Origin of the sequence: Psychrobacter sp. YGAH215 (genome assembly GCF_007280595.1) — a bacterium.
In the GTDB taxonomy this organism is placed as follows: domain Bacteria; phylum Pseudomonadota; class Gammaproteobacteria; order Pseudomonadales; family Moraxellaceae; genus Psychrobacter; species Psychrobacter faecalis.
Genome location: NZ_VKLR01000004.1, coordinates 115,343 through 203,341 on the forward strand (window position 1 = coordinate 115,343; position 87,999 = coordinate 203,341).

67 protein-coding genes and 3 tRNA genes (1 of these 70 running past the window's edge) are annotated in these 87,999 nt (G+C 43.4%); 33 read left to right on the forward strand and 37 right to left on the reverse strand.

Translation table 11 applies throughout. The annotated features are described in order from the left end of the window. Positions 1 to 2,776, reverse strand: the 5' portion of a protein-coding gene (locus FOR85_RS02250) for an autotransporter assembly complex family protein (RefSeq protein WP_144296526.1). 791 nt of this gene lie to the left of the window's left edge; 2,776 of the gene's 3,567 nt are visible here — the first part of the coding sequence; the start codon lies at positions 2,774 to 2,776; its stop codon lies beyond the left edge, outside the window. Between the two features lie 324 nt (positions 2,777 to 3,100). Between FOR85_RS02250 and FOR85_RS02255 the strand changes: the two genes are divergently transcribed. The 7 genes from FOR85_RS02255 to FOR85_RS02285 all read left to right on the forward strand — a co-directional run bounded on the left by FOR85_RS02255 (position 3,101) and on the right by FOR85_RS02285 (position 12,997). After that, complete coding sequence (locus FOR85_RS02255) at positions 3,101 to 4,441, forward strand: MFS transporter (RefSeq protein ID WP_144296527.1); 1,341 nt, start codon at positions 3,101 to 3,103, stop codon at positions 4,439 to 4,441. Between the two features lie 171 nt (positions 4,442 to 4,612). After that, on the forward strand, positions 4,613 to 5,257 hold the full coding sequence (coq7, locus tag FOR85_RS02260) for a 2-polyprenyl-3-methyl-6-methoxy-1,4-benzoquinone monooxygenase (RefSeq protein ID WP_144296528.1): 645 nt from the start codon (positions 4,613 to 4,615) through the stop codon (positions 5,255 to 5,257). A 246-nt stretch (positions 5,258 to 5,503) separates the two neighbouring features. Then, positions 5,504 to 6,748: a hypothetical protein gene (locus tag FOR85_RS02265; protein WP_144296529.1), complete on the forward strand. Its 1,245-nt coding sequence runs from the start codon at positions 5,504 to 5,506 to the stop codon at positions 6,746 to 6,748. Positions 6,749 to 7,114: 366 nt separating this feature from the next. After that, the gene (locus FOR85_RS02270) at positions 7,115 to 9,685 is read left to right on the forward strand and encodes a triacylglycerol lipase (RefSeq protein WP_144296530.1); all 2,571 of its coding nucleotides are present in this window, start codon (positions 7,115 to 7,117) and stop codon (positions 9,683 to 9,685) included. 513 nt (positions 9,686 to 10,198) lie between these two features. Continuing rightward, a complete protein-coding gene (locus FOR85_RS02275; protein ID WP_144296531.1) occupies positions 10,199 to 11,704 on the forward strand; it encodes a cytochrome ubiquinol oxidase subunit I in 1,506 nt (501 codons plus the stop codon). Beyond that, positions 11,704 to 12,720 carry a cytochrome d ubiquinol oxidase subunit II gene (gene cydB / locus FOR85_RS02280; protein WP_144296532.1) on the forward strand — a complete coding sequence of 339 codons (1,017 nt, stop codon included), beginning with the start codon at positions 11,704 to 11,706 and terminating at the stop codon, positions 12,718 to 12,720. The genes FOR85_RS02275 and cydB overlap by 1 nt, the downstream gene beginning before the upstream one ends. A gap of 160 nt (positions 12,721 to 12,880) precedes the next feature. Beyond that, the gene (locus FOR85_RS02285; protein WP_102077207.1) at positions 12,881 to 12,997 is read left to right on the forward strand and encodes a DUF2474 domain-containing protein; all 117 of its coding nucleotides are present in this window, start codon (positions 12,881 to 12,883) and stop codon (positions 12,995 to 12,997) included. Between the two features lie 99 nt (positions 12,998 to 13,096). Here the strand turns inward: FOR85_RS02285 and murU are convergent, their stop codons facing one another. After that, complete coding sequence (murU, locus tag FOR85_RS02290) at positions 13,097 to 13,825, reverse strand: N-acetylmuramate alpha-1-phosphate uridylyltransferase MurU (protein ID WP_144296533.1); 729 nt, start codon at positions 13,823 to 13,825, stop codon at positions 13,097 to 13,099. Between the two features lie 108 nt (positions 13,826 to 13,933). Then, positions 13,934 to 15,019: an aminoglycoside phosphotransferase family protein gene (locus FOR85_RS02295; RefSeq protein ID WP_223808468.1), complete on the reverse strand. Its 1,086-nt coding sequence runs from the start codon at positions 15,017 to 15,019 to the stop codon at positions 13,934 to 13,936. Between the two features lie 363 nt (positions 15,020 to 15,382). On the opposite strand from FOR85_RS02295, the gene FOR85_RS02300 reads away from it, so the two are divergent. Beyond that, entirely contained in the window at positions 15,383 to 18,448 is a 3,066-nt protein-coding gene (locus FOR85_RS02300; RefSeq protein ID WP_144296535.1) for an LPS-assembly protein LptD, read from the forward strand. A gap of 187 nt (positions 18,449 to 18,635) precedes the next feature. Beyond that, a complete protein-coding gene (locus tag FOR85_RS02305; RefSeq protein WP_144296536.1) occupies positions 18,636 to 20,045 on the forward strand; it encodes a peptidylprolyl isomerase in 1,410 nt (469 codons plus the stop codon). 620 nt (positions 20,046 to 20,665) lie between these two features. Here FOR85_RS02305 and FOR85_RS02310 read toward each other — a convergent pair. Beyond that, positions 20,666 to 21,799, reverse strand: coding sequence for an endonuclease/exonuclease/phosphatase family protein (locus FOR85_RS02310; RefSeq protein ID WP_190295479.1), 1,134 nt, complete (start codon positions 21,797 to 21,799; stop codon positions 20,666 to 20,668). Positions 21,800 to 22,252: 453 nt separating this feature from the next. Between FOR85_RS02310 and asd the strand changes: the two genes are divergently transcribed. Next, on the forward strand, positions 22,253 to 23,386 hold the full coding sequence (asd, locus tag FOR85_RS02315) for an aspartate-semialdehyde dehydrogenase (RefSeq protein ID WP_144296537.1): 1,134 nt from the start codon (positions 22,253 to 22,255) through the stop codon (positions 23,384 to 23,386). Between the two features lie 82 nt (positions 23,387 to 23,468). Here the strand turns inward: asd and FOR85_RS02320 are convergent, their stop codons facing one another. Continuing rightward, positions 23,469 to 24,113, reverse strand: a complete 645-nt coding sequence (locus tag FOR85_RS02320) for a heme-binding protein (RefSeq protein WP_223808469.1) — start codon at positions 24,111 to 24,113, stop codon at positions 23,469 to 23,471. 284 nt (positions 24,114 to 24,397) lie between these two features. Here FOR85_RS02320 and tgt point away from each other — a divergent pair, with 284 nt between their 5' ends. Beyond that, positions 24,398 to 25,549 carry a tRNA guanosine(34) transglycosylase Tgt gene (gene tgt / locus FOR85_RS02325; protein ID WP_102076366.1) on the forward strand — a complete coding sequence of 384 codons (1,152 nt, stop codon included), beginning with the start codon at positions 24,398 to 24,400 and terminating at the stop codon, positions 25,547 to 25,549. 162 nt (positions 25,550 to 25,711) lie between these two features. Here the strand turns inward: tgt and FOR85_RS02330 are convergent, their stop codons facing one another. The 12 genes from FOR85_RS02330 to rimO form a co-directional block, all read right to left on the reverse strand. Further along, positions 25,712 to 27,064, reverse strand: coding sequence for a sodium-dependent transporter (locus FOR85_RS02330; protein ID WP_144296538.1), 1,353 nt, complete (start codon positions 27,062 to 27,064; stop codon positions 25,712 to 25,714). Positions 27,065 to 27,371: 307 nt separating this feature from the next. Then, complete coding sequence (gene lpxA / locus FOR85_RS02335; protein ID WP_068404561.1) at positions 27,372 to 28,151, reverse strand: acyl-ACP--UDP-N-acetylglucosamine O-acyltransferase; 780 nt, start codon at positions 28,149 to 28,151, stop codon at positions 27,372 to 27,374. Positions 28,152 to 28,408: 257 nt separating this feature from the next. After that, a complete protein-coding gene (gene fabZ, locus FOR85_RS02340) occupies positions 28,409 to 28,918 on the reverse strand; it encodes a 3-hydroxyacyl-ACP dehydratase FabZ (RefSeq protein WP_144296539.1) in 510 nt (169 codons plus the stop codon). A 114-nt stretch (positions 28,919 to 29,032) separates the two neighbouring features. Next, the gene (gene lpxD / locus FOR85_RS02345) at positions 29,033 to 30,049 is read right to left on the reverse strand and encodes a UDP-3-O-(3-hydroxymyristoyl)glucosamine N-acyltransferase (protein ID WP_144296540.1); all 1,017 of its coding nucleotides are present in this window, start codon (positions 30,047 to 30,049) and stop codon (positions 29,033 to 29,035) included. Positions 30,050 to 30,209: 160 nt separating this feature from the next. Continuing rightward, entirely contained in the window at positions 30,210 to 32,636 is a 2,427-nt protein-coding gene (bamA, locus tag FOR85_RS02350) for an outer membrane protein assembly factor BamA (RefSeq protein ID WP_068404565.1), read from the reverse strand. 264 nt (positions 32,637 to 32,900) lie between these two features. Continuing rightward, positions 32,901 to 34,277, reverse strand: a complete 1,377-nt coding sequence (gene rseP / locus FOR85_RS02355) for an RIP metalloprotease RseP (RefSeq protein ID WP_144296541.1) — start codon at positions 34,275 to 34,277, stop codon at positions 32,901 to 32,903. Between the two features lie 59 nt (positions 34,278 to 34,336). Beyond that, complete coding sequence (gene ispC / locus FOR85_RS02360; protein WP_144296542.1) at positions 34,337 to 35,545, reverse strand: 1-deoxy-D-xylulose-5-phosphate reductoisomerase; 1,209 nt, start codon at positions 35,543 to 35,545, stop codon at positions 34,337 to 34,339. 170 nt (positions 35,546 to 35,715) lie between these two features. After that, positions 35,716 to 36,525, reverse strand: coding sequence for a phosphatidate cytidylyltransferase (locus FOR85_RS02365; RefSeq protein WP_144296543.1), 810 nt, complete (start codon positions 36,523 to 36,525; stop codon positions 35,716 to 35,718). Between the two features lie 184 nt (positions 36,526 to 36,709). Next, positions 36,710 to 37,468, reverse strand: a complete 759-nt coding sequence (gene uppS, locus FOR85_RS02370; RefSeq protein ID WP_144296544.1) for a polyprenyl diphosphate synthase — start codon at positions 37,466 to 37,468, stop codon at positions 36,710 to 36,712. A gap of 281 nt (positions 37,469 to 37,749) precedes the next feature. After that, positions 37,750 to 38,304, reverse strand: a complete 555-nt coding sequence (frr, locus tag FOR85_RS02375) for a ribosome recycling factor (RefSeq protein WP_068404574.1) — start codon at positions 38,302 to 38,304, stop codon at positions 37,750 to 37,752. Positions 38,305 to 38,454: 150 nt separating this feature from the next. Further along, positions 38,455 to 39,180, reverse strand: a complete 726-nt coding sequence (gene pyrH, locus FOR85_RS02380) for a UMP kinase (protein WP_144296545.1) — start codon at positions 39,178 to 39,180, stop codon at positions 38,455 to 38,457. A 206-nt stretch (positions 39,181 to 39,386) separates the two neighbouring features. Continuing rightward, complete coding sequence (rimO, locus tag FOR85_RS02385) at positions 39,387 to 41,024, reverse strand: 30S ribosomal protein S12 methylthiotransferase RimO (RefSeq protein WP_144296546.1); 1,638 nt, start codon at positions 41,022 to 41,024, stop codon at positions 39,387 to 39,389. A gap of 135 nt (positions 41,025 to 41,159) precedes the next feature. Here rimO and FOR85_RS02390 point away from each other — a divergent pair, with 135 nt between their 5' ends. From FOR85_RS02390 to FOR85_RS02400, 3 genes are all read left to right on the forward strand, one after another. Continuing rightward, entirely contained in the window at positions 41,160 to 42,509 is a 1,350-nt protein-coding gene (locus FOR85_RS02390; protein ID WP_144296547.1) for a nitrogen regulation protein NR(II), read from the forward strand. A 53-nt stretch (positions 42,510 to 42,562) separates the two neighbouring features. Next, on the forward strand, positions 42,563 to 44,263 hold the full coding sequence (locus FOR85_RS02395) for a sigma 54-interacting transcriptional regulator (RefSeq protein WP_144296548.1): 1,701 nt from the start codon (positions 42,563 to 42,565) through the stop codon (positions 44,261 to 44,263). 213 nt (positions 44,264 to 44,476) lie between these two features. Further along, positions 44,477 to 44,561: transfer RNA gene (locus FOR85_RS02400), tRNA-Leu, on the forward strand. An 82-nt stretch (positions 44,562 to 44,643) separates the two neighbouring features. Here FOR85_RS02400 and FOR85_RS02405 read toward each other — a convergent pair. Further along, positions 44,644 to 45,666 carry a serine/threonine-protein kinase gene (locus FOR85_RS02405; protein WP_144296549.1) on the reverse strand — a complete coding sequence of 341 codons (1,023 nt, stop codon included), beginning with the start codon at positions 45,664 to 45,666 and terminating at the stop codon, positions 44,644 to 44,646. 96 nt (positions 45,667 to 45,762) lie between these two features. Between FOR85_RS02405 and FOR85_RS02410 the strand changes: the two genes are divergently transcribed. Next, complete coding sequence (locus FOR85_RS02410) at positions 45,763 to 46,728, forward strand: ATP-binding protein (protein WP_144296550.1); 966 nt, start codon at positions 45,763 to 45,765, stop codon at positions 46,726 to 46,728. A gap of 24 nt (positions 46,729 to 46,752) precedes the next feature. Here the strand turns inward: FOR85_RS02410 and FOR85_RS02415 are convergent, their stop codons facing one another. The 7 genes from FOR85_RS02415 to FOR85_RS02445 form a co-directional block, all read right to left on the reverse strand. Continuing rightward, on the reverse strand, positions 46,753 to 47,874 hold the full coding sequence (locus tag FOR85_RS02415; protein WP_144296551.1) for a ribonuclease Z: 1,122 nt from the start codon (positions 47,872 to 47,874) through the stop codon (positions 46,753 to 46,755). Between the two features lie 68 nt (positions 47,875 to 47,942). Continuing rightward, positions 47,943 to 48,212 carry a hypothetical protein gene (locus FOR85_RS02420; protein WP_102076352.1) on the reverse strand — a complete coding sequence of 90 codons (270 nt, stop codon included), beginning with the start codon at positions 48,210 to 48,212 and terminating at the stop codon, positions 47,943 to 47,945. Positions 48,213 to 48,304: 92 nt separating this feature from the next. Then, complete coding sequence (locus FOR85_RS02425; protein WP_102076351.1) at positions 48,305 to 48,973, reverse strand: glutathione S-transferase; 669 nt, start codon at positions 48,971 to 48,973, stop codon at positions 48,305 to 48,307. Between the two features lie 229 nt (positions 48,974 to 49,202). Then, on the reverse strand, positions 49,203 to 50,273 hold the full coding sequence (gene rarD, locus FOR85_RS02430; RefSeq protein ID WP_144296552.1) for an EamA family transporter RarD: 1,071 nt from the start codon (positions 50,271 to 50,273) through the stop codon (positions 49,203 to 49,205). Positions 50,274 to 50,541: 268 nt separating this feature from the next. After that, positions 50,542 to 51,612 (reverse strand): EamA family transporter RarD, encoded by a 1,071-nt coding sequence (gene rarD / locus FOR85_RS02435; RefSeq protein ID WP_144296553.1) that lies wholly within the window; start codon positions 51,610 to 51,612, stop codon positions 50,542 to 50,544. A gap of 196 nt (positions 51,613 to 51,808) precedes the next feature. Then, positions 51,809 to 54,574: a DNA gyrase subunit A gene (gene gyrA, locus FOR85_RS02440; RefSeq protein WP_144296554.1), complete on the reverse strand. Its 2,766-nt coding sequence runs from the start codon at positions 54,572 to 54,574 to the stop codon at positions 51,809 to 51,811. 422 nt (positions 54,575 to 54,996) lie between these two features. Next, positions 54,997 to 56,634 (reverse strand): S9 family peptidase, encoded by a 1,638-nt coding sequence (locus FOR85_RS02445; protein WP_144296555.1) that lies wholly within the window; start codon positions 56,632 to 56,634, stop codon positions 54,997 to 54,999. Between the two features lie 193 nt (positions 56,635 to 56,827). Between FOR85_RS02445 and FOR85_RS02450 the strand changes: the two genes are divergently transcribed. After that, positions 56,828 to 57,721, forward strand: a complete 894-nt coding sequence (locus FOR85_RS02450) for a methyltransferase domain-containing protein (protein ID WP_144296556.1) — start codon at positions 56,828 to 56,830, stop codon at positions 57,719 to 57,721. A gap of 46 nt (positions 57,722 to 57,767) precedes the next feature. On the opposite strand, the gene FOR85_RS02455 is transcribed toward FOR85_RS02450, so the two are convergent. The 7 genes from FOR85_RS02455 to FOR85_RS02485 form a co-directional block, all read right to left on the reverse strand. Further along, entirely contained in the window at positions 57,768 to 59,267 is a 1,500-nt protein-coding gene (locus tag FOR85_RS02455; RefSeq protein ID WP_223808470.1) for an ABC transporter ATP-binding protein, read from the reverse strand. 194 nt (positions 59,268 to 59,461) lie between these two features. After that, complete coding sequence (locus FOR85_RS02460) at positions 59,462 to 61,144, reverse strand: iron ABC transporter permease (RefSeq protein ID WP_144296557.1); 1,683 nt, start codon at positions 61,142 to 61,144, stop codon at positions 59,462 to 59,464. Positions 61,145 to 61,241: 97 nt separating this feature from the next. Then, complete coding sequence (locus FOR85_RS02465; RefSeq protein WP_144296558.1) at positions 61,242 to 62,381, reverse strand: Fe(3+) ABC transporter substrate-binding protein; 1,140 nt, start codon at positions 62,379 to 62,381, stop codon at positions 61,242 to 61,244. Positions 62,382 to 62,606: 225 nt separating this feature from the next. Then, the gene (locus FOR85_RS02470) at positions 62,607 to 63,374 is read right to left on the reverse strand and encodes a 16S rRNA (uracil(1498)-N(3))-methyltransferase (RefSeq protein WP_144296559.1); all 768 of its coding nucleotides are present in this window, start codon (positions 63,372 to 63,374) and stop codon (positions 62,607 to 62,609) included. 20 nt (positions 63,375 to 63,394) lie between these two features. After that, positions 63,395 to 64,981, reverse strand: coding sequence for a 3-deoxy-D-manno-octulosonic acid transferase (locus tag FOR85_RS02475; RefSeq protein WP_144296560.1), 1,587 nt, complete (start codon positions 64,979 to 64,981; stop codon positions 63,395 to 63,397). 186 nt (positions 64,982 to 65,167) lie between these two features. After that, positions 65,168 to 66,649 (reverse strand): tetratricopeptide repeat protein, encoded by a 1,482-nt coding sequence (locus tag FOR85_RS02480; RefSeq protein ID WP_144296561.1) that lies wholly within the window; start codon positions 66,647 to 66,649, stop codon positions 65,168 to 65,170. Positions 66,650 to 66,763: 114 nt separating this feature from the next. After that, entirely contained in the window at positions 66,764 to 68,416 is a 1,653-nt protein-coding gene (locus FOR85_RS02485) for a cardiolipin synthase (RefSeq protein ID WP_144296562.1), read from the reverse strand. Positions 68,417 to 68,858: 442 nt separating this feature from the next. Here FOR85_RS02485 and FOR85_RS02490 point away from each other — a divergent pair. Both FOR85_RS02490 and FOR85_RS02495 read left to right on the forward strand, forming a co-directional pair. Further along, positions 68,859 to 68,934, forward strand: a tRNA-Val gene (locus FOR85_RS02490). A 51-nt stretch (positions 68,935 to 68,985) separates the two neighbouring features. Continuing rightward, positions 68,986 to 69,062 (forward strand) — tRNA-Asp (locus FOR85_RS02495). Positions 69,063 to 69,406: 344 nt separating this feature from the next. Here FOR85_RS02495 and FOR85_RS02500 read toward each other — a convergent pair. Next, positions 69,407 to 70,018, reverse strand: a complete 612-nt coding sequence (locus FOR85_RS02500) for an McrC family protein (protein WP_223808477.1) — start codon at positions 70,016 to 70,018, stop codon at positions 69,407 to 69,409. 523 nt (positions 70,019 to 70,541) lie between these two features. Between FOR85_RS02500 and FOR85_RS02505 the strand changes: the two genes are divergently transcribed. The 10 genes from FOR85_RS02505 to FOR85_RS02555 all read left to right on the forward strand — a co-directional run bounded on the left by FOR85_RS02505 (position 70,542) and on the right by FOR85_RS02555 (position 79,858). Further along, a complete protein-coding gene (locus FOR85_RS02505; RefSeq protein WP_223808472.1) occupies positions 70,542 to 71,654 on the forward strand; it encodes a serpin family protein in 1,113 nt (370 codons plus the stop codon). Positions 71,655 to 71,669: 15 nt separating this feature from the next. Beyond that, positions 71,670 to 72,188: a hypothetical protein gene (locus tag FOR85_RS02510; protein WP_144296564.1), complete on the forward strand. Its 519-nt coding sequence runs from the start codon at positions 71,670 to 71,672 to the stop codon at positions 72,186 to 72,188. Positions 72,189 to 72,222: 34 nt separating this feature from the next. Next, a complete protein-coding gene (locus FOR85_RS02515; RefSeq protein ID WP_144296565.1) occupies positions 72,223 to 72,756 on the forward strand; it encodes a hypothetical protein in 534 nt (177 codons plus the stop codon). Between the two features lie 73 nt (positions 72,757 to 72,829). Next, positions 72,830 to 73,306, forward strand: coding sequence for a hypothetical protein (locus FOR85_RS02520; RefSeq protein WP_144296566.1), 477 nt, complete (start codon positions 72,830 to 72,832; stop codon positions 73,304 to 73,306). A gap of 61 nt (positions 73,307 to 73,367) precedes the next feature. Continuing rightward, positions 73,368 to 74,582 (forward strand): SEL1-like repeat protein, encoded by a 1,215-nt coding sequence (locus FOR85_RS02525; RefSeq protein WP_144296567.1) that lies wholly within the window; start codon positions 73,368 to 73,370, stop codon positions 74,580 to 74,582. Positions 74,583 to 75,274: 692 nt separating this feature from the next. Beyond that, positions 75,275 to 76,669 carry a serpin family protein gene (locus FOR85_RS02535; RefSeq protein ID WP_144296569.1) on the forward strand — a complete coding sequence of 465 codons (1,395 nt, stop codon included), beginning with the start codon at positions 75,275 to 75,277 and terminating at the stop codon, positions 76,667 to 76,669. A gap of 48 nt (positions 76,670 to 76,717) precedes the next feature. Continuing rightward, positions 76,718 to 77,188 (forward strand): DUF4825 domain-containing protein, encoded by a 471-nt coding sequence (locus FOR85_RS02540; protein WP_144296570.1) that lies wholly within the window; start codon positions 76,718 to 76,720, stop codon positions 77,186 to 77,188. A 112-nt stretch (positions 77,189 to 77,300) separates the two neighbouring features. Next, positions 77,301 to 78,647: a serpin family protein gene (locus FOR85_RS02545; protein ID WP_144296571.1), complete on the forward strand. Its 1,347-nt coding sequence runs from the start codon at positions 77,301 to 77,303 to the stop codon at positions 78,645 to 78,647. A gap of 26 nt (positions 78,648 to 78,673) precedes the next feature. Next, a complete protein-coding gene (locus tag FOR85_RS02550; RefSeq protein ID WP_144296572.1) occupies positions 78,674 to 79,147 on the forward strand; it encodes a hypothetical protein in 474 nt (157 codons plus the stop codon). Between the two features lie 33 nt (positions 79,148 to 79,180). Then, positions 79,181 to 79,858: a hypothetical protein gene (locus tag FOR85_RS02555; RefSeq protein ID WP_223808473.1), complete on the forward strand. Its 678-nt coding sequence runs from the start codon at positions 79,181 to 79,183 to the stop codon at positions 79,856 to 79,858. A gap of 44 nt (positions 79,859 to 79,902) precedes the next feature. On the opposite strand, the gene FOR85_RS02560 is transcribed toward FOR85_RS02555, so the two are convergent. After that, positions 79,903 to 80,109, reverse strand: a complete 207-nt coding sequence (locus FOR85_RS02560; RefSeq protein WP_144296573.1) for a hypothetical protein — start codon at positions 80,107 to 80,109, stop codon at positions 79,903 to 79,905. A 206-nt stretch (positions 80,110 to 80,315) separates the two neighbouring features. Next, positions 80,316 to 80,606, reverse strand: a complete 291-nt coding sequence (locus FOR85_RS02565) for a hypothetical protein (RefSeq protein ID WP_144296574.1) — start codon at positions 80,604 to 80,606, stop codon at positions 80,316 to 80,318. Positions 80,607 to 80,733: 127 nt separating this feature from the next. On the opposite strand from FOR85_RS02565, the gene FOR85_RS02570 reads away from it, so the two are divergent. The 4 genes from FOR85_RS02570 to FOR85_RS02585 all read left to right on the forward strand — a co-directional run bounded on the left by FOR85_RS02570 (position 80,734) and on the right by FOR85_RS02585 (position 84,573). After that, entirely contained in the window at positions 80,734 to 82,098 is a 1,365-nt protein-coding gene (locus tag FOR85_RS02570; protein ID WP_144296575.1) for a serpin family protein, read from the forward strand. 11 nt (positions 82,099 to 82,109) lie between these two features. Beyond that, a complete protein-coding gene (locus FOR85_RS02575) occupies positions 82,110 to 82,625 on the forward strand; it encodes a hypothetical protein (protein ID WP_144296576.1) in 516 nt (171 codons plus the stop codon). After that, positions 82,622 to 83,470 (forward strand): hypothetical protein, encoded by an 849-nt coding sequence (locus tag FOR85_RS02580; RefSeq protein ID WP_144296577.1) that lies wholly within the window; start codon positions 82,622 to 82,624, stop codon positions 83,468 to 83,470. The genes FOR85_RS02575 and FOR85_RS02580 overlap by 4 nt, the downstream gene beginning before the upstream one ends. Before the next feature lie 131 nt (positions 83,471 to 83,601). Then, positions 83,602 to 84,573 (forward strand): tetratricopeptide repeat protein, encoded by a 972-nt coding sequence (locus FOR85_RS02585; protein WP_144296578.1) that lies wholly within the window; start codon positions 83,602 to 83,604, stop codon positions 84,571 to 84,573. Positions 84,574 to 84,660: 87 nt separating this feature from the next. Here the strand turns inward: FOR85_RS02585 and FOR85_RS02590 are convergent, their stop codons facing one another. Next, a complete protein-coding gene (locus FOR85_RS02590) occupies positions 84,661 to 84,948 on the reverse strand; it encodes a hypothetical protein (RefSeq protein WP_144296579.1) in 288 nt (95 codons plus the stop codon). A 250-nt stretch (positions 84,949 to 85,198) separates the two neighbouring features. Then, positions 85,199 to 86,086, reverse strand: coding sequence for a hypothetical protein (locus FOR85_RS02595; protein WP_144296580.1), 888 nt, complete (start codon positions 86,084 to 86,086; stop codon positions 85,199 to 85,201). Between the two features lie 216 nt (positions 86,087 to 86,302). Here FOR85_RS02595 and FOR85_RS02600 point away from each other — a divergent pair, with 216 nt between their 5' ends. Further along, on the forward strand, positions 86,303 to 87,619 hold the full coding sequence (locus tag FOR85_RS02600) for a serpin family protein (protein ID WP_144296581.1): 1,317 nt from the start codon (positions 86,303 to 86,305) through the stop codon (positions 87,617 to 87,619). Positions 87,620 to 87,999 lie beyond the last annotated feature (380 nt).

Sequence of the window (87,999 nt, forward strand, 5' to 3'; positions counted from 1 at the left end):
CGTAGGTCAAACGGGCATCCAACTTATCGTTTAGCGGATGCTTCCATGGTCGACTGCCATACACGGCGACATTTTTGGTAATACGCGATACTTCGGTTTCTGCCCCTGCTTGATAGCCTTTACGATTGATCAGATTATAATCTATCTTAGCAGTGGCGCGCACCCCAGTATCGGTACCATAACCGAGACCAACTTGGGCATCACGTGGTTTGTTTGCCGAAACAAAGACGTACAGCGGCACTTTTTTGTTTTCTAACACGTCCTGCGGGGTTTTGCGTCCAGCAAGCGTTGGCGGCACGAAGTTTTCATCGGCAAGGATATTTTCTTCATCAGGGAAGATTTTTTGTGCGACATTACTGATAGAGTCGCTGATTTTACCCAAAATACTAGTGGCTTTTTGGCCTTTTTCATCCAAGACGCGATCATCCGGCAGACGGCTTAAACGTTCAGCTTTTTGTCTAATGGCTTGCAGCTTACCCAAGGTTTCTTCATCGGCTTCAAACTCGATGGCAGCGATATCGGCTGGATTGACTGTCTCACCGCTGGTAGCGTAACGCTCAGCGTCATTTTCGGCTTTGACTGCCTCATCTTGCTCGATATTATTGCTATCGAAGTCATCATCGGTAGTCTCAGCACTACTGCTATTAGCCGTATTATCAAAGGCTAAAGTACTGCTTTCTGTACGCTCGTCTGGCGGCAAAATCGTCTCGACGTTGACAGTATTAAAATAACGGGTCGCCGATAAATCGTTACTAAACTTGGTCACGGCCGGACGATAAAATGGCTCGCCTTCTTCAAAGTCGACCAGCTGCTTTAATAACGACAATTCAACCGGTAGCTTTTCAGGATCGCGGGTCAGCGTACCCGACTCTTGATCATAAGTAAAAAACACCACTTCATCAAACTTGTAACGATCGCCCGTATTGTAAACCAGCGACACATCGGCGGTATTGTCGGGCAAGATAATATCGACCGACTTATTGAGCCAATATTGATCAAAGTAACCATAGGTATCACTGAGCGATTCAAGCGCCGCCTTACTGTCTTTATAAACGCGGTGATTAAAAATATCGCCCTCTTGTGGCGGCAAATCTTCTTCTAACTTGGCAAATTCTTTTTGCTCGCTGCCCTCGCCGCGAATGTCAACAATGCGGCTATCCACGCGTACCGGCTCACCCAACTTTTCAATAATGACATCAATGGTATCGGTATTTGGTTGGCGCAAACGTAGGGTCACATCATAGTAGCCAACGGCTTTGGCAGCATCTAAGGCGCTCTGGCGTAGACGCGGCAGCGCAGCAGTGAAATCAACCACAGACTGCACGGTAGTGTCATCAATAGCGGCTTTGATATTCTTAAAGGGCTGAATATCATCATCGGCTTTGGTTAATGTTGGTTTAGCATTCCTTGTACTGTTTTGAGCGTTGTTTTTGCTATTATCGTTTAAATTATCTGCTGCGGCTTGTTGCAAATAAATGGTCGTCTCAACATGCGGTAGGGTGACGACGCCACCATTAAAAAAGCGATTATAAAGGCGCTTAACAATATTGCCTTTTTTGTTACGTGCTATCGGTTTGGGTTTTGCCGCTTGTTCGATACTTTCTTTTACCGCATTGACATCGTTTTCATAGTTAGGCAAATAATCATCAGGATTGATGCTGTCCGACTGGGCATTTTCTATCCCACTATCCATGTCCACACTAGTCACGCTATCGCCAGTGCCACTAGCAACCGAGTCGCTGACGTCAATAGGACGCGACATCACATCATCTGTCTCCGCCTGCTTAGCAGCGGCCTCATTTCTACCCAAGGTTTCAAGATTGCTTGGTGCTGGTAAATTGGTAGCATCTAAACTCACATCGAGCCCAATTGGCGGCGTGCTATCGTCTAACCTTGCAACAGGCGCATCAAATGCGCCATCTAAAGCTTGAAAGTCATTGTCGTCATAACGCATGCCATCGATATTATTAACGGCATTACTTTGAGTGATATTGCCGATATCTTGAGCGTTTTGCTTATCCATCGCCGCCAGCTCGCGATCAATCTCGTCAGGCGTCATCATCTGATAGCCTTGTTGCTGCACGCTATTAACTTGCTGCTCTAAGTTTTCATTGCTGTCAAATGCTTGGTTGTTGCCTATACTATCTATGCCATTACCGATAGCACTAGCAAAGTCATTAATACTATCGATATCATTATTTGATAACTGGGATTTATCCGTGTTATTTGCTTGCGCGGTGGCGTTTTTGTTAGGATTTTTAATACCTAAGTTCTGCTCGCTATAATCATCCATTACCGATTGATCGATAATACCTTCTTCAACGGCTTTTTTTAGACGCAAGGCGTCCAAAGCAATATCAAGCTGGCTGTCTTCATAGGCATCTTTAGAAAGTGCTCGTTTAGACGAGGACTGAGCCGAAGAATTGGAAGGCGGTTTTGGCGTTGGTGGCTGCGATTGTCGTTGCGGCTGTGCAGTGGTCGCATCATTGCCACTATTTTTGATAAGTTGGCTGCTGCTTGCATTATTGGCCGTATTATTATTTAAATCAGTGGCGGCAAGAGCACTAGGCGCGATAGCAACACTGACCCCAAAACCAACCAAACTGGTGGTCAATGCCCGAAATAGCGCCGTACGCGTAAAACAAACACGAGGGTTATCCATAGGATTTATATGAGTAGGATGAGCAAATTTAGCCGAACACAGCGGCGCATTTGACGCAGCAACAGGCGGTATCCCCGATGAGTGGCGCGCTAGAGTTGAAGGCTGGTGTTTCATATTGATTTCCTATCACCTCACGCGGCACAAGTGACGGTCGATGGCAATCGCCTCGTCTTACCGGTGAATAAACGTAGAACAGTTCGCTGACATTAAAGGTTTGGACGGCTAAAATTTACAAATCATAACTTAGTTAATTCTCAAATCATAGCACTGTGCGCATGTATTTTTACCAAAGCCTTGCTATTATACGGCGTAACATCGATAAAACCTATGCTATATTTCGATAAATTTTTGATAGTATTGATAATTGTTTATCTGCCAATCACTGCGTAAAAGTTTGTTTTCTCCTTTATTAGCCGCGCCCCACCTGTAGGAATTTTCATGGCCAATCAGTTTCAACTCTTTAAGCATCGCCGGTTTAATGCCATGTTTTTTACCCAATTTTTGGGTGCTTTTAATGACAATATTTTTAAGCAAGCGCTGATACTGGTGCTAACCTATACTGCTGCCAGCCAATTGGGTATGGAAGTCAGTATTTTAAATAACTTGGCGGCGATGTTGTTTATTTTGCCGTACTTTTTATTTTCGGCATTGGCAGGGCAAATTGCTGATAAGTTTGAAAAATCAAAACTGACGCGCTTAATCAAATTGCTTGAGATAGGCATTATGATTATCGCTGCTGTCGGCTTTGTCTTTGAATGGTACGCGCTGTTATTTGTGGCGCTGTTTTTGATGGGGACGCAGTCGACGTTTTTTGGGCCGATTAAGTATGCGTACTTGCCGCAAGCAATGAGGGAAAATGAGCTGGTCGGTGCCAATGGTCTGTTTCAAATGGGCACCTCGCTTGCCATTTTGCTTGGTATGATTATCGCTGGGGTATTGACCCAAATTACCCAGCCGCTATTTTGGATAAGTGTGACGGTGCTTTTTGTTGCGGCGATAGGCTATTTTGCCGCCCGTTTTATTCCTACCATGTCAGCGATGCAGCCTGATTTGAAGATTAATTGGAATATCTTTACCACCAGTATGGCGACGGTACGTTATTTATACTCGTTGCCTTTTTTATTCTTTGTCATTCTTGGTAATAGCTGGTTTTGGTTTTATGGCGCGACGTTTTTGACCCAAACGCCAGAATTTAGCAAAGTCATTTTGCATGGCGATGAATCCGTGGTTATTTTCCTATTGACGCTATTTTCGGTTGGCGTATCAATAGGTTCGCTGCTGTGTAAATCCTTGACCAAAAACCAAGTCAGTCTGCGCTTATTACCCTTTGGTATCGCTGGTCTTAGTATATTTGCCATTGATTTATATTTTTCTTTATCAGGGTTAAATATTGATGTTAATACCGAAGCACTACTTGGTATTGGTGATTTATGGGGTCTGAGCGGTAGCTGGCGCGTGTTTGCCGACTTGTTCTTTTTGGGCTTTAGCGGCGGTTTATACATCGTGCCTTTATACGCCTCTATGCAGGCTTATGCGCCAAAAAGCCATCGCGCGCGTATCGTCGGTGCCAATAATATCTTTAACGCCATTTTTATGGTGTGTTCGGCGATTTTCTCGATTGTGGTATTAAATGCGCTGGGTCTAAATTTGCCGCAACTGTTTTTAGTCACCGGTATATTAAATATTATTTTTGGTATATTTTTATATCTTAAGCTTAATAAACATGTCAAACAGGCCGTTATCCAAACCCATGATGACGAGCAGAATCGATACGACTAGCGCCAAACGCAATATGAATCGGCAAGCCAATAATTTCGCTGCCGAGATTGTCTATTGTTTGTTATAGTGGTTTGATAAGTGTTGTCTGATAGGTTTAGTGGCCTATTGAATAGCTTAAACCTATTCATCATAAGTTCTATTTATAATTCATACAGCCATCAGGAGTGAATCATGGCGCAGCGTTCCTTATCAAAAATTGACCAGCTATTACTTGGCGTAGATAAAGCATTGCGAGCGGTTGTACCGCATTCAAATCCTAGCACGCGCCCGCTGCCTGTTAGCAGTGATGAGATTCCTGAGCTAAGTATCAACGAAGCCCGTCATGTCGCAGGCTTGATGCGTATCAATCATACGGGCGAAGTCTGCGCCCAAGGGCTGTATCACGGGCAAGCGTTTGCCGCAAAAAACGATAACGTCAAGCAAGCCATGCAGCAATCTGCTGAAGAAGAAGTCGATCATCTAGTTTGGTGCGAGGTTCGCTTAGATGAGCTTGGCAGCCATCCTAGTATTTTTACGCCTTTATGGTATGGCATGTCATTTGGGCTTGGCGCGGTAGCAGGGGCGATTTCTAACGAGTTCAGTTTGGGCTTTGTCGCCGAAACCGAAGCGCAAGTTAGTGAGCATTTGCAAGACCATATCGGTCAATTGCCACCGCAAGATCAACGCTCAAGAGAAATACTGGCGCAAATGGATATTGAAGAATTACATCATCGCGAGTTGGCACTGGCAAATGGCGGCGCGGCATTGTCGCCACTGGTACGCCACACGATGCGCTGGATGGCCAATCGCATGAAGGCCACGGCTTATCATTTATAAGCGTTTATCATCTATAATACGCAGGCGCTACTAATCTGCATCTTTTTTTAGTGGCTACAGACGGCATTATTCTGTGCTTTTAACAATCCTACTACTGTTAGCAGTCAGATTAATTTGCTAGGGTATGAAAAATTTGTACGATTTTACGGAATGCCAAAACCTAACGATCAATCAATGGATGAATAGATAACAAGTCAGTAACTACAATAACTGATAAACGACAACGATTAAAAGGTAATTATTTTTATGAAAGCCATCAGCCAAACCCCTATTTCTAATAAAGCATCGCACTCTAGTAAAGCGCCCCACTCTAGTAAAGCGTCTAGGCTTGCGACCCTAACGGCACTCGCTGCCGCTTGTACCATGCTGCTATCAGCGCCGGCAAATGCAGCTGAAGAAGCGAATACCGCCGCAGCGCCCGCTACGAGCAGCACAGCAGTACCTAGCGCTATCGATTCTAGTAAACGTATCATTCGCCTAGCCAAGCCAAATGCAACGATTAGCACGGCGCCAACTGATGCTCAAGCCAATGTTGGAGTTGAGACTGGCGCTCAAAACAATGTTGAGCAGAATACCGTCCAACCAACTAACATAGCGCAATCAGCTAATAATCAAGCCCCTAATTCGCAGCAAGGCAATGTCCAGAATGTCCAGCAGGCTATTGTCCAACCAAACCGTGCGCCTTTAAATACTGCGCAAAATGCTGCCCAACCACCAGCCGTACCAACACCAGACACGTCCGAGTTGACCGGTACGACGCGCGTTTATGAGCGTGGTCCTATCACTGCGACGGGGATTGATTTACGCAGTGGTCAGCTGCCAAACATTCCAGCCCCGCAAGTGAGTATTTCAGATATCAGCTTTGTCCCTACCGTGCTCATACCGCAGCAGCAAGGACTTGGCACTGATAAACTGGACGTCAGTTTACTCGATGACTTCATTAAAGAAGTCTCACCAAATGCGCGCCATTATCCACCAAACTTCCCGAACCGCACCCAGCGCCACAACGCCCGTGAAAAAATCAAAGTCTTGACTGAATGGATTGAGCCGTATGCCAAAGCGCCAAATGCCTCGTACGATGTCTTAGTTCGCGCCGCCAAACTCAATGGCATGGGACGCAACTTAGATTTAGGCTCAGAATACACGGTACGTGGCGGACAATATATTGATCGCGCCATTAAACTTAAACCAAATAGCGGCGAGGCCAATTTTATCTATGGCATGATGCTCTCAGAAGGGGGCGGTTTTAAAGAAGGTCAAAAATATCTTGATAAAGCCGTTACTCTTGGTTACACCGAAGCTGAGCAGAGTCTTGCGCAATCTGACTTGTTAAGTGATCGCCGTGATAAGGCGTTAGAGCGTTTACGCCGCTTGGCACAACAAAACCCTGATAACGCTATTATTCGTCAACAAATTAAGCTGATCGAGGACGGTAAATTCTATATTTGGGATATCCCTGCCCCAGATATTAATATCAAACCAAGCACTTAATTCTTTGTGATAGAAACGTAAAGTGTTAGCTATTTGGTAAAATGATAGCTCACACTGTTTTCTAAAGAGCTGTAAAAAAGCGCGCTACAATTATGATTAATAATGTGAGCGCGCTTTTTTGTGCTTAATTTAGAGATATCTAAGTGGGTTTTGTTAAGCATTGCCTATCCATCTTTTCGATAGTATTTCATGCTATATGAATATAAGATAGCTGACTATAAGACAACAACTACAATAGTCGAACAGCTCGACTTACGTTACACTCATGCTGCTATATGAAAGATGATATTTATCATTTATTTATATAAAGGTGATATTTATCACTTATTTATGATGCGTTGCTGATACTTATTATTGGAATGACCTATGATATTTGCTGACCCTGCCAACGATATGCCGTCGCTAGAGCATAAGTATAAGCATAAAAACAAGACGCCTTTTGCTCTACTCGCAGTGGTCGCCGCCATGGCAATATTGCCTGCCTGTAGCACCGTCTCCGTCAATAAACAGCCCTCAGCAAAGACCATCGCCGCCCAGCGCGGCAATATCGTCACCGATAACAAACTGAGTAGCGATACCGCCTCAGTCCTATTGTCAGCCGGGCTTAATGAGCAAGCGTGTATGCAGCAGTTTAACCTCTGCCTAACGCAGCTTACCGACAGCATGCTCAATGAACATTATCGCCCAGCTTTGGCAGTATTTGCTGAATTACACTACGCCAAAGCGCGCCAGCTTGGCGAATCTAAAGACTGCCGCAATGCCCTCGCCCGCCCGCCAATTGACCCTTATTATGCCAACACGCCTTTAAGCGACACTGATGCCAAGGCACAGCAAAAAAGAACCGATAGCTGCTTGATTGGCTATCAAGAACGTTTATTTGATGCCATTAAAACCAGTTATACCTATTTATTTTATGACAGCTTAGAGCATGATTTTGAAGGTGCGGATAAAGAAACCAGACGATCACACGCGCAAAGTCGTATTCCAAGTGAGATGGATATCCAAACCCAAGACATCTATAACGCTGCCAGTAACGATGTGATTACCCAGCTCTATCAAACGGCTGATGGTGGCGGTAAAATGATGGGTAATACCAAGGTAGAATACCTACCGACGTCCGCAAGTACTGCCACTAGCAGCGAGCAAGCAGTAATTGCCAATCTTACGGCCGTCAAGGGGCGACCAACTGACCAAATCAAAGTCATGAAAATGCACATAGACGACTACAATCTCAATGTCTATTTACCCAACGAAAATAACTACCTCAAAAATGCCAACCAACAAACCGCTGCCCTAACCGATTTGGTCTCGACCTATGAGCTACGCCTCTCTGGACTAAACTCTATTAGTAAGCGCCCAGGTCTGGGTATCAGCTTGGTAGCTTCATTGGACGACCGCTATACCACTACCATTCGTCAATTATTAATCTCGTCGTTAGCAGATAGGACGGGCAGACTGCATCAAGAAAGCCCTCGTCGAACAGCCAGCGATATAAACGAAAGCTCGAAGGAGCGCTCAAAGGATAGCTTGGACAGTGATGATGCCAGTACGCGGATTTATCCGACTGGACATTTACTGATGACCGGGCTGATTAAGCCGATGGGCAATAGCGTGCTTGATACCCTGAGCAGCAAACAACTTGATATTCATTTATACAACCCTTACCGCAGCGAGAGCGCCAATATCTTAGGTGACGATTATCCACTGGCGGCAAACTTTTCAGCAGGTTACGGCTTATGGTTGGCAGAAAACCAGCTCGATGGCGTCGGTTATCTAAACCTGATTACCCGTAAAAAAGAAGCCAGTTTACCCAAGCTCTTTATGCTCGAACCTTATGATGCTGATAAGCGCGTCATCATCATGCTGCACGGTTTGGCCTCAAGCCCAGCGACGTGGGTCAATTTAACCAACGATATTTTTAATGATGACAAACTGCGTAATAATTATCAAGTCTGGCAAATTTTTTATCCGACCAACTTGCCTATTTTAGAAAATCGCTATCAAATCCAAAAGCTCATCAATACCGCTTATGAGAAAACCGACCCTAAAGGGCAAAATATTGCCAGTAAAAACAGCGTCATTATCAGCCATAGTATGGGCGGTATCATTGCCCGTATGATGCTCTCTGATGAGAACTTAGTCGATGACTTAGACAGACTGGACGACCAAAACGTCCTGTCAATGAATGAGAAGCGCAAAATACGTGACGCGCTGAAAGAATCATTTGGCCAACAGCAGCTACGAGAGCGTTTTGAGCTAAAAGCCTTACCGCAGGTCGATACAGCAGTATTTTTATCGTCGCCGTTTCGAGGTACCGATTATGCCGACCGTTGGTTTACCCGTGCGCTACGCCGCATCGTGTATCTGCCCGTTGGTTTGGTAAAAACGGTGACCGATAACTTAGCAGCCTTGGCCATCCAAGGCGATTTGGCCCAGAACCCGCTCGGCGCGCTATATTTACAAAATGGCGCCAGTCAATTAAGTGACAAATCGTCTTTTATTCAATTAACCAAAGATATCCGTATCAACGACCGTATCACCTATCATTCAATCATCGCCAATAACGATGCTGATATTACCCGAGGTTTGGCAGAAATGCAGCCTGCTGGAGCAAAGCTCGACTTGTCCGAAGAGATAACAGAAAATGACCATGCAGAGGACGTTATCGACGTTGATGACAGCAATGCGCTGTTAACGGATAGTGATGAGTTGCCAGGTCAACCGCTGGTCGCCGCCGTGACAGTCGATGGCGAGATTGGGCAAGCACTCACCGAGCAGCTGTCAGATGGTATCGTGCCCTACACCAGCGCTCACCTCGATGGTGCAGCGTCAGAGACGGTTATTAACGGCGGTCATAGCATCCAAGAAAACCCGCAAACCATTTTGACCTTACGCCGTATTTTGCATCAACAATTACAGCAGCAAGATACAAACTAAATTTCACCTATATAAAAAGCTTTGAATTCTTATTATCAAAATTTGTTTTTTTTATATTACTGTTTGGTATCTATTGATAACAATAGTTAAACAATGAATATTATTTCAAAGATTATTGGCTAATATTGTAAGTGGTTTATGAACGCATAGGTGTGTGATAGCACACTTGTGCAACTTGCGTGTGCGTAAGGTGAAGCGCATAATACTAAAACGTTTAATATGAATAAAACGATCATTTGATGAATATTTAATAGTTTATAAGGATATGAATTATTTACTTTGGCTAAATAGTCAGCCCTAAAGTTTTTGAGTCTTACCCTACGGTAATGAATAAAACATAAGGGTAATGAACGCTATTTTAGTTAAATTTTATCTTAATTACATTTGCCGCTAACTAATACTTAGCGATTGCCCGTAATAATAAGCGCCCTAATTGATGGACGGTTACGGACAGTTACTTGCGCGTATCATGGAAGCCAACGCTATTCAGCTAACAGATAAGGGTAACCGTTTATGTTCGCTACATTTATGATTGATCAAATGGATGCGTTGATGCTCGCGCGCATTCAGTTTGCCTTCGTTATTTCCTGGCATATTATCTTCCCCGCTTTTTCTATCGGTCTTGCCAGCTGGTTGACCGTGCTTGAATTTCGCTGGCTGAGAACTGGCGAGCCCATTTATGTTGAAGTATACAAACATTGGGTTAAGATTTTCGCCGTCGTCTTCGGACTGGGCGTGGTATCGGGTGTGGTCATGTCCTATCAGTTCGGAACTAACTGGGCCGTGTTCTCCGACAGAGCTGGTAATATCTTAGGCCCATTATTGGCGTTTGAAGTCTTAACGGCGTTTTTCTTAGAAGCGTCCTTCTTAGGGATTATGCTCTTTGGTTGGGGACGGGTGAGCAAACGCATGCATTTTGCCTCCACCGCTATCGTTGCCATTGGTACGATGATTTCAGGATTTTGGATTTTGGCCGCCAACAGCTTTATGCAAACGCCGCAAGGTTTTATGCTGGGCGCTGATGGTCTGTTATACCCCACCAACTGGATTGAAATTATCTTTAATCCTTCGTTTCCTTATCGCTATGCCCATATGATGACGGCAGCCTTTTTAACCACCGCCTTTGTGGTTGGTGGTATTGGCGCTTATTATTTACAGTCTAAAAAGCACGTTGAGCATCGGCAGCATGGTCGAGTCATGCTCGGCATGGCGATGATTATGGCGATATTTGTGGCGCCAGCGCAGGTCCTCATCGGTGATGAGCATGGCTTAAACACTCTTGAGCATCAGCCAGCTAAAGTCGCAGCGATGGAAGGGATTTGGGAAGATGAGCGCGGTGCGGCATTGCGTCTGTTTGCGATACCCGACCAAAAAAACCAAACCAATAACTATGAGCTTAGCATTCCTTATGTCTCCGGTTTGATTCTCACCCATTCACTAGATGGTGAGGTCAAAGGTCTTAAAAATTGGGCACCAGAAGATCAGCCGCCCGTTATGATTGTATTTTGGGCATTTCGTATCATGGTTGGTATTGGTATGTTAATGGTGCTCATCGGTTTATTTAGCCTTTATAAGTACTTTAAAAAGCAGCAGTTCGATCCTGAGAGTAAGCTCTTCCACCGTGCGTGGATGATGATGACGCCGCTTGGCTTTATAGCGTTACTTGCCGGCTGGTTTGTGACCGAAACAGGCCGTCAACCTTATACAATATATGGCGTTATTCGTACTGCTGAGAGTATGTCACCTATCGCAGCGCAGCAAGTGGCGACAACCTTGATTGGCTTTATTGTGCTATATGCCTTTGTGTTTGGCGCGGGCAGCTTTTATATTTTGCGCCTCATCGCACAAGGACCCAAACCGTACGAAGATCCGTCGGATGATCATTTCTACGATCACTCTGTCACTGAAGCCCAAGGTCGCACGCTAAGCGGTGATAAGCGCGCTGCTGATAAAACCAAAGGGCCTGAAGAAGGTTCGGACGAACCTGCTGACGACGTCGATGATGGAGGGTTACGCTAATGTTTAACTATGGTGATGTATTAGATTTACCCTTAATCTGGGGTGGCTTGATTGCGTTATCGGTCTTTATTTACGTCTTACTGGATGGTTTTGATTTGGGCTGCGGCATTCTATTCCCGTTTGCAGGCTCTGATAAAAACCGTAGCCGCATGATGAACTCTATCGCGCCTTTTTGGGATGGTAACGAGACTTGGCTGGTACTGGGCGGCGGTGGTTTATTCGCCGCCTTCCCTGTCGCTTACGGCATCATTATGAGCGGTCTTTATCTGCCAGTTATCTTTATGCTGTTTGGCTTAATTATGCGCGGCGTGGCATTTGAATTCCGTTTTAAAGCCACCGCCCATCGCTACGTTTGGGATGGTTTCTTTTTTATCGGCTCTGTCGTTGCGACGTTTGCCCAAGGTATTATGCTTGGGGCGCTGGTTCAAGGCTTAGAGGCCAGCAATCGTCTGTATACAGGCGGCCCTTTTGATTGGTTCTCGCCCTTTTCTATCATGTGCGGTTTTGCGCTATTGATTGGTTATGCGCTACTGGGCTCTACTTGGCTGATTATCAAAACCGAACATACGCTGCAAGTCTGGGCACGCAAAGTATCAGGTTGGCTGCTCACCGCCTTAATCGTCGCGATGATTGCGGTGACGATATTCATGTATTTTTCAGATATCGAAGCGCTGGAAGGCTGGTTTAGTTTACCAGGGCTGTTATATCTAGCGCCGATGCCAATTATCGTCTTGCTCTTATTCTTCTTTATGCGTAAAGATTTAACCACTGAGCGCGAGTATCGTCCATTTTTATTGACCGTTGCGTTATTTTTGATGGGTTATATCGGCGTTTGTATAGCGATATTCCCATATATCGTACCGTATCAAATGACAATTTATGAAGCAGCAGCGGCTGATACTTCGCTCTCCTTTATGCTCATCGGCGCCGGTATTATGTTACCTATTATCTTAAGTTACACGGCTTTCGCGTATTATACTTTTAAAGGTAAAACCGACCACGAGCACATGTATTAAATAAGCTGCGGCTATTATCTATCTAGTAAGGATAGTAGCCGCGCTTAGCTTAATCCGCTCATGAATATGTGATGACTGATTATTAAAAAATGGCTTAGATTAGAAAGGTAGTTTGAAGTTAGAAGATAGCTTGGAGTTAAAAGGCAGTTTGGAGATAGTGATGAAAAAACTCAGTAAAAAACAATCGCAATGGGCTTGGTTTATAGGCTTATATTTGGCGGGTTTTTTGGTTGTTTTTACCATTGCCCAATTAATAAAATTGGCAATGGGTGTATAAAATCTCTTTTATCAAAACCTAGCGCCATAAAAAAGCAGCGCTGAATAGTAAATATTCAGCGCTGCTTTTTTGTTTTAACTTTAACTGTCGTAAAACCGTTTATGCACCGCGATGATTATCGACACCACTATTTTCTATATAGTCATTAATTTGTGTTAGACGCTCGGGCGTACCGACGTCTATCCAATTGTCTTTAATCACCTCAGCGGTAATTTGGAACTTTAGCATTGCTTGTTTTAGCAGTGGCGCAAGGGCTGCCGGTTGTCCTGTTACCAGCCCATCAACCAGTCTTGGTGAGATGACACTGATGCCAGCAAAGGTATATTTGTCCGCATCGGCAATCGGCTGCTCGCTTGCCAAGCCGTTATTGATAGCAAAGTCGCCGCCATTATTATGGTCAGGATTGTCAATCAATAATAAGTGGGCTCGTTGGTCAGCGCCTAACGGGTAATCTCGCAACGGCGCAAAATCATAGGTCGTCCAAATATCAGAGTTGACTAAGATAAAAGGCTCATCGCGCAGCTTATGGTTTTGCAGCGCGTTAAAAATCCCACCAGCAGTCTCAAGCGGCTCATCGCCCTCAATCGACCAATGCAGCGTCACGCCATACTCTGCGCCATCACCCAACGTCTGCATCAGCTTGTCTGCAAGCCATGAAGCATTGATAGTGATATCAGTAATGCCAGCGGCTTGTAGCGCCTTGATATGCCAGACAATAAGCGGCTGCCCGCCTACTTCCACCAAAGGCTTTGGCGTCTCGAGTGTGAGCGGACGCAGGCGCGTACCTTTGCCAGCCGCCAAAATCATCGCTTGCGTTATTACCGACATACACGCTCCTTGTTGTTGGCTGTATGATTGCCTATTATTCATTATTGACTGTTTTAAACAAAGTAAAAGCGATGAATACTGTCATCGCTTTTATTTTGCTCATGCTGTTTAGATATACTGTTGCACAAATTTATGTTGATAAGCAGGCAAGATAGACTCTCGCAGCCATTCATTAAAAGGAGTAACCGCTTGCTGCATATTGGAATTACCGTGTTCTGCCAGCCATTCTAGCTCAAAAATCAGGTCACGCATGACTTTTGGAATATCGGCCAAATAGCGGCTTTTACCATCACGCTCAAACAGGCGGATAAAAATACCCAGCACTTTTAAATGCCGTTGTACGCCCATGACATTGACATCATTTTCAAACTGCGCTGCATTATCAGCTGTCGCAAGCTCTGCCTGTTTTTGCAATTGCCAGCAGTCCTGTATCCAGCTTGATACCTGATCCTCTGGCCATTCTACATAAGCATCGCGTACTAAAGACACCAAATCATAGCTATACGCGCCTATCACCGCATCTTGAAAATCAATCACGCCCAAGCGCGTATGATCTGCTTGGTCTTGCATAAGGTTGCGACTGTGATAATCACGATGGACGATGACCTGCGGCTGCGCCAAAATCTCAGCGATTAAAGCCGTTTTAAGATTTTCCCAAAGCGTTTGCGCAAGCTCTATACCAATATAAGGAATAAACCACTCGCTAAACAAATCCATCTCACGGTTTAATAGCGCGGTATCATAATCTGGTAATTGATGATCCGTCTTTGCGGTCGCCACTGGCACCGCTTGTAAGGCAACCAAAGTGCGCAGCGCTAATTGATAGTAATCATTCACCTGAGCGGCTGGCGCATCGACCAGCAGATGAGCAAATTCTACCGTACCAAAATCTTGCAATACCAAAAAGCCTTTTGCCACGTCTTGAGCGACGAGCGTCGGAACATTGATTGCTGGTGCCATCAGCTTTGCGACATTGATAAACTGCTGCAACGCGTCTTGTTCATCGGCTGAATCCATGACAATATAGCGCCCTGTTTCGACAGCATCATTATCAAGTAATTGAATACGGTGATATTGGCGCGCGCTGGCATCGCCCGGCAGACTATCAAGAATAAATTTTTGATTGGCAAACACGTCTTGCAGCCATTGCTCTAACTGCTGCTGGCGCGTAGCGGTTACGTTAGGTACTGTCATGGTTTTATCCGTCATAAAAAGTATCGCAAATTAAATATCAGTCATAAATAAGTGATATGTGGGGCAAATAGTTGTTAAAATAATGAGCGTGCAACTGAGCAATGCAGCCGCTTTAAGCAGACAAACTCTACTGGCTATGCCGCCGTAAAAAGGTCTGTATCATCCGCTATATTATAAATTTTGGTAAATAGTGTAGCTGATTTGGTTTTTTTTGACTATGATTAGTCGTCATTATATGTAAAACGTTCCGATTTTCGAGATTATCGTCTTAATGATAGGTTTATTCGCCGTGAAATACCGTTAAAATATAGCCTGTCATTTAACGATCGCAATCCAATAGGCTCTACAATCATAGGTGTGCCCTTGTTATATTCTCCGCTTTACCAAAGCATCCGTTTGATTTTATTTGGCGCCTTGGGCTTAACCAGCTTGACGGTCAGTGCGGCTCTTAATCCTGTCGATAACAATGTTGATGCACAGACGACTGAGCCACTAATCACTGAAAATAGTAGTGACGCCGCCATGTCTACCCTCTCTACTGAAAAGGGCAATCAAACCCAAAATGGCGCTGCTGATGCTAATAATAAAGCGTTAAACAGTCAATTAACAACTGCGCCTGTTTTCAACAATAATGACGTATTTACCAATGACAACGTAAATATAACGGCAATTAATGACAGCAGTGACGGTATTAATATTAATAATAATGCCGTCAATAACGCTACTAAAACAAACAATACCACTGCGCCCGTCAATAACAGCAGCACAGCCAAATCCAATAAGAGCAGCATTGATGTCAATGACGAAAGCATTCAAGACAGTCTGATGCGTTTAGCAGAATTTTATGAATTAACGCCTGATACAGATCCCGCTACGTTACACAATAATAGCAATGATGACGTAGTAAATAGTAATAACGGAGATACTCAAAACTCTTTTGCCGCGCAAACCATTGAACCTGTAGGCAACGACTTAAAACTGCTACCAAATAGCGTCGATAGCGCCCAGCGCTGTGAAGGTCAATGGGTTTATCCTAAGAAAAATCCTAATTACCAACGTGCGATCAATGAAACGGGCGCACCTAACGGCCAGCCAGCGCCCAACTTAAACGGCATTCCTAATAATCAAGCGCCACTGTTTGCAGAGTCGGATTATGGCTATTACGACAATGTCGACTACGCCGAGCTTTCTGGTAATGTCATCGTTGACCAAGGTACGCAGCATATCGAAGCGGAAAAAATCGTACTCGATTTGAACAACAATGTGGCGGCCGCACAGGGTAAAGTGATGTTTACCGACCAAGCGACTGGACAAAACAAAGACGCTACTGGCTTGGCCGAAGCTAACCGTTTTCAAAACAGCAACGGACAAAATATCAATGGTCAAAACGCTAAGTCTAGCCTCAGTGAAAAAGCATCAACTGGCGGTCTTATCGGCGTCGCGGACAGCTTAAATTATAATACCGAAACCGGACAATCAACAGCTAAGGACGTGGCTTTTGCTAGCGTAGAGCTGCAAGCGCACGGCTATGCCAAGCGCTTAAACCGCCCTAACGAGACGCAGTATGAGCTTGATGAAGTGATGTTTAGTACTTGCCCGCCGACCAACCGCAAATGGCAGTTTGATGCCAAAAGCATCGATTTAGATACCGAAACAGGCCGCGGCGAAGCTTACAACACAACGTTTAAAATTGCTGATGTACCGGTATTTTATTTACCCTATTTTAATTTCCCTATAGACAATAGACGCAGCAGCGGCTTCTTATTACCGAGCGCGAGTGTCGGTAGTGAAAGCGGCCTTGAAGTTGACGTACCTTATTATTTTAATTTAGCGCCGAACTACGACGCCACCCTTAACACTCGCGTTTATACCAACCGTAACCCCATGCTCTCCGGTGAGTTTCGTTATCTAACTGAAGAGTACGGCGAAGGAATTTTTAACGGCTCTTATTTGCCCAATGATAAAAAATATGATGGCGAAGATCGTAGCAGCTTTTTTTACGATCATTATTGGTCATCTACCAGTATTCCGCGCTTAAGTGGCGACGCAAAATATAGCTATGTGTCAGATGCCGATTATCTCAACGACTTCGATACCTTGGGTTTGTCAGACAATACGTTAAACCTACCACGCCGTGCGCGGGTGAATTATTATAACGATTATGTCAATGGTGAATTAAAAGTCGAGACTTTCCAAACGCTCGATGCATTTAACAATAATGGACAGCCTTTACAAGATAAAGACAAGCCGTACTCGCGCTTGCCACAGCTTAAACTTGACTATCGTCTACCATGGGCAAAAAGCTTTGATATCACAGGCGTAAGTGACTCGGCTTATTTTAAAAAATCCATCGATGATGGCTCTGAAAATGAAAAAAGTGGCACGCGTTTTTATAATAAATTAAGCGCCGTTTATCCGATGGAAAAATCTTGGGGCTATATCAAACCTAAGCTCAGCTTACAGCATCTGTATACGTCTTATGATGAAGACAGTTTGGCGGACAATGATTTGAGCAAAGATGACGGCAACCAATCGGTATTTGTGCCTCAAGTCAGTGTCGATGCTGGCTTGCACTTTTCTCAAGCGGGCTCACCCTTTGGCGCCTTTGACGATACTTTAGGCGGTTATCGCTTGCTCAGTCCGCGCTTAAAATATACCTACTCGCCCTATAAAGACCAAAACGATATTCCTAACTTTAATACCCGTATTGCCTCTATCAACTACGAGCAACTGTTTTCGGACAGCTGGTTTTTAGGTCATGACCGCTTGCAAGATTTGCATGCCTTTACACCCGGTATTAATTATCGTTACATCGATGCAACGGGTGTGACACGTTTTGATGGTAGTATCGCAGAGCAGTTTTATATCGATGATGGGCGCGTGACCCTTGAAGGCCAAAAACCTGTGCTGACGAATTCTTCCTCAGGATTGGTGTGGGATACCAGTACCCAGCCTTATAATAACGTCTGGGTCGATGTAAGCGGCGCGCTTACTCATAGCTATGATTTAAACTATATCACCACTGAGCTGCGTTATCAGCCATCTGACAACAGTTTATTTAACGTCGGCTTTGTGAAGCGTATGCGCGATGAAAACACCGACCAGTTACCTTTATCGGCGTTTACCGCATCAGCGGTTTTCCCAATTAATAATAACTGGCGCGTATTGGCGCAAGGTCAATACGATTATAATCGTGATAAGATGCTCGACTCGTTAGTCGGTGTTGATTATGAGGATTGCTGTTTTGGTTTTGCAGTTTATGGTCGTCGTTACTATAATGACTTAAACATCAAAGACAAACCTACACAAGCGATTATGGCAGAAATCAGACTCAACGGTCTTGGTAGCGGTAGCAGCCGCTTAACACGCTTACTTTCTGATAAAGTGTTGGGCTTTGAGCCGGTTCAAAGCGCCTGGAAAGATGAATAAAACGTCGTCTATATCCTTAGACTCACGTATGATTGATGGTTTATGTATCAAGTAACATTTGTGCTATAACAGCATATAGCAGTGTTTACACCCTATTATAAACAGCCTTAGCCGCTACTTAAATGAAGAGTAACGGCTAGGGCTTAACCGATTACCATCCGATGCAATGACATTGATGAGGAGCATCATGAGATTTTTTTCTTTACGTCAGACAAGCCGAGTTGTATTGCTTTCTATGGGTATGACGGGCGCTATTGCTCTGAGCCTAAGTGCGCAAGCAGCCACCGTTAAGCCTGCAAAAACTTCAGCTGCAAACGTTGATGCTGGCACTCAGAAAAATAGCGCCGTACGTTTGACGCCTGCCAATAGTACGGACGGTATCATTGCCTTAGTCAATGAAAACGCTATCTTAAAAAGCGATCTGATCGCTGCTATGGCGCAAACCCAAGCACGAGCGCAGGCGGCTGGTGAACCCATTCCCAATTCAGCCCAGCTACAGTCTGAAGTACTAAACGCCCTCATTATGCGTGAATTACAACTCTCAATGGTCAAACGAGTTGGTCTCAATCCTGATGAAGCTGCCATCAATCAGCGGCTGGCTCAAATCGCCCAAGCAGAAGGACTCAGCAGCCTTGGCGAGTTACAACAACGTTTGGACGCCGCAAAACCAGGCAGTTATGCTACCCTACGCGCGCAATTGATTGAAGATGCCGCGATTCAAGCCTTGCAGCAGCGCCAAATCGCAAGCCGCGTGCGCATCAGCGAACAAGATATCGATGCCTTTTTGGCCTCTCCTGAAGCCAAGCGTTTGAGTCAAAGCGAATATCAAACTATTCACGTACGTATCCCCTATATGGACGATTACAGCCGTCTGTCGGACGCCCAGCGTGAAGAAGCATTAAAAGTCGCGCAGCGTCTACGCACACGACTGCAAGCGCCAAATGTCGATGTCACAGAAGCCATTGCCGCAAGTCAAGGCAGCTACCCTATTCAGCTGCAAGGGGGCGATATGGGCTTTCATAAAGCGGCTGCACTACCAACCGAGCTTGCTAGCGAAATCACCAAACTTGAAGTTGGCGCCGTCAGTGCGCCGTTAGTGACCCCAGAAGGTATTGATATCATCAAACTGGCTGATAAAAAATCCAGTGATACCATGCTAGTGCCGCAGTGGCATACGCGTCACATTTTAGTCAAAGTCGATGAGCTACAAACCGATGCTTTGGCTGAGCAAAAAATCAATGACCTCTACGAGCAATTACGTAAAGGAGCCGACTTTGCGAGCCTAGCCTCAACTTATTCAGATGATCCCGGTTCAGCAGGACGCGGTGGCGATTTGGATTGGGTTGGTGAAGAGCAAATGATTGGTCCGTTTGAAGCAACGATGAAGAATACCCCAGTCGGCGATTATTCTGCACCATTCAAAACACAATTTGGCTGGCACATTCTAAAAGTTGAAGGCAAGCGCGAGCAAGATGTCAGCGATGAATACCGTCGCAATATGGCACGTCAAGCGCTATATCAGCGCCTTGCTCCGCAAGCCAAAGAAGACTGGCTACAAGAACTACAAGCCGGCGCTTATATTCAAATACTGGGCTAGTTAGTAATTTAACAATATCGAAAACATTTTAAAAAAGGGTATGTGCCAATGCATGTACCCTTTTTTAATTTAAGTCATTTATTAAAAACTCCATAAATGATGGGATAAGCTTTAGCTTAGAGCTCTATAGTGAGTGAAAAGTAATAACAATACATCACGCACTGCTGATATCAATTTTTCTTGCTTGCTGTGCCTGTGCAGACAGAGGCTACAAAAAATTGATATCAGCAATACCGTCGCGTTTTTAGGATATTTTAACTATACATTCATTAACGCTTTTATTAACGGTCGAAAATATTTTTCAAATAAAAATAATGCACAAAGAAAAGCCCCGAACCTAGGGCGATGGGTTCAGGGCTATGGCGTTTCATATTGTTGTTATTATCTCTTCCGTGTTGACTCGTCCTAAGTCATAAACAGTAACCTATAAGACAGCGGGCTGACCTGTGCTTTTATTGTTACTGCCTCAACACTGCATCCTTACGTATCCTTGTGTTGATGGTTGTATTCTAGGTGAATTGACGCGGGACGACTAGAGGCTAAAGACCTTATTTAGCGTAAGCATTTGCTTACGTCGCTATTGTTTGTGGCGAGGGTTTTATACAGATAATAAAACCTTTTTAGCAATCACTTTCCTTTTCAGCCTCTGCATGTTCTTTTGATACTTTACAGCCCTCTTCCTTACCCGCTTCAATGATATTTTTTGCCTCTTTGACATCTTCTGCCTTCTCAGTTGGCGCATTAGTTTCTTGGGTGCTGACTTTTTCGGGCTCGTATTGTAGCGTTGTCAGCACCGGAAAATGGTCGGAGCCGATAGACGGCATGCGCTGAATATCGACTAAGGTGAAGCAGGCACTATGGAAAATATGATCTAACGCCCAACGTAAAAACGGATATTTAACATGAAAGGTATTGATAAAATGGCGCCCGATACGAGGATCTAGCAAGCCTGAGATACGTTGAAAGCGGCGGGTAGTCTTTGACCAAGCGACATCGTTTAAATCTCCTGCCAATATCGCCGTTTGCTTATTTTCTTTGATATGTTTTCCAACCATCAGCAGCTCAGCATCGCGGGTCGTAGACTTATCTGCCTCTGTCGGACTGGGCGGCATCGGGTGCAAACAATAGAGCCAAATCACTTGTCCACCCTGCAAACGTAGCTGCGTATGGATAGATGGAATATCATCAATCATCAAATACTTAACTTCAGGGTCTATGAGCTCAAGCTTAGAATACAGATGCATACCGTATAGATTATCCAAAGGCACTTTGACAGTATAAGGATAATTTGCTTCTATTTGATTAAGGGCTTTCTCCCATTTTTTATCAGTCTCTAAAGTAATTAAAATATCGGGGCGCTTATCTTTTACCAGTTCAACCAGTTTTTGGGTCTCATCATTGGGCGTCAATACGTTTGAAACCATGATTTTAAGCTGGTGCGCATGTCCATTTGGCATATCCTTGGCAGTGAGCACTTCTTTTTTCCAAAGTATGGTATAGGGCAACACCATACGCAATTGAAAGGCGAGCGCGCTACTTAAAACGATAAATAACAGCCACTGACCAAGCTGCCAGTCCGACCAAAATATAACCATGCCAAGCCAAGCGGCGAACCCGAGGAACATGATTTGAATACGGGGAAACTCAACACCTCGCACCCACCAATTATCAAGAGGCAACAAGCCCCAAATAGTGACAAAGGCGATGAATCCTGCCAACCACTGAGCGCCATAATATAAGAGGGAGAGATCCATAATGTGTGTCAACCGTTTATTAAATGAATGGCAAAGCCAATAATAGTGAATATTCTTTATATAATAATTGTTTGGGCTAAATTTATTTAAGCTAAAAATGATTGAGCGGCTGAACTCTAAACCTTTGTCACAAGATAAATAGCCTGCTTACTTTAGCACCTCATCACGCCTGCGCCTACTATTGAACATTCATTAGACGTTAGCGGCTATAAAAAATTACAATTTAAGCCTTATTTAGAGGGGCTTGAATTTAAGAGAAGTTGACACGATAAATAATCAGCAAGCTTAATAAATAGCAGGCTTTATGGGTAGTAGCATTGATAAGTAGAAAAGTGAATAAGTCATATCTAAAAAATGCGGTATATTCTCTAAAAAACCTTGCTTTTTGCTGCTATTCACGGCATTGTTATCGGTTGGCAGTGCAACAATTTATGGTGAAAAGGATTGAGTTTTATGAGTAATTTAACAGTAGGCTTGGTAGGCTGGCGCGGTATGGTCGGGTCAGTATTGATAGAGCGTATGCGTCAAGAAAAAGACTTCGATGGTATCACACCAGTGTTTTTTTCGACCAGTAACGCTGGCGGCGACGCCCCAAGCTTTGACGGTATCAAGACCAGCAAACTAAAAGATGCTCATGATATTGAAGCACTTGCTGCCTGTGACGTAATTATCACCTGCCAAGGCGGCGATTATACCTCAAAGGTACATCAGCCCCTACGTGATAGCGGTTGGACTGGCTACTGGATTGACGCGGCAAGCACTTTACGTATGGAAGATGACAGCATCATCATTCTTGATCCTGTTAACCGCAATGTGATTGATAAGGCACTGGCAAATGGCAAAAAAGACTTCATCGGTGGTAACTGTACCGTGTCACTGATGCTGATGGCAATCGGGGAGCTGTTTAATAAAGGCTGGGTTGAATGGGTCAGCGCCATGACTTATCAAGCAGCGAGTGGCTCTGGCGCCAACAACATGCGCGAGCTAATCGAAGGTATGGGCGTACTCCATGAAGCAGTCAAAGACGAGCTTGCCGACCCTGCCAGCGCCATCCTTGAGATCGATAAAAAAATCGCTCAGACACAGCGCTCAGACGACTTTCCAAAGCAATACTTTGGCGTACCACTAGCAGGCAGTTTGATTCCTTATATCGATTCGCAGTTAGAAAACAAACAATCGCGCGAAGAATGGAAAGGTGGCGTTGAAACCAATAAAATCCTTGGCAATTCTGAAGCCGATAAAATTGCCATTGACGGTATGTGTGTCCGCGTTGGCGCCATGCGTTGTCACGCTCAAGGCTTAACGATTAAACTTAAAAAAGACATCCCGCTAGAAGAAATCGAAGCGGCATTGAAAAATAGCGGTAATCAGTGGTTAGATGTGGTTGAAGATACCAAAGAAGCTGCTATAAATCGCTTAACACCGGTAGCAGTAACTGGCACTTTAACAGTGGCGCTAGGACGCCTACGCAAGCTCAATATGGGCCCTGAATATTTGGGTGCGTTCACTGTCGGCGACCAGCTATTATGGGGCGCAGCAGAGCCATTACGCCGTATGCTGAATATCATCCGTGAGCAAAACAGCTAATCTTATTTAATCGCCAATAAAAAAGACAGCGCTTGCTGTCTTTTTTTGGCATCATTTTTGGCGTTATTTTTTCAATAATGAATCATTTAGGCTGATAAGCAATCATCACTTCATTGCGGCGCATAAATGGCAGCGTCCAAGGTGGATTATAACGCGCCAGCTCAGGCTTACCTGTGATGGTTAAATTTTGCCCTTGCATCCAAGATTGTAGCTCTTTAGTTTTTGCCGCGACCTTTTCAGTACCCGCCAATCCTGAAAATTTAATAACGCCATAAGTTTGCGCTGGAACTTCTACAATTTCGATATTCGGATTATTGGGTTTTGGCAGCGTTTGCAGCGTATATTGGCTTGGCATGGTAAATTGCACGCGCCATTTATCTTTAGTTTGTTGAATGCTGACTGGCGCAGTCATACTAATTTTACGAATCTTGCCATTTGCGGCGCTATTATTGCCAAAGATATAATCTGCTAGAATCTTAAATCCTGCACGGCTGGCGGCATCTTGATCGCCCGTTACCCAAGTCTGTGCCATTAACTGCTCATCGTAACGACGCAGCTCAAAGTCTTCAGTCTGTTTTAGTACAGTATATTTTGGCTCTTCGGTTGCCATAGCTGCTCCTGATAGTAATAATGCGCTCGTTAATAACAGTCCATTTAATAGGGCTTTATTTGATAAGTCGTTATTCAATAGCAAGCGAATCGATGACAAATAGCGTGTTTTAGCCATATTATCTCTCCGCTATATACATTTAGACCTTAACATTTATTTGATTTATAGTAGCCACTCTTCTACTTTAGCAATGACTTAGCAAGAATGTCTGTATTTTTCGGTTATAGCATGCCAATTAATAAGCGATTAATGTCCCATTTAATTGTTAGCATGCTTAGGCTATTTTATAAACGCTCTCCTTCTCTAAACCAATTGTCAGCCGCTTAAATATCCATGTCCAAAAAAATGCTTAACAATGTTATAATTAGCGCCATTTTCATAGCTTAAATAGCGGTTATCTTATGCAATTTGTTTTACACAAAACGGCCAGCGGTATCACGCGCGCACGCCGTGGTACGGTTCATCTCAATCATGGCGATGTGCAAACGCCTGCTTTTATGCCAGTGGGTACTTATGGTACCGTAAAAGGCATGCTGCCACGGGATATCGAAGCGATTGGCGCCGATATTATCTTGGGCAATACTTTCCATTTATGGCTGCGTCCGGGCACTGATATCATTGATAAATTTGGTGGTCTGCATAAATTCATGCATTGGGATAAGCCAATCCTTACCGATTCGGGTGGTTTCCAAGTATTCAGTCTTGGGGCCATGCGTAAAATCACCGAAGAAGGCGTGACTTTTAAATCGCCTATCGATGGCGCAAAAGTATTTTTATCGCCAGAAAAATCGATGCAAATTCAATATAGCTTAAACTCAGACATCGTGATGCAGTTCGATGAGTGCACGCCCTATCCTGCCACTCATGAAGAAGCCAAAAAATCTTTAGAGTTGTCACTACGCTGGGGCCAGCGCTGTGTCGATGAGCATAAGAAGCTTGGCAGCACCAATGCCTTATTTGGCATTATCCAAGGCAGTATGTATGCCGATTTGCGTCAGCAATCACTCGAAGGTCTGCTTGAGATTGGCTTTGATGGTTATGCCATCGGCGGTTTATCGGTTGGCGAACCAAAAGAAGAGATGATAGACGTCCTAGATTATATCGCCGACGATATGCCCGCTGACAAGCCGCGCTATTTGATGGGCGTTGGTAAGCCTGAAGACCTCGTTGAAGGGGTACGCCGCGGCGTCGATATGTTTGACTGCGTGATGCCGACTCGCAACGCCCGTAATGGTCATTACTTTGTCACCGGTGACGCTGAGAATGCCGGCATTATACGCATACGTAATAGCCAGTATCGCACTGATGAAGGGCCATTAGACCCTGAATGTGACTGCTATACCTGCCAAAACTTTAGCCGTGCTTACTTATCACATCTAAATAAATGTAAAGAGATGCTAGGGGCGCAGCTAGCGACTATTCATAACCTGCGTTACTATCAGCGTTTGATGCAAGGTATCAGAGACGCGATTGAACAAGATAAGTTTGATGAGTTTGTAAATGAGTTTTATAGTAAACGCGGACAAAGCGTTCCTGAACTCAATTTACGTTAACCATTTCTAGAGTTATTTTATCTGCGTAAGATGCTTGAAGCTGCTTTAAGCGAGAGACATTAAAATGGAAAAGGGCTTAAGATTAATCTTAAGCCCTTTTTGTTTAGCTAGAGTCTTTATTACCTAAAATATTAATACTATTAATAGGTAATAGGCAATCTATTAGCTCATTAATGTGGCCACAAAAACAATCAGTACAGCAATCGGCGCGACGAATTTAGCAATGATTTGCCATAATTGCCAGGTACCATTAGACAATCCAAGCTCTTGCTGAATGCTACGTTGATCCATTTTCCAACCGACAAAGATAATCGCGGCAAGACCGGTTAAAGGTAACATGAATTTACTGGTTAATTTGTCCAGAGCATCAAAAATACCATTACCCATGATGGTAAAGTCGCTCCATAGATTGAATGACAACAAAGCTGCGATACCTAATAACCAAACCGCGATACTAGCGACGATGGTCGATACCGTACGGTTCATTGGCGTACGCTCTTCTAACAGCTCAACCGTTGGCTCAAGTAATGAGATTGAAGAAGTCACAGCGGCAAAGGTAATCAATAAGAAGAACAACGTACCAATGATGGCACCGGCGCCCATGCTACCAAAAGCAATTGGCAAACTGACAAAGATAAGACCAGGACCTGAAGCAGGATCAAGACCGTTGTTAAAGATAATTGGGAAAATAGCCAAACCAGCCGCTAAAGCAATGACAGTGTCTAGAATAACAACGGTACGCGCCGTGCTTAATAGATTGACATCACGACCCAAATAAGAGCCATAAGCCACCATGATGCCCATACCGATAGATAAGGTAAAGAAAGCATGACCAAGCGCCGCTAGCATCACATCGCCATTTAACTTACTAAGGTCTGGCGCAAACAGGTAGTTCACCGCTTGGCCAAAACCGCCATTCATGACGTTGTAACCAACAATCACGAATAAAATCACACCCAGTAAAGGCATAAGCACTTTGGCAGTGTTTTCAATACCTTTCGTGACACCAACACCGACGATTAAAGCGGTGATTGCCATGAACACCGTATGCCAAATTGTCAAGGTGCCAGCTGACGCCAACATCGCATCAAAGGTTGCCGCTACAGAGTCACCGTCTTGTCCGGCAAAGCTGCCTGAGCCAACTTTGGTGATGTAATTAAGCGCCCAACCACCGATGACACTATAAAACGATAAGATTAAAAAGCCACCTAAAATACCAGTCGCACCGACAATACCCCAACTGCGTGCTTTACCTTCGCTTGCGGCGACATCAGAAAACGTATTGATAGGGTTTTTTTGCCCACGGCGACCAACCAGCCATTCTGCAACCAAAATTGGAAAACCAATCAGAGCAAGACAAAATAAATAGGCGATAACAAAAGCGGAACCACCACTCTCCCCAACCATATAAGGGAACTTCCAAATATTTCCTAAACCAACTGCCGATCCTACTGCTGCTAGTACGAAGCCAAAATTTGAGCTCCACTGAGCATGTTCTTGTTTATTAATAGCCATTTTGCCTTCCTCGTGCTTCAATTACTGTTGCTTATAATCTTCCTTGATTATCATAAATCGCTCTTAATGACTGAGACTCATTTAACCAGCTTGTCAATGTGACGCGCTTAGCAACATTATGAAAGAATTGTTTACAATATCGTAAACGCCCAGTTTCTGCTAAGCGACCAAAAAAGTCAAGTAGCGATAAATATAAAAAGCCATAACTAATAGTTATGGCTTTTTATATTTATCGAGATAATTTGTCAAAGTATATTACTTTGAAAATCGAGCTATCACAGTATTTTTATAATTAGTAAAACTATGTTTAGCGAACCACACCGCGGCGGCTTTTTTGTAGCGAATCTATTAGCAGGGCGATTTTTGGCTCTGTTGGTAATAGCTCTGTTTTTAAAATCTCAAGCGCTTGAGCCGTTGTTAGACCTGATCGGTAGATAACACGATACGCTTGGCGCAATACATCAATCGTCTCTTTAGACCAGTCTTTACGGCGCATACCTTCGACATTTAGCCCGTGGGCTTTGGCAGGATTACCTGAAACCATGGTAAAAGCAGCGACGTCTTTTAAAATTAGGCTGGCGCCGCCAACCAAACTGTAATCATCAATGGTACAAAACTGATGAATACCTGAGTTGCCGCCAATAATCGTATGATTACCGATAGTCACATGCCCTGCCACCCCGACATTATTAGCCAGTACATTATGGTCGCCGATTAAACAATCATGGGCCACATGGGTATTGACCATCAAAAGATTGTGACTGCCAATCTTCGTCAAGCCGCCGTCTTGCTCAGTGCCACGGTGCAAGCTACACGCCTCGCGAATGGTATTATGATCGCCAATTTCAAGCCACGTACGTTCACCAGCGTATTTCAAATCCTGCGGGTCTTCGCCGATACTGGCGAACTGATAAAACTGGTTGTATTGCCCGATACGCGTCAGTCTTGCTACGACCACGTGCCGATGCAATACCGTATGGGCGCCAATAGAAACTTCATCACCGACAATACAATAAGGACCAATGATGGCAGTCTCATCAATGTTAGCGGACGGTGAGATGAGTGCTGTTGGATGAATCTGACTCATAATATGGACCTTTGTATCATCTGATGCGAATAAATAGTAAAACAAGTAAAGCAAGCTTAGGGTAAATAATCAACCTGATACTGGTTTTGGTTAAAACTGGTTAAAAAGACAACGAAGCCCAAAAGCATAACGATTTTTAAAAGTGGCAATCTAGGTAAAATACCGAGATAAATTTCTAGATTCCTATTAACAATTATCTAAAGGCGGAAGATTTAGCCAATCTTATAAACTTGTCATACGTTAGCGTTCATCGTATTTTATTGTCCCTGACGGGCAATCATAATTTGGGCACTAGCAGCAAGCTCATCTTCGACATGGACGGTACAATCAAACTTATAGATACCCTGCTTTTGCATCACGGTTTTTGCACGGATAATCAGCTGGTCACCAGGGATAACACGGCGTTTAAAGCGCACTTTATCCACCCCTGCAAACAAATACAAATAACCATCTTCTGCCGTCAATCCGGCACTGATAAACCCAAGGACGCCCGATACTTGCGCCATCGACTCCACCATCAATACACCCGGCATGATGGGCTGATCGGGAAAGTGTCCATTAAAAAACTCTTCATTAATGGTCACGTTTTTGATCGCTGTAATGCATTCGCCAGGGCTGCACGATATGACTTTATCTACCAGCAAAAACGGATAACGATGCGGCAGATAATGCTTCAATGTATGATAGGTTAATGGCAGTGTTAAGCCTTGTTCTGCTAAGCTTTTGATCTCTTCATCACTTGGTCTATCAATATCAATTGTGCTCATAATCGCGCTTCCTTGCTATATACTAAGCAGTGCTTTGTGTTTAAGCATTGCTGTGTTTTTAAATTTTATAAATAAATTGGATATGTTGTTGAGTTATGTATTAACCGCGCTAGACTAATCGCGACCAAGCTGGCGAAAGCGTACCGCCGCACGGCGCCAATTGGCGGTTGGCATGGCCGCTGTACCAGAGGAGTATGAACCAGCCTTGGTAATGGATTTGGTCACCATAGTCATGCCAGATAAGGTAACATCATCAGCAATCTCAATATGGCCAGTAATGCCAACAGCACCGCCGATAATACAGCGCTTACCGATAGTGGTACTACCCGCGATACCAGTTTGCGCCGCGATGGCAGTACCATCGCCAATACGGACGTTATGGGCAACTTGTACAAGATTGTCAATAATAACATGATTGCCAATCACCGTATCGTCAATTGCACCGCGATCGATACAGGTTTGGCTACCTATACGTACATCATCGCCAATTACCACGCGTCCTAATTGAGCAATACGCTCCCAGCCGGTAACACTAGGATTACTCGTAGGTGCAAAGCCGAAGCCTTCTGACCCTATGCTAACGCCAGCATGCAATCTTACACGATTACCAAGCACACAATCATGCCCGATGACCACTTGTGACTTGAGCACACAATCGGTACCAATACTGCTGTTCGCATCAATGACCACGTGCGCATCGAGCACACTGCGATCACCAATTTGTACCCCTTCGCCAATCATACAAAAAGGCCCAACAGTCACTTGGTTGCCAATAACAGCGCTTTCCGCTATCACGGCACTCGGATGAATACCCTTAAACAAGGCCGTACGGGCAAATAGTTGACTGGCACTGGCATAAGCCAAATAAGGCGCCGCAACGATTAAGGCAACCGTATTCTGTGCAACTTTGCTTTGATGGTCTGAGGTGGTCAGCACAGCTCCAGCCTGACTGGTTGCCAGACTAGGCAGATAATGCGGATTGGCTAAAAAGCTTAATTGCTGCGAATTGGCGGTGGTTAAATTACCGATACCCTCTAATCTTAGGCACAACTGCTCAGCGCTAAGGTCATCCTTGTTAAGAACCGGCTGACGCTGCTCAATCCGCGTGATAAGTTGCTCAATCGTTATCATAGTTGCTATTAGTATAATTAAAATTAGTATGGGTATGAATAAGTGAGTCGCCAAGTTGAGATATCAGCTTGGCGACCTATTAAATTTTAACTGCGGACTAGTTTACTTAGCTGCATAAACGAACAAAAGCAATTAAACCGCTGCATTTAACTTTATCGGACTAAAAAGTATTACCGATTTGGAACTGAACTTTTTCAGTCTCATCGCCTTCTTTGTCACCGATAGGCACAGCATAACTGAGCGAAATCGGACCAATTGGTGTATACCAGGTTACCCCTAAACCCGCACTAAAGCGGAAATTATTATCTTGGGTTAATAATGGAACACCCGTATCGTCACCACTAACAGGATCAATAAAAGTGCGGTCCTCTTTATCTGTGGTATCAAATACTTGACCACCTTCGGCGAATAATACTGGACGTACTTGATCCGCCCAATCGCCTTTAAACGGCATTGGTAGAATTAGCTCGGTACCAAAGCTAACCAACGCATTACCGCCGATCTCTTCTGGTTTTAACGAGCCCGGTTTATCACTGACCGCATCATAGTAGCTTTGCGATTTAGGTCCTAGCGTTGAAGCTTCGTAACCACGTACTGACCCATAACCACCGGCGTAGAAGTTTTCATAAAATGGCAAGTCATTACCGTAGCCAAGCTTGGTATAACCGCGGGCAACCCAATCTTTATAAATCGGATAGTAGATATTGCCACGATAAACAAGTTTTTGATAACTTTCATCGCCAAAACCAATGGTTGCATCGACGGTATGGCTCATGCCCTTGTTTGGGAATACGGGGCGATCTAGCGTACTGTAATCCCAGCCTAGTAATAAGTTGTAGGTCTGATAATCGTTTTTAAAGCCGGTGCGACCCGAGAACTCATTATCATCATTGATAAATTTTTCGAATGAACCACCACCATCAATAATCTGCTGCACGTTGGACACACCAAGACGGCTACCAGCACGTACGGTGGTCTTATCAACGTTTAATCCTGCGCTCACACGTTTGGTTTCATCAACAGGATAACTGTAGTTCAACGTAGCACCGTAAGCATCAGTGACATAATTACTAACGTTTCTGTCGTCGTATTTGGTTTCGCGATAATATGCGCTGACACCTTGCGACACACCGTTTTCGGTAAAGTACGGATCGGTATAACCTAAGCTGTAAGAATCGCGCGTTTCTGAACGTGATAGCGCTGCTTTCACGCGGTTACCCGTACCCATAAAGTTATTTTGGGTTAAGTCTAACTGGAAAGTCACACCGCCACTTTGCGAGTAACCAGCAGCAATCGTTGAGCTGCCAGAAGGCTGCTCTTCGACCGTATAGTTGACATCAACTTGGTCTGGCTGGTTGGGCACAGGCTTTACATCAACGTTGACCGCCTTAAAGAAACCGGTACGCATCAAACGGGTACGTGATAGCTGAATTTTATCATTAGAGGCCAGTGTACCTTCTAATTGACGCATTTCACGGCGCAATACTTCATCTTGAGTTTTTAAGTTACCCGTAAAGTTGATACGGCGCACATAAATAGGACGCGCAGGATCAATATAATAGTCGATATCGACCACTTTGGTCTCATCATTGATACGCGGTACTGGTCTGATTTGCGCGAGATAATATCCTTCATTACCATAACGGCTCTTCAGTGCAGCAGTGGTCGCATCCAGTTTGGCTTGTGAATATTTTTCATCGGGCGCAAACGTGACCAGCTCTTTCAGCTCAGCGTTATCAAAGGTTGGTTTACCTAAGAAGTTCACTTCACCAAATTGATACTGCTCGCCTTCGCTAAGACTGACTTCGATAAACACATTGCTCTTATCTTCGCTAATATTGAGAACGGCATTATCGACAGAAAAACGTACATAACCATCGTTTTGATAAAGTGCTTTTAAATTTTCTAAACTGGCCGCCAGCTTTTCTTTAGCATAGCGGTCAGACTTAGATAATAGGCGCGTCCACGACGACTCTTTTACTGCAAAAACGTCTTTAATCTGCTCATCACTAAAGTGCTTATTACCAATGATATTGATATCGACGACTTTGGCGGGTTTACCTTCGATAAAGCGCACATCAAGCTTGACGCGATTACCATCTAATAATGTCTGATCGACTTCGATATTGCTATTGTAATAACCTTGACTAATATATTGCTGTTGTAGCTCGTTGGCAACACCTTGCAAGGTCGCTTGCTTTAGCACATCACCCACAGACAAACCAGCGTTACCAAGCCCTTGCTCAAGCCCTTCTTTTGGGATAAGTTTATTGCCTTCAAAGTTGACTTCAGCGATGATAGGACGCTCGACGACATCAAAGCGCAACTTGCCGCCTTCGACACGACTTTGAATATCAGCGAAGTTTTCAGTCGCATATAGTGCCTTAATACTGGCGGCCAAACGACTATCATTAACCGTATCACCCACCGAAATCGGCAAAACTGGATAGAGACTATCAGGAGTTAGGCGTTGTAGACCATTAAAGCCGATATCAGTGACCACAAATTCTGCAGCCTGCACCGGCATACTCATCATTGCTACAACTAACGGCAACCCAGCCGCGCTCATAAATAAAGGCGTACGCATAAACACTATCCGTCAATAAAAAACTTGCTTAAGTTAAGGTAAAAAGCACGTGTTGTCTAGCCCATTTCGCATAAAGTCGAAAAACTTCAGCACGGCAGACTCAGGACACTTTATATAAAACGCATCATAAAATAAACTAAAAAATAAAATTAGTACAGTAGCGGTAATAGAAAACAAGCGCCGTATTACATGAACTGCCTGCGCTGTAGCAGCATGCAAGCATTAAACCATCATGCTTTAGTTAATAAACCACCGCATTATTTATCAAAATAGCCGACTGATATCATTACCAATTGCTAACACCATGAAACCTGCCAGCAAGAGTAAACCGATATTTAGACCAACCATTTGCACGCCTTCAGACAGAGGTTTACCGCGTATCAGCTCAATAAGATAGTAGACAATATGTCCACCATCTAATACTGGAATGGGCAAAAGATTCAAGACCGCAAGGCTCAAACTGATCAACGCTGCTGTCGATAATACCATTTGCCAGCTAATATCAAAGCTTTGTTTGGCGACTTTCGCAATGGTAATCGGACCTGATAAATTCTCCAAACCTATCATACCAGACAGCATCTTGCCCATTGAGCTGACCGTCATGACGGCTAACTGCTCCGTTTTCTCAAACGACTTAATCAATGACTCACCAGGGCCGTAGACAACCGTGGTTTTGTAGGCGTCAGGAATGACAATTTCAGACTCTGCCACCATAGCACCAATTTGCCCGTAATCGTTACCTAAATTGTCTTTTTTACCTTGCGGCATAATGGATAACTGAATTTGTTTGCCGTCACGTAAGACAGTGAAATTAAGCAAAGTTTCAGGATTGTCGCGAATGATACGCGTGGCGCTAATCCAGTCGATAACCTCTTTACCATTAATAGCCGTAATGCGGTCACCAACCTGTAGGCCTTGACGGCTGGCAGCGCCATCGGGCGTTAAATTGCCAACGATTGGTGCGATGTTTGGTTGCCACGGTATCATACCAAAGCTTGATAACGCATCTTTGCCTTGCGCGTCGCCTTGCATAAATTCTTTAATCGGTGCTTGATAGGTTTTGGTGGCATTACTACCTGTTGCCTCAGACTGTAAGGTGACACTGACACTGTCCGTCTCACCCATACGCCCAGCAAGGCGATAGTTAATACCTTCCCACGTTTGTACGTCATGACCATCAATAGCGACAATTTTATCGCCCACGGGCAACTGTGCCATCGCTGCTGGGGTATCTGGTAGCACCTGCCCTATCTTTGTCGCCAATTGCTCTGATGGGGTCATAAATAACACCCAAAATAATGCAATAGCGATGACAAAATTCATGATAGGACCTGCGGCAACCACCGCAATCTTTTTGAGCGGATGCTGACGATTAAACGCTAGATGTAGCTCGTCTGCTGCTACCTCACCTTCACGCTCATCAAGCATTTTGACGTAGCCACCAAGCGGCAGTGCCGAGATACGATAATCGATGCCACTTTTTTTACTGGTCCAACCAAAGAGTTTCGGACCAAAGCCAATAGAGTACGTCAGTACTTTAACGCCGCACAGACGCGCCACGATGTAATGGCCCCACTCATGTAAGGCGATGAGTGGACCTAAGACAAATATTGCCGCAAGTAGCGTTAATAAAAACGTCATGATCTTTTCTCAATATGCTCTTTTAACATCGTTTATCAAATGACTGAATTTTGATAGATTCATGCCAACTTTGCCACTAACGTATCAGTATGCTGACGCGCTATGTTATCAATCGCTAAAATATCTTCAATATCGGCAGTCTCATTTAATACCGCTACTTGTATCTCATCTAGTGCTTGCGCATTAATATCGGCAATATCAGTCAGACGAATCTGCCCATTTAAAAATGCGGCAACTGCAATCTCATTGGCCGCATTTAGTACAATCGTGGCCTGCGTACCCGCTTGCATCGCCTGCCTTGCCAAACGCAAACAGGCAAATTTTTGCAAATCAGGCTCAATAAACTCTAAACCACTTAATGCAAATAAATCTAATGGCTGCGAGCCACTATCGATACGGGCAGGGTAACTGAGGGCATGGGCAATAGGCGTCTTCATGTCAGGGCTGCCAAGCTGCGCCAAAAAGCTACCATCACTATATTCTACCATTGAGTGAATGATACTTTGTGGATGAATCACCACATTTATCTTATCCTCACTCAAATCAAATAAATGACAAGCTTCGATGAGTTCAAGCCCTTTATTCATCATCGTTGCTGAGTCAACCGATATCTTTTGCCCCATTGACCAATTGGGATGTTTAACTGCTTCAGCGACGCTAGCTTGCTGCATTTGCGCAAATGACTGCTGCAAAAAAGGCCCGCCAGACGCGGTCAACCAAAGCTTACGAACGCCATGGTTTGGCTGATGAATTTGGCTACTGTCTTGTTGAATCGCAAAGGGTAAACACTGGAAGATCGCATTGTGTTCTGAATCTAAAGGCAGCAAAGTCGCGTGATGCGTTTTAACCGCATTAATCATCACCTTTCCTGCCATGACCAATGCTTCTTTATTCGCCAATAAAATACGCTTGCCTGCACGCGCGGCTGCCAAAGTAGAAGGCAGACCGGCTGCGCCTACGATAGCAGCGACGACGGTATCGGTTTGCGGATCAGTCGCAATATCGACCAGCCCTGTAGCGCCGCCGACCACGTCGATATTAAGACCAGCTGTACTAAGACGCTGAGCGAAATCATCGACCGCTGCTGTCGGTACACTGACGCGTTTTGGCAAAAACTGTTGACAAAGCGCGAATAATTTATCTAAACGATGGTAGCCTGATAAGGCATAAACGTCGTAGTTCTGTGGTTGTGCCGCCAAAATTGCTAACGTGCTATCGCCTATCGAGCCTGTCGCGCCTAGTACGGCGATGCGTTGGGTCATAACCATCTATGCCTATAATACGGTGAAATTAAATGAGAAATAAAGACAATAATATAAGGTATAGAATCTAATACGAGGCAGCCTAGTCGCTACCAAATATGTAAGCCCTACCTATTTTATATTTTTAGCCTGATAGTTTTTTATTTTTAGACTTTTTATTCTTAAACTAGTTATTGCTATACGACCATTAAACCGAGCTGCTGTAGCGCCCAAAAGCCAAGGGCAAATATCGGCGTGGCAGACAATAACGAATCAATGCGGTCAAGTACCCCGCCATGCCCTGGCAAAATCGTTCCAGAATCTTTAACGTCAGCGCGGCGCTTGAGCATCGACTCAAATAAATCGCCGAGTACAGAAGCCAAAATCGTCAGTGCTGACAGTGCTACAAAAGCGACTAACGGTAGGCCAGTCAATTGTAGTTTAAAGACACTAATGACGATGACCACAAGCAAACCTGTTACCAAGCCGCCTGCTAGCCCTTCCATGCTTTTGTTGGGTGAGACGTTTGGCGCCATCTTACGGCGACCGAGCTTACGCCCAACAAAGTAAGCGCCACTATCAGCACACCAGACCAATAAGAATACATACAGCAGCCACCATGCGGACAGTTGCCATAAGTAAAACATAGCGGTAATGGCAGCGGTTAATATAATAGCGCCCATCAATGCTAATTTCTTACCGTACCAGCTAGTATGATTAGGAAAGACTCGCACCCAAGACAGTGCCATCAGCCAGATAATTAGTGACGCTACCCACCAAAACAGCCACGTGACTTTAAACATCAGCGAGACGATGGTCAGCGCCAAAACCAACAGCACAAACAACGCAGGCTGCTGCCACTTTGGCATCAGTTTGGTCCACTCGTGGGCGGCAATAATGACGCCAATCGCTAGCAGCGGTGCAAATAAAATAGGCGTTTGGCTCGCAAACATTGCAATACCAACGATAATAACGAGAACAATTGCCGTCTTAATTCGTTGCCACATACTTATCGAGCCTTATATAACGAAAAATGTTTGGTCAAAATCTAGCATAACAGCGCTCTATAATAGCCCATTAAACAGGATTAACGCCAATTAAAGCAGCTTATTATAGACCAAACAAGTGTAATTCAAACCTCGCGGACGACTTAAGCAATTATTTCTACAGCGCTTATTAGCTAAAATTATTTTAAGAACTCTGCTGCTCTATCACTACTTGTTCGCTGGTTTTGCCAAAGCGGCGTTGGCGCTGAGCAAACTCTGCTATCATCGCTGCAAGCTCTGCGACTTTAAAATCAGGCCATAGGGTTTGGGTAAAGAACAATTCGGCATAAGCAGATTGCCATAATAGGAAGTTTGACAAACGGTATTCGCCGCCCGTGCGTATCAACATATCAACCGCAGGCGCATCTGCTAATTGCACATATCCGCCAAGCATCTCTTTATTAATATCTTCTGCGCGCAACTTGCCCGCTTCGACTTGCTGCGCCAACTGCTTAGCAGCATGGGCAATATCCCACTGACCACCGTAGCTAATAGCGATTACCAAGGTCATCGCTTCAAAGTCAGCGGTTTTTGCCTCGGCATCTACCATCAATGCTTGCAAATCTTCACTAAGCTGACTGCGATCACCAATAAAACGCAAGCGAATGCGATATTTTTGCATGCGTGGTAATTGCTCATTGATGGTTAAGCTCAACAAATGCATCAGCAATGCCACCTCGCTCGGCGGACGTTGCCAATTCTCACTAGAGAAGGCGAAAACGGTTAGCACTTCAATGCCCGTACTAACGCAGTATTCGACAATAGGGTCTAGCGCATCTTTGCCAGCGATATGCCCCTGACCTTTGCCTAACTGATGGATTTTACCGTAGCGGTTATTGCCATCCATGATGACGGCGATATGCCGCGGGAGAAGCGCGGGAGATGAAGTATCTGAAATAGACATAGGCTGACTTGCTTGTGGTTTGGGTAAAGTAAGGTGACGCGAATTATCGCCTGTTAAGAAAAATATCGCCTGTTAAGAAAAATATTGCGCATTTAGAAAATGGCTTATTAAAAACCTAAATTTAGCAGAAAACGCTTTCATAAAGAGTTTTTAACAGAACAATTACTTAACAATGGCTTAATTTCTCATACGGCAATAAACAGTCAACATGCATATAATATTGACTGTTTTTAGAGAAAAGATACTGCTGCTGTCTTTAATTAACAAGAAAAGACAGCCGCTTATACTTCCATCAAGTCGCTTTCTTTTTTGCTCAAGCGGCTATCAATGGTTTCAATATATTTGTCAGTGATTTTTTGAATATCATCGCTGGCGCGGCGCTCGTCATCTTCTGAGATTTCTTTTTCTTTTGCCAACTCTTTAATGTCATTCATCATATCGCGGCGGATATTACGGATAGACACACGGCTATTTTCTGCTTCACTACGCGCAAGCTTTTGCATATCGCGCCGTGTGTCTTCGGTCAACGCTGGCATCGGTACACGAATCACGTCAGCGGTCATCGGGTTTAAGCCCAAATCTGCTTCGCGAATGGCTTTATCAATCGCTTGCACCATGCTACGCTCAAATGGCTGCACCAGTAACGTGCGCGAATCTTCGACGTTGACGCTAGCAACTTGGTTCAATGGCGTATCGGCACCGTAGTAGCTGACCATCACGCCAGATAACATACCTGGGTGCGCGCGGCCAGTACGTACTTTGCTAAAAGTCGTCTCAAGCGCTTCCAAGGTTTTTTGCATGCGTGCTTCGCCGTCTTGCTTAATCTCTTTAATCATCATGTATCCTTATTTATCGCTGTCGATAAATCACTCATTATTGTTAGGTATAAAGCTGTTAGGTATAAATCTTATGCAACGATTGATGCTTACAACATCAATGATTTTTATTCATATAATCATTTAGTCATCTATAAAATAAGTGAGCGTTTAATGATAAACGCGCGTGCCTTCATTTTCGCCCATAATGACGTTTAATAAGGCATTAGGCTTGGTCATATCAAACACTTGCAGTGGGACGTTGTGCTCACGGCATAAAGCAATCGCTGTTAAATCCATGACGCCAAGTTTTTGCTCGAGCACTTCATCAAAGGTTAATCCGTCATATTTTTTGGCATCATCATGGAGGCTTGGGTCTTTATCGTAAACGCCATCAACCTTGGTCGCTTTTAGAATTAAGCCCGCCTCGATTTCGATACCACGTAAGCAAGCGGCGGTATCAGTGGTAAAGAACGGATTGCCCGTGCCCGCGACAAAAATACACACTTCGCCATTTTTAAGATAACGAATGGCATTACGGCTACTATAGCTTTCAGTGACTTCGCCAATTGGCAATGCTGACATCAAACGCGTTTTAATATTACGGCGTTCAAGGGCATCACGCATGGCCAGACCATTCATCACAGTGGCTAGCATACCCATTTGGTCACCAGTGACACGGCCGACCAAACCTTCTTGTTGCAACTGGGCACCGCGATACAAGTTACCACCGCCGACGACGATACCGACTTGTACCCCAAGTCCGCGTAAGTGGGCGATAGACAAGCTCATCTTATCGAGCACTTCGGTATCAATCCCCATCTCTTTGCCACCAGCTAAGGCTTCGCCAGAAAGTTTTAGCAAGATACGAGAGTAACGCGGGTTTTTGTCAGACATGAGGTCACCTTGTTAGCATGAAATTATAATGAAAATAAGCGGTAAAACACAAATTGCATTGGACTTTAGCTTACCCTTTCAAATTATCCTAAATGGCATAATAAGCGCCAAAAACGATGTCAAATAGGTAAAAAGCCAAATTGCGCTAATTGTAGCAAAAACTGCCCACGATTGGGCAACTTTCACTCGGTTATCGTTGTAGCTCTCTAACCTTTATAACTGGCAAACAAATCATATTCGCTGGCGTCATCGATCGTGACGGTTAGGAATTGTCCAACTTTGACTTGCGCAGTGATCTCATCGACATAGACGTGACCGTCAATCTCAGGCGCATCGGCATAACTACGACAAATCGCGATGCCCTCTTCTTCATCAATCTCATCGACCAATACCATCAAGGTTTTACCGACTTTTTCTTGCAGCTTTTGTGCCGAAATCTCTTGCTGTAGTGTCATCAAACGCTCATAGCGTTCTTGCTTAATGTCTTCAGGTACATGATTTGGCAAATCATTGGCGACCGCACCTTCGACTTCTGAATACGTAAAAGCACCGACGCGATCAAGGCGCGCCTCGACCAGCCAATCAAGCAAGCACTGAAAATCTTCTTCGGTCTCACCTGGAAAACCAACGACGAAGGTTGAACGAATGACAATATCAGGGCAAATCTCACGCCACGCTTTGATACGCGCCAAAGTATTTTCGCTATGCGCCGGACGTTTCATGGCTTTTAAAATACTGTGACTAGCATGTTGGAACGGAATATCAAGATAAGGCAGTAGTTTTTTCTCCCCCATCAGTTCAACCACTTTATCGACATGCGGATAGGGATAAACATAGTGCAGGCGTACCCAAATACCCAAATCATTTAACGCTTGGCACAAGTCATAAAATTTTGACTTTAGCGGCATGCCATTCCAAAAGCTGGTTTTATATTTTAAATCCAGACCATAAGCAGAGGTATCTTGTGAGATAATCAGTAGTTCTTTCACGCCAGCATTTTTCAGCGCCATTGCTTCATTCATCACGCTATCAATGGGACGCGAAACCAAATCGCCACGCAAACTTGGAATGATGCAAAAAGTACAACGATGGTTACAGCCTTCCGATATTTTCAGGTAAGCATAATGACTGGGGGTCAATTTAATCCCCGCCTCATTAATCAAATCTATCTTTGGATCATAGTGGCTATCTATATCGCGCTTGGGTTTGGGCACATGTTGCGAGACGGCAGTAATTACCTCATCATAAGCATGCGCACCGGTAACCGATAGCACAGCTGGGTGCATGGCACGGATTTTATCGGCCTCTTTACCCAAGCAGCCGGTGACAATCACTTTACCGTTTTTACTAATCGCTTCACCGATGGCGTCCAAGGATTCTTGCACGGCTGACTCAATAAAACCGCAAGTATTAACCACAACCAAGTCTGCGCCTTCATAATCGCTGGCAACTTGATAGCCGTCACGACTAAGCTCGGTGATAATGCGCTCACTATCGACCAGCGCCTTTGGACAACCAAGCGATACAAAGCCAATCTTTGGCGCAGCGTTCACGGGCGCAGCGTTCACGGGCGCATCAATCGTCGCTGAATTGGCTAGCGTCGCATCGCTACTTTGCTCAATACTACGGTTTTGATTGTGGTTGGCTTTATGGTGGTAAGGCTGGTTAGTGTTTGCTTGACTGACATCTGCCTGACTGCTTTCTCGCGCTATATTTGGCTTTGCAGGATTAAAAATAGTGGCAGTGTCTTTTGGCATAGAAGCTAATGAGGCAGAAGCTGGCGATGTAGGAACTGATGAGGTGGTAACAGTCGTATTAAGCGACTCGGTAGAAGTGTTGGGCATGGCTGACCTTGCTAGAGATAAATTGGCTGTGCGCATTGTACGTTTTTTTTGTGATAATCGCCAGTTTTGCCGCGCTAGTGTGTTGATTTATGGTTAAATATTATCCCCAGTCTCACTTAATTTTAGGCATTATCCATGACGGCTGATTTGACCACTGCCAAACCGAATCCAGATTCGACGTTTATATTACAGCATTTATTTACCGCTATTTTATACGTTGATGAAGCGCTGACCATTACCTGGCTAAATGCGCAAGCGGAGCAGCTGCTTGCCATTAGCAGCGGACGTTTGCGAGGTCAATCAATCTTGAGCCTACTTGCGCCCGATGAGTTAATGTTAAAAGACAGACTTATTAATAGTAATCGAGAAGATAAGACCTGTGCGTTGACGGAGCGTTTTAGTCAAGCAAAATACTATCAGCAGCCGTTTATTGACCATGACCACCTTATACACACCCAGCTTAACGGCGGACTGACACTATCCGTGGATTATAGCGTGACCCCTGTTAGTTATGCGCAGCAGTCTTATTTTATTATAGAAATGTGGGGCAAAGACCGGCAAAGTCGTATTTCAGAAGAACAGCGCCAGCAGCAGCAATATAGCGTCGCCCGTCATATGTTACGCTCGGTCGCCCATGAAATCAAAAATCCATTGGCAGGTATTCGCGGGGCGGCGCAATTATTACAGCGGCAATTTATTAAGTTTAATGAGTTTTCTGCTATTGTGAATGAAAATTTGAATGTAGCGGATGAAAATAACCTGAAAAAGAATGCGGCAAAGCTGCGGAGTTATACTGATATTATCATTTCAGAAACCGATCGTCTGACCCAGTTGATTGGGCAGCTTCTTGGCTCTCATCAATTGCCAAACTGGCAAATGCTCAATATCCATGAACCGCTAGAGCACGTTTTGGCTTTAATCATTCATCAATATCCGGACGTGGTGCTACAACGTGATTATGATTTGTCGTTACCTGAGTTATGCGCGGATAAAGCTCAATTAATTCAAGTGTTTTTAAACCTAATGAATAATGCATGTGAATCGATGACTGAGTTTGAGCAAACGCTGCAGCAAAATACACCAGCCACGTTTGGCAACTTTTCATCAGCTAATACCCAAAGTCATCTTGACATTGATAGTAGCTATGAACCAAAGCTGCATATCCAAACGCGAGTTGTTTTTCAGCATACCATCGGTAGCCTGCAGCACAAACAAGTCTTGCAAATCACCATTACCGACAACGGCTCAGGGATAGACGACGCATTAATCGGTCAGATATTTTTCCCGATGGTGACCAACCGCGCAGCTGGTACAGGTCTAGGTTTATCCATCGTCCAAGATATCATCAGCCACCATCATGGTATGATTGACGTCAGCTCAAAGCAAGCCCAAGGTTTTAGCGACAATTTTAAAAGTCATTATCAGCACAATCAAACCCGCTTTACCCTCTACCTGCCTTTTTCTCAGCCAAGCGCTGACCGTTAAGGCTACTATTTTATATTCATTTTCCATTTTTCACTGCTTATTAGGCCAAACCCATGATTCAGCATAATGACACGAAATACCTTACGAGCAATGAGCAAACTCCTATGGTCACTGTGGGTAATAATCCTGCTGCTACTCCTGCGACATTGTGGCTTATCGATGATGATGCGGCGCTGCGCTTGATCTTGGCAGATACCTTTGAAGAGGCAGGCTTAACGGTTATTAGCTTTACCCAAGCGCAAGCAGCGTGGACGCGCCTGAACGATATCTTGCAACAGCATGAAGCAGCCGACCAGCTACCAGATGTGATATTGACCGATATTCGTATGCCAATGATGGACGGTCTGTCCTTTAGTGATTGGGTACATCAGCACTTCCCTACGCTACCGATTGTGATTATGACCGCCCATTCCGACCTGAGTTCTGCTATCAATAGCTATCAGACTGGTGCATTTGAATATCTGCCCAAACCCTTTGATTTAGATGAGGCGGTCGCCACAATTTATAAGGCCATTAATTATCAGCCGAATTTAACAATAACAAATGATGCAACTAAGCCTGCTCAAAAGACTGTCAAAAAAGCTAAAAATGAAACCAAAACGACCACCGAACTTAAATCTAAACCTAAAAACCCAACAGGTAGCGATATCAATAACAATCCGAGCGGTATTATCGGTCAATCACAAGCGATGCAAACGGTATTTCGCGCGATCGGACGCTTGGCACACTCTCCTATTACCGTTTTGATTACTGGTGAATCAGGTACAGGTAAAGAGCTGGTGGCAAGCGCGCTTCATGCGCATTCTCCAAGGGCGCAGCAACCTTTTATCGCGCTGAATATGGCCGCTATTCCGCATGATTTGATTGAGTCAGAATTGTTTGGTCACGAAAAAGGCGCGTTTACTGGCGCAACGACGACGCGGCAAGGTCGTTTTGAGCAAGCGGACGGTGGCACGCTATTTTTAGATGAAATTGGCGATATGCCGTACAGTACCCAAACGCGACTGCTGCGCGTATTGGCCAACGGTGAGTTTTTTCGCGTCGGCGGACAGCAGCCGGTCAAAGTCAATGTACGCATCATTGCCGCTACCCACCAAAACTTAGAAGAATTGGTCAAACAAGGCAAATTTCGTGAAGATTTATTTTATCGCCTTAATGTGATTCGTATGCCATTGCCGCCCTTACGGACGCGCCCTGAAGATATTCCTGCATTAGCAAACTACTTTATGCAGCGCGCCGCCAAACAATTAAATAGCGCCGAAAAGCAGCTGCATCCTACCACGCTTCAGATGATGCAATCTTTTGCGTGGCGAGGTAATGTCCGTCAACTTGAAAACGTTTGCCTTTGGCTGACGGTAATGACCACGGGCGACACCGTTATGATTGAGGATTTGCCGCCAGAGCTGCTAGACAATATTGCCCCTAATGTAGAGCAACAAAGCAATGCGGCATATCACGTGCATCAAAACATGCAAAACAGCCAGAACAGTCAATTGACCCAAACGCATGACAAGCAAAGCTGGCAGCAAGCGTTGGCTATATGGGCGAAGCAGTCGCTGCAAACGGGTGAAACCGATATTTTACAAACGGCAACGCCTGAGTTTGAGCGTGTGTTACTGCAAGCTGCTCTCAATCATAGCGGCGGTAAAAAAATAGCTGCCGCCAACTTACTGGGTTGGGGACGCAATACTTTGACCCGCAAATTACAGCAATTAGAGATGACAGCAGCAGAGAAAAATAATGATAATAATTAAAGCCATCAGTCTCTGAAATAAAAACCAACAATATCAAATATTTATGAGATTTAGCAAAAATAATTTTCAAATAGTTAAAAAAAATCGTAAATAGGGGTTGCCAAACCTTTGAAACTCTATATAATAGCCAACCACTGAGACGCACTACCGAATCAGTTAACTATCTCGATGGCATTTGAATTTAACTGCCTTTGATGATAGAGTAACGAAAATGGGGCTGTGGCGGAATTGGTAGACGCACCAGATTTAGGTTCTGGCGCCGCAAGGTGTGAGAGTTCGAGTCTCTCCAGCCCCACCATTTTTCGATAGTACATCTTAGACCAAATATTAAAGCCTGCTTTTTAGCAGGTTTTTTTGTGTCTAGCATTTAGCATTGATGATTATAATCTTTTCAAATCCAGCACGATTTCTTCCATACTTTGATAACGTTTTTCCATTCTCTTCGCCAACGCTTTATTGATAATACGTTGATAGCGACTATACTCCAACGGCAATGTTGCAATTGGCTGTTGGCAATGCTGAGTCGTCCATTCTCTTAACGGCGCACCACTCGGATTATCAATCTTAAACGGTCGCTCGCCTGCCAATATTTCATATAGCATTATCCCAAACGCATAAATATCGCTTTGCAGCGTTGCGCCCTGTCCTTGCCAGCGTTCAGGGGCAAGGTAAGCGGGCGTGCCAGCATTGTTTTCTGTACTATTTTTCTTATTTATTTGAGTAATACCATTATTAATGGGTTCTGCCAAAGCAAAATCAGTCAATAATAAATTAGGTACGATACCGCCAATATCTGCATGATTTGGCACGAAAGCATCTAGCAAAATATTACTCGGCTTAATATCGTTGTGTAGCCAACCTATGTGATGTAAATTGGCAATAAGCTTTGCGGCTTGAACGATTAATTGCTGCTTTTGCTCGGCAGTCAGGCTTTGTTTTAAATAGCGCGCGACACTACCGTTGGCATAATTCGGCATAACAACAATGGTGAGTGTTTGACTGTTATTTAATACTTGTAGCTGTAAATGATGAGTGGCTAATAACGGCGGCCCGATAGAAGAAAACCTACCCTGATGGTTCGAAAACTGATTGATAGTTTTTAGAACTTCGGCCTCATAAGATAAATCAGATCCGTGTCGATGAGCATCTGTACTTAATTGCCATTTCATCATGACCTCACCAAACTGGGGATGCTTGGCGCGTGTTAAACCTTGATATTCAAGCGTATTAGTGACACCCTGCTGACTGATACGCTGATGTGCTATCTTACTATACTGCAAGTCCAAGAATGCTATGGTCAATACAGGCAGAATTTGCTGCGCATCCGTTTGCAACGTTTGTTTTGCCAAGTCTTGCTTTGGCTTTGCTTGAAATACTGCCTGATAACTGGCACTATTTTTCATGATAAGTGCTGCCTTGATGTATGTACTTGATATATGTAATAGGCAATCTGCCATTTTTATGATTATAAGTAACTAAATTATAAGCGACTATGTATTATGCCCCAATCTACTATGCCTGTTATGAATTACGCCCTACCCGACCATGTATTAAATTTACTTGAGCAGTATTTGCAAGAGCAGGTCACGCCAACTATCGAGATTGATCCTGCCCAGCTGGCTTATCGTTGGGTTGGCGGTAAGCAAGGGCACCTGGAGCCTTTGGCAGTGAATTTATTTTTAAGTTTAGATGACTTGCATGGTATCGATACCCAAAAGGCAAAATTGGTACAAAACACGCGCCAGTTTTTAAAGGGCTATCCTGCCAATCACGTCCTGATGACAGGCACACGCGGCGCTGGCAAGTCATCACTGATTCGGGCACTGCTACAAGCCTATCATAGCGAAGGGCTACGTATTATCGAAATCGCTCGTGATGACCTACAGATGCTTGATAAGATACGCGTTGCGATTAATGCGCTGCCCGCGGACTGTGGTTGCCGTTATGTGGTGTACTGTGATGACTTGGCATTTAACGGTCAAGATGAGAGTTACCGGACGCTAAAAAGTGTGTTGGACGGCGCACTGGATTCCGAGCAAGACAAGCTACTCGTCTATGCCACCAGTAATCGTCGTCATCTTTTGCCGCAGTTAATGAAAGACAATGTCAATATTTATAACGGTCAGACTGACGAAGTCAACCCTTATGAAACCATTGATGAAACGGTCTCCTTGTCTGATCGCTTTGGACTTTGGTTATCCTTTCATCCGATGGATCAAAACACTTACTTGCACATTGTGCGCCATTATTTATCACTTTCGCCAAACCGCAATCTAGATAATGCGAGTGACGTTAAAGAAAGTAATCATCATGCAGAGGAAAATAATACGCTGCCTGACGACATTAGAGCAGCAGCATTACGCTGGGCATCAGAGCGCGGTGGCCGCTCGGGGCGCGTGGCCTATCAATTTAGCCGCTACTGGATAGGGCAAATGCAATTAGCAGCTGAAGATAATAACGCTTAAAAGTTATTGAAATTTGTTGTTATGTTATTCTTTATGGTCGCGTGCAGAGCCTAGATACTGCACGCGGCTCCCTTCTTCTGCGCTTACTAAGTCCGCTGTGCCATTCACCATATATTGATCAAAGTCAGCGGCTAACCATAGATTGCCTTGATAAGCACTTTGGGCATCCAAGCGGATATGCGCCATATTGGGCGTATCACTATGAGGATTATCAAAGCTTTGATAACGGGCGCTAAAATGGGTCAAAATTAAATTTTTAACGCTGTTTTCTTGGGCAAATTGACCGACCAATTGCGCGCTACTGTGCATCGGATCAAAGTCTGGGTTTTTTGCCTGAATCTTATGTAACACATCATGAGTATATGTGGCTTCGTGTACCAACAAATCGGCATCGACTACCGCAGCACTTAGGCACTCTGGCGTATCGTTATCGCCCGCCACCACAACTTTTGTGCGCTGACTATTATTATCGACGTAATCGGCTGAATAAAGTGTGCGTCCGTCTTCGGCTGCGACATCTTTGCCTTGCTGCAACTTGCCCCACAGCGCGCTTGCTGGAATACCATCGGCTGTCAATTTATCGGTATTCAGCGTACGGCGGCTGATGGTTTGGATGATGGCAAAGCCATAAGAGGCCACGCGATGCGATAGAGGATAAATACCTATCGTCAGCTGCTGCTGATTGTCTAGTGTAATCGTTACTTGAGTTTTATTTCCTTCATTTGATTCAGAGAGCAAATCTTCTATCGCCATAAAGTTAATAACAAATGGAAAATATAGCTCTGTCGTCAAAGTTACCGCTTCAAGCAACGAGGCGATTGCTTTTGGCGCAACGATGATTAACGGCTCACGGCGCCCTGACATTGCCGCACTCGCAAGCAACCCCGGCAGACCATAACAATGATCGCCATGCACATGAGTGATGCAAATGGCTTGGAGCTGATGTAGAGATAACTTAGTATGTAAGAGCTGCTGCTGTGTGCCTTCGCCGCAGTCAACCAACACCCAAGGCCGTGATTTTTTAGATTGAGTCGTGTTTTGGATGTTTGAGGCATAGGGATTAAGAGACTCAACAGCTAATGCGGTGATATTACGCTGCTTGGTTGGCACGCCCGCTGAGGTGCCCAAAAAGGTAAGCTTTAACATAGGCAAACTCTTTATCTAAATACTTTTTATAGCGACGTTTTTATAGCCATGTTTTTATAAAGACGACTTTATAAAGACTGGCATAGCATGGTTCTTTGACCCTCAATCATTTGCCCACCATTGGCCGTACATTCATTGACCATATTGGATTCATAGGATTTCCAACCACCATAAAAGCTTGCAAGACATAGGAGTACTACCAGCAGCTTTTGTGACCACGCTTTGATAGAGACTTGCTGGCTATTTTTATTTTCTTCAGCAGCATTTATAGTTGGTTCCGTAGTTAAGCTTGTATCAGCATTGCTATGCCGGTTGTTTGTTTTATTTAAGTCTGTCATTTTTTATCCTAAAAAAGGTTTTGTCTATAAATAAACAAAACCTTTATTTTAATATGAATTCAGTCATTTATTAATGATGAAATGTGCTGCATCTAAAATTTCAAACGCCCGCCCTTTTCTTCTGCGCGCTTAAAGGCATCGCGCTCTTCACAGCGTTTTAGCCAGTTTAAGATATTGGCATATTTACTGCTATCTAAACCTGCTCCCGCATTGGCACCGACGACCGCAAGATGCATCTGAATATCAGCGGCACTAAATTCGCTACCGGCAAACCAATGATTATCTTGCAGATGTTGCTCCATCATGGCGAGCATTGTATCCAAACTTTTGCTAATCATGCTTTTCTCGACCTGATTGCGAATGCTTTTGCTCACAGGTTTGATCAGCATCGGCGATTGCTCAACCACTTTGGTAAAGACCAGACGCATGACCAATGGCGGCATGAGTGATGCTTCTGCAAAATGTAGCCAAAACGTATAAGCATCCCATGCCGCTTCATTGTCATCAGCAGGCTTAAATTGATGTTCTTTATCATAATGCTTAAGCAAGTACTCAATGATAAATCCCGACTCGACGAGCGCACGGTCGTTTACCTCTAATATGGGCGCATGACCGAGCGGATGTACTTGTTTTAAACTGTCTGGGGCGCGGTAAGCCTTGTTGCGCTCATAACAGGTTAATTTATAATCGAGTCCAAGCTCTTCTAATAGCCATAAAATACGAAACGAGCGTGAATTTGCTAAATGATGAAGATGTAACATAAACCATCCTAGTTATAATTTGAATAAGCGATAATTTTAAATAAGACCTATATTAATAGGCTACGCCTGCCTTCAGACTTCATTTTTGTAACTCGTCAAGCATCATTGAGCAAGGCCGCCTTGTTGACGATAATAGCGCAATTAATCGCTCTTTAACATAGAAACTATGTAGAGTAATAAGGAGAAATGATGCCTGCTAAGTTTAATTTATTTTCTTTGTAAGACAACCTTACTTGGCATGTAGTTCTTCGATTTTGCGCGTCATCTTGTCTATTTTTTGCTGATACTTCCTAATTTTACGAAACCGATGCGCAATCAAAACCCCTTTGATGCGGCGATTTTTTAGGCGACGGCGCGGCGGGAAACTGCCGACTTGTGGCTCATTGTACGCTTGCAGGCGGTCGTGACGCTTACGTGCCAAATAGCCAAGCGCACTATCAGCAATCATAATCAGCAGCGCAATGACAATCATGCCATACATAAACAGCGAGCCGCCATCATTGATACTTTGGTGCAAAATGGTAATGGAAAATATAAATAAAAATATCGGCTCAAGGTAACACAACGTACCAAATAGCGATACGGGTAGCTTTTGGCTGGCAACCATGGTCAGCGCCATCGCCGCTGTACTAATAATACCGAGTAGCGGCAATAGATACCAAAACTTATCGGTCGCGAACGCCAGCTCAAAACCACCGCTTAAGTATAATACCACCATCACCACCGGCGTTAATAACACCAAATCCGAGATAAGTCCGGTGATGGGCGGTACGGCAAGCTTACGCCGCAGCAGATAATAAGGCGGATAACCCAAACAGACAAATAAAGTCGCCCAAGAAATGCTGCCATATTGCCACACATCGTAGCCAATACCGAGCGCCGCACAAATGGTCGCAAGCCATTGCAGCAAGCTCATGTCTTCATTATAAAAAAAGCGCCCCACGACAATCATAATCATCGGGTATAAAAAGTAACCTAATGTCACCTCCAATCCCAAATCATTGACCGGCGCCCACATAAATATCCAGATTTGCGCACCCAAAATCGGTGTGGGAATGATAAATAAAAACCACTCTTTGGCCGTCTTTAAGGTTTTTAGATAATCAAAAATATGCTGCCATTGTTTCAGCGCACTGACCAGTAGCACCAAACTGAGTAGCATCATCAGTACCCGCCAAGAAGCGACTTGCGTCCCTGATAACGGCTGCATCAACAGACCAAATAAAAACAAACCTGCATATAAAAAATTTGCGGCGACTGCAACGATGGTGCCTTGCGACGTTTGATTGGTGAGGAGCATAACAATTGCCTTTAAAAATAAGCGCACGTCCTTGGCAATTTCGAAAAAAAACAAAAGCCTCAGACGCGAACGTCGGAGGCCTTTTGTCTATCAGCTCTATTGTTGATAGAAATTTTTATCTATCCTTTAACTAAATAAAATTAAGATAAACGCTTCTGTATCTCATGCTCAGCATTATGTCAAAGTCGGCATAGATACGCAATACATTGGCCTAACCCGTCTGTTCATTTTAAAATCCAGTTTATTCATTTGACATACATGTGAGGATTTATTTGCTATCAAGCTGCTCGATTTTACGCTGTATGCTATCGAGTTTCCTTTGATAACGACGCATCTTACGGAAACGATGCGCGGCTAGCACCCCATCGATACGGTAATTTATCAAGCGGCGACGCGGCGGAAAACCGCCCACTTGTGGCTCGCGGTAGCCGTGCAAATGGTTGTCGCGGCGGCGGCGAAGATAACCCATGACACTATCAGCAATCATAATAAATAACGCCAGCGTAATCATACCGTACATAAATAACGAGCCGCCTTCCTCAATGCTTTGGCTTAAAACCGTAATAGATAGCACAAACAATAGCATTGGCTCTATATAACTTAGCGCACCAAATAATGAGACGGGTAATTTACTACTCGCAATCATGGTCAAGGACATCGCAAGCGCACTAAACGCGCCAAGCAGCGGCAATAAATACCAAAACTTCATGTTTTGTGCCGCCACGCTAAAGCCGCCACTGCTGTATAGCATAATAAGTACCACCGGCGTCAGCAAGGTCAAATCTGACAACAAACCAGTAATCGGCGGTACGGCAAGCTTACGCCGCAGTAGATAATAGGGCGGATAACCCAAGCAGACAAACAAGGTAACCCAAGAGATGGTGCCATATTGCCAAATATCATGACCGATACCTAAAGCGGCCAACAGTGCCGCTAACCACTGTAGCGCGCTCATATGCTCATGGTAAAAAAAGCGCCCCAATATGATCATCACCAGCGGCAATAAAAAATAGCCCAAAGTGACGTCAAGACCAAAGCCATTGACCGGCGCCCACATAAATAGCCAAATTTGCCCACCCAAAATCGGCGTCGGCGAGATAAATATCAGCCATTCTTTTGGCGTTTTTAAGGTTTTTAAATAATCAAAGACATGTTGCCACTGCTTAGTAAAGCTGACCAATATAAGCAAACTCAACAGCATCATCAATATGCGCCATGATGCTACCTGCGTCCCTGACAATGGCAGCATAAATAACCCAAACAAAAACATCATCGAGAATAAAAAACTCGATGATATTGCGGCTAACGTTCCCTGAAAAGTTTGATTGGTCGTAAGCATAACAACGGCCTTAAAAAATAGCGCTTAATAGATATTATTTATCATAAGTGTATAGAAGCTAAGCATGCAAAGTTAGAGGTTAAAAAACACACTATAAGGATAAACAGCGCTCAGAAAAAAGCCTCCAACGATGAGGTCAGAGGCTTATTCTAGAGCAGTATGACTAACTAAACTAAAAAGCTAACAACTGATATGATTACTCGTCATCGTCGGTGTTTTCATTTGCGGTATCAGTCGACGTTTCGTCATCTAACGTATAGTCATTGGCAATATCGATAACATCATTGATATCGGTCGTCGCGCTGTTGCCAGTTTCGGTATCAATATCGATTTGTTCTTTACCCTCTACGCCAAAGGTACCATCTTCTTTCATCGCCTCGACCAACTCGTCGTCGCCCTCTTCGTTCTCAACGCGCGCCATGGCCACCAGTTTTTCATCTTTTGACAGACGAATCAAGGTAACGCCTTGGGTATTACGACCCGAGCTTGCCACTTGTTCTACCGGCGTACGAACCAGCGTGCCTTTATTAGAGATTAAGATAATATCGTCTTCAGGCTCAACCTTGGTCGCCCGAACCAAGGCGCCATTACGGGCGCTGGTTTTGATAGCAATGACACCGCCACCGCCGCGATTTTGCGTATTAAACTCTTCGACAAAGGTACGTTTACCAAAGCCGTTTTCACAAGCGATAAGGATTTCGCGCACATCATCTTCGATAACCACCAGCGATTTGATAAATTCATCGGCGGCCAGACGCATACCGCGCACACCTTTAGCAGTACGACCCATCACACGCGCATCGTTTTCATCAAAACGAATGGCTTTACCGCTCGAAGCAAATAGCATCACTTCTTGACTGCCATTGGTAATACGGGCGCTAACCAATTTATCATCATCTTCTAGGCCAACGGCAATCAAACCGTTCGAGCGAATATTGGCAAACTGCTCAAGCTCAACACGCTTAACCGTACCATTTGCCGTGGCAAAGAAGACAAAATGCCCGCTCACATCCGCGGTATTTTGCGGTATTGGCAATATCGTGGTGACCGTTTCATCAGCATTTAAACCAATCAAATTCACTAACGGACGACCACGCGAACCGCGGCTGGCAATCGGCACTTCAAAACCACGTAAGCTGAACACTCGGCCTGTGTCGGTGAAACACAATACCGTTGCGTGCGTTGAGGTCACGACCAAATGATCAATCACATCGTCTTCTTTCATCGCGGTTGCAGATTTGCCTTTGCCGCCACGTTTTTGCGCCACATAATCGTCAATTGGCTGCGTTTTTGCATAGCCCGTACGCGACACTGTCATCACAACGGTTTGCTCTGGGATCAGATCTTCACGGTTAAAGTCCATACGGGAATCAATGATATCGGTACGACGCTCATCACCGAAGTTTTCACGAATCTCAATCATCTCATCAGAGATAATGGTCATTAATTTATCAAAATCACCAAGAATTGACTCTAAATGAGCAATTTCACGTAATAAATCTTGGTATTCTTCGGTCAATTTGTCTTGTTCAAGACCCGTCAGGCGATGCAGCTGCATGTCTAAAATGGCATTGACCTGCTCAAGTGATAAGCGATAGCTTTCTTGATTGTCAATCAAACCAAACGGCGCTTTTGGGTCTTCGCCTTCGATGAAGTCTGGACGTACCGACTGGCTACCTGCCGCAGTTAGCATCGCAACGACGCTACCTGACCCCCATGTATTATTGAGTAAGTTTTCACGAGCAAGGCCGCGGTTTGCAGAGGCTTTAATCGTCGCAATAATCTCGTCAATATTGGCTAGGGCAACGGTTAAGCCTTCAAGCAAATGACCACGAACGCGGGCTTTATTAAGCTCAAAAATAGTACGACGCGTCACCACTTCTTGACGATGACGGACAAAGGCGGCGATTAACTGACGCAAAGTCAACAGCTTTGGCTGCCCGTTATCGAGGGCCACCATGTTGATGCTAAAGCTAGATTCGAGCGGCGTTTGCAAAAATAAGTTATTAACTATCACTTCTGCCGTTTCACCGCGGCGCAAATCAATGGCGATACGCATACCGTCTTTATCAGACTCGTCACGAATTTCAGTAATACCTTCGATTTTTTTGTCGCGTACCAGCTCAGCAATACGCTCAATCAATTTGGCTTTATTGGTTTGATAAGGTACTTCGGTAAAGACAATGCGCTCACGGTCACGGTTGACGCCCGTATCGCTCATTGGCTCAATGATATAGCGACCGCGTACATGCAAGCGGCCTTTACCCGTGCGATAAGCGTCTAAAATACCCGCTCGACCATAAATAACACCGCCAGTAGGAAAGTCAGGACCTGATATATGCGACATCAACTCTTCGGCAGATATTTGCGGGTTTTCGGCATACGCTAAACAGGCATTAATCACCTCTGTCAGGTTGTGCGGTGCCATATTGGTCGCCATACCAACCGCAATACCGGTTGCGCCATTGACCAATAAGTTTGGAATACGCGCTGGCAAGACGCTTGGCATACGCTCAGAGCCATCGTAGTTGTCTTCCCAGTCGACCGTATCTTTATCCAAATCCGCTAGCATTTGATGGGTCAGCTTGGTCATACGCACTTCGGTATAACGCATTGCCGCCGGTGGATCATCATCAATCGAGCCAAAGTTTCCTTGACCATCAACCATCGGATAACGCAAGCTAAAGTCCTGCGCCATACGTACAATTGCATCATAGACAGCAATATCACCATGCGGGTGATATTTACCGATGACATCACCGACCACACGTGCTGATTTCTTATAAGGTTTGTTATAATCATTGGACAACACATGCATCGCATACATCACACGGCGGTGCACTGGCTTAAACCCATCACGCACATCAGGCAGCGCGCGCGAGACGATCACGCTCATCGCATAATCCAGATAGGACTGCTTTAATTCATCCACGATGGCAATAGGACTGATCGAGTCGCTCATATACACTCCTTTATTCACATTTTTTTCTAGTATTTGGCTCGGTTAAAAACGCTGATAGTTGTACAAAAATAAAGGCGCTAAAAAGCGTCAATATCCATGATATACAGACTATAAAAAGCGTTATCAAACAGGCTAAATAATAGGAAAATGGCGATACGGTTTTTGTTAAAAATAACGTTTAATTAAAGAAGCTATTTTAACACATTTTTGTCTATTTAGGGGATTGTAGATGCTATTAAAATCAAGCAAAACAGCTGATTAGCGCTCGTTTTTATCTTTAGTGATAAGGATAAAAACGACTTTAATAATTGGGCATTGTCTTTGCTGTTTTTAAAGGCTATTTCATAAAAAAACTGCACCCAAAGGATACAGTTTTTCGCAAGTAAGGCTACAGCTATTAGGACATTTAATTACAAAGCAGTTTAAACAGGTTTGAACTCTTGATTAAAGAATTCACGCGTAGCCTCAGTACAGGCTGGACTGACCAAATCACCGTGATAGTTGGTATAGAATGCCAATAGCGCCGCGACGCCTCCGTTGGGATCTGCATCGTCTTTGACTTTTTTCACACTATTACTAAAGTTGGTTTGTACTTTTTTGACTACATCGTTGACTTTCCAAGGGTTCATTGATGCCTGTCCAATGATAGTCAATGTTTGATAATCTGGGCGATCTGCTTCATTATCTTTATCCACATCCAAAACCGTAATATTAACTTTCTTAGCAGGATTTTTAGCCACTTCGGTCTGTATGAGTTTTACCATCGAGCCGGTATTGGTATCGAAATAAACCGTTGGGTCTTGGTTGCCGCCGCAAATGAACGTTGGCATTGTAGGCACGTAACCACGTAAGTCATTATCCTTAAGCGCCTTACGAAGATTGTTCTCAGGGTTTGCCGCTGTCCGTCCGTCACCATTATCAGCCCATAGACCATCAGGATTTTTTTGCGTATCCGCCACATAAGCCGCTCGGAAATCCGTTTTAATCAGATAATCGGTATCATCGTAGCCACCCAAGATAGAAAACAACTTACCTGGTGATAGACCTGCCAGCCTTGGGTCGCTAGGATTCTTTTGGAATAAAGCATTGTTAGGCAACTTACCTGCTTTGACCAACTCGCCAAATGGGGTATTACTAGGCAGCTGCGCGTCGGCATATTTATCCAAGAATATATCTGATTTTTTGCTATAGATATTGCCGTATTTTGCCTGTAAACCGATACCTAGTAGCGGGGCAAAGCGCGATGCGCCAATATTGACATTACCTCTAAATATTTCATCACCAAAAGCCGCCAACGCATAAGGCCCTGATGACGGCGCAATAGCGGTTACGGGTTCATTTTTATCTTGTAAAGCGCGTGCGGTGGCCATAGTGACATAACCACCTTGCGAGTAACCGGCGATAAACAGCTTACCTGAGTCATCAATTTTGCTGTAATTGGCATCATTGGCGCGTTTTTTGCGTTCGATAATACTGCGCGCGCTGTCTAGGGCATCGACCATGTCGGTCGACTGCTGCTGGGCGACCAAATAAGGATGGTAATCAAGTTTTGATTCATCGTAGCCTGCATAGTTAGGTGCGACGACGATATAACCTTGGGCGGCAAAGTTTGCGGCGATTAAGTTTGCTTCTCCTACTGCTGGATTTTTAGCATTGCCGACTTGGGCAAAGTCATAGCCTTTATCCGTTGTCGTGCCATGCGCGTATAATAAGACAGGACGATCACCTTTACATTCGGCTGCGTCGCCAGTCGGTAGCATCAAAGCGGCTGTAGCATTGGTATCTTCATCGGCAGCGCCTTTGGTATCATAGCTGACTTTTTCTATGGTAACACCGCACTTAGCTACAGGCGTTGCTGTACTTCCCAGACCAAAACTACTATTGATATCGTTTGCTGTAAAGGTTTTTATAAATTTGGCGCTAACAGACGGCGCTGAAACGTAATGATCATTATCATCGTCATTACAACCAACAAGTAATAAGCTACTGGCAATCGCTAGCGATAATAGACCACGCGTCATGGCGGGTTTGTTTATAATAGAGGTATTGGGTAAGACCATGATTGCTATCCTTAGCAGTGATAATGCAAAAAATTGCCTAAAATCCTAGGCAGTGGATAAATGTAGTTTAATTAAAATAATTTAATAAAAATTATGGCGGCAACCCTACTATTTATACGCTAAAACCCTATTAAAATCCAATAAAAAAGTTATAAAAACCATTTCAAATACCTTAGATAAGATAGAGTCCGTAATGACACAAAAAGAGAGCCAAGCAAGCAGTTCATCCATTAAGCAAGCAACTAACGAGGCAAGCAAACAAGCCATCACAGCGCCCATTGCACAATCTGATACGCGCACAGACCGCAGCTTTGACGCGATTGCCGACCACTTTGAAAAAAAGGTTTATGGCGGCTTAAAGGGCGACATTCGGCTGGCAGTATTACGCCGTGATATTTTTGACTATACTAAGAAGTTAAGCAAAACGCTTGGGCGACCGTTACGTATTCTAGATGTCGGCGCAGGACTGGCGCAAATTGCGATTGAGCTTGCGGCTCAGGGACATGCGTTGGTTATCAATGATATTTCAGCCAATATGCTGGAGAAAGCACAAGCAAACGCTGAAAGCGTCGAAAAGGATTTAGATATTAGGTGGTATATTTGTCCATATCAAGCGCTTGAAGAAAAGCTCGCGAGTAACACAGAAAAGTTTGATTTGATTATGTGTCATGCGCTGCTTGAATGGTTGGCAGAACCTGCCGCGGTGATGAATTTTTTTGATAGGCACTTGAGCGCAAATGGCGCGCTATCGCTGTGCTTTTATAATCCAGCAAGTTTTGATTATCGCAATCTTATTATGGGTAATTTCAACTTATTAGATAACAGCGAGTATAAAGCAGACAATGAAAAAAGTCTCACGCCCAATCATCCGGTTGCTAAAGAAGAGGTTGAATCGTGGCTAAGGGCGCATGAGTATCAAACCATACTTGCCAGTGGCTTGCGGGTATTTCATGATTATGCGCCGCTTAAACGTGGCGGTCATAATGACCCTGATGCGGTAATACGTATGGAGCTGCGCTACTCGCAACTCGAGCCGTATAAATGGCTTGGGCGCTATTTGCATATATTGGCAACGCGTCACGCTTAACGTCTTCGTTAAACTTAAAAAGTATTGCCAAGCTTAAAACTGCTAATTATCTGATTTCTTCCACGCGCTCGGATCTATCGTACTCTGACCAAGTGGTAGCATTGATGTCTTTTTCATCAAACACCACCACATGCTCTAAGATAGGCAAGATACCAATTTGCGAGCCAATCTCATGGTTATGATGACTGGCAACGAGGGACAATACGGTTTGACCGTCAGCAAGCTGTAAGCGATATAGATAGTTTGCGCCGCGAAAGACGCGTCCGACGACTAAAGCCGTCTGCGTACTTTCATCGTCATGAACGATATCATCAGGCCGTACCAAGACCTTAATCGGTGTGCCATTGGGATAATCATATTCACAATATTGCGGCTGTCCCGACTCATCATAGACTTCCATACGGCGATAGATGTCACCTAATGCTGTCTCGACATGACCTTCTTTGATGATGCCATCGATCATCGCGCCTTCACCGACAAACTCAGCGACAAACGGACTGATTGGCTCATGATACAACTCGCTGGGCGTCGCCCACTGCACCAGCTTGCCTTTATGCATCACCCCTACTTTATCAGCCAAAGCAAATGCTTCGTTTTGGTCATGAGTGACTAATATTGCGGTGGTATTGGTGCGTTTTAAGATATCACGAACGCTCATTGCCAATGATTCACGCAGTACGACGTCCAAGTTAGAAAATGGCTCATCGAGCAGCAAGAGTTTAGGCTTTGGTGCCAATGCACGTGCTAATGCCACTCGCTGCTGCTGGCCGCCCGATAGCTCACTAGGACGTTTATCGGCATGTTCCGTCAATTCGACAAGTTCTAGCATTTCTTTAATACGCGCTTTTTTATCGGCCGCCGACCATTTATTAAGACCAAAAGCGATGTTTTTTGCCACGCTTAAGTGTCCAAATAACGCATAATCTTGAAAGACCATGCCCATACCGCGCTTGGCTGGCGCGACCGCAAATTTGGTGCGCGCTGTCTGCTCGGTCAGACGCTGATTGCTTAAGCAAATTTTACCGCCACGACTCTGCTCCAACCCAGCAATCGCCCTTAACGCCGTGGTTTTACCGCAGCCGCTATAACCCAAAAAACAGCCTATTTCACCTTGCTTTAAATCTAACGATAAGCCATTCACGATAATCGTATCGTCATAGCCAACGATTAAGTCCTGCACGCTAAAGTAAGCGTCATCAGCACCGGTGTTGTTAGTCGATGCTTTAATAGCTTGGTTATCTTGCGATTGGCTCTGTTCTGCCGTTTCTTGATTTGAGACAGACTGATTTATAACGCTTTGATTTAAAGTGCTTTGGTTTAAAGTGCTTTGGTTTAAAGTACTTTGTTTTGATATGCCTTGTTTTAATATATTTTGTTTTGCTGTATTTTTAGGCAAGCCTTTATCCGCTTGCAGCTTTGCTACTTGAGCTTTGGTTAATAACGTTGTCGGTGGTTTTTTCACATGCTCCGGTCTTGGCTTGCCGCCCACCTTGACGGATTTAGACGCTGCTGGATTGGTTGAATCGTTCATCAAGTCAGTATACATAGACGGTACCAGTAAGCTGTTAGTGAATAAAACCTTTTATTGACACGGTTTTTAATATGGCTTTTTTAATATGATTCTTTTTCAAAGAGACTGTTTAACTAGGGCTTTTTGATTAAGGCTTTTTGATTAAGGCTTTTTGATTAAGGCTTTTTGATTATAGCGCTTGGATTATGGTTATTTAACGATAAATGCGCTTAACTCTGTTTATCACTTTGACGCAGCAATATCCAAACAGGAATAAGACCAACCAGTACAATCAAAAAACTTGGCAAGGCGGCGCGCCCCCACATGCCTTCACTGGTCATCTCAAATACCCTTACTGCCAGCGTATCCCAGCCTTGTCGCCGCGTCATCAAGGTAATCGGCATCTCTTTCATCACTTCGACAAAACCCATTAATAATCCAGTTAATACCCCAGGGCTAAGTACGGGTAGCATCACTTGCCGCCAACGCTGATACGGGCTATCACTGAGTAATTTAGCTGCCGCTTCTTGATTGACAGTCAAGCGCTGTAACTGACGGTCGACCGGCTGAAAGCTCACCGTCATAAAACGTGTCGATAAGGCCAGCAGCATCACAATCACACTACCGGATAAAAACTGTGCTGAAGTAATACCAAAAGCAATGAGCTGATTATCAAGCCACGCTATCGGAATAAATATCCCAACCGCCAATACCGTACCTGGCACCACATAGCCCAAATTGGCTAAGGTAGTCATGAGTTTGGTCGATTTATCCGGATATTGACGCTTGACCCACGCAATAATAATTGCCAAAAATGCGATAAATATGGTGGTCATACTGGCAATCATAAGGCTATTGGTGACAAAATCAATATAACGCGCATCAAAGTCTTGCTGAAAATTTAAAGCGGTCCAATAAAGCAGCTGCAAAAATGGAATCAAAAACGCTATCAAAAACACCAGTATACAAAGTAGCGCCATGCCCCACTGCGCAGGTTTACTGGCTTCAAAGCGCTGACTACTACCCTGCGACACCGTATTACCGCGCTTGGCCTGCCAATATTGCTCAAACAAGACGACGATAAAAACCACGCCGATTAATAACGCGGCCAACTGCGCGGCAGTGGTTAGACTAAAAAATCCAAACCATGCTTTATAAATCGCCGTGGTAAAAGTATCGACATTAAAGACCGATACTGCGCCAAAATCTGCTAGCGTTTCCATGCTAGCAAGCAGCAAACCACCAATAACCCAAGGCAGCGCCTGTGGTAATGCCAGCCGAAAAAATACCTTACTGCGACTTAAGCCAAGCATCTGCCCCGCTTCAATCGCGCGCCTGCCTTGCGATAAAAACGCTTGGCGTGCCAGCAAATAGACATAAGGATAAAATGCCAACGACAAGACTAAACCTGCGCCCCAAACATTACGTACCGAGGGAATAGCGGTGGTAAAACCAAACTCCCTTAGAGCCGTTTGCAGCGGTCCACTAAAGTCAACGATACCGACAGTGACAAATGCTAAAACATAAGCGGGCATCGCTAATGGTAGCATCAGCGCCCAGGCAAAAAACCGCTGTCCCGGGAAGCGGTACATACTGGTCACCCACGCAAGTGCCGTTCCGATAACGCCAGAAATCAGTGTCACCATCAGCAATAAAATGACGGTGTTTTTTAACACTTGCGGCAACACATATTGACGCATGTGCGTCCAAATATCAGCGACCGGCTGCGTCCATGATAATAGTACGATTAAAATCGGTACGAGCATAAACAACGAAATCAGTCCTAAGACTGATTTCGAGATAATACGTTTGCGGACGACATGGTCTTGACTGATAGACGAGCTATTATTGTCATTATTAGCTTCATTGACAGTATTGTCTTGTTTAGCAGACGCTTCTGGCGTTGTTATCATAAGTTGTTACCGTGTCATACGCATAATGACGCGATTAGATGCTAGATGAATAAACATCTAATCGCTAAAAACCAACCGCTCAGCGACTTGTAGCTTGTTATTTATAACCCGCTTTATCCATTATTTGAATGGCTTGGGTTTGTAGCTCACCAAACTTCTGCACGCTGATACTATCTTGTTTAAACGGACCCCAAGATCTGAGTAGCTCTGACTCATCGATACCTACTTTTACAGGATACTCTTTATCAGAACTGGCATAAAGACCTTGCGCCTCATCAGAAGATAACCACTCCATCAATTTAAGCGCACCATCTGGATTGTCTGAGTTAGCGATAACCCCAGCGCCAGAGATGTTGACATGAGTACCAGTCGTGCCTTGGTTCGCCCAAAATATTTTTACAGGGAAATTTGGTTTTTCATCAAGCAGGCGACCATAGTAGTAACTATTGGCAATACCCACTTCACACTGACCAGCGGCAATCGCCTCTAACATGCTGGTATCATCACTAAAGACGTCTGTTGCTAAGTTAGCTACCCAACCACGAATAATTTCTTCTGTTTTTTCTTCGCCCAGATTTTCCATCATGCTTGCAACCAATGATTGGTTATAAACAGCTTTTGATGAACGCAGACAAAGTTTGCCTTTCCATTTTGGATCGGCCAAATCTGCATAAGTAGATAGCTGAGCTGCATCAACTTTGCTTGGATCATAAAAAATTGTACGCGCGCGCAAAGACAGACCTGTCCACTGACCTTTTGGATCACGGTATTTAGCAGGAACATTGGTTTCTAAGATAGTAGAAGACACAGGTTGCAATAAGCCCTGCTCCGCTGCTTGCCATAAGTTACCCGCGTCAACGGTTAATAACATATCCGCAGGCGTGTTTTTACCTTCCGCTTGCAAACGCGCCATCAATGGACCAGTTTTATCGGTGACCAGCTCAATTTTAACACCTGTTTTTTCGGTATATTTATCCAATAACGGTTTAATCAACTGCTCATTACGTGATGAGTAAATCGTAACCGTTTGCCCACCAGCGGCCGTTGCGTCATCATTTTTCGCCACTTCTTGCTCAGCGCCAGATTGTTCAGCAGTGGTTGTAGTGTCAGCATCCACGTTTTCTTCTGGCGTCGATGAGTTACTACAGCCCGCAATACCTAACATCATGCCAAATACAGCAATGGGTAAAGTAAGCTTACTAGAAGATAGATTTGCACTGATAGCAGTTAATGACATGGCATTCCCCATAATGGTGCTACGGATAAGTGAGATAAGGCGACATTAAAATTATTAATAAATAATTGAATAGCGGGATAACGGGATTAATAAGACCTCAATGTCTAAGACACATTATACTAATAGAAATGAGATTAATTATCAATACATTTATCTAGCCCTGCTGTGCCGATAAACTGGTCTAATTTTTAACAAGATATCAATGATTTATGTATTTGCCTGAGCTTAATCCTGACCTTCTAGTAACCACTGCCCTAAAATGACATTGACTGCGGCTTCGGTACGTAAGATGCGTGGCCCGATATTAACTGGCGTACATCCTTGCTCAGCAAGCAACTCAATCTCATAATCAATCCAGCCACCTTCAGCACCGATAAAGACCATACTTGGCAACAATGAATTAACTGACCTATGAGCTGGTTCAGTATTTTCTAGGTTTTGCCTATATTGCGCAAAAGACAGCGCACTATAAGGATGAGCAACGATAGCACGATTGGTCATTAAGTTTGCAAGCTTATCTTCGACAAAGGGTTTAAAGCGTTTTTGCAGGCTAATGCGCGGCGCAATTGTGTCCACGCCTTGTTGCAGACCTTCTAACACAAACTCGTCAAGGCGAGCTAGCATTGGACTTTGCCAATAGCTTTTTTGCGTACGGTAGCTGTTGATAAGAATGATATCGTTAACGCCAAGCGCTGTCATATCCATGATTAAACGCCGCAATACCTTTGGCCTTGGCAATGCCAACACTACTGTAAGATTAAGCTTTGCTGGCGGATTGTTATTCAGCTGTATATCGCTTAGTTGAATACTATCGGAGGTAATGGTTTTAATGATAGCGCTACCAAGCTGACCGCCAAGCTGACCAATTTTTAACCTATCGCCTACTTGGGCATTTAGCACTTTATTCACATGAGCAATTTGCGCTAAATCATTGATATACGCAGACACGTTATCATGTTGAAAGTTGGTCGCTGGCAATAATATACAGTTCATAGCGTCACTTATATCCGCTGTTAATTCACGTCTTGGCTCAGGTCTTGCTCAAAAGATGGTTTAGCGTATTGTTCAATAACACCTTCAATCATCGATAGCTGACGATGTAAGACTGCTTGCTGTTGCTCAGTCATTGCTGCACCTGCTTGCCCTGCCTGTTTTGCTAAGGATAGATGACTGAGCCAATACTTTAGCTGCTGATAAAGAATATTGTCACCATTATCTGAAGAAGATTGTTTACCATCAGAGTGATGCGGCTGAGAGACTTGGCCATTCGCATTAATTGCGCTATAAAACGCATTGTTTGGCTGATATAACGCCCCGACGCTAGCAAGCTTATCAACCACGCTTTGGCAAGACTGGGTATAAGCACCCATCAATACTGGCGTTGCTACGCTTGCCGGCTCAACGGGGTTGTGCCCGCCAATATCGACCAATGAGCCGCCTACCAATGCCACATCGGCAAGCGCATACCAGCGCATCAACTCACCCATACTATCAGCGAGATAGACTTGAGTATTTGCGCTAATGGCATCTTCAGCACTACGCCGCGCCATGCCCAAGCCAGATTTTTCAATCAGCTCTGCTACCTCATCAAAACGCTCTGGATGTCTTGGCACGATAATCAGTAAGGTATTGGCTAACAAAGGGTTAGATAGGATTTGCTGCTGCCATGATAATACGATCTCTTCCTCACCGCTATGCGTGCTTGCTGCCACCCAAATCGGACGATCTGCTATGTCTAAATCTAAGTCCAAGTCTGCGCCATCGTTTACTATTTCAGCTTTTTTGGCACCATTATCATCATTCAGCTTCGGGGTATTAATGACCCATTTTAGCGAGCCTGCCACGCGGATTTGCGCGCTATGAGCGCCCAATTGCCGAAAGCGTTTTGCCGATTCATTATCTTGCGCAATAATCAAACTCAAATTCTTCATCATACTGGCACTGACGGCGCCAATTTTTTGATAGCTTTTAAAAGAAGACGCCGACAGCCGTCCATTGACCAAAACACTTGGGATATGATGCTCGGACAGTTTGGTTAAGATATTGGCCCAAAGCTCGGTTTCTACAAACAGGGCAGCGACGGGTTGTACATGTGCCAAAAATGTCTCAATCACCGCAGGACTGTCGACTGGAACGTAACTATGGCTTAAGCGACCTTGAGCAATATCATCGGCAAAGCGGCTGGCACCGCGCGCATATCCAGTCTGCGTGGTATTGGTCAACCATATCTGATAGCCTTTTGCCAATAGCGCATCCAGCAAAGGCGCGACAGTATTGGTCTCGCCTAAAGAGACCGCATGGCACCAGATGACCTTTTTGCTATTGCACTCTCTATGATTGCCATTTTCGATGGCAGTCGTATTAGATTTAATATTTGCATCAGGTACGGGCGGTGCAGGATAGCGCTTACCAAAACGCTGCTGCACTTCTTGCTGATAATTATCACGCTTATGCGAGCGGCGCCATACTTGCAGACGATAGAGCGGTTTTAGCAAACCAATCGTCACCTGATAATAAATAGGTGGTTTATAAACGGCTCGGCTTTGTATCGGCTGAGTCGACTTATCAAAAGAAGGTAAGGAATTATCAGAAGATGGCATGAAGAAGCCCAGATTAGTAATGGATCGGACGATAAGAAGTGACGTTATAAAATGACAATAAGAGATGCCAATAAAAAACGCGCCAATTCTACCTGAATTTAACGCTAAACAATAGTTTTAAAGCACTCGCTATCAGAAACAAAGATTTAAAAACGAGGATTTAAAACTAGAGTTTGACATAAACAGCTAGACAATAATGAAAATTAATATAGCGACGACAACAATTACCGCAAACAATAACTGATAACGTTTAAGGCTATGCTGCTCTTGCTTTTGTGTGCTAATCAACGCCTGCGCTTGCTGCCATTGACTGACCAAACTCGCCGCTTCTGCATGACCGTTTTCGGACGCTTGCTCAAGCCAATATTTGCCATTGGTCATATCTTGCGGTACGCCAAAGCCTTGATAGTAGAGCTTACTTAATAAACGCTGGGCACGGCTGTCGTTTTTGCTCGCTGCTTGCTTCACCCATTCAACGCCTGCTTCCATGCCAGCTACTTTATCTGTATTTATTCCTTCACCAAGCAGCTCATACATTGCCAAACGTAGCATCGCCGCGCTATTACCTGCATGGGCAGCGTCTTGCAATCTTGCTAGAGCTTGCTGCTTTGCTGCCAAATGCTGCTGTGAAAAGGCAACTTGCGCGCGCGGTTTCTCTTGCTTAGCAATATACTGCTCAAATTGATCCAAGACTTTACGGGCTTGCTCGTATTCTGTTTTGCCAGCGCTTTGGGCGACGTCTATTTCATCAAGCTCTATCAGCAATTGAGTAAAAAGTTCTGGAGTTGGTGCTGGCTTTGTTGTTGGTTTTACTGCAACTTCTTTTAACGCTGCTTGTGAAGATAATACTGACGCAGTTTCTGCCGTTATAGTTTGTGCAGTAGAGCTTTCTAATGAAGCCGTCGATAAATTAGCTTTTGCTAATACAGTATCTGCTTTAACAGGTTCAGGTGTTGATTGCAGCTCATGATGAGAATAACTATTATCCATAGTATCTGTCTGAATATCTTGTCTGCTATGCTGCGTCACACCTACTTCAGTCAATTTTTTATCGAAAGATTGCGCGTCATCTAAGGGTAATGTATAACTATTATTAATGGCGTTTGGCACTCTTGCAGTTACTGCTTGGTATAGTCCACTTGCCACCTGACCGCCTTGCACTGCTTGAAACGGTCTATCAATATGACCAAACAGCCGCATTCCTATCGGCTCTAAAGCAAAAAATAGCGAGTCAGTCGTATTAAACTGATTATTAACCTCACTATCATCGCGATAAACCACGGCCATATGCTGATAAAAGTCATCGGTCAGTAGCGGCAAGGTAGGATAGCGCTTACGTAGCTCAAACTCTCCGAACCAATGCGGCGTATACTGCCATTGCTGTGCCAATACGCGCCCAGCATAAAATGCCAAAAATACCATAAAATTACGATAGCGCTCATCTATTAATAACGCCGCTTCATCCCAGCTGCCCGACTTAACCATGTCACGGCGTATCTGCGACAGCAAAGTATCTACGCGCTGTAAACTTGCCAGCGATTCATCGAGTGTGCATCGATGCAATTCCGCTTCATAAGCCATGCCGCCGGCAACAAAACGGCCGGCTAAAAAATCTTGCCAATAGCCTGCTGCGATATAATCAAGCGGTGTTAAGGGCGATGCAGACATAAGGCGAGCCTATCCTTTAAAAATTGAGCGTTTTGAAAACCAACATTTCAAATAATAATAACAATAAGATGGTAATAAAAATAAGTAGTTTACCTTAACCTAAAATCAAAAGCGCTACAATAAAGGACTAAATAAGCGCACCACATTATCAAATAAGCGCTCTGCCCCGTGGCGCTCTTGCCATTCTTCTAAACGTAAAAACCGGCAGCTTTGCAAGTAAACCTCTTGGCAATCCGCAACCTGCGCGACCATTTCTGGCGTATAAATCGCTAAGCTGACCTCCATATTTAAATAAAAACTGCGCATATCAATATTTACCGTACCAAACAGACAATAATCATCGTCAATAACCACGGTTTTAGCATGCAGCAGTCCACCTTTGAATAAAGCAATGGTTACCCCGGCTTCAAGTAGCTCTTGATAGTACGCTTGTGAGGCATGCTGCACCAAAAATGAATCTACCTTTTCGGGCACAATAACCGTCACCTCGACCCCTCGTTTGGCCGCGGTGGTCAGCGCGCCCGATAACGCTTCATCGGGGACAAAATACGGCGTGGTAATACGAATACGTTTATTGGCGCGATGAATCACCGTCACCAAGGTATTATAAATCACGTGCGCCGTCACTTGCGGCGCCGAAGGTATCAGCTGCGCTAGCACATCCTCAACGACTGGCATACGCGGTATCACAATCGATGTCGAGCCAATCTCTGGCGGCTCATCAGAATCAATAAGCTCGTCTAACACTTTAACGCGACTATTGATATCATTAATAGTCGGATTCATGACATAAAGCTTACGCGTATAGTTATTTACGCGGTGATTGAGCGCATCGAGATTGTCTTTATTTTCAGCGCCAATATCGGTGACCACCACTTTTGCCATCGCCGTGGCAATATTTATCGGTTGTTGGCTGACGCTACGTATCGCCACATCAATCCATTGACCGACATTTTTGTTTTGTTTAAAAAACTTCGGGTCAACCAAGTTAAAGCTACCGATATAGCCTATATGTTCGTCAATGACGATAATCTTGCGATGATTACGTAAATCTGAGCGTTTAAATAGCGTCTTAAACAAACCAACCGGCAGCGACTGGTGTACAAAAACCCCAGCCTCTTCTAACATGCGATGCTGTTTGCTATTAAAAAAGCTAAAACTGCCCACACTATCCGCCAAAATATGACACTCGACACCGCGCTGTACCGCTGCCATCAACGCGTCCATGACGTCGAGTATCTGACCTTTTGGATAAATGATATAGAACTCCATCAGAATAATGCGCTGAGCGGCATTAATGTCTTCAATCAAGCGCCCAAAGATAGCACTCGGCGTGGTCAATAATTGCATTTGATGATCAGGAAACACTCCAAACCCTGTCCAGCGTGTGCCTATTTTACTGACACCGCGATAATTATCGGGTAGCAGCTCTTGTCCTTCATCAAACACCATTTGCTCACGCTTGGCCATATCATTCATCAGTAGCCGCGCCTGATTCATACGCGCACGATAACGCCGCCCAATCATTGGCTCACCTAGGAGTATATAAGCGATGAAGCCAACCAAAGGCAAAGTATAAAGCACAGCAACCCAAGCAATCGATACCCCAATATTGCGCTGCACCGAGACGATACGCAGGGTCATGACGATCATCAAAATCACGTGCAATATCAGACCCAATCCAGCAAAGTCTCCTACCGACCAGGTAGTAAAGTAGTCTTCAATAGACAGAGCTTCTATATTAAAATTATCTATGCTCACCTCCATGACCCTATATCACTCAAATCATTCATCTATTTATTAGTTATTGGTTATTAATTATTAGCCCGCTGTTTTATTAAGTAGACGCCCTATAAGTAGACGTCTTGTTCGTTAGATGCAAAAAGCCTTATCAGTATAGTGACTTTTAGCAAGCACGCAATAGCCAGCAATATAGCGGCTATATAGTCTATCATCACCCTACTTACAGCTTAGTTTGAGCGGTAAGTAAGTTTATTAGCCATAATTTTAAAAATACTTAAAATAATATTTGACAGTCATGTGTAAATGTATATAATACACACCCACAGAGCGAGGCTTTAGTTAGTTCTCTTCTGTTGAAAGTTATTTAAAGGGTGACAGCTTTGAATGTTAAAGCTTTCAGGAAATCCTATTTAAAGGATTTCCCTTGCGAAGCTAAAATTGCAGTGCAATTTTTTAACGCTTCTCAGGGTGATTAGCTCAGTTGGTAGAGCGTCTGCCTTACACGCAGAATGTCGGCGGTTCGAATCCGTCATCACCCACCACTCATTTAGCGAGTGGGTCTTTTAGAAGACGACATGCTAAAGACGACCTAAGCAGCGGTAGTTCAGTTGGTTAGAATACCGGCCTGTCACGCCGGGGGTCGCGGGTTCGAGTCCCGTCCGCTGCGCCATATTTAAAACGAATTTAAACTCTCGAGTTTAAGCAAGTTTCGCCTCAAACATTAGATTGTTTGAGGTTTTTTTGTGCCTGAATTTCCTCCTAAAGCCTTTATGCGTAAGGATTGGTTATTCTATCTTTAAAAACTTCTAAGGAGCAATCTACTCTTTAGTAAGATATTTCTATAAGTCTGCGTGCATGCACTCTGCCTTTTAAAAATCGGTGACCAAGTACTCGGTGACCAAATGGTGACCATTTTGTGACCAAGGTTATTAAAAGTTGCTAACGGTAACTGATCGCCAATTTTTATGCTTATCGATAAGTTTGGGAGCTTAAAGGATTAGCCTCAAACTAAGTTTAAGATAAAGACGGAAACCTTTCTACCCATTCACTGGTAACCATTCTGCCAGTTTCAATACAAAATGGTATAGCCCACAATCTCAATTCTTCTGCTAAATAAAAACACTCCAAAGGTATTTCGAACTGATGATGCTTAGGATAAATAAGCATCATGTCCCCACACCCATTCAAATATTTGTGACCATAAGCAAATAGCTGATAAATATCATCCTGTTCTATACTGAAATTATTCTCATTTGAGCTTATTAACTTCCATTTAGTATCAAGTATATGGTGATTTTTTCTTTCTTTACTAATTAATAAATCAGGTTTTAATTGAAAGCACGAATTTAAACCTTTTTGGTCATTCGCCATGTACTTACTAGAAGCTTGTGTTGTTAGTTGCCAGGGCGCCTTGATATCTCGTCGTAAGCAGTTTGCCACATACTTCTCGAACAAAATTTCCATTGGAAATAACAATGCAATACCTCGGTGCTCTCCCTTTTGAAAGTTTGGATTAAGCTTTTCAAGTATTAGTTGGCACCATGGCTTTATAGCGCGGTAAGATTGCAATATTTTGATGTCTGACCATTTATGCATTGAGTTTAAAGGCTCTCTAAGACTCGTTATAGGCTCTAAGGTCTATCCACTGTTTGGAATATTTGTTAGTAACAGGGTTTTATAAGAGTGTAGCAAGAAAACCAACTAGGCTATTAGTAAAGCCTATTTTTTCACCATGGTTTGGTTTTATAAGCCTGCACTTAAACCACCATGTCCAAAGCAACGGCTATTGCTATGTGCGAGTTTAATCTAACCCGAGCCATCAATTTATTAGCATATGTTTACTAAATCAGTCTAAACCCTTGTATATAATCAGGACATCATTCGAATTATAAGAGGGTACAACGCCGTGAAAAATCGTAACCAATACATTTATAAAAAGCCAATAATGAAGCTCAGCGTCCGTACGCTTGCTTTAGTCAGTTTACTGGCAATTGCTGGTTGTAATAATAGTTTGGTTGATACTCAACCGATAAAACAGGTAGCTGAAAAACCTATAGTCAGCAAGACTGACACCCCTTCGACCACAAAGACTGATAAGAGTTAGACGGCTGCTGACGACTCTGCTTCAACGCCTGAAGGTGTCAAACAAGTGGTTAACGCCAATAATCAATTCGCTATAGATCTATATCAGCAGATAAGTAAGCAACCAGAACAAGCAGAGAACAATGTATTTTTCTCGCCTTACAGCTTGTCTACGGCGATGGCCATGCTCTATGCCGCAGCAGAGGGAGAAACCAAACAGCAGATTCAAAAGACTTTTCATTATCCAATGCCAGCTATCCTTAATCCCAATAGTGCAGCACTATACAATCAATTCAATAAGCCCAATCCAAATTATGACCTAAGCACAGTTAATGACTTATGGATGCGTCAAGGCTTGAGTCCTAATCAAGCTTATCTAGATACCGTACAGCGCTATTATGGGGGTCAAGTAACGACGCTTGATTTTGAAAACAGTCCTGAGCCATCACGTCAGATTATTAATAAATCAATTGCCAAACATACCAAGCAGATGATTCCTGAATTAATGCCAAGTGGCAGTATTGATAGCAGTACGGCAACGGTACTTACCAATGCTGTGTATTTTAAAAGCGAATGGGCAAAGCCGTTTGGGCTACAAGGGGGCACTCGACCCTTTTATAACCTCAATGGCACAATCACCGATACGAATTTTATGTATAGCATAGAAAACTCTAATTACACGGAAGATGAGCAAGTACAAGTGGTAGAGCTGCCTTATAAGGGTGATGACTTGTCCATGATCGTTGTCTTACCTCAGTCAAAGGGCAAGTTAGCTATGCAGGCGTTGGTTAAGAATTTAAGTGCCGATCAAATTGGTCAGTGGACTCACAATATGAAAATCAAAGCAGTCGATTTGCAGCTGCCTAAGTTTAAAATGGAACAAGATTATAAAATGGATGGGCTACTGGCTGAAATGGGAATGCCAATCGCTTTTGATAGTCGCGCTGACTTTAGCTTATTCAATGACGAGCAGTCATTAGCGGTAGATTCTATTATTCATAAAGCGGTGGTTGAGGTTGATGAAAAAGGTACAGTGGCGGCAGCTGCTACAAGTATAGTGCCAGTAGTCGTCTCAGCTAATTATGACGTTGAGTTTAATGCCAATCGTCCCTTTATGTTTATGATTAAAGACAATAAAACCGATGCCATATTGTTCTTAGGGCAAGTGAATAAACTATAGCTTGAGGATGCAAAAATGATGACCATAAAAATGATGCTGATACCCTTAGCAATGCTACTGGCTGCTTGCCAAAGCCTATCAGCACCACAGCCTGATTCGAGTCAAACCATTAAGGTAGAGCAACACTTAGAGCCGCTATTACATTACCCCTCATGGAGTAGTGAGAGCTTGTTTTATACCTATCCTTTTGAGTTTTCTGACCTTGATAAGATTGATGTTATGGACGAGGTGAACGTACGACTCGCCTATGAGGAGGGCTGTGTTTATCTCTATTATGGACCAAATAAAACCATTCCTTTTCTACCGAATGGTCAAGCAAGTTGGGATGACAAGAATAAAACGCTCAAATATTTTAATGTGGTTTATGAGGTGGGCGACATCATAGAAAGCGGTGGGTTTATTCTTGCACCTTGGCATCGAGAAAGATATGCCAAAGAAGGCTTCGTTAGTCAAGCGCCAAGTCGCTGTGATGTCAAAGAGATGACCATGTTATCGGGTTTACCGCGTGGTCAGGCGGCTAGAAAAACTCTATAAAAGTTCTGATAATACTAAGCAACGAGACCAATGAATGAATAATTTAAAATTAAAAAACGGCTTATCATTAACCGCTCTTGGAGTTTTTATACTTCCGATTTTATTTGGTTGTACTAACTTAAAACCTTCTCAAGTAACACCAACACAAGAAAGAACTGCCATTATCAATGAAAGTCCCTCAGATTCTCCAAAACGAGACTCTAATAAACCCCTGTCCGACATATTTAGTTATCTATCTACGGGCGGTCAAATGCCAGGTATCGTAAGTGGCAAATTCGTTATTAAAGATAATTGTCTTATGTTGCAAGTCGCCAAAGATAAATATATGACGCCCTTATTTCCTCCGCATAGTGTTACTTATTTAGAAGAGCAAAAAACTATTGTACTTAAAGGTATCAAAATTAAATTGGGTGAGAAAATATTTACTGGCGGCATAACAATACCAACGACAAATCTTGAGTTTGCGACTCAAGGAGATGCCGCTTGTCTGACCAAAATAGGCATGGCTATCGATGCCGATGTAATGGAAGTCTCTGAAGAGATTAAAAGGAAATTGGATACCTACTAAAAAATAGGTGCAGAAGCTGTTTTCCCTGCTTACATTCAAAATACGAGCTTTCTGCCTAAACTGGAGCGCACAGATGAGAAAAGCATTTTTTATTTTAACAGGCCTAGTGATAGTCGGTTGTACGACAACCCCTGTAGCAACCCCACCTGAACCAATGGCAGCGATAAAACCTATTCCAGAACTCGTAGAGCCTGAGCTAAAAACAAGCATTTTTACTTATTATGTTGACCCTGTTCATCATTCTCAAGCCGTATCAATCGTGAGAGGCAACTTTGTATGGAGTAATAACTGTCTTTATCTAATAGGTAGTAATCGTAAATTTACTACCGCGATGTTCCCCGAATTTCCAAAAGGTATCGTGAAATGGGATGAAGCCACTAAAACATTAAATCTCAATGGTCGGGTTTTTAAAATGGGCGATTATATAAAGACGAATGGCGCCTACTGGCCTTATCACCCTAATACGCCAGGAGGTGCTGAGTTTGAAAAACAGGGCGATAAAAAATGCTTAACCCCAACGGTTGCATTTATAGGTACTTTTTTCGATTAAAAATATTTCTATACCTATATATCTTACCAATATTAAATTCAACGACCTAATAAGCAAAACTATGAAATTACTGAATAGCATGTTCATTTATCCATTTATGATTTCAGGGTTATCGTTCGGGCTGTCTGTATCCGCTATAGCAGCTGATTATATAGCAGAAGAAGCAACTGAACAGCTAGAAGGCAACTATACTCAGCAACAGCTTGCCAAGCTATATTTAGAGAATTTAGACTTGCCCGAAGATAGCAGGAAACCGTATGAATGGTTTGCCATTCGAGGATATGCTCCTGCTCAATTCATGCTGGGTCTCCAAGCTTATGATCCTATAAACAAGATCAAATGGTATCAGATAGCTGCTGATAACGGGCATACCTCTGCAATAGCCAATCTTGCCTATATCTATTATGCGGGTAAGTATGGCGTACCTCAGGATTACGCCAAGGCTTTTAAATTATATAAGACCTTAGCCGATACTGATGACATGCAGGCTCAGTATCAACTTGGAGAGATGTACTATCATGGTGCAGGTACGCCTCAAAGCTACAGTCAGGCTTTTACCTATTATCAGAAGGCCGCTGATAATGAAAAAATGGAGGCTCAATACACAAAAATGTATGCTGAGTATAGCTTGGGGCTTATGTATTATAGCGGTTTAGGTGTTGCCCAAGATTATAAAAAGGCCTTTCATATCTTTGAAAAGCTTGCTGCTCAAGGTGATACTGATGCTGAATATAACTTGGGAGTCATGTACGATCGCGGCTTAGGGGTTACTCAGGATAAGATCAAAGCAAAAGAATGGTTTGAGATAGCGGCTAGTCGGGAGAGTTATACTGGTCTTGGAAAGACTCATGCCGAATACCGTCTAGGGAAAATGTACTTTGAGGGAATAGATGTTGTACAAGACTATGATGTAGCCTTAAGCTGGTTCAAAAAAGCGGCGAGTAATAGTTACTTCTTGGGTCGTGGAGAGATGAGTAAAGGGCATTTACTGACACAATATCAGTTGGGTGATATGTATTATGATGGGATTGGCGTCACTCAGGATTATACTCAAGCCTTCAAGTGGTATGAACAAGCGGCCAAAAATAGATACCGTAGTACGGTTGATGGGTCATGGAGCAAAGGTAGTGAACGCGCTCAGTATCTTATAGCGCTGATGTATTATAAGGGGTTGGGTGTTAATAAAGACAAAGCTATGGCAAAAGAGTGGTTAGAAGTATCTTGCGATAACGATTACCAAGCGAGTTGTGATTATCTTCAGAAACTCTCTAAATAAGGAATTTAGTTTTTAAAGATGATGGGTTTTAGGTTATTGAGATAACATCAGTGTACTCTACCGTATCCCTATAAAGCCGATTAAGCGCTTTTTAACTCAATGCCTAACATCCATTACTAGTCTTGTTAAAGCTATCTCATCTTGCTGGATAGACCATTTTTATCTTATAGTAAATGTATATCGTTCTTTATCGTATGAAGCGGCATAGGGCATTGCATCTCTAGAATAGGTCTTCTTATCCTGATCAGTATAGTCGATAGATATTGAATCTTCATAGCTTGTATATTGGATAGCGTAGCGATAGGAGGAGTTGGGCGGCAAATCTCCGATTAAGTCCACTCTCTTGGAGCTGGTATATTTGACGCGTACGTCAGATATGAGATAAGCGCTTTCGTTATTTATGATAATTTTGCCTTTATCCTTCTCAAAATATGAGCAAGATATTAAAAGCATGCTCATCAATCCTATTAGAACATTCTTATTAAAAACCATATTTCTCTCACTTTTACGATTGACTAATACCACTACAAGTTTATTAGAAATCGTGCAAAATCAGTAATGTATCTCTCCGCTAATCACTTTTAGGCATTCTTAAGTTCAGTACAGCACGCTTACCAAACTACACTAAACGATTGTATAGAGATGATACTAGAATGGCATCATCTTAACTCTACATTATTAGTGACGCAGATATGAAGAATAACCAGTATTGTTATCTTAAAAAAGCACGTGGTAACCGTATCATAAGTGCATTGGCTATCAGTAGTCTATTACTTGTGGTCAGTGGCTGTGACAGCACTATGAAAGAGTCTAAACCTACCGACACAGTAACCAATACCGCACCAAACTTAGACAACCCATCCTTGTCAGATAAGAATAAAAACAACTCTGATTATAAGGCTGTTAGCAAAGACGGCTTTATTGCGGCTGATGATGGCGCATCAACACCAGACGGCATCGAAAAAGTCACGACTGCTAACAACCAGTTCGCTGTTGATATGTATCAACAGATAAATGGTCAACCTGACCAAGCAGATAAAAACGTATTTTTCTCGCCCTATAGCCTATCTACTGCCATGGCAATGCTCTATGCCGCAGCTGAGGGTGAAACAAAGCAGCAAATTCAAAAGACCTTTCACTATCCATCAATGGATACTCTCAATCCCAATAGCGCTGCGCTCTATAATCAATTTAACAAACCCAATCCCGATTATAAACTTGCCACGGTCAACGATTTATGGATGCAACAAGGGCTAACGCCTAACAAGTCCTACGTCGACACCGTTCAACGCTATTATGGTGGTCAAGTGACCAATCTTGATTTTAACGGCAGTCCTGAGCCTTCGCGGCTCATTATTAATAAAAAAATTGCTCAGCATACCAATCAGATGATTCCTGAGTTACTACCAAAGGGAAGCATTCCATCTAGCGTTGTCGCAGTATTAACCAACGCGGTTTACTTTAAGGGCGACTGGAAAATGCCTTTTGAGGCAAATAGCACCTCTGAGCAGCCTTTTTATCCCCTCACAGGCGAACCCTCTGATGTCAAAATGATGAATATGCAGACTGATTTCGGTTATATCGAGGACAAGCAAGTGCAGGTTGTGCAATTGCCTTACAAGGGCGATGACTTATCCATGTTAGTGGTATTACCCAAATCAAAAGGCAAAGCTGCAATGCAGCAGCTGGTGCGTGATTTGAGCGCTGATAAGATTAAAAAGTGGAATAAAGATTTAGTCGCTCAAGAAGTGAATCTTTCCTTACCAAAGTTTAAGCTTGCAGAGCGTTATGATATGAAAGGTTTGCTTTCAGATATGGGTATGCCAAGCGCCTTTCAAAGCAAAGCTAAATTCAAACTATTTGATGAGCCGCTAGCGATAAAAGTTGATGATGTTTATCATCAGGCAGTGGTCATCGTCGATGAGAAAGGGACAGAGGCGGCAGCAGCAACAGCCATTGTAGCAACGGAAGCTTCTGCTCCTATAGATCAGCCAGTTGAGTTTACAGCCGATCATCCGTTTATGTTTATAATTAAAGACAATAAAACCGATGCGATATTGTTTTTAGGGCAAGTGAACAAACCTTAAAAGAGCGAATGACGGCAATAAGACTTAACTGACTGTTGATGAGACATTATGAAAAAAATGCTTAAGTTATTATCGTGTTCACTGTTAGTGATTTCCGTCGCCAGTGGATGTAATACGAAGACCATTGAAGAAGATGTGTTTCAATACAAGAATGCCTATGTTGGTGATAATAGTGCAGTCATCAATATTGTAAATCACTCTATGCAATCAGATAAATTCAGGGGGCTTGAGCTTAAAACAAAAGAGACACCCTATGGGATCATCTTAAATTATGATGGGTCAGAGTCAGAAAAGAATGATAAAAGGACCGTGATATATAACGCCACGTATTTATTTGCGTTGATTCAAAATGCAGAGTGGATAACGTTTAATTTTAAACATCAAGAATACAAAATAACAAAGGACGCTCTAATAGAGTGGTACGGGGAAGATTTCAGCACATTACAAAGTGAAGAGGAGCTAAAAACGTTAATACAAAACAACTGGGATGATGAATACAGAGTAAATCAGTTATTCTAAAACCGCCAAATATATATGTGCGGCTCCCTATACAGCAGCTGAAAGTGTGGCTATTACAGTCACTACTGAGCCTTGGATATTCTTATAATTATAATTTATTGTTGAGCCTGATATGCAAAATGACCCACTTCGCTATTTTAGATATGCAGCCCATAATCGTGTTATCAGTGCCTTAGCTATTACCAGCTTAGTGTTGGGTGTTAGTGGCTGTGACAACGCCATAAAAAATAATAGAACGGGTGCTGTTACAGGCATGGTTACTCCTAATCAGCCAACCATTAACCATCAAGCGCCTCCGACTGAGGTAAAGGCTTTGATCTCGACATCAGAGGGTATAGCTGAAGTCGTCACTGCCAATAACCAGTTTGCCATTGATATGTATCAGCAGATAAATGGGCAACCTGACCAAGCAGATAAAAATGTATTTTTCTCACCGTATAGCTTGTCTACTGCTATGGCAATGGTCTATGCCGCAGCCGAAGGGGAAACGAAAGCGCAAATCCAAAAGACGTTTCATTATCCAGCACCAGCTATCCTCAACCCTAATAGTGCAGCACTCTATAATCAATTTAATAAACCCAATCCCGATTACAAGCTTGCCACGGTCAATGACTTATGGATGCAACAAGGGTTAACACCCACTAAATCTTACATAGACACCGTGCAACGTTATTACAGCGGCCAAGTGACCGCTCTTGATTTTGAAGGCAGTCCTGATTCTGCACGTCAGACCATTAATAAAAAAATTGTTGAGAAAACCAAGCAAATGATTCCTGAATTACTACCTAAGGGCAGTATTAAATCTGATACTGCCGTGGTACTAACCAACGCCGTCTATTTCAAGGGCGATTGGACCCTGCCTTTTACAGCTGAAAGAACCAGTGCCCAGCCTTTTTATAATGCTATCGGCAGAGCCTCTACCGTCCAGATGATGCAGCAACAGTCTTATTTTAGTTATTATGAGGACAAACATATACAGGTCGTGCAATTGCCTTACAAAGGCGATGACCTATCTATGCTCGTAGTATTACCCAAATTCAATCATAAACTTGCTATGCAGCAATTAACTAAGAGTTTAAGTGCAACTAAGATTAAGCAATGGCGTTCAGGCTTAGTAAGACAAGAGGTGGACCTTCAACTGCCAAAGTTTAAATTAGATGCGCGTTATCAGATGAAAACGTTGCTCGCTGATATGGGTATGCCAAAAGCGTTTAATAATGGGGCTGAATTTAACTTATATGCTGATGGTACACCGATAAAGCTCGATGAGGTTTATCATCAAGCGGTGGTCACCGTCGATGAAAAAGGAACCGAGGCGGCAGCCGCCGCCGGTGCTGTAGGTATGTACGTTGGTATGTCTTATCCTGTGGAATTTAAAGCCGATCATCCATTTATGTTTATGATTAAAGATAATAAGACCGATGCAATACTGTTTTTAGGTCAGGTGAATAAGCCTTAGCAATATCTAATTTGGAGTGATTGAACATGCCGCGTTTTCAATTGAATACCTTAAGTTGTTTGGCCGTTGTGATGGTTTTATTGTTTTCAGGCTGTGCCGCTAAAAATGAGCCTGTAGATAAATCATCTGAGGGAAAAGAAAAAGTACTGACTAAAGCTATTGAGGAGAAAGTAGAGATTTTAGAATATAGCCCTCCGCTTTATGAAAGCTCAGTAGATGGCGGTATTACAGTCGCTGATGGCACTTTATTGGTCGAAAACGGCTGTTTAATCATTAAACATGACAACTATAAAAACGAGGCGGTAATTAAAAGTGCTTTAGTATTTCCAGAAAACACGACCAGCATCAATGCTGGCATTCTTTTTCATCAAATCAGCGCCTATGACCAATATAAGATTGGTCAAGATTATCGTTTTGGTGGTTTTAGTGGCACGCTTAATGACAAGCGTATTAAACCTCACTCTAAGTGCCAATTAAATAAGGTATGGTTTGTGGCCTAAAAATGGAATGCTAGAGATAAGGAAAAACACGAAATGCATTTTTTATATCGCTTACCTATTTCGATCATACTATTTTTGTCCATGCAAACCGTATGGGCTTGTATGCCGCATTCAACAAATGATGTATTTATTGCTCGTCTGCAATCATCGCAGCCTACATTAATGGATAATCAGCAAAAAGGCTTCGACTTGCAATTTAGCAATCCACGCTTCGTTTTTCGCACCCTTAAAATGTGGTTTTTCTATTCCAAACCTGAGCAATGGCAAACTCATTCTGACTTCAAAAGTATTCAGCTCAATGACTTAATTATTGGTTTGGCTTATAACCAAGATGGCGGGAAACCAGCAGACTATACGGTAGTATCACTGGCAACATTAGGCTGTAAAGACGACAAATTAATAATTGGCAAACCGTTAGTGCCTTTTTTAGCATGGAACCGAGAAAACGGCAGTTGTCGCCATGATAGCCACGATGCTATAGGAATATTAGACGGATTTATATACAAAGATCAGGAATATTATTTACAGCAGTTACAAGCCAAATATCCTACCTGCAATAAGCTAAACGCTGCGTTCCCTAGCGATGCTAATAAAAATGAGTTGAGCAATAGCACTGAGTCAGCCAGTACGCATAGTGCATCCAAACAAGACAGCCACCCTCAAACATCATTTTGGGGAAAGATTAGATTATGGTTTGGGCAATGGTTGTAGGTCATTACATAAGATTTTGGGTTGATTTTAAAAAAGGCATTCAACTATATATGTAAAGCACAATAAACCTTCTCGCTTTTATGAGGCTTATTGTCATCAAAGCCCTTACTGACAAGTTTTACCGAGTTAAAAGTTTTGCCTTCATCATTAGTGACCATAACGACTAACTCTTGATTTTCAAAGCTTTGCAATTCTTTGATGAGTTGCTTGATTGTTTTTGTTCTGGCTTCCCACTCTATTACATCGCTCATAAATCAGTCTCTGTTTATTTTTGATTCACATCACAATTATTCTTAATAATTAAGCAGAATACCGTAAAGCACGAAGAGTAAGCAAAGGAAAATATAAAGCACAATCCATTTAAGCATTCTACTTTCACTAGAGTTAATATTAAAATATAGAGTGAGTTAATTAAGTACGTTTACACCGTCACAAATAAACACTACTTCCCAAAGCCTTACTTGTCTTCAGAGGTCTTATCTTCTACTGCTTCTACACTTTCGTCTAATTCATGATTAACGTTTTCCAGCTTATCAAGTTTTTCATAGAATATTTCCTTTTCATTCCCTTGGTTACTAAAGATCGTGAGAAAGCTGGAAATTTTATCGGCAGCAGGGCTATTGAGAATATCACCGTCACTGCTACTAAATGACTTGGTCTCTTTTACGCTTACGATATCTAAAAATATCCAAACTGCGGAAACCATTACCGCTAGTATAACCAGCCATTTCAACACAATTTTTTTCATCAACGCCTCATACGCTTATTGCTGATTCATCTATTATCTCAAAATTTGTTAGCATATGTTTACTAAATAAGTTTACCTCCCTGTATATAATCAAAGCATCATTCAAATATCAAAAGTGTAAAAAACCATGAATAACAAAAACCCAATCAAAATTATGACGAACAAGCATATCGCCCGTAGTCTTGCTCTTAGTGGCTTATTGTTGGTCATTACTGGCTGTAATAATAGCTTGGTAAACACCAAAGCCGCCCAACCAGTCATCAATATACCTCCCTTGCCAGACAAGACTACAGGGCAAGCGGACTCTAAAGCCGATAGTAAAGATGACCATACTGCTGCAGACGACTCTGCTTCAACGTCTGAAGGTATAAGCGCAGTAGTTAACGCTAACAACCAATTCGCAGTGACCATGTATCAACAGCTAAATGGTCAATCAAAGCAAGTGGATGCTAACGTATTTTTCTCACCTTATAGTTTAACCAGTGCTATAGCCATGCTCTATGCCGCAGCGGAGGGGAACACCAAAGCGCAAATTCAAAAAACCTTTTACTATCCGTCTTTACCCATCCTGAATCCAAACAGTGCCGCCCTCTATAATCAATTTAACAAACCCAGCCCAAACTATAAATTGAACACCATTAATGACTTATGGCTGCAACAGGGCCGTACTCCCAACCAAGCCTATATCGATACGGTAAAACGCTACTATGGTGGGCAGGTCAATACGCTTGATTTTAAAAACAACACCGAAACGTCTCGTCAAATGATTAATGAGAAGATAGCCAAACATACCAATCAGATGATTCCTGAACTGCTATCAAAAGAGAGTACCCAGCCAAGTACCTCGGCGATATTGACCAATGCGGTTTATTTTAAAGCGGATTGGAGCAGTCGTTTCTGGGTAAGTGGTGATATGCCTTTTCATTATTTCAATGGCACAAGCAGTGATGTAGATATGATGTTCCAGAATACTGAATTTAGGTATAGCGAAGATGAGCAAGTACAAGTCGTTGAGCTGCCTTATAAGGGAATTGAATTATCGATGCTAGTGGTTTTACCAAAGTCAAAGGAGCCGTTAGCCATGCAGACGCTCATCAAGAATTTATCGACGACACAAATCACCGATTGGACTAAACGTCTAAAGCAGCAAGATATTCTTCTGAATCTACCAAAGTTTAAGATAGATGAAGGCTACCCGATGAAGGCAGTGCTGACGGATATGGGCATGCCAAGCGCGTTTGGGAATCAAGCTAAGTTTAACGTGTTTGCAGATAGCTCACCCATCGCCATTGACGATATTCATCATCAAGCAGTGATCGATGTTAATGAAATAGGAACAGAGGCGGCAGCAGCGACAGGCGTCGTTGCCGTAGACATATCTGGTTCTATGCATCCACCAGTCGCGTTTAAAGCCGATCACCCGTTTATGTTTATGATTAAAGACAATAAAACCGATGCGATATTGTTTTTGGGTCAGGTGAATAAGCCTTAAGAGAGCGAATAATGAAACCAAAATTTAAATGGTATATGGTGCCGATATTGTTGATATCCGTTATAGCCTGCGATCCTGTCATTGAAATGACGAATACTAATCATAATGCCCAAACTATTAAAGTGGAAGATGAGAGTGCTGCCAACAAACCTACTGAAAACGAAGCACCCACGCGCAAGCAGCAAACGGTGTATGTGACTGCCCTTGATGTTGATTCGGATATGGGTGATGCCGCTGCGGCTCATGGGGTATTGAACACAAAGAATGGCTGTTTATATATGGATGACCTCTTACTCGTTGTAAGTAGCCCACATATTACCTGGACTCAAGACCCTTTTACGATATCCGATATCAATGAATTTATTTTTGAAATTGGTGATACTGTTTTAGTAGGTGGCTCACAAGCTGACTATAAAAATATGGCTTCATTTGCCAGTGATTGGAAAAACCCACCTTTAGCGACTTGTAAAGCTAAAAAAATCTGGTTAATGAATGGTATTAACATACCTCGGGAAGATCTACTATGACAAAGCATAAAATGAATAAAACACTAGCTACGCTACTTATTACTAGTAGCTTGCTTAGTGGTTGTACATCGACAGAAGACAGCAGTATTGATATTGTCTCTAAAATTCCCAAGGAGGATAAAACGATAGAAGTTATTCCTATTTCTACCGTTGCTCAGGACAGCAAAGAGACCCAAGTTGCCCCTATGAGTAAAGCTCAAGCATTAGCCATAGATGCAAAGCATTATGCACGAGCATATGAGGTTAGCCATGTTGAAGCAATGCGCCGTATGCTTGTCATGAATGATGCCCAAGAGCAGATTGATGCTATCAAAAAAGAATTCTCTGATAGGTTGGACGATGCCGGATTCACTAATGAGCCAGAGTTTGTGCTCATCGTAAGCCTATTTGGTGATGGTGCGCCACCTGATCGCATCATATACCGTAATGCTGACAAATTAGAGAACAAACCTATTATATTGTCAGCAGCGGATAAAGAAATGAGGGCAGAAGGCTTTGCTATCACTCAAATGGATATCGATAATGCTGTATCTCTTATTGAAAAACCAACTGCCATTAAAGTTAAATTTATCGATAATTCTAAATCCAAACCACTCACTCAAGAACAAAAAGACAACTATGAAGCGCGATCTGAAGAATTACGTAAACGTATTCCAATGCTAGTAGGTATGGGTTATAAGGAAGATGAAGGGCTATTTGTTATAGACGTGCATGAGGATGATTCAAAAAAAGCAGGGTTCACACCAGAACAACTTAAAAAAATCGGTCAAGAAGTTATGAAATCACCAGTACGTATAAAATTTTACGATGGTTATGCTACTGAGGATGTAGCCCCTATAGAATAAAAAGGTAATGCTGTTATCATTTTTAGGGTATACCTAATAAGACTATCCAATAATATATTTGAGATCATCACGATAGGCATGTAAATGATAAATTGTAGTGTTATCTGGATTAACGAACAGGACGAACAGCTATGAAAAAAAGGCTAGCAACATTTTTACTGACTGGCATTCTGCTGACAGGGTGTCATAAAGCCATTGTTACTCAAATAAGTAGTTCTCAAAACGTAGTTTCAGCCGTAAAATCAGCTATTGAAAAAGAATTTGAAGACATTGCAGTACAAGCTAATCAAGGCGATGCTGAGGCTCAATATAGCCTTGCAGTAATGTATGACGAGGGCGAAGGTACACGCGAGGATAACGCTAAAGCCATTGAGTGGTATACAAAATCTGCCAACCAAGGATATGATCTTGCTCAATATAACCTTGCAATCATGTACGACGATGGCGAAGGGGTAGATGAGGATCACTCTAAAGCTATTGAATGGTTCACGAAATCTGCTAACCAAGGCTATGCTAAGGCCCAATACGAACTTGCTTGGGCTTACTACAATTACGATGGCACAGGTACAAGTGAAGACTACGATAAACATAAAGAGTGGAGCATAAAAGCTTTTGACCAAGGAATTGGACCAAGGAAATTCATCAATGGCGTACCGCATCGAAAGAGCGAACGTGTGCGTCAAAATGATGCCAAAGTCGTTGAGGCGTGGCATAAATTAGCTAATCAAGGTGATGTTGAGGGTAAATTCAACATTGGTAACGCTTACTACGAGGGTAAAGGGGTACGTCAGGATTATCCTAAAGCTATCGAGTGGTATACAAAAGCCGCTGACCAAGGATATGTTCCTGCCCAATACCAACTTGGAACAATCTATAGCTATGGCGAAGGTGCGCCTCAGGATTATGCTAAAGCCGGTAAGTGGTATCTAAAAGCCGCCAATCAAGGCGATGCTAGATCTCAATATAACCTTGGTATGATGTACCTCAATGGCATAGGCGTACGTCAAAATACAGTTATAGCGAAAAAGTACTTTTCTAAGGCTTGTGACAATGGGTATCAATTGGGCTGTAAAAACTTGGGTATAAGGACAGAGGATGAGTAGAGACTAGCTTATTGAGACTTTCCCAAACTTTGTGTAACTGCTTATACCCTGTTAGCAAATAGCAGTTACACAAAGTTTGGGAAAAGCTCAGTTTGGTATAAAAACTTCTAGACCAAAACATTCATCAAGATTATGTTCTTTCTTAAATGTAGAAATATCATTGACAACGCCTCCTCCACTTACTTGGATGTAATCCCCTTCAGTGTATTTTTTGCCTTTGTACATTAAGCTATTTTTAGTAACGTCAGATATAACTTTATTTCCCAGTATTGCTAACTGAATACCTTTTTCTCCTTTAGGTCTTACTATTATGCAATTTTCATTAAAGTTAAGGTTTCCGCTATATAAAGCTGTCTCAAAAATTTTGCCATTCATAGGCTCTTCGTCTAATATCTGCTCCTGTTTTGAATCAGAATTAAACTGAGAGCAAGAAGACATTATCAGGAATGATAAGATCATAGGTGCTTTAAAATTAAGGAACAATGATACTTACTCCAAGTTTATTAAAATAATCTACACTAGTGTACGTAGCGTATATCCTTCTAGTTAGGTTCGCTAACGATAAGATCAGAGAGCTTTTTGACACGAGAGTAATATAAGTATTAATTCCTCTACTTATAGAAGATTATGCGCCGCCCATAGAATTCATGACATACCCATTTTGCCACTCAATCCTAACTGGCATTCTCATCACTTCTTCACCAATTTTCTTGAGTTTTTCTTCATTGAGCCCAGCAGACTTAGCATCATTCTCATGAACATAAATCACGTATACACCCTCATCACTACGATAACTTGTACCTGTAATCATAGTGATACGTTTATTCAGCTCTTTTGAGCGTTCATACATAAGCTGGTTTTCAGCTTCGGTTAGGTTTTTGGCTGCTGGATTAACCTCAAACCTAACGATAAAACGTGTTGGTGATTCGATGAGCTCCATTGCCTTATCAACTTCAGCTTGAGTCAGTGTAATACCCTCTGGTGTCATCGTTTTATAGGCTTGAGCGACAGTCTCACGCTCACTAAGGGTATCGGCTGGACGATATACGATACGATCAGGCGGTGGCTTACCAGTCCCTGTTAACGTCACCAAAATACCATACTCAGGCTCAGTAATAAAGCCCATGCTTGCTATCCTATCGCCAAATTCTTTTCGTAGTGCCTCATTCTGCTCTTCATTATCATGCTGGATTAACATCTGACGCATGGCTTCGGTATGATTGACACCGTATGCCATTGCATAATGCTTGGAATCAATAGCTAAAGCCTGAGCAGAACCAATTAATACCGCCTCTGGAATATCTTTAGGGTCTCGGTTGTCCTTCACTAATTCCACGCCATTGAGGTCGCCATAAGCAGACGTTGCTTTAGAGTCCTTAATTTGACTGTCAATCGCTTGTGCAGGTTCAATTGGCGTGATAGTGGCACTAGTATTTTGTGATGAGCAGCCACTTAGCCATAAAGCGCTGGGTAGATAAAGTATTAATGAGATTTTTGCAGTTATCGTAGCCATGAGACATTTACCTTTGCTAAGTTTGTTAATGATTTCTTATATTTTTAACGCTCGATAATTAGTTTCCTATACAGGTATCTACTATTAAGCTGTCTGCTATTAAAGCTACTAATTCGCCTTGGAAATATAGTGCGCTTACCAAACTAGTCTAAACGATTGTATAGAGATGATACTAGAATAGCATCATCTTAATTTTGAATAAGTAGTGAGTAAGCTATGCAAAATAGCCAGTTAGTGAGTGTATTGGCAATCAGCAGCCTGTTATTGATTGTTAGTGGCTGCGACAATACTATAAGAAATAACACAGTGAGTACTGTCACAGACATGGTTACTCCTAGTCCGCAAACTCTTAGCAACCAAGTACCTCTGACTGAGGTAAAGGCGTTGATCTCAACACCAGAGGGTATCGCGCAAGTCGTCACTGCCAATAATCAATTTGCTATTGATATGTATCAGCAGATAAATGGGCAGAATAAGCAAGCAGATAAAAACGTATTTTTCTCACCGTATAGCTTATCTACTTCGATGGCAATGCTGTATGCCGCAGCGGAAGGGGAAACAAAAGCGCAAATACAGAGGACTTTTCACTATCCCTCACTGAACGTTCTAAATCCGAACAGTGCGGCATTACATGAGCAGTTCAACAAACCCAATCCTAATTATCAACTGGCTACAGCCAACGATTTGTGGATACAGCAAGGGTTGCGTCCCAACCAAAACTACTTGGACACCGTACAACGTTATTACGGTGGTAAAGTCACCCCTCTTGATTTTAAGAACAGTCCTGAACCTTCTCGTCAGACCATTAATAAAACTATTGCTAATTATACTCAGCAGATGATTCCTGAAGTGCTGCCAGCAAGTAGTATCGATACCAATACCGTCACGGTATTGACCAATGCCGTTTACTTTAAAGGGGATTGGAAAACGTCTTTTGCCCCTAGTAAAAAACGCCCTTTCAATACATTTGATGGTTCTAGCATCGATGTCGATATGATGCATGAGCAAGCCCCTTATGCCTACACAGAAGATGCGCAGGTGCAAGTGGTGCAACTGCCTTACAAAGGTGACGAGCTGTCTATGATGGTCGTATTACCAAAAGCAAAAGATAAGATTGCTATGCAAAGAGTGGTAAACACGCTAAATGCCAAGCAGATTAGCCAGTGGAATAATAATTTAGTCAAGCATGAGGTCATACTTGATCTGCCAAAATTTAAGTTAGAAGAAAGCTATACAATGGATAGTCTATTAGCAACGATGGGTATGGCAAAGGCTTTTAGTAGTGAGGCGAACTTTAGCTTATTCAGTCAAAATATCCCGTTGTCTGTCGATGCTATTGTTCATAAAGCCGTGGTGGAAGTCGATGAAAAAGGCACTAAAGCGGCAGCAAGTACAGGTATTACAATTTCGCCTATATCACGGGGATACTATGTGAATACCAGCACATTTACAGCCGATCATCCGTTTATTTTTATGATTATAGACAATAAAACCGATGCGATATTATTCTTAGGGCAAGTGAATGAGCCTTAATTTCAGGTAGTCCAATTGTGATACGGGTAGATTCATACACCAGTTAAGCGTTCACTCCGACATCTTGCTTACACGTGCATGTGCGTATAGCCAGAGAAAAGTAATGTCGATACATAGCGCACTGCTGATGTTAATTTTTCGTAGCCTCTGTCTGCGCAGGCTCAGCAAGCGAGAAAAATTGATATCAGCAGTACCGTGGTGCTTTTAAGATACTTTAACTATACAGTCTTAAGAGCCCCCTATGGCAGGATAGTTGTCACCCCTAAAGAATAATCCAAATGGGGGCAACAAGGACACATCATGCCACGATATAGCGAAGAACGTAAACAGGCTATACTCAGCAAACTGCTACCCCCGCTGAGCCTAAGTGTTGCCGAGGT

What these genes read in the sequence shown, in the direction of transcription:
- FOR85_RS02475 (WP_144296560.1), bottom strand. Translation starts at nt 64,981, where the DNA reads ATGCCATCTTCTGATAATTCCTTACCTTCTTTTGATAAGTCGACTCAG.
- FOR85_RS02575 (WP_144296576.1), top strand. Translation starts at nt 82,110, where the DNA reads ATGAAACCAAAATTTAAATGGTATATGGTGCCGATATTGTTGATATCC.
- FOR85_RS02535 (WP_144296569.1), top strand. Translation starts at nt 75,275, where the DNA reads ATGAAGAATAACCAGTATTGTTATCTTAAAAAAGCACGTGGTAACCGT.
- FOR85_RS02420 (WP_102076352.1), bottom strand. Translation starts at nt 48,212, where the DNA reads ATGACAGACTTAAATAAAACAAACAACCGGCATAGCAATGCTGATACA.
- FOR85_RS02450 (WP_144296556.1), top strand. Translation starts at nt 56,828, where the DNA reads ATGACACAAAAAGAGAGCCAAGCAAGCAGTTCATCCATTAAGCAAGCA.
- FOR85_RS02540 (WP_144296570.1), top strand. Translation starts at nt 76,718, where the DNA reads ATGAAAAAAATGCTTAAGTTATTATCGTGTTCACTGTTAGTGATTTCC.
- tgt (WP_102076366.1), top strand. Translation starts at nt 24,398, where the DNA reads ATGCAATTTGTTTTACACAAAACGGCCAGCGGTATCACGCGCGCACGC.
- FOR85_RS02560 (WP_144296573.1), bottom strand. Translation starts at nt 80,109, where the DNA reads ATGAGCGATGTAATAGAGTGGGAAGCCAGAACAAAAACAATCAAGCAA.
- FOR85_RS02545 (WP_144296571.1), top strand. Translation starts at nt 77,301, where the DNA reads ATGCAAAATGACCCACTTCGCTATTTTAGATATGCAGCCCATAATCGT.
- FOR85_RS02320 (WP_223808469.1), bottom strand. Translation starts at nt 24,113, where the DNA reads ATGGCTAAAACACGCTATTTGTCATCGATTCGCTTGCTATTGAATAAC.
- FOR85_RS02460 (WP_144296557.1), bottom strand. Translation starts at nt 61,144, where the DNA reads ATGATAACAACGCCAGAAGCGTCTGCTAAACAAGACAATACTGTCAAT.
- FOR85_RS02365 (WP_144296543.1), bottom strand. Translation starts at nt 36,525, where the DNA reads ATGTGGCAACGAATTAAGACGGCAATTGTTCTCGTTATTATCGTTGGT.
- FOR85_RS02590 (WP_144296579.1), bottom strand. Translation starts at nt 84,948, where the DNA reads ATGAATGGCAAAATTTTTGAGACAGCTTTATATAGCGGAAACCTTAAC.
- FOR85_RS02270 (WP_144296530.1), top strand. Translation starts at nt 7,115, where the DNA reads ATGATATTTGCTGACCCTGCCAACGATATGCCGTCGCTAGAGCATAAG.
- FOR85_RS02470 (WP_144296559.1), bottom strand. Translation starts at nt 63,374, where the DNA reads ATGAACTGTATATTATTGCCAGCGACCAACTTTCAACATGATAACGTG.
- FOR85_RS02415 (WP_144296551.1), bottom strand. Translation starts at nt 47,874, where the DNA reads ATGTTAAAGCTTACCTTTTTGGGCACCTCAGCGGGCGTGCCAACCAAG.
- asd (WP_144296537.1), top strand. Translation starts at nt 22,253, where the DNA reads ATGAGTAATTTAACAGTAGGCTTGGTAGGCTGGCGCGGTATGGTCGGG.
- lpxA (WP_068404561.1), bottom strand. Translation starts at nt 28,151, where the DNA reads ATGAGTCAGATTCATCCAACAGCACTCATCTCACCGTCCGCTAACATT.
- FOR85_RS02330 (WP_144296538.1), bottom strand. Translation starts at nt 27,064, where the DNA reads ATGGCTATTAATAAACAAGAACATGCTCAGTGGAGCTCAAATTTTGGC.
- rarD (WP_144296552.1), bottom strand. Translation starts at nt 50,273, where the DNA reads ATGCTCCTCACCAATCAAACGTCGCAAGGCACCATCGTTGCAGTCGCC.
- FOR85_RS02285 (WP_102077207.1), top strand. Translation starts at nt 12,881, where the DNA reads ATGAAAAAACTCAGTAAAAAACAATCGCAATGGGCTTGGTTTATAGGC.
- bamA (WP_068404565.1), bottom strand. Translation starts at nt 32,636, where the DNA reads ATGCGTACGCCTTTATTTATGAGCGCGGCTGGGTTGCCGTTAGTTGTA.
- FOR85_RS02550 (WP_144296572.1), top strand. Translation starts at nt 78,674, where the DNA reads ATGCCGCGTTTTCAATTGAATACCTTAAGTTGTTTGGCCGTTGTGATG.
- FOR85_RS02585 (WP_144296578.1), top strand. Translation starts at nt 83,602, where the DNA reads ATGAAAAAAAGGCTAGCAACATTTTTACTGACTGGCATTCTGCTGACA.
- FOR85_RS02595 (WP_144296580.1), bottom strand. Translation starts at nt 86,086, where the DNA reads ATGGCTACGATAACTGCAAAAATCTCATTAATACTTTATCTACCCAGC.
- FOR85_RS02580 (WP_144296577.1), top strand. Translation starts at nt 82,622, where the DNA reads ATGACAAAGCATAAAATGAATAAAACACTAGCTACGCTACTTATTACT.
- FOR85_RS02515 (WP_144296565.1), top strand. Translation starts at nt 72,223, where the DNA reads ATGAATAATTTAAAATTAAAAAACGGCTTATCATTAACCGCTCTTGGA.
- coq7 (WP_144296528.1), top strand. Translation starts at nt 4,613, where the DNA reads ATGGCGCAGCGTTCCTTATCAAAAATTGACCAGCTATTACTTGGCGTA.
- FOR85_RS02525 (WP_144296567.1), top strand. Translation starts at nt 73,368, where the DNA reads ATGAAATTACTGAATAGCATGTTCATTTATCCATTTATGATTTCAGGG.
- FOR85_RS02310 (WP_190295479.1), bottom strand. Translation starts at nt 21,799, where the DNA reads ATGGATCTCTCCCTCTTATATTATGGCGCTCAGTGGTTGGCAGGATTC.
- FOR85_RS02295 (WP_223808468.1), bottom strand. Translation starts at nt 15,019, where the DNA reads ATGACAGTACCTAACGTAACCGCTACGCGCCAGCAGCAGTTAGAGCAA.
- FOR85_RS02265 (WP_144296529.1), top strand. Translation starts at nt 5,504, where the DNA reads ATGAAAGCCATCAGCCAAACCCCTATTTCTAATAAAGCATCGCACTCT.
- FOR85_RS02570 (WP_144296575.1), top strand. Translation starts at nt 80,734, where the DNA reads ATGAATAACAAAAACCCAATCAAAATTATGACGAACAAGCATATCGCC.
- uppS (WP_144296544.1), bottom strand. Translation starts at nt 37,468, where the DNA reads ATGTCTATTTCAGATACTTCATCTCCCGCGCTTCTCCCGCGGCATATC.
- rseP (WP_144296541.1), bottom strand. Translation starts at nt 34,277, where the DNA reads ATGACGTTTTTATTAACGCTACTTGCGGCAATATTTGTCTTAGGTCCA.
- rimO (WP_144296546.1), bottom strand. Translation starts at nt 41,024, where the DNA reads ATGCCCAACACTTCTACCGAGTCGCTTAATACGACTGTTACCACCTCA.
- FOR85_RS02465 (WP_144296558.1), bottom strand. Translation starts at nt 62,381, where the DNA reads ATGTCATTAACTGCTATCAGTGCAAATCTATCTTCTAGTAAGCTTACT.
- FOR85_RS02405 (WP_144296549.1), bottom strand. Translation starts at nt 45,666, where the DNA reads ATGAAAAATAGTGCCAGTTATCAGGCAGTATTTCAAGCAAAGCCAAAG.
- FOR85_RS02510 (WP_144296564.1), top strand. Translation starts at nt 71,670, where the DNA reads ATGATGACCATAAAAATGATGCTGATACCCTTAGCAATGCTACTGGCT.
- cydB (WP_144296532.1), top strand. Translation starts at nt 11,704, where the DNA reads ATGTTTAACTATGGTGATGTATTAGATTTACCCTTAATCTGGGGTGGC.
- FOR85_RS02555 (WP_223808473.1), top strand. Translation starts at nt 79,181, where the DNA reads ATGCATTTTTTATATCGCTTACCTATTTCGATCATACTATTTTTGTCC.
- FOR85_RS02390 (WP_144296547.1), top strand. Translation starts at nt 41,160, where the DNA reads ATGACGGCTGATTTGACCACTGCCAAACCGAATCCAGATTCGACGTTT.
- FOR85_RS02410 (WP_144296550.1), top strand. Translation starts at nt 45,763, where the DNA reads ATGCCCCAATCTACTATGCCTGTTATGAATTACGCCCTACCCGACCAT.
- gyrA (WP_144296554.1), bottom strand. Translation starts at nt 54,574, where the DNA reads ATGAGCGACTCGATCAGTCCTATTGCCATCGTGGATGAATTAAAGCAG.
- FOR85_RS02455 (WP_223808470.1), bottom strand. Translation starts at nt 59,267, where the DNA reads ATGTATACTGACTTGATGAACGATTCAACCAATCCAGCAGCGTCTAAA.
- FOR85_RS02600 (WP_144296581.1), top strand. Translation starts at nt 86,303, where the DNA reads ATGCAAAATAGCCAGTTAGTGAGTGTATTGGCAATCAGCAGCCTGTTA.
- FOR85_RS02520 (WP_144296566.1), top strand. Translation starts at nt 72,830, where the DNA reads ATGAGAAAAGCATTTTTTATTTTAACAGGCCTAGTGATAGTCGGTTGT.
- lpxD (WP_144296540.1), bottom strand. Translation starts at nt 30,049, where the DNA reads ATGATAACGATTGAGCAACTTATCACGCGGATTGAGCAGCGTCAGCCG.
- murU (WP_144296533.1), bottom strand. Translation starts at nt 13,825, where the DNA reads ATGTCGGTAATAACGCAAGCGATGATTTTGGCGGCTGGCAAAGGTACG.
- frr (WP_068404574.1), bottom strand. Translation starts at nt 38,304, where the DNA reads ATGATTAAAGAGATTAAGCAAGACGGCGAAGCACGCATGCAAAAAACC.
- FOR85_RS02485 (WP_144296562.1), bottom strand. Translation starts at nt 68,416, where the DNA reads ATGGAGGTGAGCATAGATAATTTTAATATAGAAGCTCTGTCTATTGAA.
- fabZ (WP_144296539.1), bottom strand. Translation starts at nt 28,918, where the DNA reads ATGAGCACAATTGATATTGATAGACCAAGTGATGAAGAGATCAAAAGC.
- FOR85_RS02275 (WP_144296531.1), top strand. Translation starts at nt 10,199, where the DNA reads ATGTTCGCTACATTTATGATTGATCAAATGGATGCGTTGATGCTCGCG.
- FOR85_RS02445 (WP_144296555.1), bottom strand. Translation starts at nt 56,634, where the DNA reads ATGGTCTTACCCAATACCTCTATTATAAACAAACCCGCCATGACGCGT.
- FOR85_RS02395 (WP_144296548.1), top strand. Translation starts at nt 42,563, where the DNA reads ATGATTCAGCATAATGACACGAAATACCTTACGAGCAATGAGCAAACT.
- FOR85_RS02255 (WP_144296527.1), top strand. Translation starts at nt 3,101, where the DNA reads ATGGCCAATCAGTTTCAACTCTTTAAGCATCGCCGGTTTAATGCCATG.
- FOR85_RS02305 (WP_144296536.1), top strand. Translation starts at nt 18,636, where the DNA reads ATGAGATTTTTTTCTTTACGTCAGACAAGCCGAGTTGTATTGCTTTCT.
- FOR85_RS02425 (WP_102076351.1), bottom strand. Translation starts at nt 48,973, where the DNA reads ATGTTACATCTTCATCATTTAGCAAATTCACGCTCGTTTCGTATTTTA.
- pyrH (WP_144296545.1), bottom strand. Translation starts at nt 39,180, where the DNA reads ATGTCTGACAAAAACCCGCGTTACTCTCGTATCTTGCTAAAACTTTCT.
- ispC (WP_144296542.1), bottom strand. Translation starts at nt 35,545, where the DNA reads ATGGTTATGACCCAACGCATCGCCGTACTAGGCGCGACAGGCTCGATA.
- FOR85_RS02565 (WP_144296574.1), bottom strand. Translation starts at nt 80,606, where the DNA reads ATGAAAAAAATTGTGTTGAAATGGCTGGTTATACTAGCGGTAATGGTT.
- FOR85_RS02480 (WP_144296561.1), bottom strand. Translation starts at nt 66,649, where the DNA reads ATGTCTGCATCGCCCTTAACACCGCTTGATTATATCGCAGCAGGCTAT.
- rarD (WP_144296553.1), bottom strand. Translation starts at nt 51,612, where the DNA reads ATGCTTACGACCAATCAAACTTTTCAGGGAACGTTAGCCGCAATATCA.